Raw genomic sequence first — 115,343 nt, forward strand, 5'->3', positions numbered from 1 at the left:
ATCAAAGCAGTGTTGTGATCGTAATAATTTGGCTCAAATGCCAAAACTCGCTCATCGGAGGAACTTTTTGCATTAGAAAACCGCCCGTCTCCTTGTGCATTAGATTGCCCTGCCACTATAAAAACTTCACCTATTCCAACTTTTTCTACGCTGTTGGTAAATGTAACTTGATTATTTAGAATGGCTCTTACCTCTAGTCTATACCAGCCACCTTGTCCCTCTAAAGAGCCTGTAAAGCTCTGTCCATCAATGATATTGTCTATGGTTTTCCACTCAGTCTGCACCCCTTGATTTGCAATACGTGGAACTATTCTTGCTTCAACTCTATCTACATCCTGCTCCAAAGTACCGGTAATAAAAATATTACCAATATTGCTATTGTTTCTCTGAAATACCGATTTTTCGTATGGAATCTTTATGCTAATTTGAGCATTAGAAATCATTATGCCCAATAGGTAGAAGTTGACAATACTAAGAAGATACTTTTTTGGGTTGTACATTTATAAATAAGAGCTGGTTTAGAATTATTTTTTAAAGGCCATCGAATTGTTTTAGAAACCTTACATCATTTTCAAAAAACAATCTTAAGTCGTTGATGCCGTATTTCAACATAGTTATTCTTTCAATACCCATGCCAAAAGCAAATCCTGTGAATTCTTCGGGGTCAATATTGCAATTTTCGAGCACATTTGGGTCAACCATTCCAGAGCCGGCAATTTCTACCCAACCCGAATGTTTACAGATATTACAACCTGCTCCGTGACAAATGAAGCATGAAATGTCGATTTCAGCACTAGGTTCTGTAAATGGAAAATAACTTGGTCGTAGTCTTATTTTCGTATCTTTTCCGAACATTTCTTTGGCAAAATGAAACAAGGTGTCTTTTAAGTCTTTGAAACTTACGTTTTTATCTACGTAAAGACCTTCTACTTGATGAAATTGACAATGAGCTCTTGCCGAAATTGCTTCGTTTCTGTAGACTCTCCCCACCATAATAGATCTAATTGGAGGTTTTTTGTATTCCATTAAACGAATTTGGACGTTAGAAGTGTGTGTTCTAAGCAATAAATCGTCTTTGGTCACTTGATTTTTTTCTACAAAAAATGTATCCTGCATTTCTCTGGCTGGATGGTTCTCTGCAAAATTCAAGGCAGAGAAGTTATACCAATCAGTTTCTATTTCAGGGCCATCTTCCGTATTGAACCCCATTCGAGCAAATATTTCAACTATTTTTCTTCTTACAATCGAGAGTGGGTGTAAACTACCAAGCTGGTTGGGAGTTTCTGGTAAAGTTAAATCCAATATTTGAGATTGTCCTTTGGATAAGCCTACCTGATTTGAGTTTGCCGAAAGTTCAGCATGAATTTCTTCAAGTTTAGTTTTGAGGTTATTGAGGTTTTGACCAATAACCCTTTTTTGATCACTACTTACTTTCTTAAAATCTTCAAATAGTTCATTCAAAACACCTTTGCGACTAAGGTATTTGAGTCTAAAGTCTTCGTGCGTCAATTTTTTTTCAAGTAAAAATTGTTCTACTTCGACAAATATATTCTCTATTTTTTCTATCACTACAATTTACTTTAAACCGCAAATATAATATTTTGTATTCTATTTTGGCGAATATAAAACCCAAGAATATCAATTTTATAAGCGTCTAAGAATTTAGACTAATTAGATTTATTTTTTTTAGGTTTTTAGGAGTACGTATTTCTACGTGTTTTGACAGGGGTAAATACCTGTTTTTTAATAATAGAATGAGTCTAAATTGTTGTTTTTAAGTTGTTTAAATTTGTCAAGTATTTTTGTGCGTTTTTTTTAATGAAAAATTAAATTCTATTTTACGGTAGAATTTTAAAGACAAACAACTCATACCATACTAAATATACAGCAAATATTTACAATAAGCTATTGAAGACTAATGTGACTTATATACACTATCGCCAACTTGGTCCATGCTATTACACAATCCAGTAGTTGGTTGTTTTCCACAACTGATTTACTGGATTTTTTATTTAACGATTTCATAGAGTTCTTTTGCCCTTTTTCTCGAATGGTAGTTAAAGTGCCACCACTCACTAGTAATTGCATCAAATCCTGCATTTTCCATCACAGTTCTTAGCAATTTTCGGTTTGCAATTTGATCTGAAGTGAGTTTGCCTTCCCGCAACATCCTTTCTTCGAGTCGTGGATAGGCCAAGGGTCCAAAATAGTCATACTTTGTACCCATATCTAAAGCCTGATGAGTTGTGAGGTCAACTAGGGTCAAGTCAACGGCACAACCATAGTTGTGAATCGAGCCCTCTTTGGGGTCGGCCACAAAATTCTTCCTATTTTTTGGAGGAATTGTATCCAATTTGTCCCAAAGGATGGTTTGTATGCTATGAGGACGGGCGGCATCGTAAATCAAAAGCCGAAGATTTTGATGCGTTTCTTTTAAACTTTGATTGGCTTTTTTAAGGGCTTCTGCGGGCGGTATTTGTAAGTAAGCATTTTCTAAAATTCCATAAACGTCTTCTCCGAAAAAATTATCCGTAGTGCTGTATTTTAAATCTACCAAAATATCAGCGTCAATTTCTTGAATGTTAACAAGGCCTTGGTTTTGCATTGACTTTTCCAATTCTGAGATTTCAGGCGTATTGACCTTTGTAATTGGTTGGTTTTCTTCCTTTTGGTGTGTTAATTCTTCCTGTTTATTTGCACAACTATTTAAAAATATGGATATTATCATTACACTTGAAACAATGAAATATTTCAAACTGGATTTCCTGTTCATCTAAATTTTTGCTTTTTGTTTTTTTTGTTTCGTAAATATCGCAAAATTTCCAATTGAAAAATTCCTAAATAAAAGATAAAAAAGTAATTTGCTACCTTTGCAAAATAACCCAAATACGGAATGGTTCTTAATTATATATGGATTGGTTTTTTTCTAGTTGCTTTTGTAGTTGCTCTGATTAAGCTGATTTTTTTCGGAGATACAGAAATTTTCAAAATCATCATCGAAGGAATGTTTGATTCGGCTGAATCAGCTGTGATGAAGCTAGCTCTTCCTCTTGCTGGTGTGATGACCTTCTTTCTTGGAATATTAAAATTAGGAGAAGAAGCAGGCGTGATTAGAAGACTTGCGAGAATGATTGCTCCATTTTTTAGTCGATTATTTCCAGACGTTCCAAAGGACCATCCAGCTAATGGACAAATGATTATGAATTTTTCTGCCAATATGTTGGGACTTGATAACGCTGCCACGCCTTTCGGACTCAAGGCCATGCAAAGTTTACAAGAATTGAATCCAAACAAAGATACAGCCTCTAACTCTCAGATCATGTTTATGGTTTTACATAGTGCAGGACCGGTTTTGATTCCTATTTCAATCATGGCTCAAAGAGCTATTTATAAGGCCGCAGACCCATCCGATATTTTCATTCCTGCACTGATTTCCGTATATGTGGCCACGCTCACTGGATTGCTATTTGTTGGAATAAAACAAAGATTAAACTTTTTTGACAAAACGTTAATGGGTTGGTTATTAGGTATAACTGGCTTTATTGGGTTTGTATTGTGGTATTTTTCAAGATTGCCCAAAGAAGAAATAGAGGAGGTTTCTAAGGTGGTAAGTAATCTCGTTTTGATGACTTTTATTTGTGGTTTTGTGGGTGGGGCATTGTACAAAAAAGTTGATATTTTCCCTACATTCATTGAAGGTGCCAAAAGCGGATTTGAAACAGCGGTAAAAGTTATTCCGTATTTGGTGGGTATGTTGGTGGCAATTAGTGCCTTTAGAAATTCGGGAGCACTAGATTATGTGGTGGATTTTCTGAAATGGATTTTTAGTTTTACGGGTATCAATACCGATTTTACGAATGCATTACCTACAGCCTTGATGCATCCATTAAGTGGAAGTGGATCAAGAGCGATGATGATTGAAACGATGGAACAATTTGGAGTGGATTCTTTTGAAGGTAGACTTTCAGGGGTATTCCAAGCGTGTTCAGATACCATTTTGTATATTTTGGCCTTGTATTTTGGCAGTGTAAGTGTCAAACATACCAGATATACTTTAGCCGCAGGTTTATTGGCAGATTTAGCTGGTGTAATTACTGCTATTGTGGTTTCTTATATCTTTTTCCATTGATCAATGTCTTCTGCGGTACCTCTTTCTCATTTCATCTCTCGAGCATGAATTGTTGCTGCAACCCGTGTTGGTAAGGCTTTGAAACAAAAATCCAATGCCCAAAATGTAAAGGAAAATATTGTGCGAAAAATAAACGGCAGCTATTAAAAAAAATAATGAAATGGTCAGATGGCTAGCCCGTAATAATGTCCAGTTTTTTAGAATATTATTCATGAGTTTTCTGTTTGTATATTTTTAACAAATAAAATAGACCAAAGATTTTTTTAGATCTAAAAAATGCTAAAGTATTGTTAATTACGCTCATTTTTTTGAAAATTTGAGGCTTAGATATTAAAATTGCCAAGTATTTATACAAAATAAACCAAACTAATTAATAAAAATGAAAGCCATGAAATTAATTGTATTACTGTTTCCTGTGGTAATGCTTTCTTGTTCTAAATCAGGAAAAAAAGCCTTGGAGTCAGGTGAATATTATCAAGCTGCTCTGCAATCCATCGAAAAACTGAGAAAAGACAGTGACAACGATAAATCACTGGAAGTACTACCCAACGCTTATAAACTGGCTCAGGAAGATCTATTAAGGGATATTTCAAGAGCAAAAATGGCCAACCAACAGTTTAAATATGAAAGGGTAGTAGATGATTATGCCAAATTAAATGAACTGCACGATAGAATAGAGAAATGTAATGCGTGCAGGAAAATCGTTTCGCCGGATTCATACTTTAGAGAATATGAAGATGCTGTAGAGATGGCGGCTTCGGAAAGATATGAATATGCTGATGCATTGCTTCGTAGAGGAACGATTGAGTCCGGTAGAACGGCTTTTGAGAGCTTCAACGAGCTAATAAGGTATGCTCCGAATTATAAAGATGTTAATGCAAAAGCTGAAGAGGCTTTGTTTTTAGGGTCGTATCACGTAGTGGTTGAACAGCCAGGGATAAACTCAAAAATGTATCAGTATAGCAATGATTTTTTTAGAGGAAAAATTGATGAATTTCTTCAGACCAATCGTAGATTGAACAAGTTTATTAGGTTCTATCAGCCAGCCGAAGCAAAGCAGCTCAAATTAAATCCTGATCATGTTGTTAGATTGGAGTTTATAGAGTTTGTAGTAGGAGAGACCAACCTCAAATCTGAAAAAGTAAATGTAACGAGCAATGATAGCGTTAAGACTGGAAGTGCTAAAATAGACGGCAAGAATGTAGATGTATACGGTCTGGTAAATGCTACCGTAACAAGATTTCATAAATCTGTAAGGTCAAGAGGACTTTTGTCGATGGAGATTTATGACTATAAATCTAAAAAAGTTTTACTTAGAGATGAATTACCGGGGGAATTTATTTGGGATAACAAATGGGCGTCATTTAATGGAGACGAAAGGGCACTTTCTAAAATAGACCTCGAAGCGGTAAAGTTTAAAGAGCAAATGCCTCCTCCTCCTCAGCAGATGTTTATAGAGTTTTGCAAACCTATATACGACCAATTCTCTTCTAGAATTAAAAGATTTTATGATAAATATTAAAAAAAAGGTCGAGATTGCTCTCGACCTTTTTTTATAAGTCATCAAAATTGAATGTCTCCAAAAATGAAGTATTGAAATTACCCGACTTAAATTGTTCATCATCCATAAGCTTCAAGTGAAACGGAATGGTGGTTTTTACGCCGTCAATAAAGAATTCTTGTAAAGCTCTCTTCATCCTTACTATTACTTCTTCTCTACTTCTTGCCGTAACAATAAGCTTAGCAATCATAGAGTCATAATTTGGAGGAATGGTGTAACCTGCATATACGTGTGAGTCAACTCTTACACCGTGACCACCTGGTAAATTTATTTGCTTGATTTTACCCGGGCTAGGTCTGAAGTTTTGTGTTGGGTCTTCGGCGTTGATTCTGCATTCCATAGAATACATTTTCGGGAAATAATTGATGCCCGAAATCGGAACTCCAGCCGCAACTTTTATTTGTTCTTTGATAAGGTCAAAATCTGTAACTTCCTCTGTAATAGGGTGTTCTACCTGAATTCTTGTGTTCATTTCCATGAAATAAAACTTTCCATATTTATCAACAAGAAATTCGACTGTTCCAGCACCTTCATATTTTATTGCAGTGGCCCCAGCAATAGCCGCTTTTCCCATTTGTTCTCTAAGTTCATCAGAGACCACAGGCGAAGGGGTTTCTTCCACCAACTTTTGATGCCTTCTTTGAATAGAACAGTCCCTTTCTGAAAGGTGACATACCTTTCCAAATTGATCTCCAACTACTTGTATTTCAATGTGTCTTGGCTCTTCAATATATTTTTCTAGATAAAGGCCATCGTTTCCGAAAGCAGCACCAGATTCCATTTTGGCATCATCCCAGTTTTTTTGAAATTCATCAGAGCTACGAATAATTCTCATGCCTCTTCCTCCACCACCTGCGGTAGCTTTTACGATCACAGGATAGCCCATTTCTTCAGCAAGTTTAATTCCTTGCTCTATGGAATCCAAAAGGCCTTCAGAACCCGGAATGACAGGGACACCTGCTTTTTTCATCGTTTCTTTTGCTGTGGCCTTATCTCCCATTTGGTTGATTTGTTCAGCAGTTGCACCGATAAATTTTATCTTGTAATCTTCACAAATTCTAGAGAATTCAGCGTTTTCTGAAAGGAACCCATAACCAGGGTGTATGGCGTCGGCATTGGTTATTTCTGCAGCAGAAATAATACTGGGAATATTGAGGTAAGATTGCTTGCTTGGAGGTGGTCCAATACAAACAGCTTCGTCAGCAAACCGCACATGAAGACTTTCTTTGTCGGCTGTTGAATATACAGCAACTGTCTTTATGCCCATTTCCTTACATGTACGAATTATACGTAGAGCTATTTCGCCTCTATTGGCAATTAATATTTTTTTAAACATAGCTTTTGGTTTTAAAATGTATGGACTCAAGATGGGTCAACCAAGAAAAGTGGTTGGTCATACTCAACAGGCGTAGAATCGTCTACCAATATTTTTACGATTTTTCCAGAAATCTCAGATTCAATTTCATTGAAAAGCTTCATAGCTTCTAATATGCAAATTACTTTTCCAGAAGTTACTTCGTCACCAATCTCTACAAAGTTTGGTTTGCCAGGTCCAGCAGATCTGTAAAAAGTACCTATCATTGGAGCTTTGATTTCAACCAAATGGCTTGATGCTTCTACAGCAACTGCTGGAGCAGCTAATTCTCTTACAGGAGCAGGAGCACTATCTTGTGCGTGACTCACAACTGATTCAATTACCGGTGCAGATACATAATGGACAGGACTGCCTCCGTTTCTTTTTATCTGTAACTTAAGTTCAGATGTCTCAATGTTTACTTCGCTTAGATCAGATTTCGAAATGAAATCTATAAGTTTTTGAATTTCTCTAGTATCCATAATTTTAAGGTAATGAGGTTATATTGCAAATGTAGCAATAATCGAAACCATTAATTAATATTTTATTATTTCTCTTTTACTCGTGAATCATACTCGTAAGTAGAAGTATTCACTTTGATAAGCTCATCGTTGTTGATAAATAAAGGTACTTTGATAGTTGCACCAGTTTCAACGGTTGCAGGCTTACTTGCATTGGTTGCGGTATCGCCTTTTATTCCTGGCTCGGTGTAAGTAATTCTTAGTTCTACATAAGAAGGCATTTCAACAGAAAGCGGAGTTTCAGTTTCTGAATGAACTAAAATATCTACATTCGAACCTTCCTTCATTAAATCTGCCATAGGTACCATAGCATCACCTAATGAAATTTGCTCAAATGAATCGTTATCCATGAAATTATAGCCAACCTCATCTTTGTATAAAAACTGATAGGGTCTTTTTTCAATTCTTGCCGTTGTAACTTTCTCACCCGCTGTAAAAGTATTGTCTAATACTCTTCCAGTTTTAATGTTTTTGAGTTTAGTCCTTACAAATGCACCACCTTTTCCTGGTTTAACATGTTGAAAATCAACGATAATAAACAAGTCGTTGTTCCATTCCAAACACAAACCATTTCTAAAATCTGCTGTAGTTGCCATTATTATTTTTCTATATTTGTTCTAATACTTATAAAAACTGAATTGTCAGTTATTTTAGAAAACCCTATTTTTTTTGAATTTTCATAAAAATTAAAAACCTCATTTCCCCTGTTAAATCCTGCTTTTAATGAAAATGAATCACTTATGGTATACACCAAGTAAAAAGTGGAGTTAAGGTTGTTTTTGTTCGAAAAAACATGACTAAAGACATTTGTCCTGATTTCGTAATTTTGAGAAGTTTGAATTTTTGTTGAATCAAAACTTTTAGCAAAATTAAAATTAACTATTTCTTGTATCAATCCCAAACCAATATTCTTATAATAAATTTCAGCTCCTATGGGCATATTGATATTAGAAGTAAATAAATTCTTTTTGATATCAAGAGCAGTTTTTCCTGGCCAAATTCCCGATTTTGTAAACTTGCCAGCATACTGAGCTGCAACCAAAAACCGAAAAGGTAAAGTCCTGTTTATTTGGACCATCTCCCCAACAGAAACTGAATAAGTGTTTACACGATTAGAAAGTGTTGAAGAAAAATTCACAGTGTTGAAAGTTCTAATTTCTTGACAAAATCCGTAATTAGTAATAAAAAGGATTAAAGCGATTAAAACTATATTCAGTTTCATACTATCAAATTGCCCACTTTACATAAACAGATCCCCAGGTAAATCCGCCACCAAATGCGGCTAAAATCAAATTGTCTCCTTTACTTATTTGATCTTGATAGTCAAACAAACAAAGTGGAATGGTAGCAGCAGTTGTATTTCCATATTTTTGTATGTTCACCATGATTTTATCTTCCCCAACGCCCATTCTGTTAGCTGTAGCATCTATGATTCTCTTATTGGCCTGATGCGGTACAAGCCATCGAATATCATCGCTGGTGAGATTGTTTTTGTCCATTATGGCTGCCGCAACGTCTGCCATATTGGTTACTGCGAATTTAAATACAGATGGACCTTCTTGGTGAATATAGTGGTAGTGTTTGTCGATTGTTTCATGCGAAGCTGGGTATTTGCTACCGCCACCTTTCATGATGAGATGATTTTCTCCGGTACCGTCCGAATGAAGCATAAAGTCAATTATTCCCTCATTTTCGGTAGTTGGTTCAAGCAAAACTGCTCCAGCACCGTCGCCAAAAAGAACGCAGGTTGTACGATCTGTATAATCTATGATAGACGACATTTTGTCGGCTCCAACCACGATTACTTTTTTGAATCTTCCAGATTCTATAAACTGTGCACCCGTTACTAAAGCGTAAATAAAACCTGAACAGGCTGCAAGAATATCAAAACTACAAATACTCGGAATTCCAACTTGTGTACATACCAAATTGGCAGTAGATGGAAACATATAATCGGGCGTTACTGTTGCCACAATCACTAAGTCTATGTCTTTTGGGTCTGTATTGGTTTTTTCTAGTAAACCTTTAACAGCCTCGGCAGCCATTACAGAAGTACCCTTTCCTTCACCTTTGAGTATCCTTCTTTCTTTAATGCCAGTTCGAGAAGTTATCCACTCATCATTGGTTTCAACTATTTTCTCTAAATCGGCATTGGTAACGACATCCTCAGGTACATACCCGTGAATGCCAGTAATGGCGGCTTTTAAATTCATAGGCTTAATTTCTTAAATAGTTAATTCTAAATATTATAAAAATACTTCCTTTATTTTGTCTACTACATTGGATTCAATTTGTCTTTGAGCCAACAATATCATGTTTTTAATAGCCAATGGAGTAGAAATTCCATGACCAACTATTACATTGCCGTTTACGCCAATAATTGGGCTACCACCTGCAACTTCATAGTTCATTCTGTTAATCAATTGGTCATCGATACCTTGAGTGGCTGCGTATTCGTATAGAGATTCCCCCATTTTGAACATAACGTTACCCGTAAAACCATCAGTAACGATTACATCGGCTTTTCCGTCGAATAGGTCGCGTCCTTCTACATTTCCAATGAAATTGACTTTCTTGTTGTTTTTGAGAAGTTGATAAGCAGCTTGAGCTACCGTATTTCCTTTTTCCTCTTCTTCTCCAATATTCAAAAGACCTACTTTGGGGTTTTCAATATTTAGAGCAAATTTGGCATAAAGACTACCTAATTCTGCAAACTGCATCAGAACCTCTGGTTTGCAATCTGCATTGGCTCCAATGTCTAGCATTAGACTGTAGTTGCCATTTTTAAGAGGGAAATAACCTGCTATGGGCGGCCTTTGGAGGTTACCGATTGTACGAAGGGTAAATAAGGAACCAACCATCATTGCACCAGTATTACCAGCACTACAGAAAGCTGATACTTGTCCTTCTTTTAAAAGTTTAAACCCAACTCCGATAGAAGAATTGGGTTTTTGACTAAATGCTCTTGTAGGATGTTCGTGCATTTCGATGACATCATTGCAGAAAATCATCTCCACAGCACCTTTTCTATACTCGAGGTCATGTAAAACCTCCAGCATGGCATCTTGTTTTCCGATTAAAACAATTTGATAGTTTTCGGGCAATTCAGAAGCCGCCATAATAGCACCTTCAATTACTGCCTTGGGAGCAAAATCTCCTCCCATTGCGTCAACTGCAATTTTCTTCATCGGTTAAAATTATTATGTTAGAAACTAAAAATACTACGTATTAGTTGTAATTTTCTACAACCAATTTTCCTTTGTAGTAAAGGTTTCCTTCGCTTACATGTGCATGATGACGAAGGTGAACTTCGCCTGTTGTAATGTCTACTGACAATTGTTTTGCTGACAATGCGTCATGAGTTCTACGTTTGTCTCTTCTTGTTTTCGAAATCTTCCGCTTTGGATGTGCCATATCTGTCTAAAAATTATTATTACTATTATTCTTCTAAATTTTTCAAGTTCAAAAGTGCTGCCCATCTAGGGTCTGTACTTGTATCTGTTTCAGGTTTTTCAGCGTTGGGGTCAACATAAACTAATATCCCATCCTCATCTTCATCATCTTCAGTTCTAAACTTAGGATGCAAATTTTTCATTGGCACACTAAGTAAAATATAGTCTGAAATCAACTCGGCCACATTTATTTTAGGCGTTCCAAACGGAATCACTTCCATCTCATCGCTCATTTCTTGGGCAGTTTCGCCAAACTTATAAATGTGTGTTTCTTTTATTAAAAATTTCTCTGTAAACTCCTCTAAGCTTCTGTCGCAAATCAATCTTAGGTCTGCATCGATTTCGAAGTGTAATCTCAATAAAGTAGCGGTCTTTTCCAAGATCAAATATACCTTAAAATCTCCACCTTCTACAATGTCCTGATCGAAGTGCTCAAAAAAAGAATTTGAACCTTCAAATTGGTATTCATAGTTTTTGTCTTCTAAACCATGAATGTTAATGTCAAAATCCGAAATTGCTTTGTTCACTTTTTTACAGAAAGGCTGCAAATTTACAGCCTTTTTTTCAGAACAAAAAGTTTTGTTTGAATAAAATACTAGATACTCAATAATTTAAAAGAGTTTTTCCTGTTTTTCATGATTTATTCCTATTTTGCATCAAATAAAACAAGTGTATGATTGTTTTTGACATAGGCAACACCGATACTGTAATTGGTTTTTTTGAGGGAGAAAAAATTATTAATAAGTTAAGAATTAGGTCTTTGAAAAATGAGAATTCTATATATTTTGAGTATAGGATTTTGAACTTTATGTTGGAAAATAACATCGAAAAGAGAGACTTAAATACCGCCGTAATCAGCAGTGTAGTGCCCATTTTGACACCTTTTTTTGTGAATTTTTGTGAAAAATTCTTAATGCTCAAGCCCATAGTGGTAAGTCCGGCCAATTCCGATTTATTAATGGTAAATATCGATATGCCCGAAGAGTTAGGTTCTGATTTATTTGTCAATGCCTTAGCTGCTTTTGACTTGGTTAAGTCAGACTGTTTGGTGGTTGATTTTGGTACAGCTTTGACATTTACAGTAGTAAGTCAAAAGGGTAGGATAGAAGGTGTTACCATACTTCCAGGTATTAAAACTGCCATTAAATCTTTGTTTTCTCAAACCTCATTGTTGCCAGAAGTAAAGCTAGAAAAACCCGATTCTATAATAGGCAAAAACTCTATGCATGCTATTCAATCCGGTATAATTTACGGCTACGAAAGTATGGTTTTGGGTATTGTGAAAAAAATAAAAGAGGAAATTGGTAAACCCATGTTTGTCATAGGAACGGGTGGTCTATCTGCTGTTTTGAAAGATATTTCCGATGAGTTTGACAAAATAGACATGGATCTCACAATTAGAGGGCTGTATTTGTATGGAAAAAAGGCTCAGATATAAAACTTTTTAAGTTTGATATAGGCCTCTACGGGATCTGTGACGAGGTATTTGATATTTTTGTGCTCTTGTAAACGTTTTCTGATATAGGTGGCCGAAATATCGAGTAAAGGAGCTTCTACGAATTTTATTGAATTGTGATGACTATAATTATGCTGGGGTGTATTCGGCCTAGGATAAACGTATATTTTATAAAATTCTAGGATTTTTTCGAAGTTTTTCCAATTTTCAAACTGTACCAAGTTATCTTCTCCCATGATCAAAACAAATTCATGTTCTGGGTATTTATCGGCCAAAACTGTCAGGGTATCAATGGTGTAGCTGGGTTTTGCAAGGCTAAATTCTATATCGCTAACTTTGAGTTTATGGTTGTCGGCTATGGCCCTTTCCACCATGGTGTAGCGGTCAAATTCATGTAATAGAGAGTTGTTTTTTTTGAAAGGATTTTGAGGGGATACGATGAACCAAACTTTTTCGAGGTCAGTGCTGGTTGCCATGGTATTGGCTATGATCAAATGACCAATGTGAATCGGGTTGAATGATCCAAAAAATAGTCCAATTTTCATTAAATATAAACTGGTTTGTTTTCTAACGAAATGATGTCATTGCAAAAATCTTCATAGAGAACTTTGGTTTTTTGATAAGAAGTTTCCAAATCGTCATTGAGCAAAACTACGTCGAATTGGTCTTGAAAAGCCATTTCAAATTTTACCTTATAAAGTCTTTTAGATAGGCTTTCTTCAGTTTCTGTGCCTCTACCCACCAATCTTTTTTCAAGTTCTTCCATAGAGGGTACTTTTACGAAAATAGCTATCGCGGTATCTCCAAAGTACTCTTTTAGCTTTAGTCCACCTTTTACGTCTACATCAAAAATTACGTTTTTTCCCGAGTTCCAAAGTCTTTCAATTTCGGTTTTTAGGGTTCCGTAGTATCCTCCAGGGTAAACTTCTTCCCATTCTACAAACTCTTTATTTTTTATTTTTTCTTTAAATTCATCAATAGATAGAAAATAATAATCTTTTCCGTGAATTTCATTTCTACCCCTTCTGTCTCGTGTGCAGGCTGAAATTGAAAACCCCAAGTTGTCGTGTGTATCTAGAAGATGTTTGACTAAAGTGGTCTTACCTGAGCCTGAAGGTGCACAAAATATTATTGCCTTGCCTTTTTTCATAATAAAATAAAAAAGCCACTGAAAAGCTGAGTTTTCAGTGGATAATTATAATGGTAAATGATTTTTATGATAAAAATATCTCTTGAATAACTTTAAGTTTGATTAAAAAACCACCTAAAAGCAAAAGGCCAATTCCTATTTTGGCTTTTAATTGATCAACCGTGTTCTGTGGACAGCACTTTTTTTCAACTTTGGTTTGTAAGCAATCTTTTATTGATTTTTCTAACTGATATCCGTCAAAACATGGTTTACATACATCTATGTTTGATTTGAAATGCTCGATTTCTTCTTTTGAAGCAGAACCATCTAAAACTGCTTGAATCATCTTCATGCATTTTTCATGATTTTCACACTCTTCTTTCATCAACACATTACTGGAGCATTCAGCCATCCTAAAAAAAGTTTAAAATATTTTACTAGTTAACGTAATTCCTTGTAGCCCATAGACTTTGCATAAGAACGTAATTTCTCCTTCAATAAGTTCCTTGCCCTGTGTAATCTTGATCTTACTGTACCAATGGGTATGTCTAATATCTTAGCCATTTCTTCGTAAGTAAAGCCTTCAATGTCGCAAAGAATAATTACAGTTCTAAAATCTACAGGTAAGCCATTAAGAGCCATGGCAACCTCGTCGCCAATCATGTCTTGTACTGCCTCAATCCTCAAATCTGAAGTGCTCTCAAATTCAGCGTCTTCAGTAGAGTTGTATACAGTTTCAACTTCCTGATAGTCTACTTTTGATGGTTCTTTGCTTTTTTTGCGGTAGTCGTTAATGAAACTATTTTTGAGGATACGGAACAACCAGGCTTTAGCGTTGGTGCCTTCCTGAAACGAATTAATGAATCTAAACGCCTTCATGTAGGTGTCTTGTACTAAATCGTTGGCATCGTCCTCGTCGTTGGTGAGTCTAAAGGCAAAGTTATACATGGAGTCTATGTGGGGCATAAATTCCTTATCAAAAATTCGATACTTTTCGGTTTCCGAATATCGTGGCTTACTTTCTACAAATTCTTCTTCTTCTTCGAACTCCATGCCTTAATTGCGTTTGTGCAAAATTACCTTATTTTTTTAATTTTTGTACAAGTTAGTGGCTATTGCTACAAAAATTTTAAAATAGTGATTAATGGACAAAATTCATAAAGATTGGTAGATTTCAAGTGGTGAATTTATTTTTTAATTACTTTTGTAGGTAAATATTATCTACAAAATGACTAGAAATCAGATCGGTGACTTACCAAATTTTTTCGATAGATACATACTGTTATCTGCCGAAAATCAAGAATTGTTAGAGGGCTTAGAGGGTTTTGCTCCTGAGAAACTTTTTAGTGATTTAGAAAAATATAATGCCATTGGGGATAAAATATACGCCCCCGGAAAGTGGTCTATTAAGGATATATTGCAGCACTGTATTGATACAGAGCGGATAATGTCCTATAGGGCATTGTGTTTTGCTAGAAATGATGATAACGTACTTCCTGGATTTGAGGAAGGATTATATGCTAATAATACGCATCTGGAAACCCGAACCATTGAAAGTTTGATAGAAGAGTTTTCGGTTTTGAGGAAATCTACCATCCTTTTGTTTTCGTCCATGGATAAAACTATGTTGCTAAGAAAAGGAACAGCCAATATGACACGAATTTCTCCTTTATCATTGGGCTTCGTAATTATTGGTCATGCCAAACACCATGAAAATATAATTAAAGAGAGGTATTATTCTTTAGGTTGATGAGAAGTTTCTGGGTGATTGTGCTACTAATTGCTTCAAATACGTTTATGACCTTTGCTTGGTATGGTCATTTGAAGTTTGCCGAATGGAAATGGTTTAATAAGCTCGGATTGGTTGGGATAGTGCTGGTGAGTTGGGGCTTGGCTTTTTTTGAATATATGCTTCAAGTACCCGCTAACAAATATGGTTATAAAAATAATGGAGGCAACTTTAGTCTCATTCAACTGAAAGTAATTCAGGAAGTTATTACGCTCTTGGTTTTTATTATTTTTTCGGTGCTTTTTTTCAAGAACGAATCATTACATTGGAACCATTATTTGGCTTTTGTGTTTTTAATTATTGCTGTTTACCTAGTATTTCTATAAAATATAACCTACATTTTGAACAAATTACTGCTTTTCCTGACCATTCTTTTTACAGGGTATTTTAGCTTTAGTCAATCCCTCACCAGGGGACCATTTTTGCAGATGGGATATCACGATGCAATGACGGTCAGATGGACTACATCAGTAGTTGGTGTGGGTAAAATTAAATTCGGCGAGTCATTTTCAAACAAAAACAAATCGGTCAGTTTGCCTTTGGAAACGCTGTCTCATGAAGTAAGGGTGACCAATCTTAAACCGAGAACAAAATATTACTACAGTATTTACCATAATGAGATTTTGCTTCAAGGCGATACCTCAAATTACTTTATTACCTCTCCTTTGCCTGGAAATTCATCAGAACCCGTTAGGATGGTTGCATTTGGAGACTGTGGAACTTTACAGCCTGCTCAAGTTGAAGTTGCCAAGCGAGTTTCTGAATATTTTGGTGGAAAGCCGATAGATGGAATGTTATTATTGGGAGATAATGCTTATGATTATGGCTTTGATAGAGAATATCAATCCAGTTTTTTTAACATTTATCAAAATTTCTTTCTTAAAAATACTGTGCTTTGGCCAAGCCCAGGGAATCACGATTATTCAGATAGAACTTGGCCAAATGATATTGGAGAGCGGCCAGATTACTACAAAATTTTTAGTTTGCCTACCAAAGGCGAATCTGGTGGTATTGCTTCAGGAAATGCGGCTTATTATTCTTATGATTACGCCAATGTGCATTTTGTTTCATTAGACTCCTATGGTGTCGAAGATTCAAAAAAAATGGCTGACACACTAAGTAGACAAGTGCAATGGTTAAAAAAAGACTTAGCCGCAAATAAACTCCCTTGGACAGTTGTGTATTTTCATCATCCTCCATACACAAAAGGTTCACATGATTCTGATACAGAGTTAGATTTAGTTGCAATTCGTGAGAATTTGGTAAAAGTATTAGACTATTATAAAGTTGACGTGGTTTTAAATGGCCATAGTCACAACTATGAGCGGTCTTTTATGTTAAATAAGTATTACGCAAATGAAACCAGTTTTAATGTAAACACGCATGCTACAAGTAACTCAACTGGCAAATATGACGGATCTCCAAGTTCTTGTCCATACATAAAATCGGGTTCTGGAACTGTTTATGTAGTTGCGGGTGCTTCCGGTTGGGTAGGGGGAACTAAACCGGGCTATCCTCATAATGCGATGGTAACTTCAAATTCTGAAACAACTGGAGCTATGGTTCTAGAGGTAAATGATAATAAATTTGTAGCTAAGTATTTAACCGCCAACGGAACTATCTTTGACCAATTTACAATATTTAAAGATGTTAATAAAAAACATCAAAAAACCATTGAATGCGGTGAAATTGTAACCTTTGGGAGTTCTTGGAAAGGTGATATACAAAGTGCCGTAGGAAAAGTAGAAAATGGTTTATTGAAAATCGATAGTTTAAACAAGAGCGTCCAATTTACAATTTCTGATAAAAAGAATTGTTTGCATGATACCATCCAAGTTAATGTTAATCCTTATAAAATACCGAAGGCAAGTTCTAATTCCCCAATTTTGGAATCTGAAACTTTACTATTAGATGGGAAATTTGATGGAAAAGGTCTTTTGAGTTGGAAAGGACCTGATAACTTTATGGCCAATGGTGAAAAACAGCGTATTGAAAAAGTAAACCTAAATAAAGGGGGTAAGTATTTTTTGAGGGCAAATTATAAAAACTGCTTTTCACAAGACAGTGTTGATGTTATGATTTTGAAAATATTGGCCAATGAAAAGCCCAACTCTGAGCTTGTTAGGGTTAGCCCAAATCCGAGCGAAGGCATATTTGAATTAGAGGTCAATGTTACCCAAGAAGGATATTATGAGTGTTTTTTGGTAGATGTTAAGGGTAGAGTTTTAAATAACTATGACACTGAAAAGTTACAGATGGGTCTTAAGAATTTTGTGTTGGATTTGTCAAATAAAGAAAGTGGCCTCTATTATTTTGTATTAAGAAATAGCCAAGAAATCATTTCTGCCAAATTATTAAAAAAATAGCCCCGAAACTTTCGAGGCTATTTCTGTAATTAAAATAACATTCTGAATTTTATCGTCTCTTCTATTCCTTTTATGTCTTGTACAAATTCCCTAGAATAAGACTTTTCTATATCTACAATTACATACCCCAGCGTTTCATCAGTTTTTAAATATTGACCTGTGATATTGATATTATGTTTGGCAAATATATTGTTTAGCTTAGCCAAAATACCCGGTACATTTTTGTGGACATGTAACAATCTATGCGAGTTTTGTAACAACGGAAGCGTCAACTCAGGGAAATTTACACTTCCTGTGGTACTGCCATTGTTTATGTATTCTAGCAATCTTTCTGGAACATAAGTACCTATTCCTTGTTGGGCTTCTTCGGTGCTTCCACCAATGTGTGGAGTAAGAATGACATTGTCTAGGCCCATAAGTTCAGAAACAAATGGGTCATTGTTGGTTTTGGGTTCTTCTGGGAAAACATCCACACCAGCTCCATGTATTTTGCCGTTTTTTATAGCATTCACCAAGGCTGGAATTTCCACCACCGAGCCTCTAGAAAGGTTAAGGAATATTACGCCATCTTTCATTTGGGCAAATTCTTTTTCCCCAATAAGATGGGTATTTTCTTTCCTGCCATCTATGTGCATACTCACTACATCGGCTATTCTGAATACTTCTTCCATTGAGCGGCATTTTTTTGCATTGCCGATGGGCATTTTATCTACTAAGTCGTAAAAATAAATCTCCATGCCAAGTGCTTCTCCTATAACCGAGAGTTGCGTTCCGATATGACCATAGCCAATCATTCCCAATTTCTTGCCTCTCACCTCAAAACTATGATTGGCAGATTTGTCCCAAATACCTTTGTGCATACCTGAGCTTTTCGGGAAAACTTTGCGAATTAACATTACCATCTCACCGATTACCAATTCGACAACCGATCTAGTATTGCTATAAGGAGCATTAAAAACCGCTATACCTCTTTCACTGGCAGTTTTTATGTCTATTTGGTTAGTACCTATGCAAAAAGCACCGATGGCCAATAATTTGTCAGCGTTTTCGAGTACTTTTTTTGTTAGTGTAGTTTTGGATCTTATACCGATTATTGAGACGTCTTTTATTTTTTCGATAAGCTCATCTTCATCCATAGCACCTTTGTGAAACTCCACATCAAATCCTTGACTTTCGAATGCTTCGACAGCTGCCGGGTGAACATTTTCGAGTAAAAGTACTTTAATTAAGCTTTTTGGATAAGATTGACCTCTAGGAAGCTGATTGTAAAACAAAAACTCATCAAGTGACTTTATCGTAAAATCTGCTACATCTACCACTTTTTGTCTTTCTACATTCTCGACAAATGCATAAAACCTATCAGCCAGACCATGTTGTTTTATTTCGTAGTCGGTGAACCCATCACCTATTACTGAAACATGTGCATCAAGATTCAAGGATTTTACAAGTTCTATCTTGCCACCAGTTTGCGAAAGTACATTGGAATTGTCCACACCAATGATATCGCCATGGTCGTCGTAAATGAATGTGTTGGCGTAAACATTTTCTGCTTTAAGGCCTAAATAACTAACAACAGGAATTATGAAATCTTTGAAGCCGCTCGAAACCACCAATATTTGGTCGGCATATTCTTGCAAGAATTTTTTATTTCTTTCAAACGATTCAGAGATGTTTTCTAGAAGAAATTCAACCAAAGCATCAACATGCTTTTTGTTTGCATTCAGCAGAGACATTCGTTTGGAGAGAGATTCTGAAAGAGATAATTCTCCATTCATTCCTGCATCGGTCAGCTCTTTTATTTGTTGTACCACCTTTGTTCCATCAGAGCTATGGGCAAGAGCGATTGCTGCTAGTTGATCTAAGCCTTCAACTTTGGTAATGGTGCTATCAAAATCGATTATAAAGATTTTCTTTTCCTTGATTGCGGTCACAATTTTTTGTTATTTTATTGTATTTGCAAATTTAACAATTTGACTTTTGGTTTCATTTCGTTTTATTAGAAAAGTATTTCTTTTTATGTAAATAGTGCAATAAAATTTTGTTTATGTCCTTAAAAGACAAATTATTAGTTGGTCAAAGGCCTTAAATGCAAAAGGAGTTTGAAGACATCTCCAAACTCCCTAAAAGTTTCTTTGAAAAAACAATCCATCAAATAAACATACTTTCTTTTCCAAATTTTTTGGCCAATAAAGCATAAACTACTGCTCTTTGCTTATTTTTATTGCTTGAACCTAATTGTTCTAAAACTTCAGCAATAGCGGCATCCAAAGCTGGACTATCATCTAAACCAAGTTTTTTAATTAAAAAATTGTTTTTTACTGTTTCAATTTCTTTGCTGTCTGAACCAGAAACCTTTGAAGAGTCTGCGTTGTAAATAGATGGACCAAGTGCCTTTGCTACACCTGTTAATAGTGCTTCATCAAGACCCAAACCAAGCTCTGAGCTTTGGCTTTTATAAAGTTCAACACATTCGTTAAATTTACTCATTGTTTAATAATTAAAGAGGTTAATATTTGATCTAAAATTAAGTTTTTTTTATTTACGCTCAAAGAAATATTTTTTTTATTTAAGTAGTTTAATCTACCCTGCTTTTATATTGATAATATTTTGGGGAATTGAATTTTGCTTGTAGCCCAAATAAAATCGAAATAGGTTTTTCATAATTCCCAAATTCTTTGAAATTGCCGTCAACATAAGTAAACGAAAACTGATTGTTTAAATATTTACTGTTTCTGAAATAAGCCTTTCCAAATACAGATATTTCTAATCTTTCTGAAACTTTCCCTCTAACTTCTGTCAAGAATTCAAATGCTAAGGGTTGATTGGAGGATGCAATTCTAAAATTGAGAGAAGTATAATCTCGCGGCTCAGGAATTGGTCTTTGCCCAAATGTTATTTTACCTTCCTCTATTGGCTTATTATTGCTTTTGATTAAATACGAAACACCAAAGCCAATGTTTATAAATGCGTTCCTGCTGACTTTATCCAAGGTTAATATTTTTTTCTTAACTCTGAATGGTGCATAGTATTGTTCTATTTCATTGGTAAAAACCAAAGGTGTTCTACTAAGTTCCAAAAAGCTGGTTTTGAGTCGGTTGTTGGATTTTGTAATTCCGAATTCATAAATCCAATTGTCATTTCGATTTTGTCCTAAAGCGATTTCCCAAAAACCGTTAGCGGGTGCTTCGAAACTAGCAGCAGAAGGTGAAATTCCATTTTGTTGGATGAATGGCTTTCTAATTCCGGCAGATGCGGATAAGAAGTAAGTTATGGTAAAAGCATCTAAGTTAGGCATTACAATCATTTCATGGTTTTGCTTTCGGTTTTTTGGAAGTTGATAATAAGGAGTTTCTTGTGAGAAGCTTAAAATCGTTGTGAAAGTAAACATGATAATCCACATTAACATGGCCTTGAAAGATTTCAAGTCCTTTGATTTATTTTGAATAAAATAACTTTTTATCATATCTTAAAATTACCTCTTTTTTTATTTTGGTCAAATAGAATAAAATATTATTTTTGCAAAAAAAAGATTTGAATATGGCTCAAGCAATTGATAAAATACCTACTTGGTTAATGATTACCGTTTATGTTTTGATTTTGACAATTTTGGGTGTTTGTACTGATTTGTTTACTTTTTTAGTAGGCATTGGTATCATGACATTGATATTTGCTGGAGGATATGACAGAGAAAACTTACATGATCATTGATTCGATATTGATGTAACGAAATATATTTTAGCCCACATTTTTGAAATGTGGGCTTTTTTATGAATTATAAATTAACTTTAAAAACTCACACTTTGTAGTCGTTTTATTTGCTAATATTGTGTTTTGGGTATTCCCAAAACATTTTTTTTATCTATTATCGTCATTTTGCTCATGAAAAAACTACTCTTATTTCTATTGTTTTCTGTTTCTGCCCTAGGTCAAAACCAAGATTCAATTTTTGTTAAAAAAATATATGATGAAACACTGTTGAACGGTGAGTCTTACCAAAACCTGAGGTATCTATGCAAAAACGTAGGGCCAAGACTAAGTGGTTCTTTGGGAGCACAAAAGGCTGTAAATTACACTAAAAAACTGATGGAATCTTACGGATTCGATAAGGTTTTTCTCCAAGATGTAATGGTTCCTCATTGGGAAAGAGGTGCAAAGGAAGAAGCATATTTTTTAGATAGTGGGAAAAAATATAAAGTTAATATCGCTGCTTTGGGTGGTTCGGTAGCAACTTCTAAAGCTGGGTTAATGGCAGAGATAGTTGAATTTCAGAATTTTAAAGAACTGAAAGAAGCCGGAGTAGAGAAGGTAAAAGGGAAAATTGTGTTTTTTAATAGACCCATGGATCCCACCAAAATAAATACTTTTGAAGCTTATGGAGGTGCTGTGGATCAGAGGGGCGGCGGAGCTTCACAGGCAGCTCAGTATGGAGCCGTCGGCGTTATAGTTCGCTCAATGAATTTGAGAGAAGATGAATTTCCTCATACCGGTTCCATGCGTTACTCAGGTGGAGGGATGATTCCTGCAGCTGCTATTTCTACAAAATCAGCCAATGATTTAAGTAAATCATTAAAAAATAATCCCAAGCTTAAGTTTTACTTCAAACAAAATTGTGAAACCTTGGCAGATGCTCCATCTCATAATGTAATAGGAGAAATAGTGGGCTCAGAAAAGCCTGATGAAATAATTGTAGTCGGCGGTCATTTGGACTCATGGGATTTGGCAGAAGGTGCACATGACGATGGTACTGGATGTATGCAATCCATTGAAGTTTTGAGGATTTTGAAAGCATTGGGCTACAAACCTAAGAGGACAATCAGGGCTGTAATGTTTATGAACGAAGAAAATGGGCTTAAAGGTGGAACAACCTATGCGGATGTTGCTGTACAAAAAAAAGAGAAGCATGTTTATGCCATCGAGTCAGATTCGGGAGGATTTACGCCAAGAGGATTTGGGATTGTAGGAAATGATAGCCAAATAAGTAAACTTACAAGTTTTAAGTCCCTACTGTCTCCATATGGTTTGCATGAAATAGGAAAAGGAAGTGGCGGTGCGGATATTGGACCATTGGCCAAAACTGGAACAGTCGTAATAGGATTCAAGCCAGATTCACAGCGATACTTTGATTACCACCATGCCAACAATGACACGTTTGAGACAGTAAACAAACGTGAATTAGACCTCGGAGCTGGATCTATGGCATCGTTGGTATATTTACTTGATAATCTCAATTAATACTTAAGAATGGTTACGTACAATCCAAAAGATTGGTGGAAATTAATATTTGCTTTTCATAAAAGTGACACTTTTAGACAGTTATTGCCTGGTATTTTAGGAGTTGCTGCTTTTACTGCTGTAATTGCATTTCTTGAGAATGATTACTTTCACGCAACCTTTAAAAACACCACGGTTATTCATTCATTGGTGGGTTTTGTACTTTCGATGTTGTTGGTTTTTAGGACAAACTCGGCCTATGACAGGTGGTGGGAAGGTAGAAAACTTTGGGGAGCCATGGTGAATAATTCCAGAAGTTTGATGATGAAAATTAATACTTTTGATGGGGAATCTTCCATAAAGGAAGAGATCAAACAGTTAATGATTGATTTTGTGTGGGCAACCAAAGAACATTTGCGACACGGCGTGAAGATGATGGATTTGAGTGATTTTACGAGAAAAGAATTAACGGGCAATCCTGACAATGTTCCCTTGGCTATTATGAATCTTGTACACAAGAAAACTTCACAACTACTTCAATACCATCCTGACAAAAGTATGAAAATGCTTTATCTCAATGAAGACTTGAAATCGTTTATGGACATTCTTGGTGGTTGCGAAAGGATTAAGAAAACACCCATTCCGTTTTCATACAGTTTATTTCTCAAAAAAGTAATTTTTGTATACATTTTCACCATGCCGATTGGTTTTGTGAGAGAGTTTGGATATTGGGCTAGTCCAATAGTAGCCCTTATTTTTTATGTCTTTGCAGGCATAGAATTGTTAGCCGAAGAAATAGAGGATCCTTTTGGAACAGATGCCAATGATTTACCGACTGATAATATTTTCAAAACAATAAAACAGAATTTATCTCAAATATTTTGATTAGTTTCTTAATATTTATTTATTTGTCTATTCCTTAAAATAATATAACATGTTGAATAAACTGAAATTAGACTCTACCGCTGAAAAAAATATTAAAACTTGGTTGAAAGGACGCTACGACCAAACTGTAAAAGACGAAATACAACAATTGATTGATGCTGGAAATACCAATCAACTCACAGATTCTTTTTATAAAAATTTAGAATTCGGCACCGGAGGACTGAGAGGTGAGCTTGGTGTAGGATCTAACAGAATGAATAAATACACGGTAGGTGCGGCTACTCAAGGTTTAGCTAACTATCTAAATAAGTGTTTTGCAGGAGAAGAAATCAAGGTAGCCATTGCCTACGACAGTAGAAATTTTTCGCCTGAATTTGGTCAGATTGCTGCTGATATACTTTCAGCAAACGGAATTACGGTGTATTTGTACAAAGCTTTAAGACCAACGCCTCAGTTATCTTTTACAGTTAGAGAGCTGGGTTGCCAATCAGGAATCGTTATAACTGCCTCTCACAATCCTAGAGAGTATAACGGCTACAAAGTTTATTGGGTAGATGGCTCTCAAGTAGTAGCTCCTCACGATAAAAATATCGTTAGTGAAGTAAATGCCATAACCAATGTAAAAGACATAAAATTTAAGGGTGTAAAAAAACGAATAAAAATGATAGGAGAGGTATTGGATAAAAAATACCTCAAAGCAGTGAAAAGTATTGCTGTTTCTCCTAGAATTATCAAAAAACAAAAAGACCTCAAGATAGTTTACAGCTCAATTCATGGCACTGGAATAACCATGGTTCCGCCAGCTTTGGCTCAACTTGGATTCGAGAATGTGACCATCGTTCAGGAGCAAGCTACACCAGATGGTAATTTTCCAACTGTTATCTATCCCAACCCAGAAGAGAAAGAGGCCATGAGCTTGGCTCTCAAAAAGGCTCAAGAAATAGATGCTGATTTGGTAATAGCAACTGACCCCGATGCCGATAGAGTGGGTATGGGCGTCAAAAATCCTGAAGGAGAATGGCAACTTTTAAACGGGAATCAAGCTGCAAGTTTGATTATTTTCTATCTATTGAAAGCTTGGAAATCTGCAGGAAAACTCACTGGCAATGAGTTTGTTTGTAAAACAATTGTAACGACAGACTTAATAGATGCTATGGCCGAAAAAGCTGGTGTAAAATGTTACAATACCTTAACTGGATTTAAGTATATTGCACAGGTTATCAGAGAATTAGAGGGTAAGCAGACTTTTATTGGCGGAGGAGAGGAAAGTTATGGCTATTTGATTGGTGATAAAGTACGTGACAAGGATGCAATTGCCAGTTGTGCTATGATTGCAGAGTTAACAGCTTACGCTAAGCACAAAGGAATTAGTTTGTTTGATTTCTTGGCTGACATGTATAAAACTTTCGGGTTTTATTATGAAGGACTTATTTCTGTCACGAAAAAAGGAAAAACAGGAGCTGAAGAAATTCAGCAAATGATGACTGATTTTAGAAATAATCCTCCAAAAACATTGGCAGGTTCTAAAGTTATCAAAATGGATGATTTAGGTTTGTTAAAACGTACAAACCTTAAAACTGGTGAGGTGACTGAAATAGAATCAGGTAAAATGGGCATGGAGGCATCAAATGTATTGCAGTTTTTTACGGAAGATGGCACGAAATTTACTTGTAGACCATCAGGAACTGAGCCTAAAATAAAATTTTATATAGGTGTAAAAGATAAACTGAAGAATAAAAACGAGTTTGAAGCAACATTAGAAAAGCTGAAACTCAAAGTTGCTAAAATTGGACAAGAACTAAACTTAAATTGAAAAAAAACAAGCTGTCTATTGGTTTAAAACTGTTGTTATTTCTTTTCTTTCAGGTATTTGTCTCACTTTTCTCTGTAAGGGTGTATGCTGCTTCTTTGCCCAAGTTTAAAGTTAGTAACATAGAGATAGCTGGAAAAGATAATGTTTTCAAGGCAAAATATTTGATGAATTACTATGAGAATATCATGGAGGTTCATTTGAAAACGCCTGAAAACATTCAAGACATTCAAAGTTTTGTATATAAAATTGAGAAGAAAAACCTTTTTCATGACTCAACTGTTAGTTGGGTGAATTTTAAAGGGAATAGCTTCAAAGTATCTAATCTAACCTCTGGAGAATATGATGTTTTTATAAAATACATAACCAAAAGTGGTCAAAGCTCGCCTGAAGTTGTTTTTCACTTGAAAGTTGAACGACCTTGGTGGCGGACTTGGTGGTTTTGGGGAGCGAGTTTTATTTCTTTATTCGGACTTTTTTATGGTCGTGAAAGGTTTTTGAAGTTTTGGGCTGATGAAGAGCAAAGGCATACAAAGAAAATTGTTGAACTTGAGCTTAGGACCTTGCAGTTGCAGATGAATCCTCACTTTATTTTCAATGCCTTAAATTCAATTCAATCCTATGTGATGACGCACGATGCCATTACTGCCAATAGTTATTTGTCAAAATTTGCCAATCTGATAAGGATGTTTTTGGATTCTTCAAGGAGCAAGTATATATCACTTCAAGAAGAAATAAAGATGCTAAATCTATATATCGAGATGGAAAGTTTGAGGTTTGAAGATAAGTTCGATTATGTGTTTCATGTGGACCCAGAGGTAAATAAATACATTGAGATTCCAACGATGATTTTGCAGCCTTTTGTCGAGAATGCAATAAATCATGGGCTGAGATATAAAAGAGTAAAGGGCCTTCTTAAGATATTTTTTTATTATTCTAATGAGTACCTTATCTGTAGAATGGAAGACAATGGAGTAGGAAGAAAGGTGGCAAAGGAAATTCAATCAAAAACAAGAAAGGGTTACAAATCTCAAGGTTTAAAGATTACAGCCGAGCGGTTAGTTACTTACAATAAGATAAATGAATCCAATATTGGATTCTCAATAAATGATTTACATACCAACTTAGGTGAGACGGAGGATGATATCGGAACTGTTGTAGAAGTAAGATTTCCACTTAATTGATAAGTCTTTTTTAAAGCCAATGTTTTCTAATACCTGATGGTTTTTATATGGATAACATGCATGTAGCTTTAGTGCTTTTAGTTATTAGTTCATTTGTTTCCTTTATATTAGGGAAATATGCTGATAAAATTGTCCTTTATTTTAAGCTAAAGGTTGCTTCCAAGGCATCAGTCGATTTAAGAAAGTTGAGTTTAGACAGGCTCGTTGGGCAAATTGAAGAAGAAATTATCTTAGATCCCACACATTTTAATCAGTTTTTAGAACTGTCAAATTTTGGTATTTGGCAATATCAAATCAATACTGGGCTTTTAAAAATAAATGCTTCAACAGCTTCGCTTTTTGGTTTTCTACCTTCTGAACCTGTCAATCTTGAAAAGGTAATCAACCAACTGATTGGAACCTTTGATATTCTTGGCCTCGTTGCTGCTTTTGAAAACGCACTTCTAACGCAAACCGTTCAATCAACCATAGTTAGAATAATGCGAGTTGATGGTGAAAAGCTATATCTAAATGTCAAAATGATGAAGGCCAATCATTATAGCAATCAGCCTGTGATTATTGGTAACATTCAGCAGATTGACCAAAGGCCACCCGATGATTATTTCCAAAAACAATTCTATTTATTAGCAGAAAATACCTCTGACGGCATTTATATTTTTGAGAAAGGCGTACTAACTTATGCTAGTGAAAAATTAAAGAAGGATTTTAAGGATAGTTTTTTTGAGAATAGAAAAGTATCGGTAGAAGATTTGTTTCAATATATTCATCCTGAAGATATTGAAAATGTAAGATATAATTTGGAAATGGCCTCACAAAAGAAGCTTCCAAAGTTTCGATTGAAGTTTAGATTTGTGCCTAATAATGAGTCAGTTATATATAGAGAAGATATACTGCACAATTTTTATGATGAATCTGGAGAACTTCAAAGGACATTGATTGTGGCCAAAGACCACACTGATTTAAAAAAGGCAAAGCAAAGTATAAACTTTGAGGCTATTCTTAGTATTGGACTGGTTGACAACTTCCCAGGTTTTATTGCAGTGAAAAATTATGATGGTGAATTTATATTTGCGAATAAGAATGCTGCCACTATGTTTGGTATAAACCCAGAGGATATTGTGGGTCTGAGCGATAAAGATTACAATTCTGACTCTGAACTTATTCAAAAATATTTGGAAGATGATAGAAAAGTTATAGATGAGCAAAAATCAATAATTATCCCTAAAGAAAAAGGGATTCGTATTGGAGGTGGATTTGGATATTTTCAAACGATCAAAATTCCAATTGACATTCCAGGTCAACGAAAAAAATGTGTACTCATTTTCTCGATAGATATTACAGATAGAATCATCCAAGAAAATCTTGAAATTGAAAGGAAGAATAGTTTGGCACTCCAAAACGAGATTTTGTATGATTTGGCCAATAATTCTATTTCATTTGAAAATGATTTTTTAAACAACTGTAAAAAGCTTACCGAAGCCTTAACCAAAGGATTGAATATCGAATATGCTAGTATTTGGGACGTTAAAGATGATCAAATAGACTGTCTTGATTGTTTTTCAAGTTCTACGAGATTACACCAAAATGAAAGCCCACTATTGAAAAAGCATTGGCAGCCATATTTAGATGCCTTAAAAAGCAATCTTGAATTAGTTTGCTCAAATGTATTAATAGGGCCATTTAAAAATGAGGAAGAGATTGTAAATGGTTATTATTTAAAGAATAACATTAAGTCTGCGGTTGATATTCCCTTAAAATTGGGCGAGCAATTCAAAGGAATAATTTGCTGTGAACATACGGACACTAAAGAATGGAATGCACAAGAATTGGCATTTATTAGACATATTGGAAACATAAGTTTGACACTTTGGGAACAAGAACTTAGAAAAGATGCAGAGAGAAGACTATATGAACGTAATGAAATATTGAAAGTAACTGCTGAAGTAAGTCAAATTCTTCAAAAAACCACTAATCTTGAAAATTCCCTAAAGTTAATTTTGCAAAAAATAGGTGATGCCTGTAAATCTAGTAGGGTTTATTATTTCACCAATGAAATCGATAAGGGTTATTTTAGACAAATTCAAGAATGGGTTCAAGATGGTGTGAAACCTGAAATGGACAATCCGCTTTTACAATCGTTAGAATACGCTAAAATTGGCAAATATTATCATGAATTGGTTGAAGGGCGGCCATTTCAATTTGTGATTTCAGATATTAAAGATCCAGAGCATTATCAAAGGTTGTTTTCGCAAAATATTAAAAGTCAATTGGTTATTCCTGTTAAGTCCAAAGAGAATCTTTTGGGATATATAGGGTTTGACGACTGCAACTCTGAAAGAATTTGGAGCGAAAACTATTCTAATCTGCTACTGTCCATAGGAGCCAGTATAGGTTCAGCAATAGAAAAGCTTGAAAATGAAAAGCTTAAGGAGGAAAGTCAAGAAAATTTCAAACAAATTAGTGAAACATTAGAAGAGGTTTTTTGGCTCTTTGATTTAGTTAATACGAAGTTTTTATTAATTAGTAAAGCTTGTTTTGATGTATTTGGCATCTCAGCTGAAGAAGGCTACAATGACTTTCAATTTATAGAGAAACTTATTTTAGAAGACGATTTTGATTCCATAGAAGAACGGAAGAAAGTAATTAGTGAAGGTATTTATAACGAAATAAACTACAAAATAAAAACTCCCAAAGGAGAAATAAGGGTTATTAATGAAAAAACATCCCCAATATTTAATGAAAGCGGAGAGTTAATCAAAATCAGTGGCATAGCTAGAAATGTAACGCAAAAAGTGGCAGTAGCCAATGAGGTCAAGCGTTTATCTATTGTAGCTCAAAAGATAAATAATGGTGTTTTGATTTCAGACATTGAATGTAATGCAATCTGGGCTAATAATGCCTATTTGAAATTGTTTGAGATTGACCTGAATGATCTTTTAGGAAATAGACCTTCAAACTTGTTTAAGACTGATTCAACGGATTTTGTACTAGAAAACGCAAATTTAAATTCCAAAAATAGTCCCATTGAATTTAAAGTTCAAACCTTTAAGGGAAACTGGATTTGGGTGGAGATGACTTCTACCATCTTGTATGACAGTATGGGAAGTGCTAGCCAAATCGTAGAAATAATAAGTGATATTACGGAAAGAAAACGAAGTGAACTTGCTTTAATTGAAAACGAAAGGCGGCTTAGATTCATAACCGATAATACCTCTGATGGTTTTATGATATTCAAAGACAATGAGATAATCTACTATTCTTCGCAATGTGAAAAACTATTTGGCTACTCTTGGGAGCAAGTACAATCATTAAATATAGTTGAGATATTTGAATTTGTTCATATAGACGATATAGATGTATTAAACAATGTTATTGGCGATATACCTCAACTTTTAGGTAAAAACATTTTCTTCGAATTGAGAGTCAAACATAAAAATGGCTATTATTTTTGGATTGAGGTAGTAGTAAATGTGGTTCTTGGTGATGACAGCTATCCAATTTCGTCGGTTGTGGTAATCAGAAATATTGAGAACCGCAAAAACATGGAAATTGCCCTAAAAGATAGCAAACAGAAATTGAATATTATCTTGAATTCCTTAGATGAAGTAGTTTGGGCCAGAGAATATCCTTCCTTAAAACCCCTTTTTATCAGCGAGTCGATCATGAATATCTATGGAATATCTAGTGATGATTGGAAAAATGACAAATTTCGATTAAATGATTTTGCTGTTCAGGAGGATCAGCCCATTCTGGAAGATTTGATCATTTCATTAAAAGAAAATGGATACTCAAGCGGCACTTTTAGAATCAAAGATAAAAGTGGGAATCTAAAATGGATTTATACTTCAAATAAAAAAGTGAAGGACGACACGATGGATTTGAGCCTTATTTCAGGTATATTTAAAGATGTAACTAAGATAAAGGAAGCTGAAAACGAAACTCAAATTGCAAAACAGGAAACCGAAATGGCTCAAAATGCATACTCCGAGCTCGAACTTAGGGCTTTGCAAATGCAAATGAATCCCCACTTTATTTTCAATGCCTTAAACTCCATACAGAGCTATATCATCCATAAAGATGAGCAAATGGCCAATTTTTATTTGACCAAGTTTGCAGCCCTAATTCGCCAGTTTTTGGATTCGTCAAGAAGTAAATATATTTCTATAAATGAAGAAATTGCCAATCTTAAATTGTATGTAGAATTAGAGAAACTTAGGTTCGATAATAAATTTGAGTATGTTTTTGAAGTTGACCCGAAGGTTAACAAGTACAATGAAATTCCGACGATGTTGCTACAGCCATTTATTGAAAATGCCATTAATCATGGACTCCGATATAAATCCACAAAAGGATTTTTGAGAATTTCTTTCAAGGATATTGATAATCGTATAGTAGTCAGAATAGAAGATAATGGTGTCGGAAGAAAGGCTGCAGAGAAAATCAAATCCCTTTCAAGTCAAGGATATAAGTCTCAAGGGCTTAAAATCACAACGCATAGAATTGAGAATTATAACAAGCTTAATTTGGAAAATATTGAATATAAAATTTCTGATTTGTTAGAAAACTCTGAAAATATAGGTACATTAGTAGAAATTTATTTCCCTAAAATATAAATAGAATGCATAGCTGTTTGATTATAGATGATGAAAATAGAAGCATAGAGACGCTTTCTAAAATCATTCTTACCTACTGTGAAAATCAACTTGAGATTTTGGGAATAGCCAACAACATTGAGGAGGCATATCCGCTAATTTTAAGTAAAAAGCCAGACATCGTTTTCTTGGATATTGAAATGCCGTTTGGGTCAGGGTTTGACCTTCTTGAAAGATTTGATTCAATTAATTTTCAAGTAATTTTCACAACTGGATTTGACCAATATGCCATTACTGCAATAAAATTCAGTGCATTAGATTATTTGTTAAAACCAATAAATATTCAAGAGGTAAAAGATGCAGTAGAAAAAGCTATCAAAAATATTGCTACCAATAATATCACCAACAACTTTAAGATACTTTTGGAAAGTCTAAAAATGCCAAAAAACACTTCGAATAAAATTCCTCTTCCTGTTCTTAACGGCCTAGAACTTGTTCAGATAGATCAAATAGTCTATTGTGAGGCAGACGAAGATTATACGCATGTATTCCTGAAAGACGGAACCAAAAAAGTGGTTACAAAAAGCATCAAAGATTTTGAAGAACATCTTACCTCCTATGGTTTTTTTAGAATTCATCACTCTTTTTTAGTAAACAAAACTTACATAAAGAAATACACCAAAGGTGAGGGTGGGACTGTAATGACAGAATTGGATGTTGAAATTCCGGTATCGAGGCGTCGAAAAGTAGAGTTTTTACAATGGCTAAATGAAATTTGAGGCTTTAAATCATCTCAGGGATAGCATTCAATTGCGTAATTGAATTATCATCAAAGTCAATTTTAAAGCAATAGGTCTTAAATCCATTGGTGATACAAACAAACGGGGCTTTGATTTGGAGGTTATATCGGCTAGCTTGCTCAATTGTAAGCTGTGAAATTGCCACACTTTCTGCTTTACACTCAACAAGTAAAAAAGGCTCGCCAAGTTTATCATAAACAAGAATATCTGATCTCTTTTTTAAGGTGTTATATTTTAAAGCCGACTCTAACTTAATCAGGTTTTTAGTATAGTTTTTCTCGAGTATCAGATAATCCAGAAAATTTTGCCTCACTATTTCCTCAGGTGTTAAGAGAATGTATTTTTTTCTAATAATATCAAAAATATAAGACTTCCCCTCAATGTCTTTTATTTTGCGTTTTTCATTTTTAATAAACATATTGCAATGGGAATCTTTTTCTGACAATTTAGGTTTTCTACTTCAAATTTTAAACAAACTAATGATATATGCAAACTAAAGAAGAAATAGTTAAGAACTGGCTTCCCAGATATACTGGAACTCCTCTCGAAGACTTTAAACCTTATATTTTACTTACAAATTTCTCGAATTATGTAAAAATGTTCGCCGACAAATACGGTGTTGAAGTAAAGGGCACCAGCAATGCTATGCAAACAGCCTCAGCAGGTAATATTACAATAATAAACTTTGGAATGGGAAGTGCCATGGCAGCCACTGTTATGGATTTATTGACCGCTATCCAACCCAAAGCCGTCTTGTTTTTGGGAAAGTGTGGAGGCCTGAAAAAAATAAGTGCATTGGGTGATTTCATATTGCCCATAGCAGCCATTAGAGGCGAAGGGACCAGCAACGATTACGCCAAACCTGAGATTCCAGCTTTGCCATCTTTTAGGTTGCAAAGAGCGGTATCGGACATGATCATTAAGCACGAAATGGACTATTGGACTGGAACTGTTTATACAACCAATAGGAGAGTTTGGGAACACGATGAAGCGTTTAAGGACTATTTAAAGGAAATCAGAGCCTTAGGTATTGATATGGAAACAGCCACAATTTTTATTGTTGGTTTTGTGAATTCTATACCGCATGGTGCCTTGTTATTGGTATCGGATAATCCAATGGAGCCTGATGGTGTTAAAACGGAAGAAAGCGATAGAAAAGTTACCTCAAATTTTGTAGAGAAACACCTTCAGATAGGGATAGAATCCTTAGAAGAGCTTGCAAATTCTGGAGAATCTGTTAAGCACATGAGATTTGAGAACTAACAAAAAAAGAGTGGATTTCTCCACTCTTTCATATTCTCTTTTATATTCTTTTATCAATTGCAATAATCTTTGATAACGTTATAAGCTGCAGCATAACCCAGCTCTCCAGACTTGCTGAGGTCAAAACATCCACCATTGTTATCTCCTGTGGCATTTTTAATCAAACCCCTTACATAATAAGCCTCAGCATATTTTGGATTTATTTTTATTGCATTTCCACAGTCAATCATGGCTTCAGATTGAGTACCCATGGTAGACCTTACCAATCCTCTCGCAAAGTGAGCCTCAGCATAAGTAGGATTCAGTTCAATTGATTTATTAAGGTCTACTAGAGCATCTTTGAGGTTGGAGGCCCTGTAATTCGAAACACCTTTGGCATAATGAACTTCTGATTTTTCATCCGTAAAATCTACTATTTTGATTTTCTCATCTACAGCCCCTCTTAGCATGTCCAAAGTAGCCTTGGTAAGTGCTCCACTGTATGCGTCTTTACTTCCTTTTGCGTCAGTTTTTTCAAACAAAGCTTTGTTGAAGTCTGATAAAGCCGCTTTTTGATTGTTGAGTTTTGAATAGGCAAATCCTCTTCCATAATAAGCAGCCTGATTATTTGGATCTATTTGTAAGCACTTGTCAAAATCTAATTTGGCTCCATTGTAATCTTCCAATTTCCCTTTAGAGAAACCTCTATAAAAAAATGATTGAGCGTCTTGAATATCCAATTTTAGTGCCTCGTCAAAATCATTGATGGCTTCAGAATAAGCATTTACTTTTATTCGGTTTTTACCTCTTTCCACATAAGTCTGAGCTCTTTTGGGATTTATTTCTATTGATTTTGAATAATCGGCAATACTACCATTGAAGTCGTCTAATTTGGACTTACAAAGTCCTCTTGAGTAATACGCTTGGTATTTTTCTTTGTCGCTTGGGTTGAGTTCAATTACTTTAGTGAAATCTTGAATGGCTCTTGACAATTCATTCAGTTTTGCTCGGATGGTCCCTCTTTGTAAATAAGAGTAAGCATCATCTGGAGCTATTTCTATTGCTCTATTAAAATCTTGTAGTGCTGCTCTGTTGTCATCTTGATAGCTTTTGCTAAGTCCTCTATAAAGGTATGACATGGCATCTCTAGGGCTTAAGTCTATAGCTTTATCAAAGTCTAATATTGCTCCTCTATTATCCTTTAAGGCTTGTTTAGCTAGGCCTCTATTAAAATAACTTTGGTGATTGTCAGGATTCATGGCGATAGCTGTACTAAATGAAGCTAAAGCTCCAATAAAGTCTCCTGCTTTGCTTTTGTTCACACCTGCTTCAAAATATTCTGATGCAGTTTGTTGCGAAAAAGACACTATGCTAAAAGAAAAGATAAAGACAAAGGGAAGTAAATGTTTTCTCATGGGGTATATTTAAAAAAATAAGTCAAAGATAATCAAAAAGATTTTAATGGATACGGATTTTCTGTTTTATAGAAACTTGATGCTCATTAATTTATACTCAAACCAAGCAGTAAAACATAGGCTAAAGAAGTTAACGCCAGTGTTTTAAGGTAAGGGTCAGGATTTGAAGATTTAGAGACTTGTACACCATTGACAATTATTAATGCAAAAGAAAAATAATAATAAGGCTTTACATTTTCAATATTACCCACAAATATAAAGGTACTTGCTATCGCAACTAAAAGTATTGCCCAATGATAAACAATGGTATTTTTTCTGCCAATCCGTACTGGAATTGTGATTTTTCCGGCGGTTTTATCAGAATTGATATCTCTTAAATTGTTGATGTTTAGAACTCCAGTGGCCAAGGCTCCACAACTGATGGCGGGCCAAATAATTTGAGGATGGAAACTTTTTGAATAAAGAAAATAGCTACCAACAACGCCGACTAGACCAAAAAATATGAAAACCGAGATATCTCCATATCCACTATATCCATACGGTTTTTTACCTGCGGTGTAAGTGTATGCTGCTAAAATACAAATTAAGCCAATTGCTAAAAAGGTCCAAAATAATTGGGTAAAGCCTCCAAATGATACGTAAATTAGCAATACGCCAGCTATTAAAGAACAAACGCCAAGAGAAATTATTCCTCGAAACATTTGTTGTGGGCTTATTTTACCCGATTGGACTGCTCTAGCAGGGCCAACTCTATCTGCCAAGTCAGCTCCGTTTTGTGTGTCCCCATAATCATTTGCAAAATTTGAAAGTACTTGAAGTAGGATAGTAGTCAAACAAGCCAAGACGAAAATTGTAGCATTAAAATTCCCGAACTTCGCGGCCAAAAAACCACCCATTATAATACTAGAAAGAGCTAAGGGAAGCGTTCTTAACCTTGCCGCTGATAGCCAATCTTTTACTGCAATACTCATCTTTTAAATACCAACTGCTTGGAGGAATTCTGGATTTTCTGGTGTAATTTTTGACTCAAAGAAATGAGTTAATTTGCCATCTTTATTGATGAGATACTTACAAAAATTCCAAGAGGGTTCTTTGTCATTCCATCCGTTTAGGTCTTTATTGCTCAGCCAATTGTAAAGAGGTGCTTTATCTTTGCCAGACACTTCTATTTTCTCGAACATTCTGAAAGTAACACCGTAATTCTTTTGGCAAAATTCTGCTATTTCTTCACTGCTACCAGGCTCCTGAGACATAAAATCGTTTGCCGGAAATCCTAATACGGCTATTTTATCCCCATATTTTTCATGGAATTTTTGCCAATCGGCATATTGAGGAGTAAAACCACATTTTGAGGCTACATTAATTAGCACAACTGTTTTACCTTTATATTCTTTCAAACTAACTGGTTTTCCGCTAAGGTCATTGACCGTAAAATCATAAAAAGAGCCTTTTAAATTCATGGTATCGTTTGATGATAGAATTGTTTGTTTTTTACTAAAGATATTTTTAATTAAATTCTTGTTGAAAAATGCCATTCCACCGAGGATTAAAAATGTGATGATTATTAATTTCATATTATTTGTTTTTTATGAAACACCCAATTGCTTCAACATGTTTATATGTGAACCCAATGCAGGGAAAAAACCGCCTTTTGAGTTATAATACAAACCGAATTCTTTGGCAGTGTCTGCCACTATTTTTGAAAGATCTCTGTAATAAATATGCGAAATTTTTGGAAAAAGATGATGTTCAATCTGAAAATCTAAACCACCGATGTACCAAGAAAAAAGCTTATTTTCCCCAAAAAAGTTTGAAGTAGTTTTAAGTTGATGGACAGCCCAAGCATTTTCAACACAGCCATTTTCGTCAGGTATGGGTTGAATTGCTCCTTCAACCACATGTGCTAACTGAAAAATGGTACTCAATATCAGTCCAGCGACACAATGCATGATTAAAAATCCTAAAATCCACTGGCCAAAACTGATGTCCATCAATACCATAGGAACTACAAAAATGAAAACAACGTAAAGTAGCTTTGTCGCTATAAGAATGGTCAATTCTCTTCTTGAAAAAGGTTTCATGATACCATCTTTTGCCAATTGATTGAAAAGACCAATTTCTTTAAAATCTTTCCATAAGAAAGAAACGGTCATCAAACTGTACAGGAAAAAAGCATAAATATGTTGAAAACGATGAAAGAATTTCTTTTTCGCAGCCACATTTAGCCTGAGCATAAATTTGCCTGTTATGTCTTCGTCCATATCTAAAATATTTGTGTAGGTATGGTGAAGCGTGTTATGTTGCATTTCCCAGTTATATGCATTTCCTCCTAGAAAATAAATACTTCCTCCGAATAGTTTATTTACCCATTTTTTTTCAGAAAAAGTACCGTGAATGGCGTCGTGCATAACGCCCATACCTGTGCCTGCTATTCCTATACCCATCAGTACCAATAAGCATACATTGATTAGTGTAGAATAGCCACCAAACAGTACGAAAAAATAAGGAACGAAATATAAAGAAAGCATAATAATAGCTTTTATTATCAAACTATTTCCACCAGACTTTGGTAGGTTTTTTTGCTGAAAGTATTCATCCACTCGCGTTCTTAATGACGTAAAAAAGGTGGCTTGGGTTTTGTTGATAAACTTAATCTTTTGCATTTACATAGGTTTTTTTAATACTCCTTTGTTACAAATTTCGCCTTTTTTTTTGAAGAAAGCAAATTGTACTTTTTGTAGAAATTAAATATTTATCAATTAACGACCGATTGAATAATTTGTTCTCAATAAGCATAATAAGTTTTAATACTTTTTGTCAAAACAATGATTTCTAGACATTTTTAAGCATTTTCTTGTGAAACAGTTCATTTGCTTAATTTGTGTTTTGCAAGTATTTTAGTTTTTCTGATAAACAATCCAATTTAAAGGAAAGGGACGACTTTTGTTAAAATGTTCTTTCATCATTAATTTAATAATTCTTTACATGGCCTATCTTTGTGAAAACAAAAAGAATTAGGTGATAGATTTTTTAGCAGAACTTAACGAACCACAGCATCAAGCTGTCACACACGAAAACGGCCCGTTAATGATAATTGCGGGTGCTGGATCGGGCAAAACTCGCGTTTTGACCTATCGAATTGCCCATTTGATGGGTAGCGGTGTCGATGCATTCAATATTCTTTCTTTAACTTTTACCAATAAAGCTGCGGAAGAAATGCGACACAGAATTGAGAAAATCATCGGCTCTGAAGCTAAAAATCTTTGGATGGGTACTTTTCACTCTGTTTTTGCTAAAATTCTACGTTTCGAAGGTTTTAGGTTGGGTTATACTTCTAACTTTACCATATACGATACTGACGACAGTAAATCTTTGTTGAAAACTATCGTAAAAGAGTTTCATCTTGATGACAAAACTTATAAACCCAATTTCATATTAAACAGGATTTCAGGTGCTAAAAATAACCTGATATCATGGCAGATGTATAACGAAAACCCCGTTTTTCAGGCTGAGGATATTTCTGCCCAAATGCCTGAAATCGGACGGATTTATAAAACCTATGCACAACGGTGTTTCTCTGCCAATGCCATGGATTTCGATGATTTATTGTTCAATACCAATGTCCTTTTTAGGGATCATCTAGATGTACTGAACAAATATCAGCACAAATTTAAGTACGTCATGGTAGATGAGTTTCAGGATACCAACATCAGCCAATATCTTATTACACGCAAGCTTTCAGCTGTTCATCAGAATATTTGTGTGGTAGGTGACGATGCCCAAAGTATATATGCCTTCCGTGGTGCCAACATTCAAAATATCCTCAATTTTAAGAAAGATTATCCTGATTTGAAGGTAGTTAAGCTGGAGCAAAATTATAGGTCAACAAAAAATATTGTCAATGCGGCGAATTCCCTAATCGCTAAAAATAAAGCTCAGTTAGAGAAAAAAACATTTTCTGACAATGAAGAAGGCGATAGGATTGAGGTAATCAAAGCCCATTCGGACAACGAGGAAGGTAAAATCATAGCCAACACCATATTTGAGTCCAAACATCAAGGACTTCGTAATCAGGACTTTGCGATATTGTACAGAACCAACGCACAATCAAGGGCTTTTGAAGAAGCTTTACGCAGGTTAAATATAAAATACCGGATTATTGGTGGCTTATCTTTTTATCAAAGAAAAGAAATAAAAGATCTATTGGGATATTTGAGATATACAGTAAATCAGCAAGATGAGGAAGCGTTTAAACGCATCATTAATCTTCCCAAAAGAGGAATTGGCGATTCTACAGTGGCCAAAATAGTGGTTACGGCTTCCGAAAATCAAAAGTCAGTTTGGGAAGTTATTTGTAACATCAAACAGTATTTGGAAGGAAGAGCGATAAATTCCATAGACACTTTTACCAATCTCATAAAGAGTTACATCATTATGGAAGAGGAGGGAAAAGATGCCCATACCATTGCTATGAATATCGCTAAAACTACGGGAATTTTGCATGAATTGTACACCGACAAAACCGTTGAAGGTGTTGCTCGACATGAAAACGTGCAAGAATTACTCAATTCCATCAAACAGTTTGTGGATAATCCTGAAAACGAAGACAAAACCCTTGGTTCGTTCTTGCAGACGGTTTCTTTGCTCACAAACGCGGATCAAGAAGAAGACGGCGACCCAGACAAAGTAACCATGATGACCATTCACGGTGCAAAAGGCTTGGAGTTTAAACATGTTTTTGTGGTAGGATTGGAAGAAAACCTTTTTCCTTCACAGATGATGCTACGTAGCCGGGAGGATTTGGAAGAAGAACGCAGGTTGTTTTATGTGGCCATTACCAGAGCAGAGAAAAAACTAACCCTGAGTTATGCGGAGCAACGCTACAATTGGGGAAAACTCAATTTTTGTGAAAAAAGCCGATTTATTGACGAAATAGACCCTGCCTTCCTCAAATTTGACGACCGTGGTTCAAGTTATACACCCAAAGGATTTGATTTTGAAGCGTTTGGTAGAAAAGAAAGGCCTGTAGTAACTGCCCCGCCAACTAGGTCTCAAGCTATAGCAAATCTCAAACCTGTGTCGCAAGCCAAGTCAGCTGCAATACATGTACCTACTGTGGATTTTGTGCCTTCAGACACCAAAAATCTAAAGCCCGGTGATAAAGTAGAACACCAAAAGTTTGGTTTCGGAGAAGTTAAAAAACTGGATAATTTGGGTCCTACAGCCAAAGCGGTTATACATTTTGGCTCAGAAGGAGAGAAAACACTGCTGCTTAGTTTTGCTAAATTGAGGATTTTGGAGTGAGAATTCGTTTTTTTGTATTCAGTAAATAATTGAGGCTTTGATTTTGGTAGTCTTTCTTGGCATTTCCAAAAAAACAATTTCAACGCAGCCATTTTCTTTAGCTGAGTATATTGAATATTTTGAAACAGAATCCAACCCAGAAGAATTGCAATAAATCGAGTTAACTTTTTTAAGATTAAGTCCGTTACGCTTGGTGTAATTTTCTAATTGAGGATATAGTTGATTTTCTTTTAAGTTTGAATCATATACGACCTCGTAGCCTGCACTAATATTTGGTGAATCACCTCCAATGTGGTTGTAAATTGGTTTGTTTATTGGATATAAAATAGGGAAATTGACAATAAAATCATTATCCATCACCAAGTACCATTCTAAGGTGCCTTTTTTTACATCATAATGATCTAATATACTTGTTTGGAAAAAAGCATTGAATGATAAAAGAAGAGACAGAAAAAAGGAGGCGAAGGTCCATGGAGTTAATATGAAATCTTTAACACTGGTAAAAAGGAGTATTTTTTTACGCTTAAAAAACGATTTGAGAATTTTAAAAATTAAACCAATTAGGTTTAAAATAAAGAAATACAAAATAAAATATAAGAGGCAAAAAAACAGTGTTTTCATATTACTTAACCTTCCAACTGCCTCAAATACAATTGAATAGTATTTTCCAAGCCATAATAAAGGGCATCGCAGATCAAGGCATGGCCAATGGATACTTCCAGAAGTCCAGGAATGTTTTTGTAAAAGTAAGCCAGGTTTTCTAGGCTCAAATCATGCCCAGCATTTATTCCAAGTTCTACTTTTTGAGCCATTTCGGCTGCTTTTATAAAGCTCTCGATCGCTTTTTCAGGACTTTTGGCATATTCAGCAGCGTACGATTCGGTGTAAAGTTCAATTCGGTCCGTTCCAGTTTCGGCAGCGGCTTCTACCATTTCTGGGTTTGCATCAACAAAAATGGAAACCCTTATTCCCTCTGATTTATAGATATTTACAATTTCTTTCAGTTTGCTTTTGTAGCTTATGGTGTCCCAACCTGCGTTGGAAGTAATGGCTCCGAGTTCGTCAGGAACCAATGTGACTTGTTCGGGTTTTACAGCCAAAACCACCTCTTGAAATCTGCCCTCCGTAGGGTTTCCTTCAATGTTGAATTCTGTTTTTACAACCTTTTTTAAATCGAAAACATCTTGATATTTGATATGACGTTCGTCTGGTCTTGGGTGAACGGTGATTCCTTGTGCACCGAAAATCTCACAATCAATAGCTGTTTTAACTAAATCAGGCATGTTTCCACCTCTTGAGTTTCTTAAAGTTGCTATTTTGTTGATATTGACCGATAATTTTGTCATTTTTGCATTCTCATTTATGGGTCCAAAATTACGATTTTTATTTTGGAATGATTTTTAAAAACTACAATAAATAATTTAAAAAATGTCGTTAAAAACACAAATAGACGCAGATATTAAAGCAGCTATGTTAGCCCGTGATGCAGCTAAGTTGTTGGCTTTGAGGGATATAAAAAAGGTTATCTTGATAGAGGAAACCAAGCCAGGTGCTGAAGGGTTGACAGAAGCAGATGAAATGCGTATTTTGCAAAAAGCCGTAAAACAACGCAAAGATTCAGCAGAAATCTACAAAACTCAAAACAGACCTGAACTTCTTGAAAAGGAATTGGCAGAGATTGCCATCATAGAAACTTATTTGCCAGCAGCCATGTCGGCTGACGAATTGAAAGCTATAATAGCCGAAATTATAACGAAAGTAGGAGCGAGCTCGCCAGCAGACATGGGGAAAGTGATGGGCGTAGCCAGCAAAGAGTTGGCTGGAAAGGCAGAAGGAAGGGCAATTTCTGAAATGGTAAAAACACTTTTGGCTCAGTAAGAAATGGCCATAATTGACCTGATACTAATTGTACCGGTGCTTATTGGTGCTTTTAATGGCTACAAGAAGGGCTTGCTGATGGAGATTTTCGGCATAGCAGCCTTTGTTGTGGCCATCGTTATTGGATTTAAGTTTTTAAGCTTTGGTGCTGATTTTTTAGAAAATATTTTTGGAAAGGAAAATTTGGTCACTATTTCTCCTTATTTGAGTTTTTTTGTAGTTTTTCTTCCAACTATATTCTTGCTTAGGAAAGCAGGTTGGGTGATGAGGAAGGCAGTAAGACTTACTTTCTTAGGTACGCTTGATGGGCTTTTAGGGGCATTTTTAGGAGGTTTTACTGCTTTGTTTGGGATAAGCGTTTTTTTATGGATATTCTCCAAAACTGGGATAGAATTACCCCCAAAATGGATGGTGGACAATCAATATTATGATTTTGTCAAAACATTTGCTCCAAATATGATTTCAAAAATTTCTGATTTGATCCCAGGTGGAAATTGGGTGGTATATCTAGGTAATCTAAAAACACGATTTGAAAATTCATAGTTGTAGTCAAATTGTGAAAATTAAACCTCAATATGATTGTCTTTTTTGATTTTAATAGATTGAATTAGGCCATTTACAAATAAAAATTTGGATGCAAACAAAGAAGACATTACTAAAATATGATAATTCTTTGAAGGTGATATGTAAAGGAATAATACTGAAATAATATTTGATAGTAAAAGCATCCATACGCTACCGTGGATTTGCCAATTTAGAAGCTTATTTTTAAAAGTGTAGGCAATGAAGAAACTGAATTGTAGAATTCTGATAAAAACAATAGTTTGAGTAGTAAAGCTGAACATTGGAAAGAAAAAGTAAATAAAAATCATGCCCAAGGAAAATATGATTATTAGTTTTATGAACTCATCTTTTATCGATTTGTCCTTAGGATAAAAATAATGTGTGATGATGAATAGTTGGATTTGGGCTTCAATGATGTAAATTATGAGGGTTGATTGTAGGTAGTTAACGCCATAAGGAATTACATGAGTTACTACCAATCCTAAACTGCCAAAAATAATACTAGCAGCAAGTAAATTGCCAATAGGTTCAAATTTGTATTTTTTATAAGACAAGAATCCTAGGTATGCCACTGGAATAATTAGGATCCGCAGGACTAATACTAAATTAAAGTATTTAAAATACTCGCCAATAATGTCAATAATGGCAAAAACGAAGAACACAAAAATAAACAACTTTTTCAAAATCTGTGTTTTTGTTTTTCGTCTAAGGTACAATTATATTTTGATTTCGAAAATTTCGATGTTGTTTTTATTCATAAAAACTGTTGAAATTAAGCATGGTTTGTCCAAAATTCAAATATATACCGCTCAATAAGTAAATGATTTTTAAGAAAAACATTTAAGATAGTTCTTAATAAGCTCATAAAAATATTTTCAAAAAAAAACCTCAACATAAATGCTGAGGTTTATTCTTATATTTTGAGAAATTTCAATCATCTCGTCTTCCTAAAAACATCATTACGTAGTACATTAAGTTGGCAATTGCTGCTAAGGCTCCAACTACATAAGTTCTCGCAGCCCAATCCAATGCATCTTTGGCCATGGCATGTTCGCTTTGGTTTACTACGTTACGGTTGGTCATCCATGCTAAGGCTCTCTTACTAGCATCATATTCTACAGGAAGGGTGATCAATGAAAAGGCAGCCATAGCACCATTGGCAGCAATAAGTACTATTAACAGTATATCCCCCATCGCACTGCCCTGCGAAAGCATATAGATACCACCGAACATCAAAAACATGTTGAGCATACCCATTACTTTAGAAGCCACGTTTACTGCAGGAACCATTGCTGAACGCATTTTTAAAGGTGCATAGGCCATGGCATGCTGTACCGCATGACCGCATTCGTGTGCTGCTACTGCAGCAGAAGCCGCACTTCTACCATGAAAAACATCTGCACTCAAGTTTACCGTTTTATCTAATGGATTGTAATGGTCAGTCAATTGACCTTCAACTTGGGTAATTTTTACATCATAAATATTGTTATCATGCAACATCTTTTGAGCTATTTCTGCTCCGCTTAGGCCATTGGCCAATCCAATTTTAGAATACTCAGCAAACTTGCTTTTTAATCGGCTGCTTACAAACATACCAATCAGCATAAAAACAACTCCAATTATTATAATCATCTTTCTTTAGTTAAATTTTTAATAGAAATACACAAACTTTAGACATAAAACAATGAATTAGGTAACAGGGTTTCTCCTAACGTATTTTTTATTGATAAGTGGATATTTTAGGATATAAATGAATGCTTTTCTTTTTGAGTTAAAACAAATTGATTAAATAGTAACGAATCTTTAGGCCTCCTAATTTGACAAAAGCTCAAAAAAAATACAATCAAAAAGTTTAAATTAGTTAATCAAATTCGAATTACAAACAAAGCTAAAATAGCTTTTTGATTGGAAAAGGGAACAGAATCTAAAGCTCTTTCAATTCTGCAACCAACTTGCCGATAGATGCTTTTGCATCACCAAACAGCATAAGACAGTTATCGTATCCAAAAAGCTCATTTTCTATACCGGCATATCCTTTACCCATGCTTCTTTTGCTCACAATCACTGTTTTGGCTTTGTCGGCATTCAATATGGGCATTCCAAATATCGGACTGGCAGGATTATTCCTCGCTGCTGGATTAACCACATCATTAGCTCCGACAACAAATACCACATCAGTTTTACTGAAATCGTCATTGATTTGCTCCATTTCTACGAGCTTGTCATAGGAAACATTTGATTCAGCTAATAGCACATTCATGTGTCCAGGCATACGTCCAGCCACTGGGTGAATGGCATATCGAACATTTACTCCTTCTTTTTCTAATAATTCCTCTAGTTCATGAATAACATGTTGAGCTTGGGCAACTGCCAAGCCATAACCAGGAACAATAATTACATTTTGAGCATATTTCATTAAAATGGCCACGTCTGATGGGGTGGTACTTTTAATAGTTCCAACAAATCCATCATCAGCACCTACTGCTGCATTGCCACCTCCAAATGATCCAAAAATCACATTCATAAGAGAACGATTCATGGCGTTACACATCAAAATGGTCAACAATGTACCAGCAGATCCTACCAATATTCCGCCTGTAAGCATTACTTGGTTGTCATACAAAAATCCACCGAATGCGGCAGCAAGGCCGGTGAAAGAGTTGAGGAGTGAAATTACCACGGGCATGTCTGCCCCACCTATTGGCAATACAAACAACACGCCGTATCCCAATGAAAGAATCAAAAGGAGATACAGATGAAACATAGCAGGTAGCTGGATGGTGATAACCAACATACTTACTATCAATAAAAGCAGTACAATTGTAAAAATGTTCTGAGCAGGCAATCTGAAGGTTTTTTTCATAATTTCCTGAAGCTTCAAATAGGCTATAATGCTACCAGAAAACGAAACAGAACCAATAATAAGCCCAAGAAGGATAGTAATAACCGCTCCTGTAGAGGCAGTGTCATGTAAATGCTTGTATTCAACAATCGAAATTAGTCCAGCACAGGCTCCGCCCATTCCATTAAATAAACTTACCATTTGTGGCATGGCGGTCATTTGTACTTTGTTGGCAGATAGCCAGCCAGCTATTGTTCCAATGGCAATTCCACCAAAAATCCAAGCGTAGTTTCCAATTAAATGTCCTTCTTCATTTTTATGGAGAAAAATGGTACCTATGATGGCTAAAGTCATTCCACCAGCTGCCAAGAAGTTACCTTGACGTGCTGTTTTTGGCCCTGAAAGCATTTTTAAGCCCACTATGAAGGACACAGAGGCAAGAAGATATATAAGGTATAACCAATATTGATTTTGCATTTTTTGAATTCGATTTGATACTTATTTCTTTTTCTTGAACATTTCTAACATCCTGTCGGTCACCACAAAGCCACCTACTACATTTAGCGTACCTAAAATAACCGCTAGGAAACCCAAAATTATGGCCAGCCAATTACCTTCTTCAGCATGGCCCATCACTATGATTGCTCCTATCACCACCACACCGTGAATGGCATTGGCTCCTGACATTAGGGGTGTATGCAATGCCGATGGTACTTTTGAAATGACTTCAATTCCGACAAAAATCGAAAGAATAAGAATGTAAATTATTTGGATGTTTTCTCCAAAAAAAGTGATAACGCTGTTTATGATTTCCATTTTTACTTAGATTTTTTCTAAAATACTTTTTGTGAATGTGTGAACCAATTCTCCTCCATGGGTTATCAACGAGCCTTTGGTTATTTCATCTTCCAAATCCCATTTGAATCCATTTTCATCTGTTAAATGAAAAAGCAACGTTGAAATATTGGTCGCATATAACTGACTGGCGTTTATAGGGAGCAAGGCTGGCAAATTGGATTCTCCGATAATTGTGACACCATGTTTTACCACAGTTTTGTTAATTTCAGAAACCGCACAATTTCCTCCAGATTCCACGGCCATGTCCACAATTACCGAACCCGTTTTCATTGACTTTACCATTTCTTCGGATACCAAAACAGGTGCTTTTTTGCCGATTACTAATGCAGTTGTAATAACCAAATCCGCCTCTTTTATTTTAGCTTCAACCAGTTCTTTTTGTTTTTGTAAAAACTCTGCTGAGACTTCTTTGGCATAACCACCCTCTATTTTTACGCCTTCTACACCTTCCACAGTCAAGAATTTGCCTCCTAAGGACTCCACTTGTTCTTTAGTTTCTGGCCTGACATCTGTGACTTCTACCACGGCCCCAAGTCTTTTGGCTGTGGCAACTGCCTGAAGGCCAGCCACTCCCGCCCCAAAAATTAGAACTTTTACAGGGGTAATAGTTCCTGCGGCTGTCATCAGTAAAGGGAAAATTTTGCCAAGAGCATTGGCTCCTAACATGACCGTTTTATAGCCCGCCAAATTAGCTTGAGAACTCAGTGCGTCCATTTTTTGAGCAATAGAAATTCGGGGAACAGCATCCATAGAAAAAGTGGAAATATTTTTAGGCTTAAGTGCATCTATTACAGACGGAATAGTGTAGGCATATAAGAAAGAAATGGTTACGATGCCTTCTTTCAATTGTCCGACTTCCTCTTCGGTAAAAGCGTTTACTTTTAGAACGACGTCAGATTGACAAATCTCTAATTTTGAGTGAATACTGGCTCCTGCATTTGAATAATCTTGGTCAGAGAAGGAAGACTGGAGGCCAGCTTCAGTTTCGATAGCCACCTCAAAGCCTTTTTTTAAAAGTTGCTTCACTGTATCAGGGGTGAGAGCAACACGGGTTTCAAGTAATTTAGTTTCTTTAAGTACTCCTATTTTCATGTTTTTTTGAAAAAGATATTAACAAGGTTGTAAAATTAAAATCAATTATAAGTATTAATATTATTTTTACATTTTAAAAATATTTTTGGTTAAAAAAGTATTAAAAAGTGTATTTTTAATAAATATCAGAACTATTATTTAATTTTTTACACCTTTTAGTCTAATTTTTTCAAAAAATAATTCAAAGCTCATCAGATTTAATTTGAAGAATTCAAACAGCATGGTTGCTATTTTATAATATCAAAGTATGAATTTGGAAGTCCTATTTCAGACAAATCGGAACCAGTATTTATATCAGAAATGATGTTGGTTATTGGGCCAATTTTGTGAGTTGTAGCTACTTTTGCCATAGTTTTGGTGGTAATCCAATTTTCCCAAGTTCCTTTTATTCCCCCAATTGGAAGTATTTTTACCCACATTTTAAAATAAAGAGGTCTATATTTTTCGTCTAAAACCCACAAATATGAATCACCGGGTGTAACCCCACCAGCGGAATAAGTCACCAATAAAGCATCTTTTTGATTCTCTATTTTTACGATTTTTCTACTAACCCCATTGTCAAAAACTTTGTAAGGAGCTATAAACCAATAAGAATCATTGCAGAACATGGCGTAGGCTTTGCCTCTCAAGACATCTAATTTCTTATCTTTAATTTGTTCATTCTTTATAAATGCTTTGCCTTTGTTCCATTCCTTTAAATTTAAAAAGACCAAGTTTTCTCCCCATTGAATGGATACTTTTTCATTTTTCTTATCCCAAACATATTTATGACTTCCCGCAAAGGTCCAAGAAACTAGGTTTGTGCTATCCCAAGCGGGTTTGTTTAATGCTACCAACATTTTATTCGCCAATTCGTCAGCTTTTTCTGGACTGTCTCCTATAGGTAGTTTTTCGTTTTTTGCAAAATATATTATTCCGAATGCACCTGTCAGGATAACCAAAATGATAATAAATATCTTAGCGATTTTTTTGATCATAATTTTGAGATTTTATTCAGTTTTATTGTTGAGTTTTTCTTTCTTGTCCCAAATATAAGCCAATAAGTACCAATAACAAGCCCATCATGGTGTGCCAGGTAAACGGTTCGTTGAGGATAAAAGAAGAAAAAATGAATCCAAAAATAGGGCATAAGAAAAGGAAGAAAGCTGCCTTGATGGCGTCAATTTTGATGAGTTTTAACCAAAGGTTTACTGCCAAAAGCGATACTGGAATGGTTAGCCAAAGAATGGAAAGTATGTTTTCTATTGAAAACAAGATAGGTTCTTTTTTTAAATATAAGGTAAGGGGCAACATGAAAATTCCTCCGAAAAGCACCTGCCATCCATTGATGGCAAATCTACTCAAATTCCATTTTTTTTCTGCAAAATACACTGCGGCCAAACTATAGCTTAGCATTCCTAAAAAAAGATAAGCCAAGCCTCGGAAAGTGGCAAAACTGTTTTGTAATAGGGGCCATACAGCTATAAATACACCTCCAAAGCCAAAAAGTAAGCCAAATATTTGCCGAGGTTCTATTTTCTTTCCTAAAATTAATCCACCAATAATCGCCATTAAAACAGGGCCAATGGAAACCGAAAGACTTCCAATACCTGCCGCAACTTCGTTGATGGCCAATACAAAAAGTGTTAAATAAAGCGTTACATTAAGAAAGCCAAATACAGAAAGTGCTATTATTTCTTCCCGATTCGGCCATTGCCATTTTTCGAAAACTGCGTGGTAGGTTAAAAGTAATATTCCAGCTAAGAAAAACCTGAATTGGAACAAGACCAATGGCTCCATACTTTGAATACCTATTTTAGCAGCAACGGATGCCGAAGACCAGAAGATGGCAAAGATTATTCCCAAAAGAATAAATTGGAGACCGGAGTTCAACTTTTTCATATCTCAATCAGTTTTTTGGCATTTACAGTAGTTTGAGATTTTACCTCATCTGCAGAAATCTTATAAATATCCGCAATTTTATCAATTACTAAATCTAAATAACTGACTTCGTTTCTTTTCCCACGATTAGGGACCGGTGCCAAGTAAGGTGAATCTGTTTCTAAAACAATCCTTTCAAGAGGTATATCTACTAGGAATTTATCCAAACCGCCATTCTTAAAAGTAACTACCCCACCTATTCCCAAAAGAAAGTTTATTGATATAACTCTTTTGGCATCTTCTTCATTTCCCGAAAAGCAATGAAAAATGCCCCGCAATTCTTTCCATCCAAATTCTTCTATCAAATCGCAACAACGTTGAATAGCATTCAAAGAATTGTCTTTTGAGTTTCTGGAATGAATGCAAATGGGTAGATTGTGTTTTTTTGCAAAGGAAAGTTGTTGTAAAAAAGTCTTTTCTTGCTGTGGTACAAATGTCAAATCCCAATAAAAATCCAAGCCGATTTCTCCAATCATTATGAATTTTCTTTTCAGAAGCCAGTTTTCAACAATTTCTAATTCTTTTTCGAAATCTTCGCCAACATAACATGGATGCAAGCCCATCATTGGTAGACATTGAGTTGGGTTTTGTTCTTCCAAAGCCAACATTTTCTCAATCGTTTCGTGGTTACAGTTCGGCATCCAAATTTGCTCCACGCCAGTCGCGAATGCTCTTTTGAGCATTTCGTTACGGTCATGGTCGAATTGCTCGTCGTAAATGTGGGCGTGAGTTTCGATTATTTTAGGCATAGAAAAAGGTCTATTTTTTCTACAAAATTACAGGTCTGCATCAAATATTGGTTTGTTGTAAAGTGAATTTATACGAATTGGTCGATTATGTTTTATTTATTCTGATATTGGTCATGTTTTTTGATATTTTCCTAGAAATAAAATATCACTTAGAACAAAATAACTTAGTTTTGCGTTACTATTTATAATAAGTCTAATTAGATTGAAGAGCGTAGCTGATTTAAAAGAAGGTGAAAAAGGGGTAATATCTGCATTTTTAGACAATAAACTTGCATTGAAGTTGCTAGAAATGGGTTGTTTACCTGGGACTGAAGTTACTTTGGATCACAAAGCTCCTTTGGGTTGCCCTTATTGTATTTCAGTATCTGAAGATTACCAACTCTCACTCAGAAAATCCGAAGCCATAACCATACTTATCGACTGAACCTATGATTGTTGCATTAATAGGAAATCCCAATTGTGGTAAGTCTTCGTTGTTTAATCACCTTACTGGATTACGACAAAAAATAGGAAATTTCCCTGGAGTAACCGTCGATAAAAAAGTTGGTTTTTGTAAAATAAGTGATGGCTCAGATATTCAAGTGATCGATTTGCCGGGAACTTATAGTTTGTATCCCAATTCGCTTGACGAACAAGTGGTTCTCGAAGTTCTTACCAATCAAAACCATTCAGACTATCCAGATTTAGCAGTTATTGTTGTTGATTCTTCCAATCTTAAACGTAATCTTTTACTTTTCGAAGAAGTAAATGATCTCGGTATTCCTACGGTTTTGGCTTTGAATATGTTGGATGTAGCCAATGAAATCGGAATTTCTGTCAATACGCCAAAACTTGAGAAAATACTTGGAATTCCTGTGGTTGAGGTAAATGCGAGAGAGGGTATTGGACTCGAAGGTTTGAAGTTGACCATCTTTAGAGCTTTAGAAAAAAAGCAAATTCACGAAAATGTAGAGGTGATTTCTGAAGAAATGAAACCTGCAGCCAAGGCTGTAAAGAAAAGGTTTTCTCTTAAAACTGATTATGCTGCCCTGCACTATTTAACACAAACCGACAAACTGACTTTTTTAAATTCGGAAGAAAAGAAGTTTTTGGGGAAAATCTCAGGAGAATTAAACCTTGACGCCGATGCTTTTCAGGCCAAGGAAGTCATGGATCGATATAAAGATATTGGCGTTACACTCAGCCAAGTGGTGGAAATTGAAGCTGAAAAGCATAATTCGCTTACCTTAACTCAGAAAATTGACAATGTTCTTATTCATCGATTCTGGGGTTATGTGATATTTCTTGGAATTTTATTCCTGATTTTTCAGTCAGTATTTACATTGGCCAACTACCCAATGGATTTGATAGACGGGGGGATAGCATCTTTAAATGATTTTCTAAAATCTGTACTCCCAGAATCCAAAATTACTGACTTGTTGACCGATGGATTGATTGCAGGAATAGGTGGCGTGGTTATTTTTATACCACAAATTGCATTTTTATTTGCATTTATATCCATTCTTGAAGAGTCGGGATATATGGCACGTGTGGTGGTTTTGATGGATAAACTTATCCGTAAATTTGGAATGAGTGGCAAAAGTGTGGTGCCTTTGATTTCGAGTATGGCTTGTACGGTGCCAGCCATCATGTCTGCCAGAACTATCGGAAATTGGAAGGATAGACTTATAACCATCATGGTTACGCCATTGATGAGTTGTTCTGCTCGTTTGCCTATTTATACTATCCTGATTGCCTTAGTTGTGCCTGATGATAAGCTATTTGGTTTGTTTGGTTTTCAAGGCCTTGCTTTGATGGGACTTTACCTTTTGGGTTTCTTTTCAGCTTTGGTTGGAGGTTGGTTTTTGAAAAAAATACTCAAAACCAACGAGCGGACATTCTTTGTAATGGAACTTCCGACTTACAAAAAACCAAGATGGAAACAGGTAGGTTTTACGATTTTGGAAAAAGTAAAAACCTTTGTTTTCGAGGCGGGTAAGGTCATTGTAGCGATTTCGATTATACTCTGGGTTTTGGCTTCTTATGGGCCAGGGGAGGGTTTTTCAAAAGCGGAGGAAAGAGTAGCAGCTCAAAATATTGGACTCACGACAGACCAACTTGAACCCAAAATTGCTGCTGAAAAACTTCAAAATTCCTATGCCGGTTTGTTTGGGAAATTTATTGAACCAGCCATAAAACCGCTAGGCTATGACTGGAAAATCGGAATAGCTCTTATCACCTCCTTTGCGGCAAGAGAGGTTTTTGTCGGTACTATTTCTACTATTTACAGTATTGGAGCAGAGGATGCCGACGATTCCACCATAAAATCTCGGTTGAAAAACGAAATAAATCCAGAAACTGGGGAGCCAGTGTTTTCTGTAGCCACTTCATATTCTTTGTTGATATTTTATGTTTTTGCCATGATGTGTATGAGCACCATTGCGGTAGTTTACAGAGAAACCAAGTCATGGAAATGGCCGATTATCCAATTGATATATATGAGTGCCTTGGCTTATGTTTCTGCTTTTGCTGTTTATTGGTTTTTGAAATAGACTTTTACCATTTCACTATTCTAAACACTATTTCTTTGTAGTTATCTCTTTCATAGAGCACTCCAATTTTCCTTTTACTTATTTTAGCTATATCTGAATAAGCCGTAAAGTCGCTTTTCCCATCTTGGGCATCTATTAAAATTGATTTCGACCAAGTTTTTCCTTCGTTTTTACTAATTCTAAGCGTAAGGTTATTGCGGTTTTTTATATCTGAAGCATTCGTGAAAGCAAGTTTCTTGCCACCAATATTTAATAGACTGCCTTCACAAACGGGATCTATAAGTCTTTTATCAAAATGTTCGGATATCCAGGTTTCACCATTATCCTTACTTATAGCAACTATTCTTTGTTTTACATCACCTTTTTGATTTCTTACATTTAGCATTAATTTATCATTGGATAATTCTGCAGCACTGGCTTCATTACTCCCTTTTAGTTCCAGACTTTGACTCAACTTGAATGTTCTTCCATGGTCATCAGAATAGAATGCATGTGCGTGATAGTCTTCAAATTGTGCTAAAGGATTGCCTTCACTGTGATTGGCGGGCACAAATAGCCTTCCTTTTTTTGATCCTTTAGTTAATTGTAAAGCATGCCCAGGCGTATTGGCGTACGATCGCCATTCTGAGGGTTTATGTGTTTGGGAAGTAATATCTATTGGAGCCGACCAAGTGTCTCCGTTGTCAGTAGAGGTGACATAAAGGACTTCTCTCTTTCCATTGCCCTTTCGCACTTCATTTTCATGGTTTGTCCCTATGTTATAAAAAAGGAACAATCGACCTTCTGGGTATTCTGGGTCTAAGAAATCAAAAACAGGGGCTGGATTGCCTGCTTGGAGTTTGTCATTGTCTATGACAATTTTCAGTTTGCTCCAAGTTTTTCCATTATCACAACTTTTTCGCATTACTAAATCAATATTGCCAAAATCTCCAGCGTTGTTCACTCTACCTTCAGCAAATGCGATCAAACATCCGTTTTTTGCAATAACCATTGCGGGAATTCTAAAAGACTGGTAGCCTTCAGTACCAGAAGTAAAAATGGGTGTTTGAGCGAAAGTGCTAAATGTTAATAAAAAGCACAATATAGAAACCTGAATTCTCATACTAGCTTAAAATATATACTTAAAAATGATATTGCAAAAGCACGAATAATTGACCATTCAATATCAAATATAAACTTATGAAAAATTTAGAAAATAATAATTTTTAATATTAACGAATTCAAGTTTTAAATGCAATTTATAAACCCAAATTAGTATTTCGTTATTTTAGAGTACTAATAATCAGTTTGTTTTTTACATAATGACATGTAAAGCCATTTATCCAAAGTTGAAAATATGGCTCGAAAGCATCTATAAGATTTAAATTTTCAAATTGTGGCCATTTAAAATAATTTGCTAACCATGGATCGTTAGATATAGAGTAATATGCTTCATCTAATATTCTAATAGGAGATTCAAAATTTAGAATTTTAACTATCCAGTCCAAAATTACGTGATAAATTATGTCGAATTCTGGAGTATTATAATCATGTTTTTCTTGATTATCTATCTCAATATCTTTAATTGATTGTAAATATTCGATCAGTTTTTTATTTCCAATTAGCAATGCTAATGCGTTAAGATTTGAAAGATGATTTTTCCCAATATTAATTAAATAACTTTCATTTTGATAAATATCAAAATTAGTTTGAATTTGAGAATCTCGATAATACATTTTCATGAGACGATTTAAGTATAAATTTCCATTGTTTAATGGTGAAAATACTTTTTCAAGACCTTCTCCCGAGGGCATGAATTCTGAAAAAAAGCCTAAAAGACTGTGCTTATCAGTATTTTCAGGTAAATTAAATTCTGAAATAAGATATTTTAAATATTCCGTTTTGTTCATTTTTATTTTATAAAAGCGACTTCTTTACTAATATTCAATCTGAAATCGTAAATCAATTCAATCGTCAATCACCTCATCCCCTCGGGTGAAATTCCTTCAAAGTTTGTTGTAAGTATGCTCTGTCCAAATGCGTATAAATTTCGGTGGTAATGATAGATTCATGCCCGAGCATTTCCTGAACGGCTCTAAGATCAGCTCCGCCCTCTACCAAATGCGTGGCAAAACTGTGTCTAAGTGTATGCGGCGAGATACTTTTATGAATTCCAGCTTTTTCTGCCAAGTCTTTGATAATTAAGAAAACCATCACCCTGCTAAGTGCTTTGCCTCTACGATTCAAGAAAAGGACATCTTCATGACCTAGCTCAATGTTTAGTTGCGAACGTACTTCATGAAGATAAATGTTTGAAAACTTTATTGCCTCTGTTCCAATGGGCACCAACCGCATTTTGTTGCCTTTTCCAACTACTCTTATAAAACCTTCCTGAAACAAACAATCAGATATTTTTAGATTTATTAGCTCCGAAACGCGTAAGCCACAGCTGTACATTACTTCAATGATAGCTTTGTTTCGAGGACCTTCGGGAGTGCTAAGATCAATGCTGGCCATCATGGCCTCTATTTCATGTAAATGTAGGGTTTCGGGTAGTTTTCTTGTGATTCTCGGTGAAGAAATAAGTTCTGAGGGGTCAGCGAGTATTAATTTTTCTAAAATTAAAAACTCAAAAAAAGCCTTAATTCCACTCAGGATTCTGGCTTGACTGGTGGCTGAAAGTCCCAAATCGTTTAAAAAAACCAAGAAATTATGGATGTCTTCATCCTTTAGCGATGCAATATGTTTAGTTTCTCCACAAAATTGGAAGAGTTTTTCGGCATCTCTGACATAAGATTCAACAGAATTACCCGAAAGTCCGCGTTCGAGTTTCAGGTAATTCTTGAAGTTTTTGATATGGTCGAGCCATGTCATGCTCAATTCAACCAATTGAAAATCATTTCTTGCTCAATATCAGGATGTAAACTCAGAGAAACCGGGCAAGTTAATGCCACTCTTTCATATCTTTTTTTATCTGAATCCGAAAGGGGTGGTTCACAAGTAAAGTCAAACTCGGCTATAATTTTGGCTATTTTTCTCGGAGCTTCAGAAGTCATTATTTTGGTAATTTGCACTTCTGTTCCATTAAATTCATGACCTGCATTTTGGGCTGCAATGCCAATTACTGTTATTGCACAAGCTCCCAATGAAGTGGCCGCCAAGTCAGTAGGAGAAAAGGCTTCGCCCTTACCGTTGTTGTCGGTCGGAGCATCTGTAACAACAGTTTTTCCTGATTTCAGGTGAGTCATTTCGGTGTTCAAGCCACCATTGTAAGTGATTTTTGAGGTTTTCATATTTTTTGTTTTTCTCGCAAAGTCGCCTAGCCGCTAAGTTTATTCTTTTGCTCTGCTAAACTTTATTTTTTCATTAAATTTTCTATTTCTATTATTTCCAAAGGAATATCTTTCATTAAATCTTCATTACCATTTTTTGTTATCAAAATGTCATTTTCTAGTCTGATACCGAGATTTTCCTCATTGATATATATTCCCGGTTCCAAAGTTAATAACATTCCAGTTTCTAAGGGTCTTTTTCTATCTCCAACATCATGTACATCTAAACCGAGGTGATGCGACACACCATGTGGAAAGTACTTTAAGATTGTTTTTGGGTCCTTGAGTAGTTCTGAAGCACTGCAAATTCCAAGTTTTACCAATTCTTTACCAATCAAGTTTTGGGTTTCTTTTTTTAGGTCCTCTATTGTGTTTCCAACTACCATTTGTTTTTTAATGGCTTGCATAACATACAAAACAGATTGATAAACTTCAGCTTGTCTCTCAGAAAATTTACCGTTTATAGGCAAAGTTCTGGTCATATCAGCTTTATAATTGCCATATTCCGCTCCGAAATCCATCAAAACCATCTCGTTGTTGTTACAAATTTCGTTATTTGTGATATAATGTAACACACATGCATTTTTACCAGAAGCCATTATCGGTTGAAAGGCATGATTTCTAGATCTTCCTTTATAGAACTCGTGACTTATTTCAGCTTCAAGTTCAAATTCATAAATTCCCACTTTTAGAAATTTAGCCGCTCTTTCAAAGCCTAACTTTGTGATTTCAATGGCTTTTCTTATCTGAATTATTTCTAAAGGATGCTTGATAATTCTCAGATTGTCAATTATTTCTGATGAATTTATGAAGTTTTTATTCTGGAACTTCCGCTTTAGAAGTGTAGTTAAATATTTTTCTCTCGATCTGAAAGCTGTTCCTTTTCCTTGATTTAAATCTATGTGTGTGTAAATATTTAGGCAATTATTTAAATATTGTTCTATTTTTTGCCAAAATGCTGAACTCCATTCCACATTTTCAATTCCAGAAATCTCACTTGCTTCTTCTTTAGAAAGCATTTCGCCTTCCCAAACGCGTATTTTTTCGTTGGTTTCTCGAATAAAAAGTATTTCTTGATGAGGTGTTTTTCTTTTGTCGATGATTAAATATCCATCTTCTTGATCGATGCCAGTCAAATAAAAGAATGTGCTATTTTGAATAAAACCGAAGGTGCCGTCGGCATTGGTCGGGAGTGGGTCATTGGTTGAAAAAATGGCTACAGAATTAGGTAAGATTTTCTCTGCAAACTTCTTTCTGTTTTCTCTATAAAAGCTATTTGCGATTTTTTCGTACCTCATTTATTTCAGATTATATTTGCAATAATATAAAAAATAGGCTCAATTGAATAGTTTGAAGTGTAGAATTTTGTTTTTTTTAGTTTTCTCATTTTTTATTTCTCAAGGACAAGATAAGTATTGGGTATTTTTCAAGGAACGGGATTTGTCTCAGAGCCAGCCAGTTTCTGATAAAACATATAAAAATAGAGAAAATCTCGGCATAAAAACCTACCAAGAGTCTGATTTCGGACCTTTTCAAGACCAAGTTAAGGTGTTTTCAGATTTTGGTTTAAAGGTGCAAAATACCAGTCGGTGGTTCAATGCAGTTTCAGTTTATTTGTCGGATGATGAGAGGAATAAAGTCCAATCTTTTCCTTTCGTAAAAGAAATTAGGAAGATTAATAATTGCCAATATTTAGCCACAAATAGCACTCCTAAAAATGAAGATGGAATTTATCTTTCCTATGCATTGCATCAAATAAATGCCGGGGTTTTTCTAGAAAAAGGTTGGCTGGGTGAAGGTGTCGATATTGGCGTTATAGATGGAGGCTTTTTTGGAGCAAATGAGGATGAAAGAATACAACATTTGTTTGAAAATAAGCAAGTTAAAGAAGCTAAAGATTTTTTTAGTCCACCGAAAATCGACTTTTATAGAGAAAAAAAATCAGAAGGTGAGATTCATGGTACCATGGTTACCACCGCGATTGCTGGTTTTAATCCTCAAAAAAAGCAACTTTTTGGTGTAGGTCTAAAATCTAATTTTTACTTCGCTCGTACAGAATCTTCTCAAAAAGAAGCAAGAATTGAAGAAGATAATTGGATTGCGGCCATTGAATGGCTGGATAGTTTGGGCGTAAGGCTGGCCAATTCTTCATTGGGTTATGCTACTGGTTTTACAAATCCTGCAGAAAGTTATAAGCCCGAGCAAATGGATGGTAAAACGAGTTTGATAGGTCAAGGAGCAAGAATGGCGGTGAATGAAAAGGGAATGATTTTGGTAGTTTCGGCTGGAAATGAGGGCGAAAATACAGTATGGGGAGGCATTGTGTCTACTCCCGGAGATGTGGAAGAGGTAATAAGTGTGGGTGCTAATGACAGCAATGGTTTAAAAATGGCTTATAGCAGTAAAGGTGTTGAAAATGTAGATTTTATAAAACCCGATTTAACTGTTTATTCTGAGTTTGGTACTTCTTTGGCAGCCCCTATAGTGACTGGAATTGTGGCCTTAATGATAGAAAAGAATCCAAATCTCAAATCCTCAGAAATTAAGGAGATTCTGAAATTTTCTAGTAGTCTATCTTCAACTCCGAATAATTTTGTGGGCTATGGTTTTCCTGACTGCAGTAAGATTATAGCGTATTTGGAAAAGATGGACTTGATTTCAAAGAAAACAGAAACTAGAAAAGCTAAAAAAAATATTGTAATCAAAACCACGCAAAATGAAGGAACTGCAATTTTCCATAAAAAAGATGGTAGAAATGTGATTTCTCAAGAGTTTGTTAAAGCTTTAGAGGGAAGGCTTGAAATCAAAAAAAATGAAAATGTAAAGCAAACAACTTTGATTTTGAAAGACCGGATAATAGAAATCCTATGGAAGAATTAACTCACTCTCAAGACCATAACGCCTGCATGTTTTTTTATCCTCATTAAATATTGTTGGAGGGTTTCTTCTGAGATTATCACCTTCTTTTTTTCAATGGAAGCGTGCATCAAATAAAGTTTCCCATTTTTTCTTACAGCAAACCCTTCGTGATTCACATCTAAGCCAGCCACTGTGCTTGTAAACGCAATGATATCTCCAGTTTTTATGGCTGGCTCGTAAGTAGATAAGTCCTCTTTTTTAATATGATATATGGCCTTTTTAGCCAGATTTTTCTCCATCAAAACAATTTCTTCCAGCACTTTATCGTCTTTTGCAAATGAAGGATATAGGTTTCGGTGCTGACTCATGAAGTTTATTTGTTTGTCCATTTTCACACCTAGAATCGGACTTAAATCTTTCAAATAGTGGTTCTTTTCAGCCGTTTTAGCCCAATCCGTGAAATAATGAATCCTAGAGCCATAGCCATCAATTTTGCTATTTCGGTATCTCAAATCTTGTAAAATTCTCATATAGTTTGCAAAAGTGGGTTCCTCCGAATGTTTGGCCAAGCTGATGGCCATTACATTCTCCACAAATGTGTAGCAATCAAAAGCATCGAGTTTGCAAATGAGTTTCTCTTCTGGACCCTCTAATGTCCCTCCTTGATAGGGCAAACCGAGAAAAGTTTGGCCGACCTGAAGAATAGTTTCATCTATACTTGCTTTTAGAGGAAGTTTTAATTTTTCCTCTACGAGCTTTTGATTAAACTGGGCCGCCAGATTTGTGCCTAACATACAAACAAATACAAATAGAAAAAGAGCTCTCATTTTTATATAATCGGTGCTGTTCTAGATAGACTTTCCTCTAACGAAATAAAAGTCTCTGTTCGTTGAATTCCTTGTACTTTTTGAATTTTATCGTGCAGTACATTCCTCAGATGGGCGGTATCTCTGCACATCAATTTTACAAATATACTATAATTTCCGGTGGTGTAGTTGATGCTTACTATCTCAGGAATCATTTTTAGTTGGTCTGCCACGTCGTCGTATTGTTCGCTTTTTTCGAGATAAATTCCCAAAAAAGCAGCTATATCCCAGCCGAGTTTCTTGGTATCTACACTGATACTGCTACCCGTAATTATGCCAGTCGATTCCATTTTTTTTACCCGTGTATGCACTGCCCCTGGCGACAAAAATACTTTTTCACCAATATCTCCGTAAGAAATCTTGGCGTCTTCTATCAATATTCTAAGAATCTTTAGGTCTATTTCGTCAATGTTTTCTTTTATCATCTAAAAAATGTTTAGTGAAAATGTAAGTTATAGGTATTTTTCTAAAATTTATTTAGTTTAATATCAAAAATACTAAACAAAATTATAAAATTTAAATAAAATAATAAATAATTTTTATCAAATCAAAAATTGGTATTACCTTTGTAATGTTTTCAAAGAGAGACGAAAACGATCTGAGTTCTTAATTATAATGTAGGATGACGAAATTGGCAGCCGTGCCCTCCTGTCTCGGGGGTGATGGTAACAGGATAAACGAAGAGTAAAGCCGAACAGGTTTTTTCAGTTCCGACTGGGGTTGACCACCAAATTTTGCTCTTTGGCTAACTGCATCGTGGGCGGTTCGACTCCCCCTCCTACAGCCATGCAAAGGGCGTGAAAAAGAAAAATGTTTTAATTATTTTTTTCATGCCCTTTTTTTTGCATATTTGTTTCAGAAAAATATTTTAACAAAAATATTATTTGGTTTTTAGTTTGTTGATGAAGTGTAATTGCGACACACAGTCTCATTTTGTAGATTGTGTGTTTTGTTTTTAGGGTATTTTAGAATGTGTATATTTGACAAAAAAATACCTTATGAAACCCGAAGCTATTATTACCAACGATGCTGTTGTGGCCGCTATTCTTTTCGCTCTTTTAATTTTTATTTTTCAATTGGCCAAGTCGTCCAATAAGCTCATAGAGGGTTTTTTCAAGATTTTTCCGCCTATATTATTGTGTTATTTTTTGCCAGGAGTACTCAATACTTTTGGGTTAATATCAGGAGAGAGTTCTGGTGTTTATCCATTTGTTTCTAAATATCTGTTACCTGCATGTTTATTGTTGTTTACGCTTAGCCTTGATGTGGAAATGCTCAAAAAACTTGGCTTAAAGGCTCTCTTGGTGTTTTTAGCCGGAACCTTGGGGGTAATAATTGGTGGACCATTGGCCGTTAAAATTGTGAGTAGCTTCAAGCCGGAGATTTTTTACACGGGCACTGAAAATGAAGTTTGGCGGGGATTGGGTACCATTGCCGGAAGCTGGATTGGGGGAGGTGCAAACCAAACTGCCCTTAAAGAAATTCTTCAGCCAAGTGCCTATGTTTTTTCTCAATGTGTTGCCGTAGATGTATTGGTGGCAGAAACTTGGTTGGCGGTTTTGTTGATTGGTGTGGTTAATAACCACAAAATCAATAAATGGTTAGGAGCCGATAGTGCTGTTGTGGAGGAAATGAAGGAAAAGATTTCTGCTTTAAAAGATCAAAAGGAGAGGATTCCTACTTTTGACGATTATCTCAAACTCACTGCAGTGGCATTTGTTTTTACTGGAATCTCGTATTTTTTAGCAGATATGATCTCGCCTTTTATAAAAGAAAATTATCCCTATCTCGAAAAATTCAGTTTGACTTCAAATTTTTTCTGGGTGGTGTTTTTTATTACAATTTTTGGAGTTTTAGTTTCTCGAACTAAACTTAGAGAGTTAGAATACGTGGGAGCTTCAAAAATAGGCACTTTGTTTTTGTATATCTTGGTGGCTTCTATAGGAATGCAAATGGATCTTTCAGCGGTAGCTGACAACAAATGGTTGTTTTTGGTAGGTTTAATTTGGATTTCTATTCATGTTATTTTTGTAGTTTTAGCTAGTAAACTCTTGAAAGCACCCTTTTTTATGTTAGCTGTTGGTTCTCAAGCTAATATCGGTGGAGCCGCCTCAGCCTCCGTGGTTGCGGGGGCTTTTCATCCTGCTTTGGTTCCGATTGGCGTTATTTTTGCAGTGCTGGGTTATGCCATTGGTACTTATGGTGGATATCTCACCGCACTCTTAATGCATTGGGTTTTGTCATAAATTTGGCTTGGTTTTTGTAAGATTTTTTCAGCCGATAAAAAGACTTTTCGGTATCATATGACAAAGAAATTACTGATAACCATACTCTTACTTACAATTGCTTCCTTGGGCAATTCATTCATTTATGCCCAAAAACCTCGAAAAGCCAATTATTCGGTCGAATTAGGTGGTTTTTACTCGATCAATAACAAAATCCCTTTTTGGCTTAGAAGCAACCAATTTGGTGCTTTGCCCAATACCGATAATACGGTTTTGTTTCGTCAGCATATCCAGTCTAAAAAGGATACCTCGAAGGCCAATTTTAAGGGTGAATATGGCTTTGATATGGCCTTGTTTGTAGGTTCACAAGCTAAAATAGTTATACCAGAAGCTTATTATAAACTGTATTACAAGAAGTTTGCATTGACTGCCGGACGTAAAAGACAAGTCCATGGTTTTGTAGACTCTACGCTGAGCAGCGGCTCTATCACTTGGTCAGGAAATTCGCTCCCACTGCCTGAAATCCAACTTTCAGTGCCAGAATATACGAAGGTTTTGTTTCCTTTTTTGAGTTTTAAAGGACATTTTTCTCATGCTTGGTTTGGAAACCAAACCAGTGTAAAAGGTTATTATTTACATCAAAAAAGCCTTTATGGCAGGATAGGCCGCCCCAATTCTAAAATTAAACTCTATGGTGGTGTTTTGCATCATGCACAATGGGGCGGTATACCAAAATATGGAATTCCAGATTGGGACACCCGATATGTAAATGGTAAATTTCCAACGGGATGGTATGTTTATCGAAATATTTTGTTGCCCTTCTCCAATCCGTCAAACGATTCCTTGGTTAATCCCAATACTAGCCCTTACGACTACGAAAATCGGTATGGGAATCATTTGGGTCAAATTGACATGGGAGGTGAACTTACACTCAAAAAAGCCAGGATGTTGTTTTATAAACAGATTATATTTGAAACTGGTCAGACTTTTAGTAGCCTCACAAACATAGACGATGGATTGTATGGTATCTCCATAACCTCTTTGAATCCCGAAAGTAAAGTGAATAAATTGGTGCTTGAGTTTGTTCACACCACAAACCAAGGTCTATATAGGTCTGGTTTGTTAAGACTAATTGGGTTTGAAGGAAAACATTATGGTCGAAATCAGAATTTTTATTTTAATCACGGACAATATTACGAAGGTTGGTCCTACAATGGTCTTACAATTGGTTCTCCATTTTTAATTCCCAATCCCGACATTCGTTATGAAAATAAAGATAACGGCTTAATACAACTTTATGCCAACAATAATAATATAAAAGCGGGCTATATAGGTATGACTAATAAGTTGAATACCATTCGGTTAGAGTCAAGGCTTTCGTTTAGTAGAAATTTTGGAACAGGCAATAATCCATTAAAGGCTGATCAGTTTTCCATTGCCACCAAGGCAGCCATTCCCGCCCCAAAACTCAAAGGGATTATCAATGTGGGTGTTGGGATTGAACAAGGTGACCTCATTTATGACAATTATGGAGCTTTTGTTTCTTTTAAAAAGATCTGGCAATAGTTGGTTTTTTCATAAAATATATTCATTTTTTCCACCGAATTTCTGCTTTTTTGTGCTATTTTTGCACCTCAATTTCATTGTTTGGATTAAATAATTTTTTGTGAAAAATATTCGTAATTTTTGTATAATAGCCCATATTGATCACGGAAAAAGCACACTTGCTGACCGATTATTAGAATTTACAGGTACTGTGACTGCTCGAGAAATGCAGGCTCAGTTGTTGGATGATATGGATCTTGAGAGAGAGAGAGGTATCACCATTAAGAGTCATGCAATTCAGATGGATTATGTTTTTAGGGGAGAAAAATACATACTCAACCTTATTGATACGCCTGGTCATGTTGACTTTAGTTATGAAGTTTCTCGTTCTATAGCTGCATGTGAGGGAGCCCTTTTAATAGTAGATGCCGCACAAGGTATTGAAGCTCAAACGATTTCGAATCTTTTCTTGGCTTTAGAGCATAATTTGGAAATTATCCCAGTAATCAATAAAATTGATTTGCCTGGGGCCATGATAGAGGAAGTAAAAGATCAAATAGTTGACCTTATTGGAATTGATCCTGATGGTATCGTTTTGGCAAGTGCAAAAGAGGGCATAGGTATAGATGATATACTTACGGCCATTATTGACAGAGTTCCAGCACCTGTAGGTGATCCAAAGGCCGAACTTCAGGGATTGATTTTCGACTCGGTTTTTAACTCTTATAGAGGGATAGAAGTAATTTTTAGGGTAAAAAATGGTACAATCCGAAAGGGAGATAAAGTAAAATTTGTCGCTACTGGAAAAGAGTACATTGCTGACGAAATTGGTAGCCTGAAACTCAAAAAACAACCAAAAGATGTAGTTGAGTGTGGAGATGTAGGATATTTGATTTCTGGAATTAAAGTAGCCAAAGAAGTTAAGGTAGGAGATACCATCACGCATGTAGACAGGCCGTCGACCGAAGAAATTCAAGGATTTGAAGAGGTGAAGCCAATGGTTTTTGCGGGTATTTATCCAGTAGATACTACTGATTTTGAAGAGCTTAGAGAGTCTATGGAAAAACTTCAGCTCAATGATGCCTCACTTATTTGGGAACCTGAAACTTCTGCCGCTTTAGGGTTCGGTTTCAGGTGCGGTTTCCTAGGTATGTTGCACATGGAAATCGTGCAAGAACGTTTAGAGCGGGAATTCGATATGACTGTAATTACGACAGTTCCTTCGGTAAGATTTACTGTTAAAACCAGAAAAGGTGAAGTTCTACAGGTTTCTGCTCCTTCCGAAATGCCCGATCCTAACTTGGTAGTTTCTATAGAAGAACCTTATATCAAAGCTCAAATTATTACTGCTTCAGATTACGTTGGGCCAATCATGAAACTTTGTATGGAAAAAAGAGGCGAGGTGAAAAACCAAGTTTACCTTACTTCAACAAGGGTAGAATTGACTTTTGATATGCCGCTTTCTGAGGTTGTATTTGACTTTTTTGATAGATTAAAAACAATTTCTCGTGGATACGCTTCTCTAGATTATTCATTGATAGGCTACCGAGAATCTGCCCTGGTAAAACTCGATGTTTTATTGAACGGAGACCCAGTGGATGCACTTTCGGCTATTGTTCATAGAGACAAGGCTTACGATTGGGGTAAAAAGTTATGTGAAAAACTTAAAGAACTTTTGCCTCGTCAACAGTTTGAGATTGCCATTCAAGCGGCTATTGGTGCAAAAATTATTGCCAGAGAGACCGTAAAGGCCATGAGAAAAGACGTAACAGCCAAATGTTATGGCGGTGATATAAGTAGAAAGCGTAAGCTGTTAGAAAAGCAGAAAAAAGGAAAGAAAAGAATGCGTCAAATTGGTAATGTTGAAGTACCGCAGGAAGCATTTATGGCTGTTTTGAAAATTAACTAAAAGAGAATCTAAATTTCAATCCCTTTTAGTTGATGTAAAGTGTTACGATGGAGTCAGTCGTTTTTTTAGATTGATTTCTTAAAGCAAGTTTTCTGAGCAATATTTCAGAATAAAATAGGATAGAATATTAAAATATAAAAAAGTTTTTAGGGAACTTTGAGACGAAAATCAATTTTAACCTAATACAGTTAATTCTAAGCAAAAAATAAAAGATATGGCAGAAGTTATCAAAATGCCCAAAATGAGCGATACCATGGAAGAAGGCGTTATAGCCGCATGGAATGTCAAAGTGGGTGATGTCGTAAAATCTGGTGATATTTTGGCGGAAGTAGAAACCGACAAAGCCACCATGGACATGGAGTCTTATTATGATGGTACGATATTGTATATTGGTGTAGAAAAAGGAAAGGCGGTGCCTATAGATGCAGTTATTGCAGTTATAGGTGCTCCAGGAGAAGACTATCAAGCACTTTTAAGTGGTGCACCTGCTCCTGCTGCTGTAGAAGCTGCTCCAGTAGCAGAAGTTGTTGCACCAGTTGCGGCAGCAGCCATTGATACTTCGAACATAAAAGCCACCGTTGTTCAAATGCCACTTTTGAGTGACACCATGACCGAAGGTGTGATCCATAAATGGTTGAAAAAAGTTGGGGATTCTGTAAAGGCTGGCGATATGTTGGCCGAAATAGAAACCGACAAAGCCACGATGGAAATAGAAGCTTATGAGGACGGTAAATTATTATATATTGGAGTAAAAGAGGGTGAAGCTGCTCCGGTTAATTCAGTAATTGCCGTTATTGGAGAAGAAGGTGCAGATTTTGAAACTTTGATAAAAGCACAAAGTGCTCCAAAAGCCACAACGGCTGCACCAGCACCAGAAGCTCCTAAAGTAGCTGCTGCTCCTGCTGCCACTACTCCAACACCTACCTCTGCTCCAATTTCAGCACATGTTGTTGAAACTCAAAGTTCTGATGGAAGAATTCTTGCTTCACCTTTGGCTAAAAGTTTGGCCAAAGAAAAAGGTATTAATATAGGTGATGTGAAAGGCTCTGGCGAAGGTGGTAGAATAGTTAAAGCTGATGTAGATGGATATGTTCCTTCAGCTAAGCCTCAAGCCACTTCAGCGGTGGGTACTTCGGCACCTTCTGTTTCAGGTGTAGAAAGCTTTGAAGAAACAGGACTTACACAAATGCGTAAAGCCATAGCCAGAAGTTTGGCAGATTCACAATCTACAGCGGTTGATTTTTCACTAACCATGGAAATCAACATGGACAAGTCTATAGAAGCTCGTGGAATCATGAACGAAGCGTCGCCAGTGAAGATATCATTCAACGACATGGTATTAAAAGCTTGTGGTGTGGCCTTGAAAAAACATCCAAATGTGAATTCATCTTGGAGAGGAGATAGTATTCGTAAAAATAACCACGTACATATCGGTATGGCAGTGGCCATTCCAGAAGGTTTGATAGTTCCAGTGATTCGTTTTGCTGATACATTGTCTTTGTCTGTGTTGGCAGCCACTACCAAAGATTTGGGTGGAAAAGCTAAAAATGGCAAATTGCAACCTGCTGATTGGGAAGGTAATACCTTTACAGTAAGTAACTTAGGCATGTTTGGAATTGAGCAATTTACCTCAATCATTAACAATCCGAAAAATGAATCGTGTATTCTTTCTGTAGGAGGAATTAAAGAAACGGTGGCAGTGAAAAATGGACAGTTTTATGCTACAAATGTGATGAAGGTAACTTTGACATGTGACCACAGAGTGGTAGATGGAGCTACAGGAGCTGCATTTTTAGTGACGCTTAAAGAGCTATTGGAGCAACCTTACAAACTTTTGGTTTAAAATAATACGAAATAAATTGAATCCCTTCGCATATATTTCGGAGGGATTTATTTTTTTATAAACAATGGAAAAAATTAAATCAACAACTGTCCTAGGTATTCTGCACAATGGGAAAATAGCCTTGGGGGCAGACGGACAAGCTACGATGGGCAATACCGTCGCTAAGTCTAATGTAAAGAAAATTAGAAGACTCGCTGGTGGAAAAATATTGGCGGGTTTTGCCGGTTCTACTGCCGATGCATTTACTCTCATCGAGAAATTCGAGGAGAAAATAAACAGCTATGGTGGCAATATGAAACGTGCAGCCATTGAATTGGCCAAAGATTGGAGAACCGACCGTTATTTGCGAAGATTAGAAGCCATGATGATTGTGGCGAATGCTGAAGAGATGTTGATAATATCAGGAACTGGCGATGTATTAGAGCCTGATAATAATGTGGCAGCTATTGGCTCAGGAAGTATGTATGCTCAGTCTGCAGCATTGGCATTGAAAAAACATGCTCCTCATCTTACTGCGGAAGAAATGGTGAAAGAAGGCTTAACCATTGCTGCCGATATTTGTATTTATACCAACCACAATTTGGTCATAGAAACGATTTAAATTTTAGCAAAATCTTTTCTTTTGCTTTTTATACAATATATTTGATTTTATTATTCTTTATAAATGCCTTTAGTTAACGAAAATATCAAAGTATTACGCAAACGCATGGGAATGACCCAAGAGAAGTTTGCTGAGGTTTTGGGTATAAAACGTTCGTTGATAGGTGCTTATGAAGAAAATAGGGCAGTGCCGCCTGCTGAAAACTTAAATAAGATTTCTAGAGTTTTTGGAATTACCCTCGATCAGCTCATAAATTATTCTTACGAGAGAGAATTCAATAAAAGGCCAGAAACCAATTCTTTTAATACCGTTCAAAAAGAAGAATTGCCTTTTCCAATAGAGAAACGTCCTGTTTTTCAGCATACCAATAGAGAGATTTCAACTGTTCAATCTTCTTTGTTTGAGCCAGCTAAACCGGTCTCTGTAAATGTGGTTTCAGCAAAATCGAAAGAAATTAAATATATAAATGCCAATCTCTTTGAGAAATATCTCAACGAGGAAAACTTTGAACAATATTTCGAGAATCTGCCTTCCATAAGTCTGCCCTTTTTTATACAAGAAAATCTCCGTGCTTTTGATGCTCCAGTTGATTTTCCTTTAGAAAACTGTATTCTTATAGCTGAAAAAGTATTAGATTTTAATCAGATAGTAGAAGGCGAAAATCACTTGATTATAAGTAAGTTGGGTGGTTTCAAGTATCGCAGGTTATATAATCAGATTCATATAAAAGGGGTTTTGTTGACCAGTTCAGACAATGCCAATACACAAAGTCACGAAATAAAAGCTTCTGAAATAAAAGAAATTTGGAAGCCTATAAGTTATATCAGCAAGGCTATGCCGCTTCCAGATATTTCTCTAGAAAACATTCAGGATAAAGTAGATAGTCTAAAAACTGAGCTTGATTTTATTCTTAGTTTTCGAGCCAAGAAGTAATTTTTGAGGGTTTGGTCAAGTAAGATTTTCCCAGTTCAAACCAATATTCGTCTCCAAAATTCAGAAACAAACCAGTCTTTTTTGGAACCTTTTCAGTAGCTTTTTCATAATCAAACTCAGCAGAATAAAAGTCTTTTAGCAATGGCTTTAGTTTTGCCCATGGCAATTGACTTTGCTTTTCCGAACTTTCTATGGTTAGCGATTTATATTCAAAAGTCCCCTTGATTTTATATTCTTTTTGAGCATCATTGTCTGCTCTTATCACAGTGATTTGTAATGGATTTTCTAACTTATTTTGTTCAACTACAGCTTGTTGTAGCTCTTCTATGAACTCTTTCCAGGGTTTAGTATTCTTGGGGTAGAAGTTTTCTGCTTCGATTTCTATATCCCAAAATTCTTGGTCATCTTCCAGTTCTTTTGGATACGTTTTTTCTGTCTTTTTTACCAATCCTTGCAATTGCTCATTCCAAACTAAAGGCAATTTGCCCGAAAGCAAAAGATTGTCGTCCATCGAAAAACCTTCATCTAATATTTCTTCTTCACTCAGTTGGTCTCTGTCCAGATAGTCAAGTTCAAATTTATAGTCTAAGGTGCTCTGACCAAATGAAAAAATGGCCTCTATGGCATGAGCATATGGTGCAGGTATCAATGCAGAGGTTTGGAATCTAAGAATTAAGGATTTCATCAATGGTTTTGCGTTTGTCAACTTTTGAAGAGGAGGTTTCAGAGAATTTCTTTACAAAATAAATTTCTTTTGGAACCTCAAATTTACTCAATATAGTCGACAATTGCTCTTTAGAAATTCGCTTTTCTTCGGATTCTACAATTAAAACCAATTTTTGACCCAGTTGCTGGTCAGGTATTCCAAAACAAAAATACCTGCTTTCTATTTTAATATTTTCTTCAATTTTCCTTTCAATTTCCTCTAATTGAATCTTAACTCCTCCGCTATTGATGATATTGTCGAACCTTCCAATGAGTTTAAATGTCTTATTTTCAATAATTTCTACAATATCATTGGTTGTTATCCATTCAAAATCTGTTGTGGGCGATTTTATCATTAAACACCCAGCATCGTTCAGTTTGATTTCAACACCTTCCAAGGTATTAAATGTATCTTCTTCTAAACGGATGTTTTTTATCGCTATGTGGCTGATGGTTTCGGTCATGCCATAGGTTTCGAACACGGGCAGATAAAGATCTGCAATTTTGGCTTTTAGTTCCTTATTCAGGGCCGCTCCACCCACCAAAATCGTCTTTGCAGTTTTTAGAATTTGAATGTATTTCTCATTTTCTAATAGTTTTTGAAGTTGCAAGGGCACAAATGCAAAGACATTTCGACCTCTATTGTCTGAGAAGAGATAATTTAGATTGCCAAGTTTTTCTAATGGGTCAGCACTAGGCTCCACCAGCATCAACTCGCCTTTGAGCCTTTGCGAACGCAACAACATCATCAGACCAGCAATATTTTCAATATTTAAGCAGCAAAAAAACAAATGGCCATCATCTAAATCAAATGCCTTTTTGGTCATTTCTATAGAGGCTTCTATTAATTCTCTTTTTAGATGTATGGTTTTTGGAATTCCAGTAGAACCGCTTGTTTTTATTTCAAATGCAGTCTCACCGAAATTCCAATCGTCCAATATCTGCATGGCTTTTTTGTAATATACGTTGCCACTTTCGGTATTTATAAGCTCGCCTTCTTTTGAAAAATATAGCATATTTTATTCAAACACGCGAATGGTGTTGGTATTGGCAGAGAAGGTTACATTATATTTCGTCAGAGCAGAAGTTGCTGGAGATTTTGTCACTGCACCAGTAGCACTAAATGTAGATTGATGGTTTGGGCACAGAAAGTCATTTGAGTTAGCTCTATAATTTATGGTAGTACCTTCATGTGTACACGCCGATGAAACGGCTATCCAAGTATCCGCCAAAGTCCTGGCAATGATTACTTTTTTACTCGAAACCACCAAAAAGCCTCCTTTGGTTAATAATGCGGTGTTTCCAGATGCAGAAATGTCTATTGAAAAATCTAATTTATCAGTATTGGTTATTGGGTTAGGATCCGGTATTTCAGTTTCCGAGCAACTTTGAAGGCAGTTCATAAGCATAATAGCTCCAAATCCCATTCCTACTTGTTTGAGGAAGTCTTTTCTGTCGATAGTTGAGTTGTTAGTCATTGTTTTTTGATAAATTTTAGATTTTGTAAAGATAAAATATTGTATACGTAAAACGGCGATTTATAGTTGAAATATTCTTTTGGAAACATTGTTTTTAACGTTTAACAAAGATTCCTTATTTTTACAACGAGAAAACATTTCTATTTCAATACGGTTTATCCAATAAAAAAATACAATTGTGAGCGACGCTTTAGACAAAAAAAATGTTTCTAGAAACCCCGGCTTGATTGGCTACGCCCATACTGCCGGTAGTGCGGTAATTAGGCCAGAAGACATGGGGAAAGTAAAGGGGAAGGCTCAAATGGCCATGCGGCAGCAGACGCAAGACTCCTTACAAAAAATATACCGACAAATTGAACTATTGGGTAAGCAAGCTCAGGAAATTAATAATCGTATAGAGATTTCTGAGCGAATTTATGATGCTCAAATGAGTTTTGAACCTATAATTAATCATACCTATTATCTATATGAAAGGCCAGATGGAGGAGATGTGCTTTCTATGGTTGGGCAAAACGAGTGGGGTAGGAAATTTCCATTTACGAGGTTTTTAGCCAAAGTGTATTTGTTGGCCGATCATACCTGGAAGGTGGAATTTATGAACGAAGAAGAAATTGATGTAGAATTATAATCGTGGGTATTTATGAATTATTGGTTAGTAAAATCGGAGCCGTTTAAATTTTCTTGGGACTTTTTCGTTAGTAAAGGTGGAGATATGTGGGATGGAGTCAGGAATTATGCGGCAAGGCTAAACCTTGTGGCCATGAAAGAAGGTGATTTGGTGCTTTTTTATCATTCAAACGAAGGTTTGGAGGTAGTAGGAATAGCCAAGGTAGCCAAAGAACATTATCCTGACCCAACCGCTGAAGACCCAAGGTGGGTAGTGGTGGATTTGGTGCCCGTTGAAAAACTGCCGAAATCTGTCTCTTTAAAGACAATTAAAACAGATCCAATTCTTCAAAATATGGCCATGGTAAAGCTTTCAAGGCTTTCGGTTGTACCGGTCAAAGTTGAAGAATTTGACAGAATTATGGAACTAGCAAATGAAATTTAAACTTTTTGTATTCTTCGTATTAAGTTTTCTGGGTGTTGCAGCCCAAAACATGGTTCAGATTGGCATTCAGGGAGCCAATAACCAGGTAAGGATTGTGAATTTGAAACAAAATGGGCTCATTTTACTTGATAAATCCAACGCAGGGCTTTTAAAAATAAAGAAAATAGACAAAGACCTTAATGTGGCTTGGGAGGTAGAAACAGACATATCTAATAGGGTGAATTTTTTAGACGAGTTTTATGATGGCAAATTCCTTTATCTTCTTCTCGAGCAGAAGAATTCAATCAATTATCAATTGTTGAAGATTTCTACATCTTTTGCAGCTGTGCAAAAGTCAACTATAAAAACGGTCAATGGTTTTGCGATGAGTCACTTTGTGGCTTCGAATGATGGAGTTTGTTTGGGAGGTTCAGTGAAAAGTGAACCATTTCTGATTTTTATAGAGAACGATACCAATGCTCCGAAGTATTATTCTAGCAATTTGAAAGGTGAAACTTTGATTCAGTCAATAGATTTGAGCAACGATGGATTGGTCATTTCATTTCTAAACAAACAGAAAAAAAGTACACAGATATTTTTCAGAGAATATTTCTTCTCCGGAAAAATAAAAAAGTCAACACCGATATTGGCTTCTGAGCCTTATACTTTTCTTTCAGCTAAATTTTTCAACTCTAAAAACAAAAGACTGCTTGTTGGAAACTACGGAATTGGCAAAGCTAATAGCGACGGTTCACAAAGTTCCCAAGGCATTTATGTGGCTGATTTAGAGCGACTAAAAGATATCAAATATTATAGTTTTGATAAGTTTCAGAACTTCTTTGGATTCCTGAACGAGCGGCAAAAAGAGAAGCTTGAAAAGCAAGTAAAGAGAAAAAAAGACAAAGGTTCAGAGTATAATTTTAATTACCGTTTGCATATCAACGAGCTCATTCCATCAGGAGACGATTTGTTGATTTCTTCGGAGGTTTTTGTGCCAGAATTTCGAAACAATTCTCTGAATTCACCACTCTATAGCAGTCCGTTTTTCTATCCAACCTCTGTTTGGGGACGTCAGTATATCAACAATTATTACTGGATGAACAGCCCATCTATGTGGGGATACCGCAATCGGAATTCTTCCATTTTTGATGGATTTAAATACATTGAGGGCGTTGTAATTGCCATTGATGGCAATGGAAAACTTAAATGGGACAATTCAGTTCAATACAAAAACCTGAAATATTATAACCTAAGGCCACACATAAAAGTGAGTCAAGCCGGAACCAATACGTTTCTCTCCTACACAAATGCCGAAAAACTAAACATCAAAGAGTTTACAAATACAGGTGAAATGCTTCAAAATGAGTCATTTGAGAAAAATAGTCCAGAGATTTTTCAGAAAAGCCGAAAGTCAGAATTTGAAAATTTCGAACATTGGTATGACAATTACTTTTTCAATTGGGGAATTATAAAAAACAACGATTCCAATTTCAGACAGACTTGTTTTATCCAAAAAATTGCCCAGTGAGACTTTTATTGCTTCTATTTTTGTTTTCAGTGAATCTGTCAGCTCAGATTATTCAAAATGTTGAATTAGAAGTAGTAGGCAAACCATCATGGCAAAATATTATTCCAATGGGTAAAAACGGCCTGATGCTTTTTGTAAAAACCGACCAAGCAAAAGCAAAGGCAGTGATGTATGATATTGATTTGCAAAAAAAATGGGAGACTGAAGTTTTTTTGGACGTCGAACGTGCACCAACAGCTTTTACTTTTGATCAACAGCAAATCACTTTTTTGTTTAGAGAAACCAGCGGAATGTACTATCAAGTGTTGATTTTTGACTTGTTAACGGGTACTTTCAAAAATAAAGGTTTTGAAATTAGGGATTTTTTTGACGACCAAAGTTATGTTTTTTTGAAAAATAAAGTCATGCTCGCAGGGGCCACCAAAACAGGTGCAGCGTTTTATACTTACGATTTTCTTTCTGAAGAAGGTAAAATGATTCAGCTAGAAATTAAAGGTAAGGTGGCTTTGCAGGAAATGAATTATGAAGAAAAAACCGGCAAAATTCACAGTATCTGGTCAGTGAAAGAAATGGCATATTCCAATGCCAAAAAGAAGAAAGGCGAATACATAAAAGATGCTTTTTTGAATATTTCTGTATTTGATACTTTTGCCAATATTTTGGAAAGTAGCAAGATATCCCAAAAATTCGGGAATTTTCCTATGACTGCAAAAAGTGTAGTGTTATCGAACAAATCAAGGGCAATTGTTGGTACATATCAGGCCAAAACCGGAGAAAGAGGCCTATTTTATTTGCCCGATTATAAGGAAAATTCGACCAATATTACTTTTAAATCTTTCACTGATTTGCTTAAAGGGCAGCCTGAAATATCTCAAGAAGATCTCCAAAAATTACTAAAGGAGTATTCCTTTCTAATGCATGAGCCTATTTTCAACAATCAAAGCCTAACGCTTGGTGGCGTTTTTTATAAGCCAGAATTTAGGACGGTTTCACAACAGGTTTATAATCCCTACGATAATTTTTCGCCAAATAGAACTTCAGGTTTTGGAAGGTCAAGTACTAGAAGCCAAACTATTTTTTCAGGTTATAACTATTCTGTTGGTTTTATAGCCAATGTGCAGATCAACAGCAGCTCTTTCTTTTCAAATCGAATAGATATAAAACAAATGAGTCCCCAAATCAGACAGCCATTGAGCTTTAACCATGCTGGTTCAGTAGCGTATTGTGTGAGAGGGAATTTAGCAACTAAGAACTTTAATATCGGTACCAAACCAATTTTGTATAAATTGTCTGATGAAGAACAAACAGTAGCCAATCAGTCGTTTTTGCCATCATTTCAAGAAGTTAAGTTTTGGTATGATAATTACTTCATAGCCAATGGTTCAAAAAACAAGTTAGAGGTTTTGAAGCTTCCTAAAGGAGAAAAAGCGGTTAGCAAAAAACAAAAGAAGAAACAAATTCCAACTTTTACTCAAGTCAGAAAAACAATCTATCTTACTAAAATAGCTTCAGGCACCTACAGTCAAAATTGATTATCCACCTTTATCGTAGTTTTATTGAAAGTTTGCAGGTATTTACTTCCCATTTTGTTAAAAAATTCGGATTTTTGCGGTTCAATTTTTAGTGTTCCCCTTATGAGGTACGTTTTGTTTTTATGTTTTCTCACACTTTTTGCTTGTGCCGACCACTCTCGGGAGGGTTATGATATTCCTTTGGCACAAAAACAAAACGAAGAAAACCAAAACTTGGCGGCATTGAGCATCCTCTCTGATGCCATCAAAAATAATCCGAGTGAGCCTGATAATTATTATAAGAGGGCAGTGCTTCATTATAAAATAGAAAACTATAAAGATGCATTGGTAGACATTACGCGTGCAGAGCGATTAAATCCAAACTCTGGATTGTTTCTGTACCAAAAAGCTAAAATTCAACAGGTTTTGAATGAAAAGGGAGCTTTGAAAAACGCCTTGGATGCGGAAAGTCAAGATTTTAGTTCTCCTGAGTTGTTTGTACTAATAGCAGATTTGTATCTAAAGGAAAAAAAATTAGGCATGGCTCAGCAATATATGCAAAAGGCAGAGACTGTCTATCCCTATAATTCTGAGTTGTTTTTGGCAAAAGGCAAGTACTATGCTTTGCAGGGAGATACAGCCACGGCAATAAACAATTACAAACGTGCATTGGTACTAAAGCCACATGGTTTTGAATCTTATGACCACCTGATAAAGATTTTTAACAGTGCTCATTTGGTAGATTCGGCCTTGACGTATAATGAGCGAGCTTTGAAGAAATTCCCTAAAAAGAGAGAATTGGTATTCAATAAAGCTCAAATATTAGAGAATGTTGGTGCTTTGGATAGTGCTACCAAAGTATATCAAGTGTTTTTGAGGTTGGAGCCTGATCGTTACGATGTGTTAGAAAAAGTGGGTGATATTTATTTAAGGAAGAAAAATTATGCGGCAGCATTTTTGATTTATGATAAATGGGGCAAAGCTGTTCCTGATAATGAGAAAGCCTATTTGAAGGCCTCATCGTGTTATGAGTTGCAAAAAAGATTTACAAATGCAAAGTCTTATTTAGAACAAGCGTTAGATAAAATGCCCAATAGTAAAATTTTGTTGGCCCAGCTCAACAGCGTTACCTATCAAATAGAAGCCCAAAATAGCATTTATGAAAATAATTCAGAGCAATACCTTACTCGGAAACGTAAACCTGAAGAAGAAGTAAAGCCCGAGCCCCAAAGGAGAATATTTGATATAGGAAATATAGAAAAAATACAAAAAAGGAGTCAAATAACAATTGGTAAAGATACCACTAGAAATTAAGAATATGATGATCAGCGTTACACTGCCAGATGGCAGCAAAAGAGAATATCAGAATGGAGCCACTCCAATGGACGTGGCCTTATCTATAAGCGAGGGATTGGCTAGAAACGTGTTGGCAGCTAAAGTTGATGGACAGGTGGTTGACTTAAACATGCCATTGGAGAAAAGTGTCGAACTACAATTATTGACTTGGAATGATACCGAGGGTAAATCTACATTTTGGCATTCATCGGCTCACTTGATGGCGGAGGCTTTGGAAGTATTGTATCCCGGCGTCAAGTTTTGGGTTGGACCACCAGTGGAAAACGGATTTTATTACGACATAGACACGGGCGAAAAGAGCATCTCTTCAGACGATTTCAAAATGATTGAAGACAAAATGTTGGAATTGGCCCGTCAAAAAAACGAGTTTAAAAGAATTCCAATTACCAAAGCCGATGCCTTGAAGTACTTTGGTGATAAAGGAGACGAATACAAATTGGATTTACTTTCAGGCTTAGAGGATGGAAATATTACTTTGTATCAACAAGGTAATTTCACGGATTTGTGCCGTGGACCACATATACCGAACACAGGATTTATAAAGGCAGCCAAAATAATGAATGCTGCTGCGGCATATTTCAAAGGCGACCAAAATAATAAAATGCTTACGCGTATTTACGGAGTAACATTTCCAAAAGCCAAAGAACTCGAAGAATATTTGACGCTTTTAGAAGAAGCCAAACGTCGTGATCACCGAAAGTTAGGTGCTGAACTTGAGTTTTTTACGTTTTCGGAGAAGGTTGGAAAAGGCCTTCCGCTTTGGTTGCCAAAAGGTGCCATGCTGAGAGAGCGTTTGGAGAATTTCCTTAAAAAAGCTCAATTAAGATCGGGATATTTGCCAGTTGTGACTCCTCACATTGGCAGCAAAGCTTTGTATGTGACTTCTGGCCATTGGGAAAAGTACGGTGAGGATTCGTTCCAACCCATCAAAACGCCAGAAGAAGGGGAGGAGTTTATGCTTAAACCCATGAATTGTCCACATCACTGCGAAATTTACAAATCAAAGCCTCGTAGCTACAGAGATTTGCCACTTCGCTTGGCGGAGTTTGGTACGGTTTATCGTTACGAGCAAAGCGGCGAACTTCACGGCTTAACTCGTGTACGTGGATTTACACAAGACGATGCCCATATTTTCTGTGCAAACGACCAAGTGGAGGCCGAGTTTATGAAAGTAATTGACTTGGTACTTTATGTATTCAAATCGCTCGGTTTCGACGATTACAGTGCTCAGGTTTCATTGAGAAGTAAAGAGAAAAGCTCAAAATATATTGGTTCTGATGAAGATTGGGACAAAGCAGAGTCGGCCATCATAAAAGCAGCTGACGAAAAAGGACTTAAAACCGTTGTAGAATATGGTGAAGCTGCTTTTTATGGTCCAAAGCTAGACTTCATGGTCAAAGACGCCCTGGGTCGTAAATGGCAGTTGGGTACTATTCAGGTAGATTACCAATTACCCAACAGATTTGAATTGGAATATACAGGTGCAGACAATCAGAAACATAGACCTGTCATGATTCACCGAGCACCATTTGGATCAATGGAAAGATTCATCGCCATTTTGATAGAAAATACGGCAGGTAATTTCCCTTTCTGGTTGTCTCCAGAGCAGATTGCCGTTTTGCCGATTTCTGAGAAATACGAAGATTACGCCAACGAAGTGTTTTTGAGTTTACAAGAACATGACATCAGGGGATATGTGGATCACCGTTCAGAAAAAATTGGCAGGAAAATTCGTGATGCTGAAGTGGCTAAAGTGCCTTTAATGCTCATTATTGGTGAAAAAGAAGCCGCCGAAGGCAAAATATCACTAAGAAAAAAGGGTGAGGGTGATTTGGGCAGTTTCACTGTCGATGAGTTTGTGGCATTTGCCAAAGCAGAAATAAATAAAAATATACCAACTTTTGGTAAAAATTGAAAAGTAAATAATAAATTTGATGAAATTTTAAGTTGTAAGTAGCTTAAAATCTCACATTTAAATTCTTTTATGGCAAAAAACATGAAAAAACCGTATCGTCCACCGGTTAGAAAAGAAGACGAACACAGGATTAACGAAAAAATTAGAGGTGTTGCAGAAGTAAGATTAGTAGGAGAGAATATAGAAGTTGGAGTTTATCCGTTTGTCAAAGCCGTTGAAATAGCGAGAGAGCAAAATTTGGATTTAGTAGAAATTGTTCCAAATTCAGTGCCGCCGGTTTGCCGAATCGTAGATTACTCTAAGTTTAAATACGAACAAAAGAAAAAGCAAAAAGAACTTAAAGCCAAGCAAGTAAAGACGGTTATCAAAGAAATCAGGTTTGGTCCACAAACTGATGATCACGATTACGAGTTCAAGCTAAAGCATGCCGAAAACTTCTTGAAAGAAAACTCAAAAGTGAAGGCGTATGTGCAGTTCATTGGTCGTCAGATAGTTTTTAAAGAACAAGGATTTAAACTTCTAGAGAAGTTTGTAAAAGCCCTTGAGGACTTAGGAAAGCCAGAAGCACCACCGAAATTAGAAGGAAAAAGATTGAACGTGATTATCGCACCAAAATCTAAAAAATAATATGAAACCGACTCTATTGAGTCGGTTTTTTTATGTTTCAAAATTAAAAAAGTATTCAAATTTTAACCAAAACGCCCATGGAAGACCGCACATTGGCGTTTTAAATCTCAATTTCAAACCATGAAAAATGTCTTGCGTGTCTCAGTAATTCTGAATTTAATGTTTTTTTCGGCATTTGGTCAAAAAAGTGAGCCAATCAACAAAGAAACTACCGCCGGAAAATTAGCGGAAAACTTAAACCCAATTAAGACCAATATCAAAATGAAAAACATAGGCATTTTACTTTTTAATAACTTCGAAACATTAGATGTTTTTGGCCCAGTAGAAATATTTGGCCGCTTGAAAGATTTGTATCATATCGAATTTTATTCTTTAGAAGGTGGGGTAATCACCAGCACCCAAAATGTGAAGATATTAACAGAGAAACTTTCTGAAAAAGACCAATTTGATATATTCTTGATCCCTGGTGGAATGGGTACCAGAAAAGAAGTGGACCATCCACAAATGATTTCTACCATCTCAGGGATATCCTCTTTATCCACCCATGTTCTGACCGTTTGTACGGGTTCGGCTCTTTTGGCTAAAACAGGTCAAATCAATGGCTTGTCAGCCACCTCAAACAAACGCTCCTTTGATTGGGTAGTGTCTCAAGGCTCCAAAGTGAATTGGGTAAAAAAGGCAAGATGGGCCGTAGACGGGAAATATTACACTTCTTCAGGCGTATCGGCTGGTATGGACATGACTTTGGGTTTTATTAGAGACATACATGGTATAGATTTGGCTAGGAAAATAGCCTATGAAATTGAATATACTTGGCAAGAAAACAAAGAAGTGGATGAGTTTTATTTGCAAGATTTGAAACAGAATTGATTCAGGTGGTGTGTTTTTTCAAATTGTACAAAAAAAAGCAATCGATAACTCCGATTTGAAAAATCACTCTATATTGTCTTCTCAAAATAATTATCTACCATCAGAAAGTTAGAAACGGACTTCTAATGTAAATTTGCACAAAGAAAAAAAACTTGTACGCTATGAAAAAAAGCCTGATTTTTATAATCATTTTAGCCGCCTTCTTTAAAATCAAGACTAGCCCTGCACAATCAAAAAATCCAATAATTGAAGGTTGGTATGCCGACCCTGAGGGTGTGATTTTAGATAAGCAATATTGGGTTTTTCCTACTTTTTCTGCCAAGTACCGTCAGCAGGTTTTCTTGGATGCTTTTTCGTCAAAAGACATGGTTACATGGAAAAAGCATGAACACATCATAGATACAACTGTGATAAAATGGGCTTATATGGCTATGTGGGCACCTTCTATTGTAAAAAAGGATAAGAAGTACTATTTGTTTTTCTCGGCGAATGATATACAAAGTAAAGCCCGAAACGGAAAAGAAGATGACCATAATGGAGGTATTGGAATCGCAGTGGCCAACAAACCCGAAGGGCCTTATAAAGATCATTTGGGCAAGCCGCTTATCAATCAGTTTTATAACAATGCCCAGCCGATTGACCAATATGTATTTCAAGACAAAGACAATCAGTTTTATATCATTTATGGCGGGTGGGGACGCTGCAATATTGGCAAATTGAACGATGATTTCACTGCCTTGGTACCATTTCCAGATGGTAATTTAGTAAAAGAAATTACTCCAAAAAACTATGTGGAAGGCCCAACAATGTTTATCAGAAATGGAAAATATTACCTCATGTGGTCAGAGGGTGGCTGGACGAATGGTACATACAAAGTAGCTTATGGTGTTTCGGATTCAGTTTTTGGCCCATTTGAACGTGTTTCTACAGTTCTCGAGGCCGATGAAAGCATCGCCACGGGTGCTGGTCACCATTCCGTAATAAATATTCCTAAAACCGATGAATGGTACATGGTTTATCACCGTCGCCCTATTCCAAATCTCGACCGTGACCACCGTGTGGTGTGTATCGACAAAATGTTTTTTGACAAAGACGGAAAAATCGAAAATGTCAAAATGACTTTTGAGGGGGTAAAACGTAAGTTGAAATAGGGTTATTTGGTAATTATTTGCTTTCAAGAGCCTGTTTTATCTGTTCCAAATGCCCTTGATTGTGCCAACTGACTTTGTCAAATTCGTCCTTCAAGGTTCTAAGTCCTGTTTCACTATGGATAAACTCTTTGTCGCCCAAGGTATTATAATATTGCTCTGCCAGATAAATAACCATCTGCCTGTTGGCCAAATAAACAGCCTTGCTAATGGCCAATGGGAAGTTTTTATAATCTAGATTTTCATTCCAAAGGTCTTGTTCAAAAGCCCAGATGACTTGCTTAGGCTCAGAAATTACCCTTTTTATTCTATCCAACAATACACTATCGGCATCAGTCAGATGCACCAATATTTGCTTGACAGTCCATTTGCCTTCTCCATAAGTTTTTAACAAATCTTCCTCAGACAAGTCGAAGTATTTTTCCGTTTCGTTTCTGGTGTTGGTTAGGGTGGTAAGGATGTTCATGCTAATATTCTTTTAAGTCTATTCAGAGTTTTCCTTTAAGGAACCCTGACTTTTACTCAATTTATCTGATTTTATTCATTTTTTTTAAGGTTCCTAATAAGACAAAACTAAACTTTCACCCCAAAATCCCCTCAATCATATCCAATTCAGAAGCCTCAAAGTGTTTGTTGTCAACAGCTTTAAGCGAGTCCAGAAGTTGTTCTACTCTACTGGCACCTATCAATACTGTGGTTACTCTTTGGTCTTTGAGTAGCCAAGCTATGGCCATTTGGGCGAGGCTTTGGCCGCGTTTCTCTGCTATTTCATGCAAAGCTTTTACTTTGCTAATGGTCTCGGTGGTCACTTGGTCTTTTTGCAAAAATCCTGTTGATTTTCCAGCCCTTGAGTCCTCTGGTATACCGTGGAGGTATTTGTTGGTCAATATGCCTTGTGCCAATGGCGAGAAAGGTATACAACCTACGCCATTTTCACCCAAAACGTCCAATAGTCCGTTTTCTGGGTCACGCACGAGCATGGAGTATTTAGGCTGGTGTATGAGGCAGGGCGTGCCGAGTTGCTTAAGTATCGCCAAGGCTTCTTTGGTTTGGTCGGCGTCGTAGTTGGATAAGCCCACATACAGTGCTTTGCCTTGTCTCACGAGCGTATCCAATGCACCCATGGTTTCTTCCATTGGGGTGTCGGGGTCGGGGCGATGAGAGTAAAATATGTCCACATAATCCAAGCCCATACGTTTGAGGCTTTGATCGCAGCTGGCTATGATGTACTTTCTTGAACCCCACTCACCATACGGGCCAGGCCACATCAGGTAGCCCGCTTTGGAAGATATAATGAGTTCGTCGCGGTAAGCGGCAAAGTCTTTTTTCATCAAAAGGCCAAAATTCTCCTCGGCCGAGCCTGGAGGTGGGCCGTAGTTGTTGGCCAGATCAAAGTGCGTCACGCCTTTGTCGAATGCCGTTCTGAGTATGGCTCGGTAGTTTTCGAAGGTATCTACACCTCCGAAATTGTGCCATAAGCCCAATGAAATTTCTGGCAATCTGATGCCACTTTTGCCACAACGTCTGTAGCTTATTTGGTCGTATCTTTTTTCGTCTGCTATGTACATAAAATAAGTTTCGTTAAAAATAATCAAGAAAACATATAATTTGTGTGCCTTGCCAGGCGGGCATTCTTTTTTTTTGAAAAAAAAGAATCAAAAAAAACACTTCCTGAACAATGATCCTCTGTGAAATTTTGATAAACATTAGAAAATTATAGAAACATTAGAAATAATCAAAATTTCACAACGGACTGTTCAGGAATTATAAGGAACATTAAGTAATTATTGACTTACTTGAATTAACCACACTAAACATAAATAATAGTTTAATTGACCAGTCTAAGACTCCTTCAATCATGAGAGAAATTTTATCTTACCACCACTGGTGTATTGTATTTTTGAAATATTTAAGGTAAATCTCTTTTACTTGGCTCATTTGGTAATCGCTCAAAGCTGGTTGTTGCAAGCAATTGAGGTTTTCCGTTACTTGTTCAGGTCTGGATGCACCTGGAATAACCGTACTCACCTGCTCGAACATTAAAATCCATCTTAAAGCTATTTCTGCCAAATTCAATTGGCCAGAGAATAATTCTTTTAGTTCTCCAACTGCTTCTAGACCAGTGTTATAATCTATGCCCGAGAAAGTCTCGCCTTTGTCGAACATTTCGCCATTGCGATTGAAAAAGCGGTGGTCGCCTGCTTCGAAACTGGTGTCTTTGGTATATTTTCCTGTCAATAGTCCGCTGGCCAAAGGTACTCTGACGATTACGCCAACATCTCTCTTTTTCGCTTGCTCGAAAAACAACTCGGCTGGCCGCTGACGGAACATATTGAAAATAATTTGCACCGAAACGACATTGTTAAATTCAATTCCTTTCAAGGCTTCTTCTACCTTTTCCACACTTATGCCCAGATTTTGCACTTTCCCTTCGGTTTTTAGGTCCTCGAAAAGGCCGAAAATTTCGGGTCTATAAAACACTTGGGTAGGCGGGCAGTGGAGCTGAACCAAGTCAAGTGTTTCTATTTGTAGTCTTTTTAGGCTGTCTTCCACATATTTTCGCAAAACTGTTGGCGTGTAGCCTTCGTTGGTATGTGGGTTAATTTGGCGGCCACATTTGGTAGCCACAAAAAACTTCTCCGAGCGTGTTTTTAGGAAATTACCGATTGCTCTTTCACTTTCGCCATCGCTGTACACATCAGCGGAGTCTATGAAGTTTATACCATTGTCGGCAGCTGTATTGAGGATGTTTTCAGCTAATTTGTGGTCAAAAGCTGAACCCCATTTTCCACCCACTTGCCAGGTGCCAAGCCCTATTTCTGAGATATTTTGATTGGTTTTACCGAATCTTCTAAAATTCATTTATTTTTTTTGGTTGAGTTTTCAAAATTAGGTGTTTTTGTTGATTAAATGATTTAGTTTTTCGAAGAAAAATGATTCTCTTAGAAGAATTTGAATGCTTGAATCTCTTTCGTCGCTTGCCAGCGGGGCTTTCTTTTTTTTGAAAAAAAGAAACAAAAAAACAATCACAAAAAATGAGTCCTCATGAAAAATTTGGTTGAAACTTATGTTTGATTTTTTGACATTCTAGCAAACCAAATTTTCAAACGGACTTTTTTGTGAATTTATGGAACAAAAAGTATTTTATTTTTATAATCCATATTCAGAGGATGTGGAAAAATGAAATGAATGATTCCTTATTTCAGACAGCACTGTTTGAACGTAATCAAAATTCTGTTAACGAGAATTCTAATTTGGAAAGAGTTTTTTTACAGAATTTTGAGTGTGTGAGTTTGTGGACGGTCAGCCGCTGCCTTGTAGTTTTTTTTGTTTCTTTTTTTTTGAAAAAAAATGAATGCCCCGCTAGAAGGCGACGCAATGTAATTTTTAAATGCTAAGAATTATATAAATTTTGAATCAAAATAGATAACCATTGGCAATTCTGCTTTTATTTTGGAATTTTACGAATAAATAAAAACAATACTTGGAACCCTTTGCACCATTGGCCGAAAGACTTAGGCCTCGAAATCTGGACGAATACATTGGTCAAGAGCATATTTTAGGTAAAAATAAGCCACTCAGACGTACACTTGAGTCGGGTATTGTACCTTCTATGATACTTTGGGGACCTCCGGGAGTGGGCAAAACTACATTGGCTTTGATGATGGCCGAGATTACCAAACGTCAGTTTCATAGCCTGAGTGCCATCAGTGCTGGTGTGAAAGACTTGCGTGAGGTTTTGTCAAAACCTTCAGGTTTATTTCCTCCGATTTTATTCATTGATGAGATTCACCGATTCAATAAATCGCAACAAGATTCGCTTTTGGGGGCTGTTGAAAAAGGTCAAGTGACGCTTATAGGAGCCACTACCGAAAATCCTTCTTTTGAGGTAAATTCAGCTTTACTTTCTCGTTGTCAGGTATATATCTTAGAGGCTTTTGGCAAAAAAGAATTAGAATCACTACTCGATAGGGCTTTGAAATCAGATACTTGGCTTAGAGATAAAAAGATTAAAGTTGAAACTTCTGATTCGCTTTTTAGAATATCTGGGGGTGACGGTCGCAAACTTTTGAATCTTTTAGAGTTGGTAGTGAATGCACAAGTAGGTCAACCCGAGATGGTCATCAGCAACGATTTGGTGGAAGAAGTGGTGCAGAAAAATTTGGCTCGATATGACAAATCAGGGGAGCAACATTACGACATTATTTCTGCTTTTATAAAATCTATTCGTGGTTCTGATCCCAATGCAGCATTGTACTGGATGGCCAGGATGATTATTGCGGGTGAAGATCCGAAATTTATAGCCAGAAGAATGTTGATTTTGGCCAGTGAGGACATTGGTTTGGCCAATCCCACAGCCATGATGGTGGCCAACTCTTGTATGGATGCCATTATGAAAATTGGTTATCCTGAGGGCAGAATTATTCTTTCGCAAACCGCTATTTATTTGGCCACATCTCCTAAATCTAACGCTTCTTATGTCGCCATTGATATGGCCATCGCTTTGGCCGAAAAGACTTCACATTTGCCTGTTCCGGTCGATTTGAGAAATGCTCCAACTAAGCTCATGAAAGAGATTGGGTATGGCAAAAACTACAAATATTCGCACAATTTTGAAGGCAATTTTGCGAGACAAAATTTTTTACCAGACGAACTTAAAGGTGACAAACTCTACGAGCCTAGCAACAATGCACGTGAAAATGAAATAAAACGTTCTTTGCAGAATTGGTGGGGGGATTGGTATGGTTACTAACAAAAAAAGAGCCCGAAAGCTCTAATTAGAATGTATGTATGCTTAAAAAATTAAGCTTTTTTAAATGTTAAAGTATATTCAAACTGAATCATCTGGCTTAAAAATATCTCAAGAAAGGCTGCTGTAAAAGCATCTAGACCTCCAGCAGCTGCTTTAAGGCTGGTTTTGAGTTCGTCAAGACCAATAAATAAAACCAGTTGAGAATCAGAATTGGTTTTAATTTGCATGGTTTGGGTTAATTCTTTTCCTAAATCTCCATCCTGATAGGTAATATTTAATTTATTTCCGTTTATGGTATATTTTCCTGTTGAGACAGCACCACTTGAGTTAATTTCTCCAATAGACCAAGTAGCATTGGTTTTATAGGTGCCGTCTGAATTGAAAGTATAATACATTTTTTGAGCAGATACATTTTCGTTTTCATTTTCTGCAGCTTGATCAACAACTTTAGATTTGAGCGAAATGGTCTCCAAATTGTAGGTGCCTTCCAAAGTCGATGGTGTTACTTCATCTTTTTTAGAGCATGAGCTGAGTCCTAAACCCAAAACTGCAAAAAGGATAAAAATCTGTTTTTTCATGAGGTAAATGTTTGTGTTTAATATTTAATTATACTTTTTCTGAAACGAAATAATCGTCCTTCGTAATGCCTTGTTTGACAAATAACTCGCCAAGGAACCCAGCCAAAAAAAGCTGAGAACCTATAATGATGGCTACAAGGGCTAAGTAAAAAAGAGGATTGTCAGTGACGTTGCGATAGGGTTGTCTGTTGTAAATAGAAATTATTTTTTCTGCAATCAAAAATATGGTCATGAACGAACCCAAAAAGAAGGATACAACCCCGAATAATCCAAAGAAGTGCATCGGTCTTTTACCAAATTTGTTTACAAAAGTTATGGAAAGTAAATCCAGAAATCCATTCAAAAAACGCTCTAAGCCAAATTTTGTAGTTCCATATTTACGGGAGCGGTGTTGAACCACTTTTTCTCCTATTTTGGTAAACCCGTTCCATTTGGCAATTACAGGTATATAGCGGTGCATTTCGCCATAAATCGTGATATTTTTGACAACCTTATTGTCGTAGGCTTTTAGTCCGCAGTTGAAGTCATGTAGGTAAATATCTGAAATATAGCGAGTAGTGGCATTGAAAAGTTTGGTGGGTAAAGTTTTGGTTATTGGGTCATAACGTTTTTGTTTCCAGCCAGATACGATGTCGTATTTTTCCTCTTTTATCATTCGGTAAAGGCCCGGTATTTCATCAGGACTGTCTTGCAGGTCGGCATCCATGGTAATGACAACCTCGCCCACACATTCATTAAACCCAACTTGAAGGGCGGCCGTTTTTCCATGATTTTTGGAAAATTTAAAACCCTTCACTTCTGGATTGGTCTCTTTGAGCTTTTTTACGACGTTCCAGCTGTCGTCTCTGCTACCATCATCTATCAGCAATACTTCGTATGAAAAAGCATTTTCATCCATTACTTTTTTTATCCAAGCATGCAGTTCGCCCAAAGACTCGTCTTCATTAAAAAAAGGAATAACAACAGAAATATCCACTTTGCTCATACTTGGGTTTCTTAAAATATCAGGTAATAGTCTTTTAAAAGATCTACAAAAATAGGGCTATATTGGTTGTTTTCATAAATATTTATGAGAGAGATTTCCTCCAAAATCGCTTTGGTTCTTTTTAATTTCACAATTACCCTTAAAATAGGCTTATTTTCATTGTGTCTCACTTCAAACTTTTTCGAAACATAGAGTCTTTTTTCCTCCACTATGCTTATGAATTCTCGCATTTCAAAAGGTGGCAAAAGTATCCATGCACTACCTTTTTCTTCAAGCAAAATATCAATACATTCTGCTAAATCATTGAAAGTGAGTGTTTCTGCATGATGAGCAATGTTTTTATCTATTTTGTCAGATTTTAGATTGTTCTGATAAAAAGGTGGATTACAAAAGATAAGGTCAAATTTTTTATTAGATTTTTTTGCAAAATCTTGAACAGTTTGGTGATGTAGCGTAATTTGGTTTGCAAATGGACTTTCATGAATGTTTTCTGCAGCATCTAAAACTGCATTTTGGTCAATTTCCAAAGCCGTTATTTGAGACTCAAGGTTTTTTTGTGCCACCATGAGTGACAACAGCCCCGTTCCGCAGCCAATATCTAAAGCATTTTTTATGTTTTCTGAAGAGATTAAAGAGCCAAACAAGCAAGAGTCAGTGCAGACTTTCATAGCAGCACGTTCTTGTTTTATGATGAAGTGTTTAAACCGGAACATTATTTTCTGCCGAAGTCAGCAGGGTTTTCGCCCCACCATTTGGTTTCCCACTTTTGTATTTTGTTTTTATAGTTATTGTCTTTCAACCAGGCTTCGGCTCTTTCTATGAGTTCAAATAACTCGGAGTTTCTGGAGGTTGGTTCCAATTTTGTATTTGCTTTTTTTGCTTTTACCCAAGAAATGGCCGTTTTGGAATCAGAAAATATAGGTACATCAGAATTGTGTTTTTTCAATAAAGCCAAGGCATGTACAATGGCCAAAAATTCTCCAATGTTGTTGGTTCCATCAAAAAACGGACCTTTTCTAAATACCAAGGTTTTGGTTTGTAGGTCCACTCCTTGATATTCCATGTCCCCAGTTTTAGTGTTCCAAGCAGCGTCTACTGCCCAAGCAGCAATGTTCGGTGAAGGTTGTTTTATAGAAGTTTGTGTGGCTGAAGATTTTGTATTTACAACTGCATAGTAGTTTCTTTTTAGAGCGTTTTCTGCTTCAGTTTTGCTTTCAAAGGATTTGTATTGAGCACCTTCAAAGCCATCAACTTGTTTTTTGCAATCGTCCCATGAGCTGAAAACCCCTTTTTCTCTTCCCGACCAAACAGCATAAAATTTGACTTTTTTCGCCATTTGTCAAGATTGAATAAGCTCTTGTGTTTTGCAGTCAAAAACAGCTACAAAGTCCTTAACAAAAGCCTCTTCTGATATTTTAGATACTGAAAAATCTACATCTCCGACATAAAACTGACGTATGGCTGCCGTACTTTCTATATTTTTTTGAATAAATGGATGTTTCGGTTTCCCAATGGACATACCAAACTCCATAATGTCTGGCTTGAACATCAAATTAAGTGGAATTCTGTATTTTCCTCCATTTAGTGCAGAACAAACCGCAACGGGTTCAAATTCTTCATTACCTCCAAATTGGCCAAATTTAGCTTTTGCGATTTTGAATTCTTCTTCATTTTCTCCGAATAATACAGCAAGTTTTTTTCGTGGCTTAAGCTTGGCAGTTTCTATCTTATTGTCTACGTTTTTAAGAAGATTTCTAAGATTGAAAACGTTTTTTCCACTTCTAATTCTTTCGCGGATTGATTGCCTGATCAGATAGGTGATGGAGTCAGTAATTCCGAAACCGATTTCAGCCATTTGTTTGAAAATAAACGAAGCTGGAGACATACCCGGAATGGTATTGGGATCGTGTAGGATTACCACATCGTCAGCAGTAAGGAAACCATCAATTCGGCTAATGACGCTCATATTGGTGATTTCAAACGCTTTAAGGATATTTTCATGGATTTTTTCCAAATTTTCATATTTGGTCTCCACTGGGATTCTCTTTTTACTAACGCTAGATTTGTATTTCGATTTAAAATCGAAAGTTTGCACATCGCCATATACTTCGGCAGGTGGTAGTGCAAATGCTTTTCCAGAATCATCTTGAATAACACCTACAGAAAATTCTTGACCGGAGATAAATTCCTCTATCAACACATAATCTTCCGCATTGGTAGAGCTTATTGTTGCACTATCATGGAAATTTAGATAAATGTCTAATCGTTTAAGTAAATCTGATGGATGGTATATAACCTCGCTGTCTAGCACTACTGGAAAACCTATTCCTTCGTCTAAATTGGAAGTTTTTTCCATAAGGTTTTTCTTCTGACGAGGGCTAAGCTTTATCCAATCTTTTTTCAGGATTTGGGTCTCAAAAAAGCACTGACTCATGCTTTTTGAGAATTCCTCTAAGCTACGCTTTTTTACAATAGCTACTCCGATAGAAGAACCTTGGTGAGGAGCTTTAACAACTAAAGGAAAGCCCAATTCGGCAATAAGGCTCGTAAAAAGTTTCGATTTATCAGAAGATTCCCAAGTATCTTTGGAAATAGTCTTATATTTTTTGGTTTGGCCAGTTGCCAACTCCATAAGTCGGTTTTGTACAGGTTTGTCTATGCCCACACCTGAACCCAATATACCAGGACCCATGTAGGGTATGTTAAGCCATTCCATCATTCCTTGGATGTTGCCATCCTCAGAGTAAGGTCCGTGCATAACTACAAAAGCAAAATCTAAGTGATCTTTTAGTTCTTCAACTTTTATTTGAGAACCAATTTTATAAATCAATTTGTAAAGTTGGGTATCTCGTAATGGTCCCAAAGATTCTATATAAACTTTGTAACCATTGTTTTGATTTTTCGAAGGATAGAAGCTTCTAATGTCTTCTTCATAAAGTAATTGAGGGTCTATTTTAATGAAGTTCCCGATGCTGTCTACAAAAATGACTACAGGCTCAAAATACCTCCTGTCGATGTGTTCATAGGCAGTTCTTCCACCTAAAAAAGATATTTCTCTTTCACGAGATTGGCCTCCAAAGAATATTCCAACTTTTATTTTCTTATCCATAGTGATTTAGGGACATGCAGATACAAAATAATTTTGCAAGTTATAAAAAGAATTTGCCAATTGGGCAATTTAGAAGTAAGGAATGGATATTTTTTTAAATATCAAGCATTGAAGGCAACCATATTGATAGCTTCTACTTTTTTGATTTCAGGGACGTTTTTCAAAATGGCTTCTTCTAAGCCTGCTTTAAAAGTCATAGATGACATAGGGCATGAACCACATGATCCAGTAAACTCCAACTTAACAGTGAAATCGGGCGTGATTTCAACTACCTCGACATTACCACCATCAGCGATAAGATAAGGCCTAATATTGTTTAATGCTTGTTCTACTTTTTCTATTAATTCGTCCATCTGGTGGTTGAAAGTTCTTACAATACTACAAAAAATGGCCGACATTTGTTCATTTTGAGCCAAATAATTGTGTCCAGTGGTTTTGGTATCCTCCGATTCCCATATCCTTAAAGTTTGGTGTCATAATGTTTGCACAATGTGTTGGGCTATTAACCCATTGTATTATTATCTCTTCAGGTGTTGGAGAAAATCCAGATGCTGCATAAATATTCTCTGCAAATGATTTGAAAAGATAATTTTGAGCCAATATACGGGTAGATGGCTCAACTCCATTTTTTGAGACATGAGAGAAGTATTTGTTTTCAAACATATCTTTGCTGTGAAGGTAAGCGGCCTTTTCAAGGTCGCTATTCCAACTTACTGGACTAGTCGGAGCAAAATGTTGCGTTCCGCATTTTCGACCTTCAGACCTGGCTTTGTTTACCAGTTTTAAGAAGTCTTCATTTACTGATTCAGATTTTTCTTCTATAAATGAATCTGTTTTATTGCATGAAAAAAATACAATAGCTAAGAAAAAATAGAGGTATTTACGCATTAGAATTCAATCAATTAGGAAACTTGATACAAAATTTGTTCCAAAACTTGTGAACTACTTTAAAACGGAAATACCTCTAGAAAATTCAAAAAAAATATTAAACTTTGGGCAAAGAATAGCCATTTTTATAATGCGATACCATCAAAGCATTGGCTTCTTTGTCATTTTTAAAGTTTCCATTCGCCTCATCCCAAAATACTTTTCTGCCCAATTTATAAGAAATATTGCCCATTATGGCATTTATTGCAGCAATACTGCCCGTTTCTATTCCGCATTTGAGCGATTTCGGGTCATTATTTCTGATGGCATTGATGAAGTTTTCAGCATGATTGTATAAATAATCATCTTCTGATTTTTTGGTAAAAATAGGTAATGGTTCTACTTTAGGTTTTTTAATACTATTTTCGGTGTAAGTTTCTGGAATCAACTCAAATCCACCCCTATGAACCACCAGTGTACCGTTATTTCCTATAAATGCAATGCCTTCAGTTTTTCCGTAATTTCCACCATCAATGCCCGTGGCGTGTTCCCAAAGCATGTTGAAGCCATCGTATTGAAAGACTGTTTGTAAAGTATCTGGTGTTTCAGAAGCATCATCAGGATAAGCAAACTTGCCACCTGAGGCCATCACTGATATCGGTGCTTTGGCTCCCATGGCGTGTAAGGCTATGTCAATTTCATGCACACCCCAGTCGGTCATTAATCCACCCGCATAATCCCAAAACCACCTAAAGTTAAAATGGAAGCGATTTTCGTTAAATGGGTGTCTTTGGGCAGGACCCTGCCACATATCGTAATTAACACCCTTAGGTACCGCAGTGTCAGGCAATACATACACAGGTTTCATCCAGCCTTGGTAAGCCCAAACCTTTACCAATCGAATTTTGCCCAACATACCTGACTTCACCATCTTAAAGGCTTCTTCATAATGCGGGCCGCTTCTTTGCCATTGCCCTACTTGTACTATTTTTCCATATTTTTTGGCTGCTTTTACCATCAAATTGCACTCATCCATGTTATGAGCAATCGGTTTTTCTACATAAACATGCTTGCCTGCATCCAGAGCTCCAATCATGTTTAGGCAGTGCCAATGGTCAGGTGTACCCACAATTACATAATCAATTTCCTTGTTATCAAGCATTTGTCTGTAGTCGCCATAGGTTTTGGCTTTGCTTCCCTGCATTTTTTCTAATTGAGCCGAGCGTTCGTCTAAGACATTTTGATCGACATCGCACAAACCAATGCATTCAATGCCTTTGTTTTTTATGTGCCTTTGTAGGTTTGAGAAACCCATTCCTTTACAACCAATCAAGCCAATCTTCATTTTGTCTGATGGTGCTACACTTTTTGGTCGGGAATTGGCCAAGGCGGTTGAAATGCTGGGAAATGCTAGACTTGAAAAAGCTACATTTCTCACGAATTGTCTTCTGGAATTTTTCATTTATTATTCAGGTTGAATTTTTCAATCAGAAAGTTATGAAAAAACTGTTACAAATTGATATAAACTATAAACAAAAAAGACCTCCGTTAGGAAGTCTTTTTTGTAAAATATTTTGAAATGTTTTATCTCATTTTTACAGGTTCTGTTTTTGGCAAATTAGCATTTCTGATAGCTATTTGTTGGGCGAGATTCTCAGCAGCCGAGAAAAATGCAGAAGAAACTACTTCGCTTTCGTCCATCATAATTGGTCTGCCTGAGTCGCCCCCTTCTCTGATTTTTTGTACCAAAGGAATTTGCCCCAAAACTGGTACGTTGAATTTGTCGGCCAATTGTTGACCGCCTCCTTCTCCAAATATAAAGTACTTATTGTCAGGAAGTTCTTCTGGTGTAAAATAAGCCATGTTTTCAATTATTCCCAATATAGGCACATTAATGTTGGCTTGGCTAAACATAGAACCGCCTTTGGTGGCATCGGCCAAGGCTACTTTTTGAGGAGTAGTTACTATAACTGCTCCCGTCACTGGTACCGTCTGTACCAAAGTTAAGTGGATATCGCCTGTTCCTGGAGGTAAATCCAACAAAAGGTAGTCTAACTCACCCCAGTCCACGTCACCAAAAAATTGCTTTAAAGCTTGGCTCGCCATAGGCCCTCTCCAGACTACGGCACTGTCTGGTGGCGTAAGAAAGCCAATTGAAATCATTTTGATGCCATATTGCATTATAGGAGAGATGAAGTTTTTTCCGTCTTTTACCGAAACCAACGGTTGCATATTTTCAGCTCCAAACATGATTGGAATGGAAGGACCAGAAATATCCGCATCAATAATTCCAACTTTAGCACCTGATTTTTTTAGGGCCATAGCAAGGTTGACGGTCACAGTAGATTTTCCTACACCACCTTTGCCAGAGGATATGGCTATGATATTTTTTACTAGCGGTAGTAGCAAGTTTTTGTTTAAGATAGAAGTGACGTTAGAAGTCATGTTGATGTTTATTTCAAAATCATCTCCCAAGTCTCTATGAATAGCATCAACACACCTTTGTTTGATGAGTTCTTTTAATGGACAAGCAGGCGTAGTCAAAATAACCGTGAATGTAACTTGATTTACCCCGATTTCGATATCTGAAATCATGTTGAGGGTCACCAAATCTTTTTTAAGATCAGGCTCTTCTACTGTGCTTAATGCTAGTAATAATTTTTCTTTTGTAACTGTAAATTCTCCCATGAATAGTTTTATACTAAAATAGCAAACATTTGCAAAAGGCTTAAAGTTCGAGCAAATGCTAAACTAGCTGATTTGATTCTTAATAGCAGCTTCTTCCTTTGAAATATCTATTTGATTTTCAAATGTTTGTATTTTGATTAATAGATTTTGTAGAAATTTTTGGTGATTTTTAGATTTGGGGTTAAAAGGCCTATGATCAATCCCAGTTTTTATTTTAATCCAATCATTTATGAAAATTTTTAGCGTTTCATCGAAATAAGTTTCCGAGAAAATATTTAGAATGTACTTTTCAGCTTGTTCATTTGGATGAATTAAATCAGATTTATAAAATCTGTAGTCTCTTAAATCATCTATTACTATTTCGTAGGATGGAAAATAGTAAGTATCAGAATATCTGCTGGTTATGTTATAACATAAAGTTCTGAGAATGGATTTTGATACACTATTCAATTGAAGTGTGTCTTTGATATGCCTTACTGGACTAACCGTAAGTATAATTTTCAGATTAGGATTAAATGTTTTTAGCTTTGAATGGATGTTTTCAAAAATATCTAATTGTTCTTTTTCTCCCAAAAGCTTTTTATTGAACAAAGATGCTTTTTGTTTGTGGCAATTAGAAACAATTTTCTGAGTTTGTTTTTGCTCATAAACCCAGCTTGTCCCCAAAGTAATGATCAAATAATTTGCTGATTTTAAGAATGACGCTGTACTTTGGTTTAAAGTTTTTATTTTGTCTACTAGTCCAATTCTATTAAAATCTCTAATTTCAGAATGATAATTATAATGAAAAAAGACACCATCGTTTTCTACAATGGTGTCTTCATTATTTTCAGAATTCTTTAAGAGTCCATCTAGCAAGCAACTGATAGAACTTAAATTGAAAACATTTCCGAATGGGTTGGCTAAACATTCAATTTTGTTTTCTACCAAATAATTTCCCAAAACATCAGAAAAGCATGAGCCTAAAGTCAAGATTTTGGATTTCAACGAAATCTGAAACTCAGGATTTATTTTTTCAATGACGGTTCGGAATTCTAACATATCAATGTGACTCACGATTTACTTTGCTACCTGACTTGCCCACCAAATAGTCAAAATCAGCACCCAAATGTGCTTGATTAACAGATTCTATGTACATTTTGGCGTAGCCTCTCACGTATCCAAGGTCAATTGGTTTCCAATTCTTTCTACGGGTTTCCATTTCTTCTTCTGAAATATCGAGATTAAGTTTTTTGTTCGGAACGTCCACTGTGATCATATCGCCGTTTTGTACAAATGCCAATGGTCCGCCCACAGCAGATTCAGGCGAAACATGTAGGAAAACAGTACCGAAGGCAGTTCCGCTCATACGAGCATCAGAAATTCTTACCAAGTCAGTTATGCCTTTTTCCAATATTTTTTTAGGAAGTGCCATACTTCCTACCTCTGGCATACCTGGATAACCTTTCGGGCCAGAGTTTTTCAGAACCATGATGGAGTTTTCGTCAATATCTAATTCTGGATCATCTATACGTGCATGATAATCTTCTATGGTCTCAAAAACGACGGCTTTTCCTCTGTGGGTCAGTAGTTTGTCAGTTGCTGCAGAGACTTTAATAACCGATCCGTCAGGGCAAAGATTTCCTTTTACAACCGTTATTCCTGCCTCTTCTTTGAGTGGATTGTTGTAAGGGAATATCACTTCTGGATTCCAGTTTCTTGCTTTTTCCGAGTTCTCTATGATGCTTTTGCCATTGGCACTGATGGTGTCCTTTCTAAGTACGGCAGACATCTCTTTTATGACCACAGGAAGCCCACCAGCGTAATAGAAATCCTCCATCAAGAATTTGCCAGACGGCATTAAATTTACCAAAAGAGGAATTTTACTACCTAAGTCATCGAAGTCTTCCAGTTTTAAATCCACGCCAATTCGAGCAGCAATGGCCAGCAAGTGAAGAATTAGATTGGTTGAACCTCCAACGGCCGCATTAACTTTTATGGCATTTTCAAAAGCTCCTTTTGTTAGAATATCCGATATTTTAAGGTTTTCTTTAGCCATTTCTACAATTCTCATACCGGTCATATGGGCCAGCATTTTTTTGCGAGAATCGACCGCTGGTATTGCCGAAATACCTGGTAACGTAAGCCCTAAAGCTTCGCACATAACTGCCATGGTAGAGGCTGTGCCCATTGTGGAGCAGTGTCCCGCTGAACGACTCATGCATGACTCTGCTTCTTCAAAATCTTCGGCCGACATTTTACCCGTTCTGAAATCGTCAGCGAACTTCCAAACATCAGTTCCTGAACCTATGTCTTTGCCTTGAAATTTTCCATTAAGCATTGGACCACCTGGAACAACAATGGTAGGTAAATCTACACTTGCGGCACCCATTACCAAAGAAGGGGTGGTTTTGTCACAACCTGTCAACAATACAACAGCATCAAAAGGATTGCCTCGGATGCTTTCTTCGACAGTCATAGCGGCGAGGTTTCTATAAAGCATGGCTGTAGGCCTAATGATAGTTTCGCCCAAGGACATCACCGGAAATTCGAGCGGAAAACCACCCGCTTCATAGATGCCGTTTTTTACAAACTGAGCAATCTCTCTAAAATGTCCATTGCAAGGAGTGGTTTCTGACCATGTATTGCAAATTCCTATAACAGGTTTACCTTTAAATTGGTGAGCTGGATAGCCTTGATTCTTAATCCAAGAGCGATAAATAAATCCATCCTTGCCAGTTTTGCCAAACCAGTCCTTACTCCTTAAATCTTCTTTGTTGTCGTTTTCCATGAATGATTGAATAAAATTTGACTGTAAAATTATAAATAGCCCGCATAAATATAGGTAAAACAACGTTTTTTTTGTTTTTTTGCATGCTAATTTTAAACTTTAACACAAAAATGAATCTTTTCGAAAACTTTGAAGATATTATCAATGAAGATTTTATAACCAAATTAAAATCAATTTCAACTGATAATTTAGGAGATGTTGAAGTGGCAGTTAAGGGTGTTTTTTATACTTTGGTGGCAGGACTGATAAGGAGAACCAACAGCGATATGAGTGCTGGTATGTTGTTCAATCAAATCAAAGAAAAATATAATAAGAGTTCAATTCCTGAAGATAAATCGTTGCTTTTTTCACAAAAAGGTTTGATTGAAAAAGTTGCCGAAGATGGCTCCAAGATCATCAGTCAGATTTTTCCAGCTTACAAAAGTCCTTTGCTTAGCATGATTGGTTCGTATGCCAATACAAGCAAAAATGTCACAGTTATTACTTCGGGCCTTACCTCCTCATTGTTAATTGATTTGCTCGGCAATAAAATTAGTTCTGAGAATATGGACAAGGATGATCTGATTTATTATCTCAAGCAACATCATGAATTGTTGCTTCAGCAAGCTCCAGAATCATTAATGGAAAAGATGATACCAGCTTTAGGATTGCAAGAATTGATCAATACCAAAATAGTAGCTCCTAAAAAACCAGAAGCAAAATCCGCTGAAGAAGAAACGGTTGCACCTACTACAAGCTCATTTTCAGAAGGTTATAATAACGACTCAAGTTCTGAGACTTTTTTTAATAAAATAGTTCTTCTGGGTTTGTTGGCATTGGCTCTCTTGGGAGGAATTCTTTATTTTTTCTGGGCAAAAAGTGGTGATTTTAGTTTTTTCAGTAAGGAAGAAGCTCCTGTAGAATCTATTGATGAAGAATTGATGTTTGCTGACTCACTAGACAGAGTATCCAAGGATTCTGTTCAAGTAAATGTATCAGCAGACTCTTCAAAAACGGTACAAGCCTCTAGTACTTCTGAATTTGTTGTTTTGAAACAGTATGTCAACGACAAAACTAAAGGACAAGGATCTGAATTTGATTTTAAAAGTATTCAATACATAGACAAATCGTTTGACCTTACCAATGAGTCTATTCCAGTTATAGACAGTATTGCTGGTTTAATGAACGCAAACGGAAGATTACAAATTAAGATAACTGCTTTTTCAGAAGGTGGAGACCAAAAGCTTAACAACAAGCGAGCTTTCGCAGTAAAGAAAGTATTGCTGAGAAAAGGCGTTAATACGATAAGAATAGACGCTGGTTCGGGTGGAAACGGGGGAAATTATCCCAAAATTAAAGTGGTAACCAAATAAGAACTGGTTTCTAAGAAAATATGAAAAAGCTCAGTAGACTTAAATAGTTTACTGAGCTTTTTTATAATATTTTGTCGGGGTTGGTTAAAGAAAGAAAATTGAATGAGGTACTGTGTTGATAATTTATTTTGTTCAAAGTGTAGAAAAAGGCCCCTTTTTTTGAAAAACCTTTCTGTTTCTCATCTGTTTTTGAAAGAATGTTGGTACTTAGAAGCTTCCTTGTAAAGTTCCTTTTGTCAAATTTGGTGTCAAAAATAGCCTCATATAGGTTTTGAAGCTGTGGAAGTGTGAACTTCTCTGGCAAGAGTTCAAATCCAATGGGGTGAAGTGATGCATTTGCTCTGAGACGCTCTACTGCAAGAGCCACCATTTCAGAATGGTCAAATAGTAATGTTGGGAGTTCTTTTAGAGAAAACCACTTGGCGTTTATTTTGTTGGTCAATTTGTGGTCATAATCAGCAATATTCAAAAGTGCCTTGTAAGTAACTGAAACAGTTCGCATTACAGGGTCTCTTTTGGGGTTTCCAAAGGCAGCAAGCTGTTCTAAATAAACGTCTCTCAAGCCAGTATGCTCAAATAAAATTCTATCTGCGGCTTCATTTAGCCCTTCATTTTCTTGAAGCCAACCGCCCATAAGCGACCAAGTTTCTGTGGTTTCTTCTAGCCCTCTTTTAACGAGTAATATTTTTAATTCTTCACCGTCAAATCCAAAAATTATAGAGTCAAGTGCGACAAGACACTTGATTTGTTTGTTGTAAAGGTCGAGCATACATAGGTTTTTTTACAAATTAATAAAAAAAAATTGGAGAATACATTTTACTTTTGCTAAATATGATAGAAGCCAGAAAAGTAAATTTCGAATATTCCGACGTTTTTTCCTTAAAAAACATAAATCTTAAAGTTGAAAAGGGGACGATTCTGGGAATTATAGGCCAAAGTGGTTCTGGAAAAACGACTTTACTTAAAATGTTAGCTGGCCTTAAAGATCCAAGTTCTGGAGCTATTTATCTGAACAAAGTACCTTTAGAACCTCCTTCTAAAAAACTTATAGCTGGCCATAAACAGATTAAAATGGTTACGCAGCAAAATACACTTTTCCCCAATATTTCAATTGCTGAAAACATAGCCTATGAGTTGCGGTTTTTCGAAAAAAAATATCAATCTCAACGCGTAAATAAACTTTCTAAAGATTTAAATATCAGTCATTTATTGGCCAAGTTTCCAAGAGAATTGTCAGGTGGAGAAATCCAAAGAGTGATGCTGGCCAAAGCCATTGCTGACGAGCCCTTGGTATTGTTATTAGACGAGCCATTTGCTAATCTTGACCCAATCATCAAGAAAAAAGTTTTGATCAACTTACAATCGGTGCTACGCAAAGAATCCATTGCTTGTATTTTTGTGACACACGATATTCACGATGCCTTTGGGTTGGTAGATGAGTTATTCATACTCAAAAATGGCAGGATGGTTCAGAAAGGAAGCTCTGAGGTAATTTATAATTCGCCCAAAAATAAATACGTGGCCTTACTAACAGGCGATGGTTTTATGATAAATATCGCCGGAAAAGAATCTTTTGTAAGGGCTGAAAATATTGAAATAGACGCTGAAGGTGAATACGAAGCTACCGTGACCAATAATATTTTTAAAGGAGCTTTTTATGAAATAATCATAGACTTTCAAGCAATAAGCATTTATTGCTTGAGTAAAAAGCCTTTTGTGGTTGGTCAAACGCTTAGGTTTAACCTCACTTCAATCATCCACTTTGATTAATATTGAGCTGCTGTTTCTTCCATATCCATTGTAATCAAGACCATATCCTACCACAAACTGGTTTTGAATTTCAAATCCAACATAATCAAGCTGTATAGGCACAAGCATAGCCTCTGGTTTGTGAAGTAAGGTAGCAACAGAAATACTGGCAGGATTATGAATTTCTAAGGTTTTCATTAAAAAATCTAAAGTGCGACCTGTATCTACGATGTCTTCCAATATCACCACATGTCGACCTTCGATAGGTTGATTTAAACCTATCAGTTCTTTCATTTTACCAGTCGATTCTGTGTTTTGGTAGGAATGTATCTTTAAAAAGCTTACTTCGCAGGGTATGGTGAGTTTTTTGAAAATATCCGCAATGAATAGAAAAGAACCATTCAAAATGCCAAGAAATACCGGATTTTTGCCTTGAAAACGATCATTCAGTTTTTCGGAAATGTCGTTTACTCTTTCTTGTATTTGTTCGCTTGTGATTAATTCTTTGAATTTTAGATCCAGTACCTCTACCATGTTTTAGTTTTTCATGTAAAATAAAATAATATTTTGTTAAGATTACTTTTTTTAGCAAATGAAATTTCAAATTTCTCTAATTTTGTCATGCAATTATTCGTAAGCTTATTTCGTTTTTCACAAAAATATACACATTGAAAAAAAGCCTTTTAGTTATTCTTTTTGTTAGTTCACATTTCATTTCAAATGCCCAACTGTTTTCTTTTTTTAATTCAAAAGAAAAACCTAAAGCTGAAATGTTGTTGCTCGACAGAGGCGTGCAGATTAGCACTACAGCCGCTGTTAACAATATGTACAACTTTAATTTTTCAGAGGCTGAGAAGGAATATAAATGGCTTAAAGTGAAATATCCTGAACATCCACTTGGAGATTTTTTGTTGGGGCTAAATGAATGGTGGAAAATAGTGCCTGACACAAAGCAGGAGCGTTTTGATGAGCAATGCCATAACTACATGGATGCGGCAATAGATAAGGCTGACGACATGTTTGATGAAAATAAAAAGAATAAAGAGGCCGCTTTTTTTCTTTCGGCTGCCTATGCTATCAAAGGAAGACTTTATGCAGAGCGAGAAAAATGGGTAAAATCTGCATGGGCTGGGAAGCAGGCCATCAAATACCTAGACTACAGTAGGGGAGAAGAAAACATAAATCCTGAATTGCTTTTTGGAGATGGCGTGTACAATTACTATTCTAAATGGATCCATGAAAACTATAAATCATTGAAACCATTGTTGTCTTTTTTTAGGAAAGGAGATAAAAATTTGGGAATTAGGCAGTTAGAAAACGTAGCCAACAATGCATTCTATTCTAGAATGGAAGCCAGGTATTTTCTTATTCAAATATATGCTGCGGAGAATCAATCGGCAAAATCTTTGACGATGGCTCGCCAAATGCACACCCTCTATCCCAATAATTCATTTTTTCATAGATATGTAGCTCGCAACAGTTTTGCTCTTGGAAGATTAGACGAAGCAGAGATTTACGCCAACGAATTGATGGCCAGGTTGGAAGAAAAAAGGTATGGATATGGTGACAATGACGGCAGATATGCGGCTTATATTTTGGGTTATGTAAACCAAAATTATAAGCACAACGATACGCAAGCCAAGTTCTTCTACCAAAAATGTATTAATTACTCTTTGAACAATAATACCAAAGAATCAGGCTATTATGTTGCTTCTAACCTAGCTTTGGGCAATATTGCTTTGCAAGAAAATGAAAATAAGGCGGCGGTTGAATACTTTGCCGAAGTTTTGAAGAATTCAGAGAAAAATTCTAACTCGTATAAACAAGCTAAAAAAGCTTTGGAAGATCTGACTAAGAGATTAAAGGCACAAAAAAAAGGGAAAAAGTAAATTTTCCCCTTTTGTATACCAAAATCTTCTAATTTCAAGGTATAGGAAGAACTTTCGTATTTTTGAAAGTTGACAATATGACCATAGTTTGCGTGCTGGCCACTACTTCAATTTCATTTATTGTTTCCATTATTAATGTCTGATAAGAAGCTATGTCTCTTGCTATTACTTTCAGTAAGAAATCGCAAGATCCTGTAACGTGATGACATTCAATGATTTCAGGTACTGCTTCTATGGTCTTTACGAAGGATTCCGTGATAGATTTTCTGTGACCAGACAAGGTAACTTGAACAAAAGTCATTACACCTAAGCCCACTTTTTCTCTATCTATTTGAGCATGATAGCTTTCAATAATACCTGTATTTTCAAGTTTTTTTACCCTTTCCAAAGTTGGTGCAGGAGAAAGGCCAATTTCTTTGGATAGTTGAGCGTTTGTTATTTTTCCGTTGCTCTGGAGTATTTCTAAAAGTTTGTGATCAATTTGATCTAATTTACCGACAGCCATTATTTTGTTTGATTGATGATTTCAGAATTTTATTCTGTGTAAAGATACTATTTTATATTAAAATTCTAAATTATTTAAATAGACTTCTTTTTTAATGGTATGAAGGATATAGTATTTGTGTAAATAATAATATTTTAAATAAAAATATTACAAAAACTCTTCCTAAAGTGAGAGCTCAATTTGGGGATCCCAATAGATTTTGGAGAAATTTTGAATCTTGTCTGCAATTATTTCTATTCCTTCAATTTCTAAAAGCTCTTGCATCCGTGTTGGGCTTTCAAAGTGGAGTTTTCCTGTTAGTATACCGTTGCGATTCACTACCCGATGAGCGGGAACATCATGAAGGCCATGGGCAGCATTCATAGCCCATCCCACTAACCTTGCACCGGTACTTAAATATTTGGCAATGGCTCCATAACTGGTCACTCTGCCTTTTGGTATTAGTTTTACAACCTCATATACCTCCTCAAAGCTTTGCATCTTCGATTTCTTTGACCAGTTGATTGTACCACTTTTCGCCGTAGGCCCTAATAAGTGGTTCTTTCAAAAATTTATAAACTTCTACCCCAAGTTTATCGCCCAAAGCACATGCTTCAGAGCATATACTCCATCGGTCATAGTTTATTGCATGGTAGCTTTCGTACTTTGTGATTCTGATGGGGTATAAATGGCAAGAAATTGGTTTTTTGAAATCCACAACCCCGTCGTTATAAGCTTGTTCAATACCACATTGCAAGATTCCCTTTTGATCATAAACGGCATAAGCACATTCTTTTTCATCAATGGTTGTGGTAGAATAGTCACCTTCCCAATCCTTGATGTATTTGCCCTGTTCTTCAATGGCTTTAATGCCTTCTGGAGATAAATAGGGTTTTATTTTTTCGTAAATTTCCTCGAGAATGGGCAACTCAACGTCTTCGAGTGGAGCTCCAAGGTCTCCTTCAACACAACAAGCACCTTTGCATTTTTCTATGTCACATACAAAAAACTTTTCAGCAACATCATCGCTTATGCATGTGTCTTCTATTAAGATCATTTCTTTATAATAATTTTTGAACCAACCATGATTTCATTATCTGCCATGTTGTTCCATTTCTTTATGTCATTTACGCTAACATCATATTTTCTAGAAATACTATATAATGTTTCTCCTCTAGTCACTGTATGAGATGTACTACCTGAATTGCTTACTGGTTTTTTGGCCTCTGTAACAGGCTCTTTGCCAATTACTGCATTGGATGGTTTTTTGTTCGAAACCACCAACCTCTGACCTGAATTTATACTATTACCAGTTATGTTGTTCCATTCTTTAATTTGAGAAACTGAAACGTCATATTTTTTAGAAATACTGAAAAGCGTTTCACCAGAAGTCACCAAATGGGTTTGAGGCTTTGTTGTAACTGGTTCTTTTACGATTGGCTTAGGCTTTACCAATTCCTCCTCTCCAATAGGTTCATCAGAAATAGGTTTTTTAGCAGGTATTTTAGCTATTCCCTCGTCTTTTGTTACAATTGTAGATGTGCCTATGGTCAATAATTGATTGGCTTTTAAACTCGCAGTGCTACTCATGTTGTTCATTTTGCGAAGTTCCTCTACCGTTAAATTATAACGTTTAGCAATCGAAAACATCGTTTCACCAGGCTTTACCATATGTTTGGTATTGACAACTTTTGTAGTAGATTTTGTCTCACTTGTAGTCACAATTGGTGGTTTGGTGACTGAGGTATTCTTTGGTACAAATAAGTCGTCATTGATTTTAAGACCGTCAGACTTAGTGTCACCTATTGGTTTTTCAGTTTTAACAATCTCTGACGTCTTTGATACTTCAGTTTTTGGACTATCTATAACGGTTTCAGTTTTAATTTCCTTAGGTGTTTCTTTTACTATTTCTTTAGGTTTTTCTAAAACCTCGGTTTTTTCTTTAATTACAGGAGGTGCATTGAATACCACTTCTTCTTTTTTTGTGTAATCTTCTCTAATAGGCAATTTATCTTCCTCTTCTATCGCCTCTTTGATAACTTCGATTGGCTCATTTTTTGGTCTAGTTTTTTGTAACCAAATAACTCTTCCCGGTTGTAATCTTTCCGAATTTTTCATTCGGTTGTATTTCAGAAGATACTTTAAACCCACACCATATATTTGAGAGACATCCCAGAGCGTTTGTTCTCCGTGTACAGTATGGAATTGTGTGGCCGCTTTCTTGCTTTTTTTCTCTAAATAGTAAATACTACCTTCTTTGGTTAAGTCTTTGTCTGTCATGTCATTATATGACAAGAACTTTCCAATTTTCATTTTAGCTTTTGCAGACAACTGAGCTACTTCTTCTCCAGATTGAGCCAAAATGCCCTTTTTGCCATTTATTTCATAATATACAGGGTCATCTGGTGAAGTTGAAACCATGGTGATTCTTTTAAGTTGGGGAAAACCCACATCAACCTTATTGGCATCAACTCTTTTTTGAATCTTATTGGTTATTTCTTCAACATCTTCAATTCGTGAAAGAACGAGCACGTTGTAGGTTTTGTCTTCAGGTATGTTTGGGGCATATAACCATGGATTATATTTACGAAGTTCTGTGATATCTGTCGTTAGCTCAACAGCTATTTCGGCCAGAGATTTTCCTTTTGTAGCATATTCGACGAATTTTTTTGGAGAATCTTTGAGTCTATTTAAACGATGCTCGAAGGCTATTCTGTGAGCGAGTGCTTTAATTAAATAGGGATCCGTGTTTTCATCAAATTTAACTTCACTTGCAAATGACCATTCTGGATTTATTTTATCCGAAGCACCTTCAACGCCCATGTTGTAAGCCATCATACAAGAAAGCCAGTTTTTGAAAATGAGATTGTGACGTTTAAGGTATAAGGCAGCAGCTTTTGTAGAAAGATATATGTTTTTCCTATCATCTTGCTTGTTATCTACTTTTAAGCCAACTTCTTTCGCAGTGGCTTCTTTGAATTGCCAAAATCCAACGGCATTTGAACTAGAAATAGCCTCAGGAAGTAAAGAACTTTCCAAAACAGCTATATACTTCATGTCCTCTGGAATATCTTCTTCTTCTAAGATTTTCTCAATAATTGGAAAATACCATTGCATTCTTTCCAGTTTTTGTTCAAGAAACTTGTTTTGAGGAGTTAACAAGGAGGTGATTTCTGCATTTAAAGCTTTTAAAGCCTCTGGGTTGAGCTCAATGAGAATGTTTGCAAATTCCACTTTTTTAGGAGCTTCTGGAATACTCACTTGTGTTTGGGCAATAGCCAAGAAAAAGATAGGGTAGATCAATAAGAAAGCTAAAATTTTTTTCATTTTCATTTTATTTTTCTGGAGACAAATAATCCGTCTCTTATGGGTAATAGCACTTTATTAGTTCTGTTATCATTCTGGACATGTACATTGAATGCTCTTAGTAACTTGGTAGTCGCATCGTTTTTGGATGTATCCAATACTTTAGCATCCCAAAGTACATTGTCACTTATTATTAAGCCTCCAATGTTAAGTTTTTCAATTATTAAATCATAATATTTGATATAGTTTAACTTATCTGCATCAATAAAAACCAAATCAAATCTACAATTTAGGCTAGGTATCACTTCCAAGGCATTGCCAATTTTTAGGTCTATTTTGTCATTTAGACCCGCCAAGTTTATATTACTTTTTATCTTTGTTTCAAATTCCTCATTTGCTTCAATGGTAATTAATCGACCATTTTCCGCTAAACCTTCTGCCAAGCAAATGGCCGAGTAACCAACAAAAGTTCCAATCTCAAGAACACTTTTAGGTTGGAGAATTTGCGAAATCATTGAAAGTAACCTTCCTTGCAAATGACCAGATAGCATCCTGGGTTTTAATAAATTGGCGTGCGTATCTCTACTTATTTGCCTTAAAACCTCCGGTTCATTGCTACTGTGATTTTCACAATATCCGTACAACTTCTCAATTGCTGTATTCATCTATATGCAAAAATAAAAATATTATTTTGTAAATTCCAAATTTATTATTTATATTATATTTTCAGAAAATAATGAAAATAATTTTATATTAAAAAAGCCCCGAAAGGCTTTCTCAATTTTATTTACAAGGTTCTTTTAAGTTCTCTTATTTCAAAGCTTTCAATGATGTCATCCATCATGATATCATTAAAGTTTTTGATACTCAATCCACATTCATAGCCATTTTTCACTTCAGCTACATCGTCTTTAAAACGTTTCAATTGGGCTATCTCACCTTCATGAACCACTATACCTTCACGGATTATTCTCACTTTATTGTTACGTTTCACATAACCATCAGTTACATAACATCCCGCAATGGTACCCACTTTGCTGATTTTGAATACTTCTCTGACTTGAATATTTCCTGTCACTACCTCTTCTTCTTTAGGGGCCAACATACCTTCCATGGCCGCCTTTATTTCATTGATGGCGTCATAGATGATAGAATATAGTCTGATTTCGATTTGCTCGGCATCGGCTATTTTTCTTGCATTGTTTGAAGGTCTCACCTGGAAACCGATAACGATAGCATCAGCTGCAGAAGCTAATGTTACGTCAGACTCAGATATTTGACCCACAGCTTTATGTACAATATTTACTTGTACCTCATCTGTTGATAGTTTCAATAATGAATCAGACAAGGCTTCAACTGAACCATCCACGTCACCTTTAACAATAACGTTAAGTTCTTTAAATGTTCCAATTGCTTTTCTTCTACCAATCTCATCCAATGTGATGTGTTTCTTGGCTCTGATGCTCATCTCACGGTTAAGTTGCTCACGTTTGTTGGCAATTTCACGAGCTTCTCTATCTGACCCCATGATATTGAACTTATCGCCCGCTTGTGGTGCACCAGGAAGTCCCAATATCTGTACGGGTTGTGAAGGTCCAGCTTCTTTTACTCGCTCACCTAAGGAGTTTACTAGGGCTTTAACTCTACCAAAGTATTGTCCTGCCAACATGATATCTCCAATTTTTAGCGTACCGTTTTCTACCAATATCGTAGATACATAACCTCGACCTTTGTCAAGAGAGGCTTCTATGACAGTTCCAAATGAATTTCTGTTTGGATTTGCTTTAAGTTCAAGCAATTCAGCTTCTAATAAAACTTTATCCAATAATTCATCTATACCAATTCCAGATTTTGCAGATACTTCTTGCTCTTGGTATTTACCACCCCAACTTTCTACCAAAATATTTTCCTTGGCCAAATCTTCTCTGATTTTAGCAGGGTTGGCGTTTGGTTTATCTATTTTATTGAATGCAAATACGATAGGCACCCCAGCGTTTTGAGCATGGTTGATGGCCTCTTTGGTTTGAGGCATCACACTATCGTCGGCAGATATTACAATGATTACAACGTCAGTTACTTTGGCTCCTCTGGCTCTCATGGCCGTAAATGCCTCGTGACCAGGCGTATCAAGGAAGGTTATAGATTTTCCTTTATTGTCGCCTTCTTTTATAGTTACAGAATAAGCTCCGATGTGCTGCGTAATTCCGCCTGCCTCTCCTGATGCTACTTTGGATCTTCTTATATAGTCAAGTAATGAAGTTTTACCGTGGTCAACGTGTCCCATGATCGTTACGATTGGAGCACGGTGAATCAAGTCTTCTTCTTTATCAACCATTATTTCGGTATCAAAAGAAACTTCTTCTTCTGCAGAAATAAATTCTACGTCAAAATTAAATTCAAGAGCAATCATTTGAATGGTTTCTGCATCCAATCTTTGGTTGATTGAAGCGAAAATACCCATTTTCATACAGCTTGCAATTACTTCTGTTACGGTAACATTCATCAATGAGGCCAACTCTGAAGCCGAAATGAATTCGGTTACTTTCAAAGTACCGCTTTCCTCCAATTCTTGTTGATCTAATGCGTCCTGAGCCTCGGCACGGTTTCTACGTTTTTCTTTACGATACTTAGAACCAAACTCGTTGCCTTTATTTTGCAATTTAGACATGGTAGTCTTGATGTTGTCCTTAACATCATCTTGAGACACCGATTCTTTTCTATTTCCGCCTTTTTTGAAGTCTTTCTTACCTCCAGTGTTTCCGCCGCCACCTTGGTTTTGGTTGGGAGCAGTAGTAGTCGGTTTGTTGTCTGTATTAGCTCCGCCTCCACTAAATGGTGGTTTTGGTGCTCCAGTATTAGGTGTATTTGGAGTATTTGGTGAGTGCGGTCTATTTGGACCAACTGCCTTAGGGTCTTTTCTGAAGTTTTCAAAATTCGACTTCGTAGTATCGCCTACTTTTTCACCACCAACTATTACTCTTTTTCTTTTACGTTTTTGTTTTAGTTCCTCTTTGGTTAGCGGCTTACGCTCAACAGGAAGTTCAATTTTGCCTAAAACCTTCAATCCTTGAAGCTTATCTCCTTGGGCTTTAATGAGCTTTGGAGGTAGTATTTCATCGATTTTATCTTCTTCAACAACTATTTTAGGTTTTGGGGTTTCTTCTATTTCCTCAAATACCTCATCAATAATTTCTGCTAAAACCGGTGCTTTTGGTTTTTCTTCTTTAATCTCAACTTTCTGTTCCTCTACCTTAGGTTCTACCTTTGGCTCCTCTTTTACAATAACAACCTCAGGTACAACTTCAACAGGTTTAGCAACTTCAATTGGCTTAATTTCAACCACTGGTGCTGGTTTTTCTTCAATTATAACCGGAGCAACCTCTACAGGCTTGTCTACAACAATTGGTATAATTGGCTCTGGCTTTGTTTCAACTTTCGGTTCTTCTTTTATTGCCTCAGGTTCAAAATCGATAGGAACAATTTTGGCAGGTCCTTTGCTGTTTAGGTCTATTTTTCCCAGAACTTTAGGCCCTTGGAGGTTGTGTTCTATTTTGATTATTTCAGGCTCTTCAGGTTCTTCTCTGAAATACAAGATTTCATCACTAGTTTTAGCTGGCGACGATGATTCAGATGGTGAAACTGAAGTAGAACCGCCACCCATTTCTCTTAGAAGCTCGGGGGCATGTAGCTCTTTTGATAAAACCTCAAGTAAGTCAAATGAAAGTTTGGCGTTGGGATTATTATCAATACGATGCCCTTTTGAGCTGAGAATCTCAATAATGGTAATTGTACCTACGTTAAGTTTCTTGGCCGCTTGGCTAAGTCGCATCATTTTTTCTTCTGCCATAAATATTTCTTAAATTTTATAAAAACAATTGTAATTTGGTGTGGATTAGTGTTTTACGTATCAATCAAATTCTTTTCTTAGGATATCTAATACTTCGTCAACAGTTTCTTCTTCAAGCTCTGTTCTTCTTACTAAATCAGCCTTACCGATAGTCAATACAGATTTTGCAGTGTCTAAGCCAATTTTTCTGAACTCCAACAATATCCACTCGTCTATTTCGTCGGTGAACTCCATCAAGTCTACGTCTTCTTCTTCCACGACACCTTCGATGTCTCTGAAAACGTCGATTTCTAAACCAATAAGTTTGGAAGCCAATTTGATATTAAGACCACCTTTACCAATTGCTAAAGAAACTTGATCGGGTTTTAAGAAAACTGAAACTCTTTCATTGTTTTCGTTAATTCTGATGTTACTGATTTTTGCCGGACTTAGTGATCTTGAAATCAGCAAGTTGGTGTTGTCAGTCCATTGGATAACGTCGATATTTTCGTTTTCAAGCTCTCTCACGATAGAGTGAATTCTCGAACCTTTCATACCCACACAAGCTCCAACTGGATCTATTCTGTCGTCGAAGGATTCTACTGCTACTTTAGCCCTTTCACCTGGTTCTCTTACTATTTTACGAATAGAAATTACGCCGTCTTGAATCTCTGGTATTTCAAGTTCAAACAAACGCTCTAAGAAAACTGGCGAAGTTCTTGAAAGAGTAAGTTTTGGATTACCATTGTTTATTTCAACCTTGTGAATAATTGCTCTTATGCTGGTTCCTTTACGGAATCTATCTTTTGGTATTTGTTCGCCTTTTGGTAGAGATAGCTCATTGCCTTCTTCATCCATACAGATTACCTCCTTACCCAATATCTGATAAACATCTACAGTTACTAATTCTCCAACTTGATCCTTGTATTGGTCAAAAAGCATTTCTTTTTCAAGATCTTTAACTTTTTGAATCAAAGTTTGGCGTGCAGTTTGAACAATTCTTCTACCGAAATCTTCAATTTTTACTTCTTCAGCCACTTCTTCACCTATCTCGAAGTCAGGCTCTATTTTCTTAGCTTCAGACAAAGGAATTTTATCTGTATCCCAAATGTCTTCGGAGTTATCGTCAACGATTTCTCTGGTCCTCCACATCTCTAAGTCACCACTTTCGGCGTTTAGGATGATGTCAAAATTATGATCATCGCCGTAGGCTTTACGAATCATGGTTCTTAGCACATCCTCAAGGATAGCTATCATGGTTGGCCTATCGATGTTTTTTTCTCTGGCAAACTCAGCAAACGATTCAATTAAATCTCCACTATGCATACGTGTCTATGTTTTATTTAAATGAAATGATAACTTTAGCTTCTTTGATATTTTCAATCAATAAAGTCATCGCTTCAGGTTTTATTTTCTTTTTTGCTTCAGGTTCTAACGTTATTTTTCCGTTGGAAACTTGCGTGAGTGTTCCTTTTACTTCACTCAAATCTTCCAATGTCACTTTTAAGGTTCTTCCGATATTTTTGGTATATTGTCTTTCAAACTTTAGTGGGCTATCTGCACCGGGAGATGAAACTTCCAAAACAAATGCTACATCTATTATTTCTTCTAGTTCGATACCCAATTTTCGACTAACTTCACCACATTCGTCTATGGAAATGCCTTCATCAGAATCAATAAATACAGTTATTTTTTTTCTGATTTTGGAGTCGGAAACAACAACATCAACCAAATAATAATCCGTGGTGGATATTATTTCGTCTAAAAATTTCACTACTGCTTCTTTAAGAGCCATCAAAAAACTACAAAACTAAGATGATTACCAACAAAAAAGGAGGTTTTAGACCCCCTCATTCTTCTTTTCGATGCAAAATTAGTCTATTTTTTGGTAAATTCCATATTATTTTTAAAAAAACTATATAAAATCTTATTACAAATGACATCCTTTATTCTCATAAATTAATTGGTCAAAACGGTGATTTAGTAATAATTGAGAGCTTCTCTCGCTTTTGGTCGTTCGGAATTATTATTGGAATTCTAAAATTAAATTTCTTATCAAAATGTCGCTCCTAATTGAAAATATTTTAGTGACCAGATATCTATTTTAGCGTTATTAATTGCTTTGCTTATTTATATTTTGGAGCATAATGGCTATTATTGCATTTCTATAAACTAATATATTTATTGGGCATACTCAATTTTATAAAAAAATTCTTCTTTTTGATCAATATTGCATTTGGTCTGTATTCCCTTTTGGTCTATCAATTGGTTCTTTCGGCAGATATTAGGCATTGGTTAGGTGGTTTTTTGATGTTGACTTTTCCCTTGGTTTTGCTTGGTCATTTGTTCTTTTTCTTGGTTTGGGTCATAGGTGCCTCACCAAAGGCTCTGCTCTCACTGTTTATGTTACTCATTACCTATTCCATTTTTGACAGAACATTGAAAATCAACCCTCCTGATATTCATCCAAATCCACCGTTTACTTTTTCGCTACTTAGCTATAACCTTATGTATGGCGACTATCATCAGTTTGTGGACAAAAAAAATATAAAATCTGCCATTGGTCTTTCCAATGTTTTAGATACCTTATCTGCTGATATTAAGTGTTTTCAGGAAATGTATAACACTGAAAAATACCATGAATTTGATTTGCTTAGACGTATTTCCAAAAGAAATGCCTACTATGTTTATATGCATTCGAATACCAATAACAACAAAGGACAAGGGGCTATCGGCTTAGCTATTTTTAGTAGATTTCCGATAATATCAAAGAAAGAACTTTATTGGCCGCCAAACAATAATGGTATGTTATCGGCTGATATTGTTGTTGATAAGGATACTATAAGGATTATCAATGCCCAATTAAAATCTATGGGAATAAGGGTACAAAATATTATTAAAGGGGATAATAAAATAGATCGAACGGAAACCAAGAACGTTTTGACAAAATTGAAAGGAGGTTTTGAGGATAGGGGATTACAAGTGAATTTGCTTGAGAATTGGATAGATGAAAGTCCTTATCCTGTAATTTTGGCTGGAGATTTTAACGAACTTCCTTACGGCTATGCCTACGGAAGAATTAGAAAAAAACTCAACAACGCATTTGAAGAAACTGGTTTCGGTTTTGGATTTACCTATCACAAGGTTTTGAGTTTTTTAAGGATTGATAATCAGTTTTTTGATGATAGGCATATAAAGAATATCGATTTCTTGACCATTTCCAATGTGCCGTTTTCTGATCATTATCCTGTAAAGGCGTGGTATTTATTGAAATAAAATTGTTTTTGTTATGAAAAGAGTTCAAAGCATAGATTTTGCTCGAGGATTAGTGATGGTTATTATGGCTCTCGATCACGTCAGAGATTTGATGCATACAGATGCCTTTACGCAAGATCCAACAGATTTGAATACCACCACACCCATTCTGTTTTTTACAAGGTGGATTACCCATCTTTGTGCACCTACTTTCGTCTTTTTGTCGGGAGTTTCAGTGTTCATGTCTATGGAATCAAGTAATAGCCTAGATGAATTAAGAAGGTTTTTATTTAAAAGAGGCTTGTGGCTTTTGTTTTTGGAAGTTACAGTTGTCAATTTTGGAATCTGGTTTGATATTCATTTTCAGACCATCATGTTCCAGGTAATTGGTGCCATTGGTTTTGGTTTTATTATCTTGAGTTTATTGTTGAAGGTTACCACTAAGTATGTTGGAAAAATAGGTTTTTTAATATTGATTCTATATCCTTTATTGGCTTTTATTCCATTTTCTGATAGTATCAAGAATTCAGCTGGTATCCTTTTTTTTCCTGGTTTGATACCTATCGGCCCTAGTTTTACATTTTTTATGTCTTATCCTCCCATTCCTTGGTTGGCTATTATGTTGTTGGGTTTTGGTTTTGGTCGTTTGTTTTTGGACAAAAACAATAAGGCTCTATTCCTTAAATATGGCCTGATTTTTTTAGTAATTTTTGTGATATTAAGGGTAATTGATATTTATGGAGATCCAGCACATTGGTCTTTGCAAAAAAGTCCAGTTTATACATTATTGTCTTTTTTTAATGTTTCAAAATATCCGCCATCACCTTTGTATGTGTTTGTTACTTTGGGAATTATATTCTTGAAAATGTGGTGGGCTGAAGGAAGAAACAACAAGGTAATTGACATCATGAAAGTGTATGGGAAAGTGCCGCTTTTTTATTATTTGATACATTGGTATATAGTTCATCTCACCATGTTTGCAATCGTTTTTGCTAAGGGTTACAAGACTTCTGATTTGATCTTTGGGCCATTTAAATTTGGTCGACCAGAGACGGGTGGGGGAGTTTCGCTGCCTTATATATATCTTATTTGGCTGGCCATTGTGGTTTTTATGTATCCTTTGTGTAAATGGTACGGTGCTTATAAAGAGGCCAATAAGTCTAAAACTTGGTTGATGTATTTATAAAAAAAATACATCCTTGATTTTAAGGATGTATTTTTTTTTACTAAAAGCTAATGCTAAAAGCCAATCAACTCATTACAATTTTTACTTCTTTTCCAGTAATCGCTGCCTTTTTGATAGCATCAATGATTATCATGTCCTTCAGTCCTTCCTCACCGGGAGTTAAAATTGGTTTATTGTTCAAAATGGCATCTGCGAAACCATCCATTTGATAAGCTTGGTGATGTACTATTGGAAAATCCATCGGGCCTTTGGAAGTTGTACCTTTTAGCGGGCCATAGTCATAGGCAGGCGACATGCTCAAGCTGCCTTTTTCGTAATGTATCGATAATTCGTGGGCATTTGTAGCATAAGAACTCATTCCACTTGCAATAGCACCACTGGGGACTTTCAACTGCCACAAAATGGTTTCTTCAATGTCTCTGTAAACCTCAGGTTCTGTTTTAATAGCTTGAGCGGTCACTGAAATGGGCTCCTCACCTGTGGCATATCGGCTGGCATTGATGCAGTAAATACCTACATCCATCAATGCACCACCACCCGACCATTTGTTATTCATTCGCCAAGCATTGAGGTCACGGTTTCTCCAAGCAAACTTGGTCTCAATAAACTTAGGCTTGCCAAAGTCTTTGTCTCTTGAAAGACGCATAACTTCATTGGTAAACGGCTCATAATGAAGTCTGTATCCTACGCCAAGTATGACCTTCTGGCTTTTACAATAAGCGATCATTTCGCGAGCTTGCTTGGCATCCATCGACATCGGTTTCTCGGTAATCACATGTTTGCCCGCTTTGGCGGTTTTCATCACATATTCGGCATGCATAGAATTTGGCAAAACTACATACACCACATCTACATCAGGATTATTTGCAATAGTTTCAAAATTCTGATAATTGTAAATATTTTTATCAGCCAAATTGTATTTTTCCTTCCATTTTGCTGCTTTTTCTGGAGATCCAGTTACGATGCCCACCAACTCACAATTTTTAGATTGAGACAAGCCAGGTGCCAGCTGATTGGTGGCATAACTGCCTAGTCCGCAAAGAACTACCCTCAGTTTTCGGTCAGTAGTGACAGGGTAGGCAATCAAGTTTTGTGCAGCCAAAGGCACCAAAACTCCCGAAGCGGCCAAGTTTCTTAAAAAATCACGTCTAGAGTTTTTCATTTTCTCGTTTAAGGTTGAATTGAATGTTCAAGTTAGAATATTTTTTTTACAAAATTTTATTTTTAGCTTCTCTAATCATCAATTGGATTGTTTATTCTCCCCAAGTTTCATTTACATTTTTCGACCAAATGTTTTTTGCAAAGTTTCTATATATACTTTGGCCATTTATAAAGGCATTGTCAAATTTATATTCTCCACCAAGCGTTTCTGTTTCTGATAGATTAACTTTGGTTTTACCCCGCATAGCATATTTTTTTTGACCTTCATACATGATAATCTTTAACTCAGATGGGCTGACATCGCTCCGGCAGGATAATTTGTAACCAAGCCATATTTCTGCTATTCCGTTTTGATCTAAATCAGTAATCTGCAAAGTGTTCTTTAAAAAACTTACTTCTAAGTCGAATGGGCAAGGTTCTTCAAAATCATAAACCATCCATTTTTGGGTATAGGACTGTGGATTTTTTTGAAAGCAATAGGCACGAAGTTC

General features: G+C 36.1%; 111 protein-coding genes (2 of these 111 running past the window's edge). 41 read left to right on the forward strand and 70 right to left on the reverse strand.

Annotated features, from left to right (window positions below):
• From EGI24_RS15290 to EGI24_RS15300, 3 genes are all read right to left on the reverse strand, one after another.
• Positions 1 to 500, reverse strand: the 5' portion of a protein-coding gene (locus EGI24_RS15290; protein ID WP_255049347.1) for a sialate O-acetylesterase. Its footprint begins 1,843 nt before the window's first position; only the first 500 of its 2,343 coding nucleotides appear in the window; it begins with the start codon at positions 498 to 500; its stop codon lies beyond the left edge, outside the window.
• Between the two features lie 31 nt (positions 501 to 531).
• Entirely contained in the window at positions 532 to 1,569 is a 1,038-nt protein-coding gene (gene pheS, locus EGI24_RS15295; protein WP_255049348.1) for a phenylalanine--tRNA ligase subunit alpha, read from the reverse strand.
• 439 nt (positions 1,570 to 2,008) lie between these two features.
• Positions 2,009 to 2,773: a M15 family metallopeptidase gene (locus EGI24_RS15300; RefSeq protein WP_255049349.1), complete on the reverse strand. Its 765-nt coding sequence runs from the start codon at positions 2,771 to 2,773 to the stop codon at positions 2,009 to 2,011.
• Positions 2,774 to 2,893: 120 nt separating this feature from the next.
• Between EGI24_RS15300 and EGI24_RS15305 the strand changes: the two genes are divergently transcribed.
• Positions 2,894 to 4,129, forward strand: a complete 1,236-nt coding sequence (locus EGI24_RS15305; RefSeq protein WP_255049350.1) for a nucleoside recognition domain-containing protein — start codon at positions 2,894 to 2,896, stop codon at positions 4,127 to 4,129.
• Here the strand turns inward: EGI24_RS15305 and EGI24_RS15310 are convergent, their stop codons facing one another.
• Positions 4,130 to 4,342, reverse strand: coding sequence for a hypothetical protein (locus EGI24_RS15310; protein ID WP_255049351.1), 213 nt, complete (start codon positions 4,340 to 4,342; stop codon positions 4,130 to 4,132).
• A 175-nt stretch (positions 4,343 to 4,517) separates the two neighbouring features.
• Between EGI24_RS15310 and EGI24_RS15315 the strand changes: the two genes are divergently transcribed.
• Positions 4,518 to 5,651, forward strand: a complete 1,134-nt coding sequence (locus EGI24_RS15315) for a hypothetical protein (protein WP_255049352.1) — start codon at positions 4,518 to 4,520, stop codon at positions 5,649 to 5,651.
• Positions 5,652 to 5,682: 31 nt separating this feature from the next.
• Here the strand turns inward: EGI24_RS15315 and accC are convergent, their stop codons facing one another.
• The 8 genes from accC to EGI24_RS15355 all read right to left on the reverse strand — a co-directional run bounded on the left by accC (position 5,683) and on the right by EGI24_RS15355 (position 11,544).
• On the reverse strand, positions 5,683 to 7,026 hold the full coding sequence (gene accC, locus EGI24_RS15320; protein WP_255049354.1) for an acetyl-CoA carboxylase biotin carboxylase subunit: 1,344 nt from the start codon (positions 7,024 to 7,026) through the stop codon (positions 5,683 to 5,685).
• A 26-nt stretch (positions 7,027 to 7,052) separates the two neighbouring features.
• On the reverse strand, positions 7,053 to 7,526 hold the full coding sequence (gene accB, locus EGI24_RS15325) for an acetyl-CoA carboxylase biotin carboxyl carrier protein (RefSeq protein WP_255049358.1): 474 nt from the start codon (positions 7,524 to 7,526) through the stop codon (positions 7,053 to 7,055).
• A 65-nt stretch (positions 7,527 to 7,591) separates the two neighbouring features.
• The gene (efp, locus tag EGI24_RS15330; protein ID WP_255049359.1) at positions 7,592 to 8,161 is read right to left on the reverse strand and encodes an elongation factor P; all 570 of its coding nucleotides are present in this window, start codon (positions 8,159 to 8,161) and stop codon (positions 7,592 to 7,594) included.
• Between the two features lie 2 nt (positions 8,162 to 8,163).
• A complete protein-coding gene (locus EGI24_RS15335) occupies positions 8,164 to 8,787 on the reverse strand; it encodes a hypothetical protein (protein WP_255049360.1) in 624 nt (207 codons plus the stop codon).
• A gap of 4 nt (positions 8,788 to 8,791) precedes the next feature.
• Positions 8,792 to 9,778: a beta-ketoacyl-ACP synthase III gene (locus tag EGI24_RS15340; protein ID WP_255049361.1), complete on the reverse strand. Its 987-nt coding sequence runs from the start codon at positions 9,776 to 9,778 to the stop codon at positions 8,792 to 8,794.
• Positions 9,779 to 9,811: 33 nt separating this feature from the next.
• Positions 9,812 to 10,753, reverse strand: coding sequence for a phosphate acyltransferase PlsX (gene plsX, locus EGI24_RS15345; RefSeq protein WP_255049365.1), 942 nt, complete (start codon positions 10,751 to 10,753; stop codon positions 9,812 to 9,814).
• A gap of 40 nt (positions 10,754 to 10,793) precedes the next feature.
• Positions 10,794 to 10,979: a 50S ribosomal protein L32 gene (gene rpmF / locus EGI24_RS15350; protein WP_255049368.1), complete on the reverse strand. Its 186-nt coding sequence runs from the start codon at positions 10,977 to 10,979 to the stop codon at positions 10,794 to 10,796.
• Positions 10,980 to 11,004: 25 nt separating this feature from the next.
• On the reverse strand, positions 11,005 to 11,544 hold the full coding sequence (locus EGI24_RS15355; protein WP_255049370.1) for a DUF177 domain-containing protein: 540 nt from the start codon (positions 11,542 to 11,544) through the stop codon (positions 11,005 to 11,007).
• 146 nt (positions 11,545 to 11,690) lie between these two features.
• On the opposite strand from EGI24_RS15355, the gene EGI24_RS15360 reads away from it, so the two are divergent.
• Positions 11,691 to 12,455, forward strand: coding sequence for a type III pantothenate kinase (locus EGI24_RS15360; protein ID WP_255049372.1), 765 nt, complete (start codon positions 11,691 to 11,693; stop codon positions 12,453 to 12,455).
• Here the strand turns inward: EGI24_RS15360 and nadD are convergent.
• The 4 genes from nadD to EGI24_RS15380 form a co-directional block, all read right to left on the reverse strand.
• A complete protein-coding gene (nadD, locus tag EGI24_RS15365) occupies positions 12,446 to 13,018 on the reverse strand; it encodes a nicotinate (nicotinamide) nucleotide adenylyltransferase (RefSeq protein ID WP_255049373.1) in 573 nt (190 codons plus the stop codon). The two genes, EGI24_RS15360 and nadD, sit on opposite strands and share 10 nt — an antisense overlap.
• Positions 13,018 to 13,623 carry a guanylate kinase gene (gmk, locus tag EGI24_RS15370; protein WP_255049374.1) on the reverse strand — a complete coding sequence of 202 codons (606 nt, stop codon included), beginning with the start codon at positions 13,621 to 13,623 and terminating at the stop codon, positions 13,018 to 13,020. The genes nadD and gmk overlap by 1 nt, the downstream gene beginning before the upstream one ends.
• A gap of 64 nt (positions 13,624 to 13,687) precedes the next feature.
• Positions 13,688 to 13,948 carry a hypothetical protein gene (locus EGI24_RS15375; protein WP_255049376.1) on the reverse strand — a complete coding sequence of 87 codons (261 nt, stop codon included), beginning with the start codon at positions 13,946 to 13,948 and terminating at the stop codon, positions 13,688 to 13,690.
• A 95-nt stretch (positions 13,949 to 14,043) separates the two neighbouring features.
• Positions 14,044 to 14,655 carry a sigma-70 family RNA polymerase sigma factor gene (locus tag EGI24_RS15380; RefSeq protein ID WP_255035863.1) on the reverse strand — a complete coding sequence of 204 codons (612 nt, stop codon included), beginning with the start codon at positions 14,653 to 14,655 and terminating at the stop codon, positions 14,044 to 14,046.
• 175 nt (positions 14,656 to 14,830) lie between these two features.
• Here EGI24_RS15380 and EGI24_RS15385 point away from each other — a divergent pair, with 175 nt between their 5' ends.
• The 3 genes from EGI24_RS15385 to EGI24_RS15395 are packed head-to-tail and all read left to right on the forward strand — an operon-like array spanning position 14,831 to position 17,757.
• Positions 14,831 to 15,352, forward strand: a complete 522-nt coding sequence (locus EGI24_RS15385; RefSeq protein WP_255049377.1) for a DinB family protein — start codon at positions 14,831 to 14,833, stop codon at positions 15,350 to 15,352.
• Positions 15,352 to 15,717: a DMT family protein gene (locus EGI24_RS15390; protein ID WP_255049378.1), complete on the forward strand. Its 366-nt coding sequence runs from the start codon at positions 15,352 to 15,354 to the stop codon at positions 15,715 to 15,717. The genes EGI24_RS15385 and EGI24_RS15390 overlap by 1 nt, the downstream gene beginning before the upstream one ends.
• A 15-nt stretch (positions 15,718 to 15,732) precedes the next feature.
• On the forward strand, positions 15,733 to 17,757 hold the full coding sequence (locus tag EGI24_RS15395) for a metallophosphoesterase (protein ID WP_255049380.1): 2,025 nt from the start codon (positions 15,733 to 15,735) through the stop codon (positions 17,755 to 17,757).
• Between the two features lie 29 nt (positions 17,758 to 17,786).
• On the opposite strand, the gene serA is transcribed toward EGI24_RS15395, so the two are convergent.
• The 3 genes from serA to EGI24_RS15410 all read right to left on the reverse strand — a co-directional run bounded on the left by serA (position 17,787) and on the right by EGI24_RS15410 (position 21,220).
• On the reverse strand, positions 17,787 to 19,691 hold the full coding sequence (gene serA, locus EGI24_RS15400) for a phosphoglycerate dehydrogenase (protein ID WP_255049568.1): 1,905 nt from the start codon (positions 19,689 to 19,691) through the stop codon (positions 17,787 to 17,789).
• A 214-nt stretch (positions 19,692 to 19,905) separates the two neighbouring features.
• On the reverse strand, positions 19,906 to 20,244 hold the full coding sequence (locus tag EGI24_RS15405) for a DUF2853 family protein (RefSeq protein ID WP_255049381.1): 339 nt from the start codon (positions 20,242 to 20,244) through the stop codon (positions 19,906 to 19,908).
• 88 nt (positions 20,245 to 20,332) lie between these two features.
• Positions 20,333 to 21,220 (reverse strand): hypothetical protein, encoded by an 888-nt coding sequence (locus EGI24_RS15410; RefSeq protein WP_255049382.1) that lies wholly within the window; start codon positions 21,218 to 21,220, stop codon positions 20,333 to 20,335.
• 74 nt (positions 21,221 to 21,294) lie between these two features.
• On the opposite strand from EGI24_RS15410, the gene EGI24_RS15415 reads away from it, so the two are divergent.
• From EGI24_RS15415 to EGI24_RS15445, 7 genes are all read left to right on the forward strand, one after another.
• Positions 21,295 to 21,465, forward strand: a complete 171-nt coding sequence (locus tag EGI24_RS15415; protein ID WP_255049383.1) for a hypothetical protein — start codon at positions 21,295 to 21,297, stop codon at positions 21,463 to 21,465.
• Positions 21,466 to 21,636: 171 nt separating this feature from the next.
• Positions 21,637 to 22,989, forward strand: coding sequence for a M28 family peptidase (locus EGI24_RS15420; protein WP_255049384.1), 1,353 nt, complete (start codon positions 21,637 to 21,639; stop codon positions 22,987 to 22,989).
• Between the two features lie 9 nt (positions 22,990 to 22,998).
• Positions 22,999 to 23,853 (forward strand): bestrophin family protein, encoded by an 855-nt coding sequence (locus tag EGI24_RS15425; protein ID WP_255049385.1) that lies wholly within the window; start codon positions 22,999 to 23,001, stop codon positions 23,851 to 23,853.
• Between the two features lie 49 nt (positions 23,854 to 23,902).
• A complete protein-coding gene (locus EGI24_RS15430) occupies positions 23,903 to 25,666 on the forward strand; it encodes a phospho-sugar mutase (RefSeq protein ID WP_255049386.1) in 1,764 nt (587 codons plus the stop codon).
• A complete protein-coding gene (locus EGI24_RS15435) occupies positions 25,663 to 26,847 on the forward strand; it encodes a sensor histidine kinase (protein WP_255049389.1) in 1,185 nt (394 codons plus the stop codon). Before EGI24_RS15430 ends, EGI24_RS15435 begins: the two co-directional genes overlap by 4 nt.
• A gap of 56 nt (positions 26,848 to 26,903) precedes the next feature.
• Positions 26,904 to 31,460, forward strand: coding sequence for a PAS domain S-box protein (locus EGI24_RS15440; RefSeq protein ID WP_255049390.1), 4,557 nt, complete (start codon positions 26,904 to 26,906; stop codon positions 31,458 to 31,460).
• Between the two features lie 5 nt (positions 31,461 to 31,465).
• Positions 31,466 to 32,218, forward strand: coding sequence for a LytTR family DNA-binding domain-containing protein (locus tag EGI24_RS15445; protein WP_255049392.1), 753 nt, complete (start codon positions 31,466 to 31,468; stop codon positions 32,216 to 32,218).
• A 4-nt stretch (positions 32,219 to 32,222) separates the two neighbouring features.
• Here EGI24_RS15445 and EGI24_RS15450 read toward each other — a convergent pair whose 3' ends face one another.
• On the reverse strand, positions 32,223 to 32,657 hold the full coding sequence (locus tag EGI24_RS15450) for a type I restriction enzyme HsdR N-terminal domain-containing protein (protein WP_255049393.1): 435 nt from the start codon (positions 32,655 to 32,657) through the stop codon (positions 32,223 to 32,225).
• 68 nt (positions 32,658 to 32,725) lie between these two features.
• Between EGI24_RS15450 and EGI24_RS15455 the strand changes: the two genes are divergently transcribed.
• On the forward strand, positions 32,726 to 33,502 hold the full coding sequence (locus tag EGI24_RS15455; RefSeq protein WP_255049394.1) for an AMP nucleosidase: 777 nt from the start codon (positions 32,726 to 32,728) through the stop codon (positions 33,500 to 33,502).
• 53 nt (positions 33,503 to 33,555) lie between these two features.
• On the opposite strand, the gene EGI24_RS15460 is transcribed toward EGI24_RS15455, so the two are convergent.
• The 4 genes from EGI24_RS15460 to EGI24_RS15475 form a co-directional block, all read right to left on the reverse strand.
• The gene (locus tag EGI24_RS15460) at positions 33,556 to 34,896 is read right to left on the reverse strand and encodes a tetratricopeptide repeat protein (RefSeq protein WP_255049395.1); all 1,341 of its coding nucleotides are present in this window, start codon (positions 34,894 to 34,896) and stop codon (positions 33,556 to 33,558) included.
• 86 nt (positions 34,897 to 34,982) lie between these two features.
• Positions 34,983 to 35,867 (reverse strand): 1,4-dihydroxy-2-naphthoate octaprenyltransferase, encoded by an 885-nt coding sequence (gene menA, locus EGI24_RS15465; RefSeq protein ID WP_255049396.1) that lies wholly within the window; start codon positions 35,865 to 35,867, stop codon positions 34,983 to 34,985.
• A gap of 3 nt (positions 35,868 to 35,870) precedes the next feature.
• Positions 35,871 to 36,470 carry a glutathione peroxidase gene (locus EGI24_RS15470; RefSeq protein ID WP_255049397.1) on the reverse strand — a complete coding sequence of 200 codons (600 nt, stop codon included), beginning with the start codon at positions 36,468 to 36,470 and terminating at the stop codon, positions 35,871 to 35,873.
• A gap of 12 nt (positions 36,471 to 36,482) precedes the next feature.
• On the reverse strand, positions 36,483 to 37,559 hold the full coding sequence (locus tag EGI24_RS15475; protein WP_255049398.1) for an acyl-CoA desaturase: 1,077 nt from the start codon (positions 37,557 to 37,559) through the stop codon (positions 36,483 to 36,485).
• A gap of 355 nt (positions 37,560 to 37,914) precedes the next feature.
• Between EGI24_RS15475 and EGI24_RS15480 the strand changes: the two genes are divergently transcribed.
• Positions 37,915 to 40,200: a UvrD-helicase domain-containing protein gene (locus EGI24_RS15480; RefSeq protein WP_255049400.1), complete on the forward strand. Its 2,286-nt coding sequence runs from the start codon at positions 37,915 to 37,917 to the stop codon at positions 40,198 to 40,200.
• Between the two features lie 18 nt (positions 40,201 to 40,218).
• On the opposite strand, the gene EGI24_RS15485 is transcribed toward EGI24_RS15480, so the two are convergent.
• Both EGI24_RS15485 and EGI24_RS15490 read right to left on the reverse strand, forming a co-directional pair.
• On the reverse strand, positions 40,219 to 40,557 hold the full coding sequence (locus EGI24_RS15485) for a hypothetical protein (RefSeq protein ID WP_255049401.1): 339 nt from the start codon (positions 40,555 to 40,557) through the stop codon (positions 40,219 to 40,221).
• Positions 40,558 to 40,826: 269 nt separating this feature from the next.
• Positions 40,827 to 41,546, reverse strand: coding sequence for a pyridoxine 5'-phosphate synthase (locus tag EGI24_RS15490; RefSeq protein WP_255049402.1), 720 nt, complete (start codon positions 41,544 to 41,546; stop codon positions 40,827 to 40,829).
• Between the two features lie 82 nt (positions 41,547 to 41,628).
• Here EGI24_RS15490 and EGI24_RS15495 point away from each other — a divergent pair, with 82 nt between their 5' ends.
• Both EGI24_RS15495 and EGI24_RS15500 read left to right on the forward strand, forming a co-directional pair.
• Positions 41,629 to 42,078, forward strand: coding sequence for a GatB/YqeY domain-containing protein (locus EGI24_RS15495; RefSeq protein ID WP_255049403.1), 450 nt, complete (start codon positions 41,629 to 41,631; stop codon positions 42,076 to 42,078).
• A gap of 3 nt (positions 42,079 to 42,081) precedes the next feature.
• On the forward strand, positions 42,082 to 42,621 hold the full coding sequence (locus EGI24_RS15500; protein ID WP_255049404.1) for a CvpA family protein: 540 nt from the start codon (positions 42,082 to 42,084) through the stop codon (positions 42,619 to 42,621).
• Positions 42,622 to 42,641: 20 nt separating this feature from the next.
• Here EGI24_RS15500 and EGI24_RS15505 read toward each other — a convergent pair whose 3' ends face one another.
• The 8 genes from EGI24_RS15505 to EGI24_RS15540 form a co-directional block, all read right to left on the reverse strand.
• The gene (locus EGI24_RS15505; protein ID WP_255049405.1) at positions 42,642 to 43,325 is read right to left on the reverse strand and encodes a hypothetical protein; all 684 of its coding nucleotides are present in this window, start codon (positions 43,323 to 43,325) and stop codon (positions 42,642 to 42,644) included.
• A gap of 247 nt (positions 43,326 to 43,572) precedes the next feature.
• Positions 43,573 to 44,274 (reverse strand): zinc metallopeptidase, encoded by a 702-nt coding sequence (locus EGI24_RS15510; protein WP_255049406.1) that lies wholly within the window; start codon positions 44,272 to 44,274, stop codon positions 43,573 to 43,575.
• Between the two features lie 292 nt (positions 44,275 to 44,566).
• On the reverse strand, positions 44,567 to 45,961 hold the full coding sequence (locus EGI24_RS15515) for an NAD(P)(+) transhydrogenase (Re/Si-specific) subunit beta (protein ID WP_255049407.1): 1,395 nt from the start codon (positions 45,959 to 45,961) through the stop codon (positions 44,567 to 44,569).
• 21 nt (positions 45,962 to 45,982) lie between these two features.
• Positions 45,983 to 46,300 carry an NAD(P) transhydrogenase subunit alpha gene (locus EGI24_RS15520; protein WP_262926204.1) on the reverse strand — a complete coding sequence of 106 codons (318 nt, stop codon included), beginning with the start codon at positions 46,298 to 46,300 and terminating at the stop codon, positions 45,983 to 45,985.
• A gap of 6 nt (positions 46,301 to 46,306) precedes the next feature.
• On the reverse strand, positions 46,307 to 47,434 hold the full coding sequence (locus tag EGI24_RS15525) for a Re/Si-specific NAD(P)(+) transhydrogenase subunit alpha (protein ID WP_255049408.1): 1,128 nt from the start codon (positions 47,432 to 47,434) through the stop codon (positions 46,307 to 46,309).
• Between the two features lie 227 nt (positions 47,435 to 47,661).
• Positions 47,662 to 48,411 (reverse strand): hypothetical protein, encoded by a 750-nt coding sequence (locus EGI24_RS15530; protein WP_255049409.1) that lies wholly within the window; start codon positions 48,409 to 48,411, stop codon positions 47,662 to 47,664.
• Positions 48,412 to 48,433: 22 nt separating this feature from the next.
• A complete protein-coding gene (locus EGI24_RS15535) occupies positions 48,434 to 49,315 on the reverse strand; it encodes a DMT family transporter (RefSeq protein ID WP_255049410.1) in 882 nt (293 codons plus the stop codon).
• Positions 49,312 to 50,103 (reverse strand): TatD family hydrolase, encoded by a 792-nt coding sequence (locus EGI24_RS15540; RefSeq protein WP_262926205.1) that lies wholly within the window; start codon positions 50,101 to 50,103, stop codon positions 49,312 to 49,314. The genes EGI24_RS15535 and EGI24_RS15540 overlap by 4 nt, the downstream gene beginning before the upstream one ends.
• A gap of 196 nt (positions 50,104 to 50,299) precedes the next feature.
• Between EGI24_RS15540 and EGI24_RS15545 the strand changes: the two genes are divergently transcribed.
• Both EGI24_RS15545 and feoB read left to right on the forward strand, forming a co-directional pair.
• A complete protein-coding gene (locus EGI24_RS15545) occupies positions 50,300 to 50,527 on the forward strand; it encodes a FeoA family protein (protein ID WP_255049571.1) in 228 nt (75 codons plus the stop codon).
• Positions 50,528 to 50,531: 4 nt separating this feature from the next.
• Positions 50,532 to 52,634, forward strand: coding sequence for a ferrous iron transport protein B (gene feoB / locus EGI24_RS15550; RefSeq protein ID WP_255049411.1), 2,103 nt, complete (start codon positions 50,532 to 50,534; stop codon positions 52,632 to 52,634).
• Positions 52,635 to 52,638: 4 nt separating this feature from the next.
• Here feoB and EGI24_RS15555 read toward each other — a convergent pair whose 3' ends face one another.
• The 5 genes from EGI24_RS15555 to EGI24_RS15575 all read right to left on the reverse strand — a co-directional run bounded on the left by EGI24_RS15555 (position 52,639) and on the right by EGI24_RS15575 (position 57,243).
• Complete coding sequence (locus EGI24_RS15555; protein WP_255049412.1) at positions 52,639 to 53,736, reverse strand: exo-alpha-sialidase; 1,098 nt, start codon at positions 53,734 to 53,736, stop codon at positions 52,639 to 52,641.
• Between the two features lie 160 nt (positions 53,737 to 53,896).
• Positions 53,897 to 54,523, reverse strand: coding sequence for a hypothetical protein (locus EGI24_RS15560; RefSeq protein ID WP_255049413.1), 627 nt, complete (start codon positions 54,521 to 54,523; stop codon positions 53,897 to 53,899).
• A gap of 73 nt (positions 54,524 to 54,596) precedes the next feature.
• On the reverse strand, positions 54,597 to 55,487 hold the full coding sequence (gene xerD / locus EGI24_RS15565) for a site-specific tyrosine recombinase XerD (RefSeq protein ID WP_255049414.1): 891 nt from the start codon (positions 55,485 to 55,487) through the stop codon (positions 54,597 to 54,599).
• A gap of 2 nt (positions 55,488 to 55,489) precedes the next feature.
• Positions 55,490 to 55,906, reverse strand: a complete 417-nt coding sequence (locus tag EGI24_RS15570; protein WP_255049415.1) for an OsmC family protein — start codon at positions 55,904 to 55,906, stop codon at positions 55,490 to 55,492.
• Between the two features lie 62 nt (positions 55,907 to 55,968).
• Positions 55,969 to 57,243 carry an aminopeptidase P family protein gene (locus EGI24_RS15575; RefSeq protein WP_255049416.1) on the reverse strand — a complete coding sequence of 425 codons (1,275 nt, stop codon included), beginning with the start codon at positions 57,241 to 57,243 and terminating at the stop codon, positions 55,969 to 55,971.
• A gap of 43 nt (positions 57,244 to 57,286) precedes the next feature.
• On the opposite strand from EGI24_RS15575, the gene EGI24_RS15580 reads away from it, so the two are divergent.
• Positions 57,287 to 58,825: a S8 family serine peptidase gene (locus EGI24_RS15580; protein ID WP_255049417.1), complete on the forward strand. Its 1,539-nt coding sequence runs from the start codon at positions 57,287 to 57,289 to the stop codon at positions 58,823 to 58,825.
• Here EGI24_RS15580 and EGI24_RS15585 read toward each other — a convergent pair.
• Positions 58,822 to 59,631, reverse strand: coding sequence for an N-acetylmuramoyl-L-alanine amidase-like domain-containing protein (locus tag EGI24_RS15585; RefSeq protein ID WP_255049418.1), 810 nt, complete (start codon positions 59,629 to 59,631; stop codon positions 58,822 to 58,824). The two genes, EGI24_RS15580 and EGI24_RS15585, sit on opposite strands and share 4 nt — an antisense overlap.
• Before the next feature lie 2 nt (positions 59,632 to 59,633).
• Positions 59,634 to 60,095, reverse strand: coding sequence for an Lrp/AsnC ligand binding domain-containing protein (locus EGI24_RS15590; protein ID WP_255049419.1), 462 nt, complete (start codon positions 60,093 to 60,095; stop codon positions 59,634 to 59,636).
• 573 nt (positions 60,096 to 60,668) lie between these two features.
• On the opposite strand from EGI24_RS15590, the gene EGI24_RS15595 reads away from it, so the two are divergent.
• The 6 genes from EGI24_RS15595 to EGI24_RS15620 all read left to right on the forward strand — a co-directional run bounded on the left by EGI24_RS15595 (position 60,669) and on the right by EGI24_RS15620 (position 68,726).
• Positions 60,669 to 61,916, forward strand: coding sequence for a DUF819 domain-containing protein (locus EGI24_RS15595; protein WP_255049420.1), 1,248 nt, complete (start codon positions 60,669 to 60,671; stop codon positions 61,914 to 61,916).
• Positions 61,917 to 61,973: 57 nt separating this feature from the next.
• Entirely contained in the window at positions 61,974 to 63,461 is a 1,488-nt protein-coding gene (locus EGI24_RS15600; RefSeq protein ID WP_255049421.1) for a capsule assembly Wzi family protein, read from the forward strand.
• Positions 63,462 to 63,561: 100 nt separating this feature from the next.
• Positions 63,562 to 65,349, forward strand: coding sequence for a translation elongation factor 4 (gene lepA / locus EGI24_RS15605; protein ID WP_255049422.1), 1,788 nt, complete (start codon positions 63,562 to 63,564; stop codon positions 65,347 to 65,349).
• Between the two features lie 214 nt (positions 65,350 to 65,563).
• Positions 65,564 to 67,192, forward strand: coding sequence for a 2-oxo acid dehydrogenase subunit E2 (locus tag EGI24_RS15610; protein ID WP_255049424.1), 1,629 nt, complete (start codon positions 65,564 to 65,566; stop codon positions 67,190 to 67,192).
• Between the two features lie 64 nt (positions 67,193 to 67,256).
• A complete protein-coding gene (gene hslV / locus EGI24_RS15615) occupies positions 67,257 to 67,793 on the forward strand; it encodes an ATP-dependent protease subunit HslV (protein ID WP_255049425.1) in 537 nt (178 codons plus the stop codon).
• Between the two features lie 63 nt (positions 67,794 to 67,856).
• Positions 67,857 to 68,726, forward strand: a complete 870-nt coding sequence (locus EGI24_RS15620) for a helix-turn-helix domain-containing protein (protein ID WP_255049426.1) — start codon at positions 67,857 to 67,859, stop codon at positions 68,724 to 68,726.
• Here the strand turns inward: EGI24_RS15620 and EGI24_RS15625 are convergent.
• From EGI24_RS15625 to EGI24_RS15635, 3 genes are read right to left on the reverse strand one after another with little or no spacing between them, the layout of a single operon-like run.
• Positions 68,704 to 69,411 (reverse strand): hypothetical protein, encoded by a 708-nt coding sequence (locus EGI24_RS15625; protein WP_255049427.1) that lies wholly within the window; start codon positions 69,409 to 69,411, stop codon positions 68,704 to 68,706. The two genes, EGI24_RS15620 and EGI24_RS15625, sit on opposite strands and share 23 nt — an antisense overlap.
• On the reverse strand, positions 69,392 to 70,447 hold the full coding sequence (locus EGI24_RS15630; protein ID WP_255049428.1) for an AMP-binding protein: 1,056 nt from the start codon (positions 70,445 to 70,447) through the stop codon (positions 69,392 to 69,394). The genes EGI24_RS15625 and EGI24_RS15630 overlap by 20 nt, the downstream gene beginning before the upstream one ends.
• Positions 70,448 to 70,450: 3 nt before the next feature.
• Complete coding sequence (locus EGI24_RS15635) at positions 70,451 to 70,909, reverse strand: ubiquinol-cytochrome c reductase iron-sulfur subunit (RefSeq protein WP_255049429.1); 459 nt, start codon at positions 70,907 to 70,909, stop codon at positions 70,451 to 70,453.
• Between the two features lie 178 nt (positions 70,910 to 71,087).
• On the opposite strand from EGI24_RS15635, the gene EGI24_RS15640 reads away from it, so the two are divergent.
• The 9 genes from EGI24_RS15640 (at position 71,088) to EGI24_RS15680 (ending at position 80,897) form a co-directional block, all read left to right on the forward strand.
• Positions 71,088 to 71,537, forward strand: a complete 450-nt coding sequence (locus tag EGI24_RS15640) for a DUF2452 domain-containing protein (protein WP_409035487.1) — start codon at positions 71,088 to 71,090, stop codon at positions 71,535 to 71,537.
• A 12-nt stretch (positions 71,538 to 71,549) separates the two neighbouring features.
• On the forward strand, positions 71,550 to 71,960 hold the full coding sequence (locus EGI24_RS15645; RefSeq protein WP_255049430.1) for an EVE domain-containing protein: 411 nt from the start codon (positions 71,550 to 71,552) through the stop codon (positions 71,958 to 71,960).
• Positions 71,950 to 73,467: a hypothetical protein gene (locus tag EGI24_RS15650; RefSeq protein ID WP_255049431.1), complete on the forward strand. Its 1,518-nt coding sequence runs from the start codon at positions 71,950 to 71,952 to the stop codon at positions 73,465 to 73,467. Before EGI24_RS15645 ends, EGI24_RS15650 begins: the two co-directional genes overlap by 11 nt.
• Complete coding sequence (locus tag EGI24_RS15655; protein WP_255049432.1) at positions 73,464 to 74,999, forward strand: hypothetical protein; 1,536 nt, start codon at positions 73,464 to 73,466, stop codon at positions 74,997 to 74,999. Before EGI24_RS15650 ends, EGI24_RS15655 begins: the two co-directional genes overlap by 4 nt.
• Positions 75,000 to 75,101: 102 nt before the next feature.
• Positions 75,102 to 76,292 (forward strand): lipopolysaccharide assembly protein LapB, encoded by a 1,191-nt coding sequence (locus tag EGI24_RS15660; protein ID WP_255049433.1) that lies wholly within the window; start codon positions 75,102 to 75,104, stop codon positions 76,290 to 76,292.
• Between the two features lie 4 nt (positions 76,293 to 76,296).
• Positions 76,297 to 78,249, forward strand: coding sequence for a threonine--tRNA ligase (gene thrS / locus EGI24_RS15665; RefSeq protein WP_255049434.1), 1,953 nt, complete (start codon positions 76,297 to 76,299; stop codon positions 78,247 to 78,249).
• Positions 78,250 to 78,330: 81 nt separating this feature from the next.
• Positions 78,331 to 78,876, forward strand: coding sequence for a translation initiation factor IF-3 (gene infC / locus EGI24_RS15670; protein ID WP_255035774.1), 546 nt, complete (start codon positions 78,331 to 78,333; stop codon positions 78,874 to 78,876).
• A 120-nt stretch (positions 78,877 to 78,996) separates the two neighbouring features.
• Positions 78,997 to 79,746: a DJ-1/PfpI family protein gene (locus tag EGI24_RS15675; protein ID WP_255049435.1), complete on the forward strand. Its 750-nt coding sequence runs from the start codon at positions 78,997 to 78,999 to the stop codon at positions 79,744 to 79,746.
• Between the two features lie 161 nt (positions 79,747 to 79,907).
• On the forward strand, positions 79,908 to 80,897 hold the full coding sequence (locus EGI24_RS15680) for a glycoside hydrolase family 43 protein (RefSeq protein WP_255049436.1): 990 nt from the start codon (positions 79,908 to 79,910) through the stop codon (positions 80,895 to 80,897).
• A gap of 13 nt (positions 80,898 to 80,910) precedes the next feature.
• Here EGI24_RS15680 and EGI24_RS15685 read toward each other — a convergent pair whose 3' ends face one another.
• The 3 genes from EGI24_RS15685 to EGI24_RS15695 all read right to left on the reverse strand — a co-directional run bounded on the left by EGI24_RS15685 (position 80,911) and on the right by EGI24_RS15695 (position 83,756).
• Entirely contained in the window at positions 80,911 to 81,360 is a 450-nt protein-coding gene (locus tag EGI24_RS15685) for a DinB family protein (RefSeq protein WP_255049437.1), read from the reverse strand.
• Positions 81,361 to 81,475: 115 nt separating this feature from the next.
• Entirely contained in the window at positions 81,476 to 82,462 is a 987-nt protein-coding gene (gene mgrA, locus EGI24_RS15690) for an L-glyceraldehyde 3-phosphate reductase (protein ID WP_255049438.1), read from the reverse strand.
• Positions 82,463 to 82,769: 307 nt separating this feature from the next.
• The gene (locus EGI24_RS15695; protein ID WP_255049440.1) at positions 82,770 to 83,756 is read right to left on the reverse strand and encodes an aldo/keto reductase; all 987 of its coding nucleotides are present in this window, start codon (positions 83,754 to 83,756) and stop codon (positions 82,770 to 82,772) included.
• 622 nt (positions 83,757 to 84,378) lie between these two features.
• Here EGI24_RS15695 and EGI24_RS15700 point away from each other — a divergent pair.
• On the forward strand, positions 84,379 to 85,647 hold the full coding sequence (locus tag EGI24_RS15700) for a replication-associated recombination protein A (RefSeq protein ID WP_255049441.1): 1,269 nt from the start codon (positions 84,379 to 84,381) through the stop codon (positions 85,645 to 85,647).
• A gap of 50 nt (positions 85,648 to 85,697) precedes the next feature.
• On the opposite strand, the gene EGI24_RS15705 is transcribed toward EGI24_RS15700, so the two are convergent.
• The 11 genes from EGI24_RS15705 to EGI24_RS15755 all read right to left on the reverse strand — a co-directional run bounded on the left by EGI24_RS15705 (position 85,698) and on the right by EGI24_RS15755 (position 96,644).
• A complete protein-coding gene (locus tag EGI24_RS15705; RefSeq protein WP_255049443.1) occupies positions 85,698 to 86,225 on the reverse strand; it encodes a lipocalin family protein in 528 nt (175 codons plus the stop codon).
• Between the two features lie 28 nt (positions 86,226 to 86,253).
• Complete coding sequence (locus tag EGI24_RS15710) at positions 86,254 to 87,210, reverse strand: glycosyltransferase family 2 protein (RefSeq protein WP_255049445.1); 957 nt, start codon at positions 87,208 to 87,210, stop codon at positions 86,254 to 86,256.
• 11 nt (positions 87,211 to 87,221) lie between these two features.
• Positions 87,222 to 87,878, reverse strand: coding sequence for a tRNA1(Val) (adenine(37)-N6)-methyltransferase (locus EGI24_RS15715; RefSeq protein WP_255049446.1), 657 nt, complete (start codon positions 87,876 to 87,878; stop codon positions 87,222 to 87,224).
• A gap of 44 nt (positions 87,879 to 87,922) precedes the next feature.
• Complete coding sequence (locus EGI24_RS15720) at positions 87,923 to 88,546, reverse strand: viroplasmin family protein (RefSeq protein ID WP_255049447.1); 624 nt, start codon at positions 88,544 to 88,546, stop codon at positions 87,923 to 87,925.
• 3 nt (positions 88,547 to 88,549) lie between these two features.
• Entirely contained in the window at positions 88,550 to 90,319 is a 1,770-nt protein-coding gene (locus EGI24_RS15725) for a D-alanine--D-alanine ligase (RefSeq protein WP_255049448.1), read from the reverse strand.
• 101 nt (positions 90,320 to 90,420) lie between these two features.
• Positions 90,421 to 90,672, reverse strand: a complete 252-nt coding sequence (locus EGI24_RS15730; RefSeq protein WP_255049573.1) for a NifU family protein — start codon at positions 90,670 to 90,672, stop codon at positions 90,421 to 90,423.
• Positions 90,673 to 90,721: 49 nt separating this feature from the next.
• Entirely contained in the window at positions 90,722 to 91,207 is a 486-nt protein-coding gene (locus EGI24_RS15735) for a CAP domain-containing protein (RefSeq protein ID WP_255049449.1), read from the reverse strand.
• Between the two features lie 97 nt (positions 91,208 to 91,304).
• The gene (locus EGI24_RS15740; protein ID WP_255049450.1) at positions 91,305 to 92,648 is read right to left on the reverse strand and encodes a Gfo/Idh/MocA family protein; all 1,344 of its coding nucleotides are present in this window, start codon (positions 92,646 to 92,648) and stop codon (positions 91,305 to 91,307) included.
• 122 nt (positions 92,649 to 92,770) lie between these two features.
• Entirely contained in the window at positions 92,771 to 93,874 is a 1,104-nt protein-coding gene (locus EGI24_RS15745) for an Mrp/NBP35 family ATP-binding protein (protein WP_255049451.1), read from the reverse strand.
• 63 nt (positions 93,875 to 93,937) lie between these two features.
• Positions 93,938 to 94,930: a GSCFA domain-containing protein gene (locus EGI24_RS15750; protein WP_255049452.1), complete on the reverse strand. Its 993-nt coding sequence runs from the start codon at positions 94,928 to 94,930 to the stop codon at positions 93,938 to 93,940.
• A complete protein-coding gene (locus tag EGI24_RS15755; RefSeq protein ID WP_255049454.1) occupies positions 94,917 to 96,644 on the reverse strand; it encodes an IlvD/Edd family dehydratase in 1,728 nt (575 codons plus the stop codon). Before EGI24_RS15755 ends, EGI24_RS15750 begins: the two co-directional genes overlap by 14 nt.
• 110 nt (positions 96,645 to 96,754) lie before the next feature.
• On the opposite strand from EGI24_RS15755, the gene EGI24_RS15760 reads away from it, so the two are divergent.
• Positions 96,755 to 97,996, forward strand: a complete 1,242-nt coding sequence (locus EGI24_RS15760) for an OmpA family protein (RefSeq protein ID WP_255049455.1) — start codon at positions 96,755 to 96,757, stop codon at positions 97,994 to 97,996.
• A 61-nt stretch (positions 97,997 to 98,057) separates the two neighbouring features.
• Here EGI24_RS15760 and EGI24_RS15765 read toward each other — a convergent pair whose 3' ends face one another.
• Complete coding sequence (locus tag EGI24_RS15765) at positions 98,058 to 98,765, reverse strand: NrtR DNA-binding winged helix domain-containing protein (RefSeq protein ID WP_255049456.1); 708 nt, start codon at positions 98,763 to 98,765, stop codon at positions 98,058 to 98,060.
• A gap of 62 nt (positions 98,766 to 98,827) precedes the next feature.
• On the opposite strand from EGI24_RS15765, the gene EGI24_RS15770 reads away from it, so the two are divergent.
• Positions 98,828 to 99,766 carry an ABC transporter ATP-binding protein gene (locus EGI24_RS15770; protein ID WP_255049457.1) on the forward strand — a complete coding sequence of 313 codons (939 nt, stop codon included), beginning with the start codon at positions 98,828 to 98,830 and terminating at the stop codon, positions 99,764 to 99,766.
• Here EGI24_RS15770 and hpt read toward each other — a convergent pair.
• Entirely contained in the window at positions 99,746 to 100,279 is a 534-nt protein-coding gene (gene hpt, locus EGI24_RS15775) for a hypoxanthine phosphoribosyltransferase (RefSeq protein ID WP_255049460.1), read from the reverse strand. The genes EGI24_RS15770 and hpt overlap by 21 nt on opposite strands.
• 134 nt (positions 100,280 to 100,413) lie before the next feature.
• On the opposite strand from hpt, the gene EGI24_RS15780 reads away from it, so the two are divergent.
• Positions 100,414 to 101,634 (forward strand): lipopolysaccharide assembly protein LapB, encoded by a 1,221-nt coding sequence (locus EGI24_RS15780; RefSeq protein ID WP_255049461.1) that lies wholly within the window; start codon positions 100,414 to 100,416, stop codon positions 101,632 to 101,634.
• A 34-nt stretch (positions 101,635 to 101,668) separates the two neighbouring features.
• Here the strand turns inward: EGI24_RS15780 and EGI24_RS15785 are convergent, their stop codons facing one another.
• From EGI24_RS15785 to rimP, 8 genes are all read right to left on the reverse strand, one after another.
• A complete protein-coding gene (locus EGI24_RS15785; protein ID WP_255036351.1) occupies positions 101,669 to 102,139 on the reverse strand; it encodes an Lrp/AsnC family transcriptional regulator in 471 nt (156 codons plus the stop codon).
• 162 nt (positions 102,140 to 102,301) lie between these two features.
• On the reverse strand, positions 102,302 to 102,619 hold the full coding sequence (locus EGI24_RS15790; protein ID WP_255049462.1) for an MGMT family protein: 318 nt from the start codon (positions 102,617 to 102,619) through the stop codon (positions 102,302 to 102,304).
• Complete coding sequence (locus tag EGI24_RS15795; RefSeq protein ID WP_255049463.1) at positions 102,606 to 103,175, reverse strand: DUF3109 family protein; 570 nt, start codon at positions 103,173 to 103,175, stop codon at positions 102,606 to 102,608. The genes EGI24_RS15790 and EGI24_RS15795 overlap by 14 nt, the downstream gene beginning before the upstream one ends.
• Positions 103,172 to 105,445, reverse strand: coding sequence for a LysM peptidoglycan-binding domain-containing protein (locus EGI24_RS15800; protein ID WP_255049465.1), 2,274 nt, complete (start codon positions 105,443 to 105,445; stop codon positions 103,172 to 103,174). Before EGI24_RS15800 ends, EGI24_RS15795 begins: the two co-directional genes overlap by 4 nt.
• Positions 105,446 to 105,447: 2 nt before the next feature.
• Positions 105,448 to 106,089 (reverse strand): O-methyltransferase, encoded by a 642-nt coding sequence (locus tag EGI24_RS15805; RefSeq protein WP_255049466.1) that lies wholly within the window; start codon positions 106,087 to 106,089, stop codon positions 105,448 to 105,450.
• A gap of 122 nt (positions 106,090 to 106,211) precedes the next feature.
• Positions 106,212 to 109,271 carry a translation initiation factor IF-2 gene (gene infB / locus EGI24_RS15810; protein WP_255049467.1) on the reverse strand — a complete coding sequence of 1,020 codons (3,060 nt, stop codon included), beginning with the start codon at positions 109,269 to 109,271 and terminating at the stop codon, positions 106,212 to 106,214.
• Positions 109,272 to 109,331: 60 nt separating this feature from the next.
• Positions 109,332 to 110,576 carry a transcription termination factor NusA gene (gene nusA / locus EGI24_RS15815; protein WP_255049468.1) on the reverse strand — a complete coding sequence of 415 codons (1,245 nt, stop codon included), beginning with the start codon at positions 110,574 to 110,576 and terminating at the stop codon, positions 109,332 to 109,334.
• Positions 110,577 to 110,589: 13 nt separating this feature from the next.
• Positions 110,590 to 111,024 carry a ribosome maturation factor RimP gene (rimP, locus tag EGI24_RS15820; RefSeq protein ID WP_255049469.1) on the reverse strand — a complete coding sequence of 145 codons (435 nt, stop codon included), beginning with the start codon at positions 111,022 to 111,024 and terminating at the stop codon, positions 110,590 to 110,592.
• A gap of 446 nt (positions 111,025 to 111,470) precedes the next feature.
• Between rimP and EGI24_RS15825 the strand changes: the two genes are divergently transcribed.
• A complete protein-coding gene (locus EGI24_RS15825; RefSeq protein ID WP_255049470.1) occupies positions 111,471 to 112,526 on the forward strand; it encodes an endonuclease/exonuclease/phosphatase family protein in 1,056 nt (351 codons plus the stop codon).
• A 13-nt stretch (positions 112,527 to 112,539) separates the two neighbouring features.
• A complete protein-coding gene (locus EGI24_RS15830) occupies positions 112,540 to 113,691 on the forward strand; it encodes a DUF1624 domain-containing protein (RefSeq protein ID WP_255049472.1) in 1,152 nt (383 codons plus the stop codon).
• Between the two features lie 64 nt (positions 113,692 to 113,755).
• On the opposite strand, the gene EGI24_RS15835 is transcribed toward EGI24_RS15830, so the two are convergent.
• Positions 113,756 to 114,853: a Gfo/Idh/MocA family protein gene (locus EGI24_RS15835; RefSeq protein ID WP_255049473.1), complete on the reverse strand. Its 1,098-nt coding sequence runs from the start codon at positions 114,851 to 114,853 to the stop codon at positions 113,756 to 113,758.
• Positions 114,854 to 114,944: 91 nt separating this feature from the next.
• Positions 114,945 to 115,343 carry the 3' portion of a M949_RS01915 family surface polysaccharide biosynthesis protein gene (locus EGI24_RS15840; protein ID WP_255049474.1) on the reverse strand. Its footprint extends 231 nt past the window's final position, so only the last 399 of its 630 coding nucleotides appear in the window; its start codon lies beyond the right edge, outside the window; its stop codon occupies positions 114,945 to 114,947.

The sequence above is a fragment of the Lacihabitans sp. CS3-21 genome (genome assembly GCF_024343675.1).
In the GTDB taxonomy this organism is placed as follows: Bacteria; Bacteroidota; Bacteroidia; order Cytophagales; family Spirosomataceae; genus Leadbetterella.

What these genes read in the sequence shown, in the direction of transcription:
- EGI24_RS15300 (WP_255049349.1), bottom strand. Translation starts at nt 2,773, where the DNA reads ATGAACAGGAAATCCAGTTTGAAATATTTCATTGTTTCAAGTGTAATG.
- EGI24_RS15305 (WP_255049350.1), top strand. Translation starts at nt 2,894, where the DNA reads ATGGTTCTTAATTATATATGGATTGGTTTTTTTCTAGTTGCTTTTGTA.
- EGI24_RS15310 (WP_255049351.1), bottom strand. Translation starts at nt 4,342, where the DNA reads ATGAATAATATTCTAAAAAACTGGACATTATTACGGGCTAGCCATCTG.
- EGI24_RS15315 (WP_255049352.1), top strand. Translation starts at nt 4,518, where the DNA reads ATGAAATTAATTGTATTACTGTTTCCTGTGGTAATGCTTTCTTGTTCT.
- accC (WP_255049354.1), bottom strand. Translation starts at nt 7,026, where the DNA reads ATGTTTAAAAAAATATTAATTGCCAATAGAGGCGAAATAGCTCTACGT.
- accB (WP_255049358.1), bottom strand. Translation starts at nt 7,526, where the DNA reads ATGGATACTAGAGAAATTCAAAAACTTATAGATTTCATTTCGAAATCT.
- efp (WP_255049359.1), bottom strand. Translation starts at nt 8,161, where the DNA reads ATGGCAACTACAGCAGATTTTAGAAATGGTTTGTGTTTGGAATGGAAC.
- EGI24_RS15335 (WP_255049360.1), bottom strand. Translation starts at nt 8,787, where the DNA reads ATGAAACTGAATATAGTTTTAATCGCTTTAATCCTTTTTATTACTAAT.
- EGI24_RS15340 (WP_255049361.1), bottom strand. Translation starts at nt 9,778, where the DNA reads ATGAATTTAAAAGCCGCCATTACTGGCATTCACGGGTATGTACCTGAG.
- plsX (WP_255049365.1), bottom strand. Translation starts at nt 10,753, where the DNA reads ATGAAGAAAATTGCAGTTGACGCAATGGGAGGAGATTTTGCTCCCAAG.
- rpmF (WP_255049368.1), bottom strand. Translation starts at nt 10,979, where the DNA reads ATGGCACATCCAAAGCGGAAGATTTCGAAAACAAGAAGAGACAAACGT.
- EGI24_RS15360 (WP_255049372.1), top strand. Translation starts at nt 11,691, where the DNA reads ATGATTGTTTTTGACATAGGCAACACCGATACTGTAATTGGTTTTTTT.
- nadD (WP_255049373.1), bottom strand. Translation starts at nt 13,018, where the DNA reads ATGAAAATTGGACTATTTTTTGGATCATTCAACCCGATTCACATTGGT.
- gmk (WP_255049374.1), bottom strand. Translation starts at nt 13,623, where the DNA reads ATGAAAAAAGGCAAGGCAATAATATTTTGTGCACCTTCAGGCTCAGGT.
- EGI24_RS15375 (WP_255049376.1), bottom strand. Translation starts at nt 13,948, where the DNA reads ATGATTCAAGCAGTTTTAGATGGTTCTGCTTCAAAAGAAGAAATCGAG.
- EGI24_RS15380 (WP_255035863.1), bottom strand. Translation starts at nt 14,655, where the DNA reads ATGGAGTTCGAAGAAGAAGAAGAATTTGTAGAAAGTAAGCCACGATAT.
- EGI24_RS15385 (WP_255049377.1), top strand. Translation starts at nt 14,831, where the DNA reads ATGACTAGAAATCAGATCGGTGACTTACCAAATTTTTTCGATAGATAC.
- EGI24_RS15390 (WP_255049378.1), top strand. Translation starts at nt 15,352, where the DNA reads ATGAGAAGTTTCTGGGTGATTGTGCTACTAATTGCTTCAAATACGTTT.
- EGI24_RS15405 (WP_255049381.1), bottom strand. Translation starts at nt 20,244, where the DNA reads ATGAGTAAATTTAACGAATGTGTTGAACTTTATAAAAGCCAAAGCTCA.
- EGI24_RS15410 (WP_255049382.1), bottom strand. Translation starts at nt 21,220, where the DNA reads ATGATAAAAAGTTATTTTATTCAAAATAAATCAAAGGACTTGAAATCT.
- EGI24_RS15415 (WP_255049383.1), top strand. Translation starts at nt 21,295, where the DNA reads ATGGCTCAAGCAATTGATAAAATACCTACTTGGTTAATGATTACCGTT.
- EGI24_RS15420 (WP_255049384.1), top strand. Translation starts at nt 21,637, where the DNA reads ATGAAAAAACTACTCTTATTTCTATTGTTTTCTGTTTCTGCCCTAGGT.
- EGI24_RS15425 (WP_255049385.1), top strand. Translation starts at nt 22,999, where the DNA reads ATGGTTACGTACAATCCAAAAGATTGGTGGAAATTAATATTTGCTTTT.
- EGI24_RS15430 (WP_255049386.1), top strand. Translation starts at nt 23,903, where the DNA reads ATGTTGAATAAACTGAAATTAGACTCTACCGCTGAAAAAAATATTAAA.
- EGI24_RS15440 (WP_255049390.1), top strand. Translation starts at nt 26,904, where the DNA reads ATGCATGTAGCTTTAGTGCTTTTAGTTATTAGTTCATTTGTTTCCTTT.
- EGI24_RS15445 (WP_255049392.1), top strand. Translation starts at nt 31,466, where the DNA reads ATGCATAGCTGTTTGATTATAGATGATGAAAATAGAAGCATAGAGACG.
- EGI24_RS15450 (WP_255049393.1), bottom strand. Translation starts at nt 32,657, where the DNA reads ATGTTTATTAAAAATGAAAAACGCAAAATAAAAGACATTGAGGGGAAG.
- EGI24_RS15455 (WP_255049394.1), top strand. Translation starts at nt 32,726, where the DNA reads ATGCAAACTAAAGAAGAAATAGTTAAGAACTGGCTTCCCAGATATACT.
- EGI24_RS15460 (WP_255049395.1), bottom strand. Translation starts at nt 34,896, where the DNA reads ATGAGAAAACATTTACTTCCCTTTGTCTTTATCTTTTCTTTTAGCATA.
- menA (WP_255049396.1), bottom strand. Translation starts at nt 35,867, where the DNA reads ATGAGTATTGCAGTAAAAGATTGGCTATCAGCGGCAAGGTTAAGAACG.
- EGI24_RS15470 (WP_255049397.1), bottom strand. Translation starts at nt 36,470, where the DNA reads ATGAAATTAATAATCATCACATTTTTAATCCTCGGTGGAATGGCATTT.
- EGI24_RS15475 (WP_255049398.1), bottom strand. Translation starts at nt 37,559, where the DNA reads ATGCAAAAGATTAAGTTTATCAACAAAACCCAAGCCACCTTTTTTACG.
- EGI24_RS15485 (WP_255049401.1), bottom strand. Translation starts at nt 40,557, where the DNA reads ATGGATAATGATTTTATTGTCAATTTCCCTATTTTATATCCAATAAAC.
- EGI24_RS15490 (WP_255049402.1), bottom strand. Translation starts at nt 41,546, where the DNA reads ATGACAAAATTATCGGTCAATATCAACAAAATAGCAACTTTAAGAAAC.
- EGI24_RS15495 (WP_255049403.1), top strand. Translation starts at nt 41,629, where the DNA reads ATGTCGTTAAAAACACAAATAGACGCAGATATTAAAGCAGCTATGTTA.
- EGI24_RS15500 (WP_255049404.1), top strand. Translation starts at nt 42,082, where the DNA reads ATGGCCATAATTGACCTGATACTAATTGTACCGGTGCTTATTGGTGCT.
- EGI24_RS15510 (WP_255049406.1), bottom strand. Translation starts at nt 44,274, where the DNA reads ATGATTATAATAATTGGAGTTGTTTTTATGCTGATTGGTATGTTTGTA.
- EGI24_RS15515 (WP_255049407.1), bottom strand. Translation starts at nt 45,961, where the DNA reads ATGCAAAATCAATATTGGTTATACCTTATATATCTTCTTGCCTCTGTG.
- EGI24_RS15520 (WP_262926204.1), bottom strand. Translation starts at nt 46,300, where the DNA reads ATGGAAATCATAAACAGCGTTATCACTTTTTTTGGAGAAAACATCCAA.
- EGI24_RS15525 (WP_255049408.1), bottom strand. Translation starts at nt 47,434, where the DNA reads ATGAAAATAGGAGTACTTAAAGAAACTAAATTACTTGAAACCCGTGTT.
- EGI24_RS15530 (WP_255049409.1), bottom strand. Translation starts at nt 48,411, where the DNA reads ATGATCAAAAAAATCGCTAAGATATTTATTATCATTTTGGTTATCCTG.
- EGI24_RS15535 (WP_255049410.1), bottom strand. Translation starts at nt 49,315, where the DNA reads ATGAAAAAGTTGAACTCCGGTCTCCAATTTATTCTTTTGGGAATAATC.
- EGI24_RS15540 (WP_262926205.1), bottom strand. Translation starts at nt 50,103, where the DNA reads ATGCCTAAAATAATCGAAACTCACGCCCACATTTACGACGAGCAATTC.
- feoB (WP_255049411.1), top strand. Translation starts at nt 50,532, where the DNA reads ATGATTGTTGCATTAATAGGAAATCCCAATTGTGGTAAGTCTTCGTTG.
- EGI24_RS15555 (WP_255049412.1), bottom strand. Translation starts at nt 53,736, where the DNA reads ATGAGAATTCAGGTTTCTATATTGTGCTTTTTATTAACATTTAGCACT.
- EGI24_RS15560 (WP_255049413.1), bottom strand. Translation starts at nt 54,523, where the DNA reads ATGAACAAAACGGAATATTTAAAATATCTTATTTCAGAATTTAATTTA.
- xerD (WP_255049414.1), bottom strand. Translation starts at nt 55,487, where the DNA reads ATGACATGGCTCGACCATATCAAAAACTTCAAGAATTACCTGAAACTC.
- EGI24_RS15570 (WP_255049415.1), bottom strand. Translation starts at nt 55,906, where the DNA reads ATGAAAACCTCAAAAATCACTTACAATGGTGGCTTGAACACCGAAATG.
- EGI24_RS15575 (WP_255049416.1), bottom strand. Translation starts at nt 57,243, where the DNA reads ATGAGGTACGAAAAAATCGCAAATAGCTTTTATAGAGAAAACAGAAAG.
- EGI24_RS15585 (WP_255049418.1), bottom strand. Translation starts at nt 59,631, where the DNA reads ATGAGAGCTCTTTTTCTATTTGTATTTGTTTGTATGTTAGGCACAAAT.
- EGI24_RS15590 (WP_255049419.1), bottom strand. Translation starts at nt 60,095, where the DNA reads ATGATAAAAGAAAACATTGACGAAATAGACCTAAAGATTCTTAGAATA.
- EGI24_RS15595 (WP_255049420.1), top strand. Translation starts at nt 60,669, where the DNA reads ATGAAACCCGAAGCTATTATTACCAACGATGCTGTTGTGGCCGCTATT.
- EGI24_RS15600 (WP_255049421.1), top strand. Translation starts at nt 61,974, where the DNA reads ATGACAAAGAAATTACTGATAACCATACTCTTACTTACAATTGCTTCC.
- EGI24_RS15610 (WP_255049424.1), top strand. Translation starts at nt 65,564, where the DNA reads ATGGCAGAAGTTATCAAAATGCCCAAAATGAGCGATACCATGGAAGAA.
- hslV (WP_255049425.1), top strand. Translation starts at nt 67,257, where the DNA reads ATGGAAAAAATTAAATCAACAACTGTCCTAGGTATTCTGCACAATGGG.
- EGI24_RS15620 (WP_255049426.1), top strand. Translation starts at nt 67,857, where the DNA reads ATGCCTTTAGTTAACGAAAATATCAAAGTATTACGCAAACGCATGGGA.
- EGI24_RS15625 (WP_255049427.1), bottom strand. Translation starts at nt 69,411, where the DNA reads ATGAAATCCTTAATTCTTAGATTCCAAACCTCTGCATTGATACCTGCA.
- EGI24_RS15630 (WP_255049428.1), bottom strand. Translation starts at nt 70,447, where the DNA reads ATGCTATATTTTTCAAAAGAAGGCGAGCTTATAAATACCGAAAGTGGC.
- EGI24_RS15635 (WP_255049429.1), bottom strand. Translation starts at nt 70,909, where the DNA reads ATGACTAACAACTCAACTATCGACAGAAAAGACTTCCTCAAACAAGTA.
- EGI24_RS15645 (WP_255049430.1), top strand. Translation starts at nt 71,550, where the DNA reads ATGAATTATTGGTTAGTAAAATCGGAGCCGTTTAAATTTTCTTGGGAC.
- EGI24_RS15650 (WP_255049431.1), top strand. Translation starts at nt 71,950, where the DNA reads ATGAAATTTAAACTTTTTGTATTCTTCGTATTAAGTTTTCTGGGTGTT.
- EGI24_RS15660 (WP_255049433.1), top strand. Translation starts at nt 75,102, where the DNA reads ATGAGGTACGTTTTGTTTTTATGTTTTCTCACACTTTTTGCTTGTGCC.
- thrS (WP_255049434.1), top strand. Translation starts at nt 76,297, where the DNA reads ATGATGATCAGCGTTACACTGCCAGATGGCAGCAAAAGAGAATATCAG.
- infC (WP_255035774.1), top strand. Translation starts at nt 78,331, where the DNA reads ATGAAAAAACCGTATCGTCCACCGGTTAGAAAAGAAGACGAACACAGG.
- EGI24_RS15675 (WP_255049435.1), top strand. Translation starts at nt 78,997, where the DNA reads ATGAAAAATGTCTTGCGTGTCTCAGTAATTCTGAATTTAATGTTTTTT.
- EGI24_RS15680 (WP_255049436.1), top strand. Translation starts at nt 79,908, where the DNA reads ATGAAAAAAAGCCTGATTTTTATAATCATTTTAGCCGCCTTCTTTAAA.
- EGI24_RS15685 (WP_255049437.1), bottom strand. Translation starts at nt 81,360, where the DNA reads ATGAACATCCTTACCACCCTAACCAACACCAGAAACGAAACGGAAAAA.
- mgrA (WP_255049438.1), bottom strand. Translation starts at nt 82,462, where the DNA reads ATGTACATAGCAGACGAAAAAAGATACGACCAAATAAGCTACAGACGT.
- EGI24_RS15695 (WP_255049440.1), bottom strand. Translation starts at nt 83,756, where the DNA reads ATGAATTTTAGAAGATTCGGTAAAACCAATCAAAATATCTCAGAAATA.
- EGI24_RS15705 (WP_255049443.1), bottom strand. Translation starts at nt 86,225, where the DNA reads ATGAAAAAACAGATTTTTATCCTTTTTGCAGTTTTGGGTTTAGGACTC.
- EGI24_RS15710 (WP_255049445.1), bottom strand. Translation starts at nt 87,210, where the DNA reads ATGAGCAAAGTGGATATTTCTGTTGTTATTCCTTTTTTTAATGAAGAC.
- EGI24_RS15715 (WP_255049446.1), bottom strand. Translation starts at nt 87,878, where the DNA reads ATGAAAGTCTGCACTGACTCTTGCTTGTTTGGCTCTTTAATCTCTTCA.
- EGI24_RS15720 (WP_255049447.1), bottom strand. Translation starts at nt 88,546, where the DNA reads ATGGCGAAAAAAGTCAAATTTTATGCTGTTTGGTCGGGAAGAGAAAAA.
- EGI24_RS15725 (WP_255049448.1), bottom strand. Translation starts at nt 90,319, where the DNA reads ATGGATAAGAAAATAAAAGTTGGAATATTCTTTGGAGGCCAATCTCGT.
- EGI24_RS15730 (WP_255049573.1), bottom strand. Translation starts at nt 90,672, where the DNA reads ATGGACGAATTAATAGAAAAAGTAGAACAAGCATTAAACAATATTAGG.
- EGI24_RS15735 (WP_255049449.1), bottom strand. Translation starts at nt 91,207, where the DNA reads ATGCGTAAATACCTCTATTTTTTCTTAGCTATTGTATTTTTTTCATGC.
- EGI24_RS15740 (WP_255049450.1), bottom strand. Translation starts at nt 92,648, where the DNA reads ATGAAAAATTCCAGAAGACAATTCGTGAGAAATGTAGCTTTTTCAAGT.
- EGI24_RS15745 (WP_255049451.1), bottom strand. Translation starts at nt 93,874, where the DNA reads ATGGGAGAATTTACAGTTACAAAAGAAAAATTATTACTAGCATTAAGC.
- EGI24_RS15755 (WP_255049454.1), bottom strand. Translation starts at nt 96,644, where the DNA reads ATGGAAAACGACAACAAAGAAGATTTAAGGAGTAAGGACTGGTTTGGC.
- EGI24_RS15760 (WP_255049455.1), top strand. Translation starts at nt 96,755, where the DNA reads ATGAATCTTTTCGAAAACTTTGAAGATATTATCAATGAAGATTTTATA.
- EGI24_RS15765 (WP_255049456.1), bottom strand. Translation starts at nt 98,765, where the DNA reads ATGCTCGACCTTTACAACAAACAAATCAAGTGTCTTGTCGCACTTGAC.
- EGI24_RS15770 (WP_255049457.1), top strand. Translation starts at nt 98,828, where the DNA reads ATGATAGAAGCCAGAAAAGTAAATTTCGAATATTCCGACGTTTTTTCC.
- hpt (WP_255049460.1), bottom strand. Translation starts at nt 100,279, where the DNA reads ATGGTAGAGGTACTGGATCTAAAATTCAAAGAATTAATCACAAGCGAA.
- EGI24_RS15785 (WP_255036351.1), bottom strand. Translation starts at nt 102,139, where the DNA reads ATGGCTGTCGGTAAATTAGATCAAATTGATCACAAACTTTTAGAAATA.
- EGI24_RS15790 (WP_255049462.1), bottom strand. Translation starts at nt 102,619, where the DNA reads ATGCAAAGCTTTGAGGAGGTATATGAGGTTGTAAAACTAATACCAAAA.
- EGI24_RS15795 (WP_255049463.1), bottom strand. Translation starts at nt 103,175, where the DNA reads ATGATCTTAATAGAAGACACATGCATAAGCGATGATGTTGCTGAAAAG.
- EGI24_RS15800 (WP_255049465.1), bottom strand. Translation starts at nt 105,445, where the DNA reads ATGAAAAAAATTTTAGCTTTCTTATTGATCTACCCTATCTTTTTCTTG.
- EGI24_RS15805 (WP_255049466.1), bottom strand. Translation starts at nt 106,089, where the DNA reads ATGAATACAGCAATTGAGAAGTTGTACGGATATTGTGAAAATCACAGT.
- infB (WP_255049467.1), bottom strand. Translation starts at nt 109,271, where the DNA reads ATGGCAGAAGAAAAAATGATGCGACTTAGCCAAGCGGCCAAGAAACTT.
- nusA (WP_255049468.1), bottom strand. Translation starts at nt 110,576, where the DNA reads ATGCATAGTGGAGATTTAATTGAATCGTTTGCTGAGTTTGCCAGAGAA.
- EGI24_RS15830 (WP_255049472.1), top strand. Translation starts at nt 112,540, where the DNA reads ATGAAAAGAGTTCAAAGCATAGATTTTGCTCGAGGATTAGTGATGGTT.
- EGI24_RS15835 (WP_255049473.1), bottom strand. Translation starts at nt 114,853, where the DNA reads ATGAAAAACTCTAGACGTGATTTTTTAAGAAACTTGGCCGCTTCGGGA.